The sequence below is a fragment of the Streptomyces sp. NPDC047117 genome, from assembly GCF_040643545.1.
Taxonomy (GTDB): domain Bacteria; phylum Actinomycetota; class Actinomycetes; order Streptomycetales; family Streptomycetaceae; genus Streptomyces.
Genome location: NZ_JBEYUN010000013.1, coordinates 114,003 through 224,687, shown reverse-complemented (window position 1 = coordinate 224,687; position 110,685 = coordinate 114,003). Strand labels below are relative to the sequence as shown.

The following is a 110,685-nucleotide window of genomic DNA, read 5'->3' as shown; positions in this document are numbered from 1 at the left end:
ACGCCCCCGCACGGGAACCGGGCGCTTCACTCTGCGCCCCGGAGTCATGTCCTTCGCTCGGCACGGATCACCACCAGCTCTTCCTTCTCCTCGTCCGGTGCCACCAGGCCCCGGCTGTGCAGCCAGCGCTGCCGGGACCGCAGGACGGGCCCGAAGGGCACGCAGCGGTGCTCGACCACCACGGCGTCCAGCCCCGCGGCGCGCAGCGTCCGCAGCGTCGGGTCGGTGCCGCTGAGCGCCGAGTGCACCATGAGCAGCACGCCGCCGGGCGCGAGCAGGCCCGGCGCGTCCCGGCAGATCCGGTCCAGCAGCAGCCGTCCGTCGTGCCCGGCGTCCCAGGCCCGCGCGCTGCCGCGCCGGGGCAGCACCGCGGCGGGCGCCGGGACGTACGGCGGATTGGTGAGGATCAGCCGGTAGGAGCGGTCCGCCACGGGGGCGAGGAGGTTGCCGCGCACCACGCGTACGGGCAGGCCCGCGAGGCGGGCGTTGAGGCGGGCCGCGAAGACCGCGCGCCGGGAGATGTCGACGGCGGTGACCGCGCCGCCGCGCCGGGCGGCCGCGAGCGCCAGGGCACCGGTGCCGGTACCGATGTCCAGCACCCGCGCGCCCGGCTCCAGCGGCTCCTGGCGCAGCGCGTCGGCCAGCAGGGCCGTGTCGTCCTGCGGGGCGTAGACCCCGGGAAGCGTTATCAAAGGCACAAATCAGGAGTACCCGGATAACTCTCTTTCACCAGCTCGGTACGGGGCGGCGCGGCCCGGCACCGTGACGCGGCCCGGCACCGGGCCGCGTCACGGCACGTGGACGAGGTCCGGTTCGATGGCCACCCGCAGCGACGACTCCCCCGCCCGCCAGGCGCTCAGGAGCCGTTCGCCGAAGCGGTCGTCCAGGAAGCCGGTGGCGTCGATCCCGAAGGCGATGTCCCGGTCCAGATGCGGCTCGGCCGCCAGCAGACCGTCGACGACCTCGTGCCGGACGACCTGCTCGTGCACGGCGTCGGCCTCGACGTGCTCGGTGTAGAAGAACTCGGCCGCCGGGCCCGCGCCGGCCCGTCGCATCGCCCCGGCCAGCCGGCGGGAGGCGGGCGAGGAGGCCACCTCCACCGCGGCGAAGTGCCCGACCAGCGCCCCGCGCAGCGCCCGGTGCAGCCCGAAGAGGGACATCAGGTTGACCACGGCCAGCATCTCCGCGCCGGCCGCGTCGAGGTAGCGCCCGTACGTGGTGTCCAGGCCGAGGTCCGTCATCAGGTCGGCGAAGAGCCGGGCGTGCACCCGCTCGGGCCGCCCGCCGCCGAACTCGTCGAACTCCACCGCCGCCATGCCCGCCTTCGCCCGGCCCCACAGCCGCGGCAGCACCCAGGCGTGCGGGTCGGCCTCCTTGAGGTGGTAAAGGCTCCGCTGGGCGGCGTATTCGCGCAGCTGGGAGCGGGTGCCGGAGCGCTCCAGTACAGGGGAGACGCCGTCTCCGCCGACCGGTTCGACGAGCAGCCCGGCCAGGGCGTCCGCCGCGCTCGTGTGCACGGTGGCGTCGGCCCGCAGCGCGTCGAGGAAGCGCCGTTCCAGTACGGCCCGGAAGCGCAGCAGCTCCGGGTCCCATTCGCGCTCGGGGTCGACGCCCGCGAAGCCGCGGTAGTGGAGTTCGTACGCCACGTACAGCGCCAGCTGCAGGTCGTCGCCGTACGGATCCGCCGCGGCGGCCGCGTCGTCCTCCACGGCCGGCGGGCCGCCGTCCCGCAGCGCGCCGGTCATGGCTGCCGAGACCGGCCCCCGGTCCTGCGGCAGTCCGGGCCCGGTCCGCTCGTCTCTCATCGCTGTTCTCCACCCCTGAACGTGGTCGGTGACGGGCACCGCCGCCGAGTGCCCCTCAGGCCCGTGGTGTCACCTCGACCCGCACCAGCCGGCAGCAGCGCTGGAGGATGCGGGAGACGTGCATCTGCGAGATGCCGACCTCCTCGGCGATCTGGCTCTGTGTCATGTCACGGAAGAACCGCAGGTAGAGGATGATCCGCTCGCGCTGCGGCAGGGCCCGCAGGACGGGCGCCGCGCACAGCCGCTCCTCGACCAGCTCCAGCTCCGGGTCCTCGTCCCCCAGGAAGTCGGCGAGGTGGAAGGAGTGGCCCGCGTCCGTGCTCATGGGGCACTCCAGCGACAGCGCGGTGTACGCGCCCTGGGCCTCCAGCCCGAGCACCACGTCCTCCTTCGAGAGCCCGGTGTGCTCGGCCAGGTCGCCGATGGTGAGGGTGGCGGTGCCGTTGCGGAATTCCAGCTGCTCGCGCGCCTGGTGGACGGTGGCCCGCAGCTCCTGGGTCCGGCGGGGCACATGGACGGCCCACAGGTCGTCCCGGAAGTGCCGCCGCAGCTCACCGAGGATGGTGGGGATCGCGTACGCCGGGAAGGGCGTGCCCGAGGCGGCGTCGAACCGGTCGACGGCCTTGAGCAGGCCGACCGCGGCGACCTGCCGCAGGTCCTCCTCGGTCTCGCCGCGGCCGCTGTAGCGGCGGGCGAGCCGGTTGGCCATCGGCAGCCAGCCGCAGACGATCTCCTCGCGCAGCCGCTTCCTGACCGGGCCGTCCGGAAGCGTGGCCATTCGGGCGAATGCGGCGTCGGTGTCCGGGGTATCCGGATGGCGGCGGAGCGCGGTGGAGGCAGCCATGGCTCTTCCCTTCCGGTCGGGATTCCGGCACCGGCGGAATCGCCATGAACGAATGTGCATGACCGCCCGTGCCCCGACCGCCGGAGAGTTTTTACTTTCCGACTGAAACACTCGTTTCCGAATCCCTCGGCCAGGCACCCGAACAGGCCCGGGACCGCCCGGCGGCGAACCCTCGGTTCGCTGCCCACATTTTCTCACTTCGCCGCCCGGCGCACGCGGACACGGCTTTGTGCACCGCTCGTCCTACTGCTTCGACGGGGGTCACTCCGGTACCGCCCGGCGTACCTCCGGTCCCGGCCCCGGAATTCCGCGCTGGTCCAAATGTGTGACACGTGTCGATTCCGGTTCCCGCGGGTACCCGGCGGACATGACCAGCTACGAGTCCTTGGCGGCTCCCAACCGAGACCTGCTCGTCGGCATCGGTCCGTTCGTGGTGGGCCTCGTCGTCGTGCTCCTGCTCATCGGCGCCGTGGGATACGGCCTGCGGCGCAAGCGCCGACGTTCTCAGCCGGCCCCGAATCAGCCCAGCACGCCTACGGCAGGCGGGTACGAAACGGGAATGCGTACGGGTGACGAAGTGACCGCCGACGGTCACCGTCGAATGCCGTACGAGTTCGACCAGACCCGCGGCACCCGCCCCTCCGACGGCGAACCCCCGAAATGGCAGGAAGGCCACAGCGGCTCCTTCGGTAACGGCTGACACCGCGGGCCGCGGTGTCGCCACCCGCCCCCTGAGCGGCCGCTCACGGAAAACGTGACCGGCCGCTCTCGGTCATGCCCGCCCGTTCCGCCGGACGGGTGAATATCGCGGCCGGCCCATTTCCCCGTGGGCACTCACCTGAATTTCTCTCTCCAGCAGAGCGCCTGTCCCGGAGCGGCCATCATTCAGCGGCCGTCGTCCGCCGGCACACGGACAGCCGCCTGCGCCTGACCGTCGCCCCCCGAGCACGGGCCGTTCGCCCCACGGTCGGGTCATCGGCATCTCTTCGTCACGCAATGATCGTGAGACGGGGTTTCGCTGCGTCCTCGTACGCCGCAAGAATTGCCCTGCGCACCATGCGCCTCGTCCACCCCCCACCGACGAAGAGGTCACCTGCCCATGCCGCATCTGGACCGCCGCCGCTTCCTGCAACTCGCCGGAGGCACCGCCGCCTTCACCGCGCTGTCCGGCTCCCTCGCCCGCGCCGCCGCGATCCCGGCCCAGCACCGCTCGGGCACCATCGAGGACGTCGAGCACATCGTCGTCCTGATGCAGGAGAACCGGTCCTTCGACCACTACTTCGGCTCGCTCCGCGGCGTACGCGGCTTCGGCGACCCGCGGCCCGTGAATCTGCCCAGCGGCAAGCCGGTGTGGCACCAGTCGGACGGCACGAAGGAGGTACTGCCGTTCCGGCCGGAGGCCGACAACCTGGGTCTGCAGTTCATCCAGGACCTCAACCACGACTGGGCCGGCAGCCACAAGGCGTGGAACGAGGGCAAGTACGACCAGTGGATACCCGCCAAGTCGGCGACCACGATGGCGTATCTGACGCGCGAGGACATCCCGTTCCACTACGCGCTCGCCGACACCTTCACCGTCTGCGACGCCTACCACTGCTCGCTGATCGGCTCCACCGACCCCAACCGCTACTACCTGTGGAGCGGTTACACCGGCAACGACGGCGCCGGCGGCGGTCCGGTCCTCGGCAACGAGGAGGCCGGGTACGGCTGGACCACCTACCCCGAGCGGCTGGAGAAGGCCGGCGTCTCCTGGAAGATCTACCAGGACATCGGCGACGGGCTCGACGCGGACGGCAAGTGGGGCTGGATCGACGACGCGTACCGGGGCACGTACGGCGACAACTCGCTGCTGTACTTCAACCAGTACCGCAACGCCAAGCCCGGCGACCCGCTGTACGACAAGGCCCGCACGGGTACGAACATCAAGCAGGGCGACGGCATGTTCGACCAGCTCAAGGCCGACGTCAAGGGCGGGAAGCTGCCGAAGATCTCCTGGATCGTGGCGCCGGAGGCGTTCACCGAGCACCCCAACTGGCCGGCGAACTACGGCGCCTGGTACGTCTCCCAGGTGCTGGACGCGCTCACCTCCGACCCGGAGGTGTGGAGCAGGACGGCGCTGTTCCTCACCTACGACGAGAACGACGGCTTCTTCGACCACGTCGTGCCGCCGTACCCGCCGTCCTCCGCCTCCCAGGGCCTCTCCACCGTGGACGTCGGCCCGGACCTCTACAAGGGCGGCAAGGGCTACGCCGCGGGCCCGTACGGGCTGGGCCAGCGCGTGCCGATGCTGGTCCTCTCGCCCTGGAGCAAGGGCGGCTACGTCTGCTCGGAGACCTTCGACCACACCTCGGTCATCCGCTTCATGGAGCGCCGCTTCGGCGTCCACGAGCCGAACATCTCGCCCTGGCGGCGCGCCGTCTGCGGCGACCTGACCTCGGCCTTCGACTTCGCCAACCCCGACGCGCGGCCGACCGAGCTGCCGGACACCGAGGGCTACCGCCCGCCGGACGGCGACCGGCACGACGACTACGTGCCCAAGCCGCCCGCCGACCCGTCCCTGCCCCGCCAGGAGAAGGGCTCCCGCCCGTCCCGGGCGCTGCCCTACGCCCCGTACGCCGACGGCAGGGCCGACGCCGCGGCCGGGAAGTACACGCTCACCCTCAGCGGGGGCGACAAGGCCGGCGCCGCCTTCTACGTCTCCGCCGCGAACCGCGGCGACGGCCCCTGGACGTACACCGCCGCCGCGGGCAAGCCGGTCTCCGACACCTGGAACACCGCCTACTCCAAGGACGTGTACGACCTCTCGGTCTTCGGCCCGAACGGGTTCCTGCGCGTCTTCAAGGGCCCGGGGAAGACCGCGGGCCCGGAGGTGACCGCACGCCACGACGCCACCACCGGCAACGTGACACTGACGTTCACCAACCCGGGCCGCACCGACGCGGACCTCACCCTGGCCGACGCGTACGGCAGCCCCGCGCAGACCTTCAAGGTCCGGGCGGGCGCCACCGTCACGCACACCGTCGACCTGCGCCCCTCCAAGCGCTGGTACGACCTGACGGTGACGTCCGAGGCCGACACCGCGTACCTCCGCCGGTTCGCCGGCCATGTGGAGACCGGTGAGGCGGGCGTGAGCGACCCGGCGATCCGCACCGTCTGACGGGTACCTCCTGCGTCCGGCCGTCCGCCTGCAGGGCGGGCGGCCGGGCCGCGGACGCCCCACCGGCCCGGCGGGATCTCGGCCTCGGTTCGGTAACGGTGGAGGATATGTGTTGGTTCGACTGTGCAAATGTTGCTTAAAGTAACTTTGGCGGCGGCCCCGGGTGAAACCGATCCCCGCGGCCGCCCCCACTGAGAGGACTGACGAGCAGGAGCGGATGCGCGTGGAGCGAACTGCGGAGCGGAACGAGCGGTGAGCGGGCGCGTACATCCCGCCACGGCGGCCCTCGGCGCCCTCCCCTATGCGGTGATGGCCCTGGTCGCACTGGTGGACCTCACGGCCGGACCGGACGCCGGCTTCCTCCCGCTGGTCTCCCTGGGGCCTGCCTTCGCCGGACTGACCGGCAGCTGGCGGCGGACCGCCCTGATCGGCGTGGTCTCCTTCGTCCTCTGCCTCGTCCTCGGGGTGTACGACGGACTGTTCGCCGGACAGCGCGGCTACACCGCGCTCCTCTCGGTCGCCGGGGTCACGGTCGCGGGCGTGGCGGCCGCGGTGATGCGGCGGCGCCGGGAGGCGGAGCTGGCGAACGTCCGCTCCATCGCCGAGGTCGCGCAGCGCGTCCTGCTGCGTCCCGTGCCGCGCGGCGCGGGACGGCTGAGCGTGGCCGTCTCCTACACCTCGGCGGTCGCCGAGGCGCGCATCGGCGGGGACCTCTACGAGGTCGTGGCCTCGCCGTACGGCGTGCGGGCGCTCATCGGGGACGTACAGGGCAAGGGCCTGGAGGCGGTGGAGACGGCCGCGGTGGTCGTCGGCGCCTTCCGCGAGGCCGCGTACGACGAGCCGGACCTCGCCGCCGTCGGCGCCCGGCTCGAACGCGCCCTGGAACGGGACCTGCCGGACGAGAAGTTCGTGACCGCCGTGCTCGCCGAGACGGGCGCGGGCCCCACGATGACGCTGCTGAACTACGGCCACCCCGCGCCCCTGGTGGCCCGCCCGGAGGGGACCGTGGCGTACCTGACTCCGCCGCGCCGGGCGCTCCCCCTCGGCCTCACCGCACACGGGGAGGGCGGCCCGGAGCCGTACGACGTCGACTTCGCCCCCGGCGACCAAGTGCTCTTCTACACCGACGGGGTAACCGAGGCGCGGGACGGCGACGGGCGCTTCTACCCACTGGACGAGCGGGCCGGACTGCTCAAGGAACCGGACCCGCAGGCCGCGGTGGACGCCATCCGCGCGGACCTCGTGGAACACACCGGCGGCCCCCTGCACGACGACGCCGCCATGCTCCTGGTGCGCTACCGCACCACGTGACGGGTCAGAGCTCCAGGCGGTCCTCGATCGTGCGGAGCCAGCCGCGGGCGACCTCCGGGTCCGTCAGGGCGCGGTCCAGTACCAGGTAGAGGAAGACGCCTTCGTACCGGCGGCGCACGAGCGGGCGGATGAGGTGGTACTCGCTGTCCAGGGTGACGAGGATGTCCTCTATGCGTTCCTGGCGGTAGCCGAGGAGTTCGAGGGTGAAGAGCTTGGCACGCACGACATCGGTATCGCCCACCGCGGCCTTCTCCAGGTCGGGCCCCGCCTTGCCCACGGCGCCCAGCGTCAGCCGGCTGAAGTAGTCCACGACGGCTGCGCCCAGCACTCCGTCGATGCGCACGATGTCCCGCAGAGTCTCTTCGATGTCTGCCATTGGCCCACCCGCCCCGTACTGGTACGGGCATCCTGCCACGCGATCGTCACGCGCCGTGCCCGACCGTGGAAAGGGGCATGTGCCGCTGCCACGCGCGCCGCGAACCGCCGGTGACCCGGCATCAAGAACGCATAAACATTGCCGGGTTCCGGCAATGACTTGTTCGATCAATATCTGACAATATGAGGCTGACCAGGGAGAGAATGCGCAACGGGGGAGGTATTCCGATGGCCTGGTTTCTCGGTCTCGGCATCGCGGGGATTGTGGTGCTGGCCCTCTCGCTCGTCCTCGACGGCGTACTGGAAGGGCTCTTCGACGGCCTCGGCGTGCTCGACGGCCTCCTCGACGGAGTGCTGTCGCTGCCGGTGGTCGCCGGCTTCGTGTCCATGCTCGGCTTCGTGGGCGCGCTCGTCCTCGGCACCACCGGCCTCGGCGCCGGGGCCGCCGCGGCGGCCGGAACGCTCGCCGGGCTCGCGGCCGGCTGGCTGACCTGGCGGTTGTGCCGTGCGCTGAGGCACGGACAGACCGCGGCCACCCCGCAGGGGGACGATCTGCTCGGCACGGCCGGATCGGTGGTCACCGCCATCCCGGCCGACGGCTACGGCGAGGTGCTGCTGCGGCTCGCGGGCCAGCCCGTGAAACTCGCGGCCAAGGGCGAAGTGCCCCTGGAACGCGGCACCGAGGTATGGGTGGCGGCCACGCTCTCCCCCACCTCGGTCGCGGTACGCCCCGTCGAGCGCTGACCCGCGCTTCCGCGCGCCTCCTTCTCTCCCGCTGCACCAGTCTCTCCACTTTCCGACCGAACCGATCTGCCGTCCGTGCCACGGGGGCAGGGGGGAATGCACATGAATCCAGTCCTGACAGCGGTGGCCGGCATCGTCGTCCTGATCGTCCTCCTCGCGCTGGTCGTGATCACGCGCTACAAGGTCGCCGGGCCCAGCGAGGCGTTCATCGTCACCGGCCGGCGCGGCAAGAAGGCCACCGACCCCGAGACGGGCCGGGTGTTCACCGACAACAGCGGCCAGAAGGTCGTGGTCGGCGGCGGCGTCTTCGTCGTGCCGTTCGTCCAGCAGAAGTTCACCCTGGCACTCTCCAGCCGGCAGATCCCCGTGGCCGTGCGCGGCGCGGTGACCCTGCGCGGCGTGAAGGCGAACCTCGAAGGCGTCGCGATCGTCAAGGTCGGCGGCACCGAGGACTGCATCCGCGCGGCGGCCCAGCGGTTCCTTCAGCAGCAGGACGAGATCGTCGGGTTCACGCAGGAGGTGCTCTCCGGCGCGCTGCGGGCCATCGTCGGCCGGATGTCGGTCGAGGACGTGATCCGGGACCGGGCCGCGTTCGCCGGGCAGGTCGCCGAGGAGGCCGAGGCCAGCCTCTCGGGCCAGGGCCTGGTGCTGGACGCCTTCCAGATCCACGACATCACCACCGAGGGCTCGTACCTGGAGGACCTCGGCCGGCCCGAGGCCGCCCGCGCCCGGCAGGAGGCCGACATCGCCGAGGCCGTGGCCCGGCGCGCGGCCGAACAGGCCCGGCTGAAGGCCGAGGAGGAGATCGCCGTCGCCCAGCGGACGTTCGCGCTGCGGCAGGCGGAGATCAAGGCCGAGACGGACGAGGCCGCGGCGCGTGCCGACGCGGCCGGGCCGCTGGCCGAGGCCGCACGGCGGCAGGAAGTCCTCACCGAGCAGGAGAAGGTGGCGCAGCGCCAGGCCGCGCTGACCGACCGCGAGCTGGACACGAAGGTGCGCAAGCCCGCCGACGCGGCCCGCTACCAGGCCGAGCAGGAGGCCGAGGCCCGGCGGATCGGGCTGGTCAAGGAAGCCGAGGCGGCGGCCGAGCGGGCGCGGCTCACCGGTGAGGGCGAGAAGGCGCAGCGTGCGGCGCTCGCCGAGGCGGTGCGCATCGAGGGCGAGGCGGAGGCCGCCGCGATCGGCGCGAAGGGTTCCGCCGAGGCCGAGGCCATGCGCAAGAAGGCGGACGCGTTCGCGCAGTACGGGGACGCCGCGGTGCTGCAGATGCTGGTGCAGGTGCTGCCGGACGTCGTCGGCAAGGCGTCCGAGCCGCTGAGCGCCGTGGACAAGCTGACCGTGATCTCCACGGACGGCGCGGGCCGGCTGCCGCGCGCTGTCGCCGACAACGTCGCGCAGGGCGTCGAACTGCTCGGCTCCACCACCGGCGTCGACCTCGCGGGTCTCCTGAAGGGGATCACGGAGCGGCAGGGCGCCCCGGTGCCCGCGCCGGCCGCCGCGGAGCCCGCCGCCTCCAATGGGAAGATCGACATCACCGAGTGAGTCCCGCTTCCGAGGGGCGGCCGGCGGTCGCCCCTCGGAGGGCTATCCCCAGACGGCCCGGGCGACGGCCGCCCCCGCGAAGGCGGCGGCCAGGCCGGCCACCACGCTCCCCACCGCGTTGGCCGCGGCGAAGAGGCGGGCCCCGCCCTCGGCCAGCCGCAGCGTCTCGTACGAGAACGTCGAGTATGTGCTCAGCGCGCCGCACAGGCCGGTACCGACCAGCAGCTGCACCTGTGAGGAGGCTGCGCCCGCGGCGACCGCGCCCGTCAGCAGTCCCAGGATCAGGGAGCCGGCGACGTTGACGGTGAAGGTGCCCCAGGGGAAGACGGTGTCGTGCCGGGCCTGGACCGCGCGGTCGGTGAGGTAGCGCAGCGGGGCCCCGACCATGGCCCCGGCGACCACGAGCAGCCAGTTCACCGCGTGCGGCCCCCTTCGCCGCCCCGGCCGCCCTCGGGCTCGCCGCCGGCCGTCCGCCGCGGGGTCCCCGGAAGCACGATCTCGCACGGGTCGACGACGGCCAGCCCCTCGGTCATCAGTTCCTCCAGCTCCGGCAGGAACGCCCGGATCCGCTCCTCGGCGTCGACGATCACCACGGCCACCGGCAGGTCCTCGCTCAACGACAGCAGCCGGCTCGTATGGATCACCGAGGAGGCGCCGAACCCCTCGATGCCGCGGAAGACCGAGGCGCCCGCGAGGCCCGCGCGATGGGCCCGGTGCACGACCTCGGAGTACAGCGGACGGTGGTGCCAGGTGTGGCTCTCACCGACGAACACGGTGAGGCGGAGGGCGGAGCGGGTGGTGGTCACTGCTGCCTCCAGGACAGGACGCGCCGGGTGGCGACGGCCGCGGCCCACACCGCGGCCAGCGCCGTGAGCAGGGTCAGCGTCAGGTACGCGAGGCCGGTGCGGACCTCGCCGTGCTCGACCAGGCGCTGGATGTCCACCGCGTACGTGGAGAAGGTGGTGAAGCCGCCGAGGACGCCGGTGCCGAGGAACGGCCGGACCAGCCGGTGCGCCGACGGGGCCGCGGCGAGCACCGCCATGAGGACGCCGATGGCGGCGCAGCCCAGCGCGTTGACGAGCAGCGTCGTCCAGGGAAAGGCGCCGGGCGGCGTGGGCCACAGGAGCGAGGCACCGTAGCGCGCGACGGCCCCGGCGGCACCGCCGAGCGCGACGGCGGCCACGACGGGGCCCTGCCGGTGTCCGCGTACGGCGGTCCGCTTCGGGGCGCGCGGGCCGGTGCCGGGGTCGACCGGTTCGTTCAGCGTGGTGGGGTGGGGCTCTGGCACGTGCTGTCTCCTACTCGCCGGGGGCGCCGGCGGCCGCGCGTGCCACAGGCACGCGGCGCGCCGGCGCGCGTCGCAAGCAGGGACCGTTGGCGGCGTCGCTGCCGCGGTTCGGGTACGGCGGGCCCCACCGCCGCGCGGGATCCGGGGATCACCGCTCCCCCCAGCCTACCGGCCGCCCGTCCGGCGTCCCGCCCGCCCGTCCGCGGCCGGCCCCCGCTCACGCACGCGTCCGCCCTCCGCGGACGGGAGGGCGGACGCGACCGCACGAGGTCACGATGTCCGTACGCGGGTCACTGCATCGGGAAGATGTCCCCGCTGCCCATGCTCGACTCCTGCTCCGCCTGGCTCTCCAGCTTGCGGGCCTTCTCCTGGAGCCGCTTGCGGTCCTGCGGATCGCCGGTCCGCTCCGCGGCCTCCGACAGCTCCTTCGCCTTGTCCCGCATCTGCCGGATCCGGCCGCCGACCTCACCGTCCATACCCATGATCACTCCTTGCCCGTCCGAGACACCACGTCCGAGACGCCCGCGCCCGGGAGGACGCGGGCCCTTTCAGCGAATCAGCTCTGCGGCCGCCCCGCATCCGGGGAGCCCGGCCGTCAGCCGGGCCAGGTGCCGGTCAGGCGGCGGGTGGCGGTGGCGCCGCTGCGGTCCATCGCGGCCTTGACCGTGGCGAAGATGGCGCCTTGCAGCGCGGCTGCCAGCAGCACTTCCTGCCAGGTCCGCTCCTCGTCTCTGGCGCTCGGGGTGTCCCCCTCGTGCCCGAGGCGCTTCCACGCCTGCTTGAACAGCGCGCCCGCGATCATGCCGCTGCAGGCGCCCAGTGCCACGCCGACCGGCGTGTACACGACCTTCGCTGCGTTCATCGGAACCTCCTGGTGCGGCTGCCGCAGCGGCGGGACCCGACCGGGCCGCGCGGGCGGCCGCTGCGGACGGCGACGGTCCGGGCGCCGGCCTTGTGACCGCGGCCGTGCCGGCGGACCTGCAGCCAGATGAGGACGGCAGCGGCGGCGCTCACGGCCAGTGCCGGGACGGGGCCGCGCTCCGCGGCGTGGGCCGAGCCGTCCTGGGCCCGCGCGCGCGAATGCCCGACGGCACCCCGGACCTTGGCCTTGGCGTCGCCGGCCTTGCCCCGCACCTTCGCCCTGGCTTCGCCGGCCTTCTCCTTCGCCCGCGTCTTCACGTCCGCCTTGGCGGCCAGCTCCTCCACCGTCCGGCCCAGCTCCTCGCGGGTGTGCTCCACACGCTCCCGGAGCTGTTCCGGCGTGAGGGAAGCGGACTCTTTCCTGCCCTGGGTTTCGGTCATCGGTGCGCCTTCTCCTTCACCTCGGCGACATCGGCCTTGATGCCGGCGATCGCCTCCTGTGGCGTCGGCGGGGTCGCCCGGCCGATCTCCTTCTTGCCGACCAGCGCCAGGATCCCGGCCAGCGCGAGGAGCACGCCGGTAATGATCAGGGCCGACGCCCAGACCGGCAGTACCAGCGCGAGTGCCGCGATCGCGGTGACCACCAGCGCCTCCAGCGCGAGGAATCCGACCACGCCCGCGCCGCCGAACAGCCCGCCGCCGATGCCGAATCGTTTGCCCTTGCGCACCATCTCCGCCTGCGCCAACTGCATCTCCTCGCGCACCAGCTGGGAGAGCTGATGCGAGGCGCGGGAGACCAGCTCGCCCACCGACTCCTCGGTGTGCTGCGGTCGCGGGGGCGTGTCCGGATACGTACCGGGACGTACCGCCCGGTCCTCAGAAGTACTCATCACCGATCAACTGCCTTTCCTGGCCGCGTCCTGTGCGGATCAGACTTCGCCCGGGTTCTCGGCCCGTTCGCGTTCCTCCTCACTCCACGCGGTGGTGTCGCGCGGCTCGACGTACGGCTCGTCGCCCTGGGGGTGGCCACCGGCGACGGCCCGTTCGCGTGCCATCTCGGCGTCGAATTCCAGGCCGAGCAGGATGGCCAGATTGGTGATCCACAGCCAGACGAGGAAGATGATCACGCCGGCGAGGGTCCCGTAGGTCTTGTTGTAGGAGGAGAAGTTCCCCACGTACACGGCGAATCCGCCGGAGGCCACCAGCCAGATGACCAGGGCGAGGGCGCTGCCCGGGGTGACCCACCGCAGGCCGCGGCCCTTCACATTGGGCGCGCCCCAGTAGAGGATCGCGATCATCGTCGTGACCAGTATCAGCAGCACCGGCCACTTGGCGATCGACCACACCGTCAGCGCGATGGCTCCCACGCCCAGCATGTCGCCGACCTGCCGGGCGATTCCGCCGGTGAAGACCACGATGAGCGCGCTGAGGAGAGCCAGCAACATCAGTACCACCGTAAGGCCCAGTCGCCCCAGCAGCACCTTCCACATCGGGCGGCCCTCGGCCATGTCGTACACGACATTGGAGCTGCGCATGAACGCCGCCACGTAGCCCGAGGCCGTCCAGACACCGCCCAGCAGGCCGACCACCGCGATCAGCGAGCCGACCCCGGCGTTGCCCTGCAACTGCTGCACGGCATTGCTGATGATCTGTCGCACGGAGTCGGGTGCCAGTTGCTGGAGCGTGGTCACCACCTTGCGGCTGGCCGACTCCCCCACCAGCCCCAGCAGGGAGACCAGGACGAGCAGCGCGGGGAACAAGGACAGCACCCCGTAGTACGTCAGCGCCGCGGCCCGGTCGGTCAGCTCATCGCCCTTGACCTCTTTGACCGTGCCGCGCAGCACGGCCCACCAGGACTTCTTCGGCAGGGCGGTCAGCTCGTCCGGTTCCCGCCGCTTCACCAGCGGGTCGGGGCCCGGAGTCGGTGCCGCGCCTGCCTCCTGCCGCGCCGCGGGTACCCGGGCGGTCGGCTCCCCGGGACCGTCGCCGGCGCGATGAGTGGGGCCCTCCCGGCCCCCCGGTCGCGATATCGGTGCCATACGTCGTGGGTTACCGCCCGCCCCGAACCGAAACGGGTCCGGTGCGTACGGGCACGGCGGTGACCACTGATCCACGCGGGGAAACCCCGCTGCCGCGACTCCACCGAACGGGTGACGGGAGGCCGGTACGCGGCCTCCGCGGGCCATTGCTCCGCGATGCCGGTCCGCTGTTCCGCTGTGCCGGCCTCGCCACGTGCGGACCGGCTGATCAGGGCAGCCCTGTGGGCATCTCGCGGGTAACCTCGCCCCCGAAGATCACATGTCCGTCCGAGGCGGCTCCGGAGAGCGCCCACAGACCGGCCGCGCAGGCGAGGACGGCGAGCAGCAGCACGACCGCGGCCAGGACGGCGCGGCGTCGCCACTCCTTGCGCCGCCAGTGCCGCCGGGCGTGGCGGTAGGCGTCGGGAGACGGCTGGACGGTCTCGGCGACGCCCAGGAGCGCGGAGCGCAGCCGCTCTTCGGCGGAGGGCGGGGTCCGGTTCATCCGGCGGCTCCCTTCATGATCCGGCTCATCCTGGCCATGCCTCTGGAGGCGTGGGCCTTCACCGCGCCCGTCGAGATGCCCAGGGTCCGGGCGATCTCCGCCTCTTTGAGGTTGAGCCAGTACCGCAGGACGAGCACCTGGTGCTGACGGCCCGGCAGGGACCGTAACGCCTCGTTCACCAGCCGGTGTTCGTCCCGCACGAGGACCTGGCTCTCGGCGGACGGCACCACCCTCTCGACGTGCCGCTGGGCGTACCGCCTGACGACGCGCAGGTGCCGCAGCCGCATACGGGAGAGGTTGCACACGGTCGATCTGAGGTAGCCGAGTGCGGCCTGCGGGGTCCGCAGCCGGTGCCAGCGGCGGTGCAGCTGGTAGTACGCCTCGGCCACCACGTCCTCGGCCTCGCCCGCGGAGCCGAGCAGGACCGCCAGCCTGAGCAGGCCCTGATAGTGCGTCTCGAAGAGGTGGGCGATGGCGGCGTCCCGGTCCGCTTCGGTCAGGTCGAGCGGTTCCCGGGAGGACGGCTGGTCCGGCTCCGGCAGCCCGTCGTCCACCGCCGTGCAGCCGTTCACAGGGGAGTCCCCGGCGGACGGGCCACCGTGCATCTCATGGGTGAGGGAGTGCATCCTGTGCTCCTGTTCAGTCGACCCGTACGGCGAACGGGGAGCCTTTGCGCCGCCGGGCGCCGGGCTCGGTCAGGGCCTCGCTCCTGCGCGGCACACCGATCCGGTCGAACAGCACGGTCAGGGCCACGGCCACGAGCAGGTTCACCACGAGCGCCGTGACGGCGACGTACACGGGAAGGCCGACCGGGCCGATCCCGACGTAGGTCACGGACGCGAAGCCGCCGCGCACGGTCATCCCCGTCCCCACCGCCATGCCCACCGCCCAGCCCACGAGCAGCGCCCGGTGGTGGAACCAGCGGGTGAACGGCGCGAGGCCGACGGCGGGCGCGGTCTGGACGATCCAGACGCCGCCCAGCAGATGGAGGTTGATCGCGTCCTGCGGAGGGAGGGACAGCGCGAAGGCGAGCGCACCGGCGGTGAGCACGGCGGCGGCGAACCGGGCCGCCCGCACCTCGTGCTTCGGGGTCGCCGTCGGGTTGAAGAACTCGCTGTAGATGTTGCGCGCCACCAGGGTCGCCATGCCGATGGAGATCACCGCGGCCGGCACGAGCGCCGCGACGGCGAGGGCTCCCAGCAGGAGTCCGGCCGGCCAGTGCGGGACGAGCCGGGTGAGGAGCGCCGGCACCGCCAGTTCCGCGTGGCCCGCCGGGGTCTTCACCCCCAGCGCGAGCGCCACGAAGCCGAGATAGGCGAAGAGGCCGAGCGAGCCGGTCCACAGCGGCAGCGCCAGGGTCGCGCGGCGGACGGTGTCGGCGCTGCGCGCGGCCAGCGCCACGGTGAGCAGGTGCGGGTACATCAGCTGCGCCAGGACGGAGCCGAGGGCGAGCGTGGCGTACGCGGAGTACGAGCTCGGCGGCGTGACCAGGGAGAGGTGGTCGGCGGCCAGCCGCCGGGCGGACTCGGCGAACACCTGTCGCGGGCCGGCCGTGTGCCGGGCGACCAGGAACAGCGCCACGGCCAGGGTTCCCATGAGCAACGCGGCCTTGAAGCAGGCGAAGACGACACCGTGCCGCAGTCCGCCGGGGAGCAGTACGGCGGAGAAGACCGCGAACACCACCACGATGGACAGCACGCCGGTCGCGCCCGTGGGGCTGACGCCCATGGCGCGCAGCGCGGCTTCCAGGCCGACGGCCTGGAGTGCGAGGTAGGGCATCGCGGCCACGACCCCGGTGACCGCGACCGCCAGCGCGAGTGCGTGCGACCCGTGCCGCGCGAGCGCCAGGTCCGCGGTGGTGACCAGGCCGTGGCGGCTCGCCAGGTCGCGGAACCGGGGCAGCACGACCAGCGCGACGGGTGTGAGGAGCAGGGTGTACGTCAGGGCGTAGAGCCCGAACCCGCCCGTGCTGTAGGTGAGTCCGGGTACGGCGACGACCGTGTAGGCCGTGTAGACGGTGCCGCCGAGGAGGACGGCGACGCGGCCGGTGCCCAGCTCGCGCCCGGCGAGTGCCCAGCCGGCGGGGTGCGGCAGTTCGGCGGGGGCCGACCGGCGGGCCAGCAGCCCCGCGGCGCCGACGACACCGGCCACGAGCAGGGCGAAGGCGACGAACGCACTGTTGAAGGACATCCGCCACCTCTGCTGTCCGACCCGCCGCGCGGGCTCCCCGATGCAGGACGGTAGACGTACTGACCGACCCGTGCAACAAATTTCGGAATCTTGATTCCGCAATACAGAAGCAACGGGCCGGTCTTCCGACCGGCGCGCGGAGCACCGGCCGCACGGCGGGGCGCGTCAGGCGGCGGGCTCGGCGGGGGTCCGGACGAACCGCCAGGTGAGCAGCGCGGAGAGGGCGTACGCGAGGCCGATGACGAGGAAGGAGGCGGCGGCACCGCGGTGGACCGAGTCGAACCCGCCGAGCAGGACGGCCATGAGGGCGATGCCCACGAGCGCGCCGATCTGCCGGTTGGCGTTGAGCGCGGCGCCCGCGATATTGGCCTGCTGCGCCCCGGCCGCCTCCATCATCGACGCGGTCAAGGCCGGAACAATCATGCCGACGCAGAAGTTCGCGATCACCATGAGGCCGGCGAGCAGCCAGTACGGCATGGCGGCGGAGACCGTGACCAGCGCGAGCGCGCACACGGCCGCCACGGAGAAGCCGGCGAGCAGCAGGCTCCTGGCGGTGTACTTCTGGGAGAGCCGGGAGAAGGTCAGATTGCCCACCAGGATCACCGCCATGACCGGCAGCAGCTGCAGGCCCGCGGCGAACGGTGACGCGCCGCGCCCCTGCTGCAGGTAGAGGCTCAGCATGAACGAGCCGCCGAACAGCCCGACGTTGAGCAGGAACCCGATGGCGTTGGCGGCCGAGAAGCGGGGGTCGCCGTAGAGCGCGCGCGGGATGACGGGGGTGCCGGCGCGCCGCTCGTGCACGACGAAGAGCGCGCCGCAGAGCACGGCCGCCGCGCCCGCCGCGAGGATGACGGCCGAAGTCCAGCCGTACGACCCGCCTTCGATGAGCGCGAAGCACGCCGCGGCGAGGGTCGCGAAGCTGAGCAGATGACCGGTGACGGCGGAGGTGCCCGGCGCCGGGTCCGGTGCGGGGATCAGGCGCGCGGTGAGGACGAGGCCGATCAGCCCGAGGGGCAGGTTGAGCAGGAAGATGCTGCGCCAGCCCAGGAGTTCCACCATCACACCGCCCACCACCGGGCCGAGCCCCGTGGCGGTGGAGACGATCGCCGTCCAGATGCCGAGCATCCGGGCCCGTTCGGCCTTGTCCGGGAAGGAGAGCACGAGCAGCGTGAGGGAGCTGGGCATGAACAGCGCGGCCCCGACGCCCTGCAGCAGCCGGGCCGCGATCAGCACCTCGGCGGAGGGCGCCAGACCGCAGGCCAGCGAGGCCAGGACGAACAGCCCCATGCCCCACGAGTAGGCCTTCTTGGCGCCCACCCGGTTGGCCAGGGAACCGCCGAGGAGCAGGAAGGCGGCGAAGGTGAGGACGTAGCCGTCGACCACCCAGGCGAGTTGGGACAGGCTCGCGTCGAGCCGGTCCTTGATGCTCACGCCCGCCACGTTGACGACGGTGGCGTCCAGCGTGGCCATGACGAAGCCCATGGCCAGCGCCACGAGCCTGGCCGTTGCCACGCCCGGGCGGGCGGATGGTGCCTCGGCGGGCGAGCCGGTGCTCGCCGTCTGCGTCGTGGTCATGGCTCCTCACATCTCGTTGCCCCACGCGCGTGGGGGTAAGTACCCTGTCCAGAACCCGAATTCCGGATCCGATGAGAACTTACCCGAACCGGAGTTCCGGTTCCGTAGGTGCGGATGGAAGTGAGGAGCGTCACATGTCGGCCGCAGAGGCGAAGGCGACCAAAGTGCTGCGCGCGGACGCCCGGCGCAACCAGGACCGGATCGTCGAGATCGCGGAGGAGCTGTTCACCCGGCACGGCAAGGACGTGCAGATGAAACAGATCGCCGAGCGCGCCGGCGTCGGCGTGGCCACGGTCTACCGGGTCTTCGCCTCGAAGGACGCCATGGTCGGGGCCATCGCCGCACGCCGCTTCGAACGGTGCCTCGCGGCCGCCGAGGAGACCCTGGAGAAGGACGGCGCGGCGGCGGCACTCCGGGAGTTCCTCCGCCGCCTGGCCGCCGTGTTCCAGGGCAGCGGCGCCGAGCTCCGCTCCCTGCTCTCCGAACTCCCCGCGGACCAGCGGCCCACCAAGCAGAGCGACCTGGTGCCGCGCCTCGTCGCCCTGCACGGCACCTGGATCGCGGACGGCGCGCTGCGCCCGGCCCTCACCGTCGAGGACCTGCGCGCCGTCATCTGCGGGCTCACCACCTCCGTGGCCTGCGGCCTGGACGCGGACCTGGCGACCGACGTTTTCCAGGCCGGTATCACCGCCTGAGGTGCTTCACCCCGCGAGGCGTTGCATGAATTCCCCGCCGCCGAGTTCCGGATTCTGTCCCAGAATCTTGGTTTCCATGATGCGCAGCGGAAGTGACGGCTCGATGCCGAGTTCGTCCGCGAAACGCCTCTTGAGTTCGCGGTACGCATGGAGCGCCTCGACCTGCCGGCCCGCCCGGTAGAGCGCCAGCATCAAATGGGAATGCAGCTGTTCGCGGAATGGATGAGCGGCCGCGCAGGACATCAGTTCCGGAATGACCAGATGATGCCGGCCCAGGTGGATCTCCAGGTCGAAGTACCGTTCCAGCGCGGCCACGCGCTCCTCGTCGAGCTGCGCGGCGGCGGCCCGTAGAGCCGGGCTCTCCAGGCCGTCGGCGGCGGGCCCCCGCCACAGCGCCAGCCCCTCGCGCAGCAGCGCCGCGGCGTCCGTGCGGCGCCCGCCCGACTCCGCGTCCGCGGCCTCGCGCAGCAGCCCGCCGAACCGCTGGACGTCCACGCACCCCTCGGGCACGCACAGGCGATATCCGCCGGTCTCGGTGCTGATGGCGCCCGGCAGACCGCTCTCGGCGAGCAGCTTGCGCAACCGGGAGACGCAGATGCGCAGTTGCGCCGCCGCCGTCTCCGGCGGCCGCTCGCCCCAGATGCCGTCAATGAGCCGGGCGGCGGTCATGGTCCGGCCGGATTCGAGCAGCAGCAGACACAGCAGCGCCCGCTGCCGGGCTCCCGGGACGGGCACCGGCCGGCCCGAAACATGGAATTCAAGAGGCCCGAGAATTCGAAAATCAAAAACCTTCTCTTGCGCAGCTGAATGCACAGTATCCCCCGTTCTGGACAGCCGAGTTCGGCGGCCGAAAGCGTACTGCTTACCGACGAGTAACCCTCGTGACGAGGGTCACAGGAGAATCTTTACCGTCCAGGTAAACCCTTTTACGGGGTCGCGCAACAATACGAAACAAGGGCGCCGGAAAAGGCTTTCGGGAAGGCCCCGGAGACCGCCCCGACCGCCCCTGCGGCGGGCGCAGTACGTCCGTGATGCACGGCGGATACAACCCGGATAGGCGGCTTCCGCACAGTGGTTCCGCCACGAGGGCTGCTCGCTCCCGGGGCCTTCCCAGTTCGTCCGCCCTTTCCCGAAAGGCATTCGTCATGCGTGCCCTCATGCCCGCCCCCGACGCCCCCGCCGGCCTGGCCCTCGCCACCGTCGACGCGCCCGAGCCCCGGCCCGACCAGGTGCTCGTCGAGGTCCGCCACCTCTCCCTCAACTACGGCGAGCTGCACTTCCTCTCGCGCTTCCCCGCGGGCGCGATCCCGGGCTGGGACGCGGCCGGCGTCGTGGTCGCCGCGGCGGCGAACGGGTCGGGCCCCGCCGTGGGCACCCGGGTGCTCACCTACGGGATGGGCGGCGCGTGGGCCGAGCTGCGCGCGGTCGACCTGGACGAACTCGCCGTGGTCCCGGACTCCGTCGACCTCGCCCGCGCCGTGACCCTGCCCGTGGCGGGCGTGACCGCGCTGCGGGCGCTGCGCGCCGCCGGACCCCTGCTGGGCCGCCGGGTACTGATCACCGGGGCCTCGGGCGGCGTCGGCCGGTTCGCGGTACAGCTCGCGGCACTGTCCGGAGCGCAGGTCATCGCGAGCGTCGGTGCCGAACAGCGCGGGCGCGGGCTCGCCGTGCTGGGCGCCGACCAGGTGACCGTCGGCCTCGACGGCATCACCGAGCCCGTCGACGTGGTGCTCGACACCGTGGGCGGCCCGCAGCTGGTCGCGGCGTACCAGCTCCTCGCCCCCGAGGGCACGGTGCTGAGCATCGGCTGCGCGTCCGGCGAGGCCGCCGTCTTCCCGCCGTACTCGACCGTCGGCCCCGGCCGGTCCCTGGTCTCCTTCCGCATCGGCAACCGGCTCGGCGCCGACATGGCGGTCCTGCTCCACCTCCTCGAACAGGGCCGGCTGAGCCCGGAGGTGGCCCACCACGCGCCGTGGGAGAAGGCGGCCGACGCGGTGGACGCCCTGTTCGGCCGGCAGCTGCGCGGCAAGGCCGTCCTCGACGTGAGCGCGGCCTGAGCACCGGTGCGCAGCCACCGGACCTCCGTCCGGCCCCGGCAGATACCCGTTCGTCCGCAGGAACTCAGCTGTTCCGGAAAGGAATCACCGCGACATGTCCGTGCAGGCGCAGACACGGCCCCGAGGGGTGGACGACCTTCTCGGGCCGGGTGAGGGCCGGTTCTTCGGCGCGGGCTTCCGCCGCATCCGGCACACGCTCACCGCTCTCACGGCCGACGTGCCGGCCCCCGGCACCGGCACGCTGCGGGCCACGGTCGGCCTCCACTACCCGGGCGACTGGTCGTCGAAGCCGGGCCAGGAAGCGCTCCGCCCGCATCTGAGCAGCGTCGACGCGTTGGTGATCGGCGTCCAGCTGTGCGAGGTACTGCTCGCGCACGCCTACGGCCTCGGCGCCGAGGAGCGCCGGGCGACCTGGCTGCGCGGCTTCGAGATGCGCTCCGGGGCGAACCCGCAGGAGGAGCTGGCCGACTTCGCCGTCTCGGCCGAGCTGGTCACCACGGAACCGGTCGCCGACCCGCTGTCCCGTGCCGCCGTGTCGACGCTGCAGTGCAGGGTCGGTTCGATCAAGGTGCGGTACGAGATCGCGCACCCGCCCGGCAACCACCGGACGGGCACGGCGACGTACGCCGATGCCGTCGAGGCGCTCGGCCCGGCGGAGCACCGCTTCTACGGGGAGCGGTACAAGCGGCGCCTGCACCGGATCGAGGACATCGCGACAGCCGCCGGCACGCCCGCGCTGACCGCGCTGGTCGCCGTGCGCGACGAGGACGCGGGGGCGGTGGCCGACCCGGGCCTGGGCGGCGCCTTCCCGCAGGCCGTGTCCATGGTGGACAGCACCATCGTGCTGGCGCAGATGGCACAGGTGCTGCTCTACGAACTGGACGGCATCGGCCGCGCGGAGAGCGACACGCTCTGGATGCGCCGCATCCACATGACCGCGCAGAGCCCCCTGCAGCCCATGCTCCACCCCTTCGTCGCGGCGACCTCCATCGTGCGGCACAAGACGCTGCCGATGGGCGGGGACACCTGGCGCACCGCGGACTTCGCCGGTGACGTGCAGGGCATCCACGCCGAGTACGCCCTCGCGCACCGCCTGCCCCGGTCCGCCGCGCGACCCCACTGACCACGGCCGGCCCGCCGCCGGTACCCGCCCGGCGGCGCCATGCCCGCCGCCCACCGAACTTGAGGCACACATGAAGATCGCCGTATCCGGCACCTACTCGTCCGGGAAGACGACCACGTCGCTCGCCCTGGCACACCTCACCGGCATCCCCAGGACGCACGCCAAGACGATGCGGGAGATCCTGCCGGAGGCCCTGCCCGGCAAGCGCCTGGAGGACTGCACGGCGCCCGAGCTCTTCCAGCTGGGCATCCGCCGGTACGCGGAACGCGCCGTCCACGAGAGCCACTTGACGGACGGCTTCATCTCCGACGGCTCCTCCATCCACGAATGGGTCTACGGCAAGGTCCGCGTGCTCGTCGGGATCCACCCCGACGACTCCGTCGAGACGCCCGGCGAACGCACGGCGGAGATGGCCTTCTACGAGGAGGTCATCGACAACATGGGCGCGGTGATGAAGCAGCACGCCCGGCGCACGTACGACGTGTTCGTGCACCTCCCCGTGGAGTTCCCGCTGGTGGCCGACGGACACCGGCCGGTCTCCGAGCGGTTCCGGAAGCTGTCCGAGGAGCTGCTGCTCAACACCCTCGACGAGTACGCCATTCCGTACCACGTCGTGGGCGGCAGCATCCCCGCGCGCCTCGAAAAGATCGTCGAACTGCTCCGGCTGCCCGTCCGCATGCCCGTCGAGGACGCCGTGCTGCGCGCCGAGAAGGAGATGGCCCTGATGGACACCGCGCCGGAGACCGAGCGCGCGCCGGCCGCCGCCTCCTGACCCCTCCTCGCGGCCGGCGGCCGGCCGTGTCCCGGCCGCTCCGCGCGGCCGGCCCCACGCCCCGCCCTCGCCCCTCTCCTCCCCTACACCGATCGGAAGCCTCACCATGACCTCCGCCCCCGCCCACGACGCCCACCCCTCCGTACAGCCGCTCTTCGAGCCGCTCGCCCTGGGCGACGTCACCCTCGACAACCGTTTCGTGATGGCCCCCATGACCCGCAGCGCCTCGCCGGGCGGGGTGCCCGGGGAGGACGTGGCCGCGTACTACGCCCGGCGCGCGGCCGGGGGCGTCGGCCTCGTCATCGCCGAAGGCGTCACCGTCGACCACCCCGCCGCCTCCAACGGCACCGCCGTACCCCGCTTCCACGGCGAGGACGCGCTCGGCGGCTGGTCGCGCGTGGTCGAGGAGGTGCACCGGGCCGGCGGGAAGATCTTCCCGCAGCTGTGGCACGTCGGGGCCGACCGGCACGGGGCGGACCTGCCGCACCCCGACGCCACCCCGGTCAGCCCGTCCGGACTGCTCAACCTGCAGACGCCCAACGGCGAGCCGCTGACGCAGCGCGGCATCGACGAGCTGGTCGCGGCGTTCGCGCGGGCCGCCGCCGACGCGCGCCGTACCGGTTTCGACGGCATCGAACTGCACGGCGCGCACGGCTACTTGATCGACCAGTTCCTCTGGCAGGGCACCAACCGGCGCACCGACCTCTACGGCGGCGGCCTCCGGAAGCGGGCCCGCTTCGCCGCCGAGGTGGTGGCGGCCTGCCGGGACGCGGTGGGCAGCGGCTTCCCGATCGTCTTCCGGCTCTCGCAGTGGAAGATCACCGACTTCTCCGCGCAGCTGGCGGCCACCCCGCAGGAGCTCGAAGAGCTGCTCGCGCCGCTGGCCGAGGCCGGTGTCGACGCGTTCCACTGCTCCACCCGCCGGTTCTGGCTCCCGGAGTTCGGTGACTCCGGGCCGGGCCTCGCCGGCTGGGTGAAGAAGGTCAGCGGCCTGCCGACCATCACGGTGGGCTCGGTGGGGCTGGACAACAGCGAGTTCCAGACCGCGCTGCTGGAGGGCAAGGGCGCGGCGAACGCGCCGCTCGACCCACTGGTCGAGCGCTTCCTGGCGGGCGAGTTCGACCTGGTGGCCGTGGGCCGCGCGCTGCTCGGCGACCCGGAGTGGGTGGCCAAGGTCCGCGAGGGCCGTACGGACGAGCTGAAGCCGTTCGACGCCAGTGCGCTGCAGGGCCTGCACTGAACCCGAGGGGCGGGGCCGGCCCCGCCCCGAGCACGTGAGCGATCTGGAGACCGACACACATGGTAGCCGCGACACCCGCCCCCGGGGCGGGGCATCGGCCCACCCCGCCCACCGTTCTGTGCGCGGGAGTTCTGATCATCTTCGAGGGCGCCGCCCGGATCCGCTGGGCGGTCGACGGGACGGGCGACTGGACACCCGTGGGGCTCTGGCCCGGCGCCCGGGAGGCCGACGAGGTCGCGGAGCGCCTGGCACGGCGGCAGCCGCTCCTCGTGGTCCTCGACGGGCTCGACATGCCTGAGGGAGTCGACACGCCTGACGGGATCAACGCCCATAGCGGGATCGACGCGCATGACGGGATCGACGGGCGTGCCGGGCTCGACGCGCATGACGGACTGGACGGGCTCGGTGTCACCGTGCCCGTGTGGCGCGCCGAGCTGGACCGGGCCCCGGCGGATCTCGCCGCCCTGGCCACCGGCGACGGCGACCTCCTCGACCTGCGGGTGCCGGCGCTGACCTGGCTGCCGGCGGAACTGCGGCAGCGCGGTACGGAGTTCTGGCGGGCGACCGGAGCCCGTACGGCCGACGTGCCGCCGGCCCTCCTGCCGCCGCTGCTGCTCGACGGGGCGGGCGAGGCCGCCGACGGCTCCCGCGGCGCCCACCCGCACGTGCGGTTCGCCCGCCGCTCCCGGCCCTCCGCCCTCACCCCGCGGCACCTCGCGGCCGCGGCCGCCCACGCCTTCCCGCACCAGGAGACCCCCTGTGTCTGATCCGCTCCCCCTCGACGGCCGGGTCGTCGCCCTCACCGGCGCCGGCCGCGGCCTCGGCCTCCGCACGACGCGGACCCTCCTCGAACGCGGCGCCCACGTCATCGCCAACGTACGGACGCCCACGGACGAGCTGACGGCGCTCGGCGACGCGCACGCGGGCCGGCTGCACGTCTGCCGGGGCGACATCGGCGAGGAGTCCACGGCCGAGGAGATCGTGCGGTGTGCCGCCGGGCTCGGCCGGCTCGACGCCCTCGTCCACAACGCCGGCATCGCCAAGGACCAGCCGCTGGTGCGGATGCCGGCCGAGGACTGGGACGCGGTGCAGCGCGTCAATCTGCGCGGCGCCTTCCTCGCCACGAAGCACGCGCTGCGGCCGATGATGCGGGCCCGCTCGGGCCGCCTCGTCTATGTCTCCTCCGTCGTCGCGCAGACCGGCAACGCGGGCCAGGCGAGCTACGCGGCGAGCAAGGCCGCACTGCACGGCCTGTCGCTCAGCGTCGCCCAGGAGTACGCCCGGTACGGCATCCGCAGCGTGGTCGTCTCCCCCGGCCTGCTCGACACGGGGCTGGCCGGGGCGCTGCCGGAGAAGGTCTTCGAGCAGAAGGCGGCGCGCTCGCTGACCGGCGTGGTCCCCGCGGAGCGGGTCGCGGCCGCCATCGCGTACCTGCTCCACCCGGACTCCGCCGACATCAACGGCACGGTCCTCCGCGTCGACGGCGGCATCGCGTACTGACGTACGCCGCGACACAGCACGAGAGAACGCGACACACCACGAGCGAAACGGAGCACGGCCCCATGCCTTTGGACCCCGAGGTGCGGCGCGTCGTCGGCACCCTGCCGACGGTGGACTGGGAGTCGGGCCCCGACCCGGCGGCACTCCGCGCCGCGCGCCGCCGCCTCCCGGGCCCCGTCCCGCCCGGCCTGGAGATGCACACGGTCGAGGACCGCACGGTACGGGCGGAGTCCGGCGCTTGCGACGGCGACGGGCACGGACACGCGGTGTCCAGCGGCGGTGACGATCACGCGGTACGGGCGCGGGAGTCCAGCGCCTGCGACGGCGACGGCCACGGGCGCGGGCGCGGGCACGCGGTACGGGTGCGCTGCTACCGGCCGTCGGCCCGGCGCGATCTGCCCCTGGTGCTGTTCTTTCACGGCGGCGGGTTCGTCCTCGGCGATCTGGACACCCAGGACGCCCTGGCGCGCCGTATCGCCCGGGACGCCGAGGCCGTCGTCGTCTCGGTCGACTACCGGCTGGCGCCCGAACACCCGTGCCCCGCGGCCCCCGACGACGCGTTCACCGCGTACCGCTGGGCGTTGCGCCATGCCGCCGCGGAGCTGGGCGCCGATCCCGGCCGGATCGCCGTCTGCGGGGAGAGCGCGGGCGGGAACCTGGCGGCGGGCCTGTGCCTACGGGCCCGGGACGCGGGCCTGCCGCTGCCGGTCCTGCAGCTGCTCTGGTACCCGAGCACCGACTTCCGTGACACGCCCTCCCGGCACGAGAACGCGCACGCCCCGCTGCTCAACCGGGCGGCCCTGCGCTGGCTGGACGCCCAGTACCTGCCACCGGCGCTGCGGGCCGAACCGCCCTCGTGGGCCGCGCCGGCCCGCGCCGCCTCCCTGCACGGCCTGCCCGCCGCGTACGTCCTGGTCGCGCAGTACGACCCGCTGCGCGACGAAGGGGCCGACTACGCCCGGAGGCTGCGGGACGCCGGGGTTCCGGTCCGCTTCGACCTGTGCCCGACGATGCCGCACGGCTTCCTGAGCCTGATCGGTTCGGTGCCGTCCTGCGCCGCGGCGGCTGCGGACTCCTTCGCCGCGCTGCGGCAGGCGCTGTGGCCGCACACCCCCACGGCCGGCGACCTGCCGCCCGCCCCTCCCACCGCCCGACGGAGCCAGTCGTGACCCACCGCGCCCTTCCCGCCCCGGCCAGGACCGCCCACCCCGGCATCCTGGGCGTCGGCGGCTACCGACCGCACCGCGTCGTCCCCAACGAAGAGATCTGCCGGCACATCGACTCCTCCGACGAGTGGATCAGGACCCGCAGCGGCATCCGCACCCGGCGCTGGGCGTCCGCCGAGGAGACGCTCGTCGCGATGGGCGCCCACGCGGCCGGCAAGGCGCTCGCCCAGGCCGGCGTCCGGGCCGACCAGGTCGACTGCGTCATCGTCGCCACCTTCACGCACATGCAGCAGACCCCGGCCGCGGCTCCCATGATCGCCGACCGCATCCGGATACGCGGCGCCGCCGCCTTCGACGTGTCGGCGGGCTGCGCGGGCTTCGTCCACGCCCTCGCCCTCGCCGCCGACGCGATCCGGGCGGGCACCTCGCGGTACGTCCTGGTCGTCGGCGCGGAACGGATGACCGACCTGCTGGACGTGACGGACCGGTCCACCGCGTTCCTCTTCGGCGACGGCGCCGGAGCCGTCGTCCTGGGTCCCGTGGGCGCCAACGCCGTCGGCCCCGTCGTCTGGGGCGCGGACGGGGCCCAGGCAGACGCCATCGCCCAGACCACGCCCTGGAACGAGTGGCACGGGACGACCGGGGAGCACGCCACCCGCCGTCCCGCGCTGCGCCAGGACGGCCAACGTGTCTACCGCTGGGCCGCCTTCGAGATGGCGCGGGTGGCTCAGCAGGCCCTCGACGCGGCCGGCCTGACGCCCGCCGACCTCGACGCGTTCGTCCCGCACCAGGCCAACGTCCGCATCATCGACCACCTCGCCGACCGGCTGCGCCTGCCCTCCCACGTCGCGGTGGCCCGGGACGTGGAGACCACGGGCAACACCTCCGGCGCCTCCATCCCCCTGGCCCTGGACCACCTCCTCCAGCAAGGCACCCTCGCCCCGGGCGCCCGCACCCTCCTCCTCGGCTACGGCGCGGGCCTCTCGTACGCGGCAACGGTGGTCACGCTGCCGTGAGGCCCCGGGGCCCGCCGGGGCGGGTGAGCGGCGCTCAGGCCCCGTCGATGCCCTCGAACCACGTGGGCGCGTCCTCCGTGGCCTGCTTGATCCGGTCGAGCGCGAACGCCTCCATCGGCGGCAGCGCGTCCCGCTCGAACCAGCCGACCTCCAGCGACTCGTCGTCGTTCACACGGGCCTCACCGCCCGTGGCACGGCAGAGGAAGCAGATGTCCATGAACTGGCAGCGGTCGCCGTTGGGGTACGTGACCGGATCCAGGGCCTGTACCAGGAGGACGCGCTCCGGAACGCAGTGGACGGCGGTCTCCTCCAGGACCTCGCGCACGGCGCAGACCGCGGGCTGTTCGCCCGGGTCGGGAATGCCGCCGATGATCGACCAGCGGCCGCTGTCCGCGCGTCGTCCCAGCAGCACCCGGCCCTCGTCGTCGAGAACGATGGCGCTGACACCTGGCATCCAGAGCAGCTGGTGGCCGGCGGTCGCGCGGATTTCGCGGATGAAGTCGGGTGTCGCCATGCCCCGCACCCTAGCGAGCGCCCGGCGGCGGAACGAAATGCTTCCGGCGCGTTACGAGGCTTTCCGCCGTCCGTGCGACCGGGCAAGTGGTGCGGGCCGCCGCTGGGCGGTGACGCGGGCCCTCGCTGGGCGGTGACCTGGCCGGGAGCCGCCGGTTACGCGGTGTCCTGGGCGGGGTGCGGCCCCAGGCCGAGGCGGGAGCGGATGCAGCGGACGGCGGCCTCCGCGTCGTCCACGGTGACGGTGAAGGTGCGGCCGTCGCCGAGCCGGAGGATCACCGCCTCGCCGCGCCGCACGATCACGGCCGTGCCCTGCTCGGGACGCCAGCGGTAGCCCCAGCCGCCCCAGTGGCAGGGCGTGACGCGGGGCGCGAAGTCGACGTCCACCACGTGCGAGAGCGGGATGCGGCGGCGCGGCAGTCCGATGTGGCCGCAGCGCACTTCGAGGCAGTCCTTGTCGACCCGTACGGCCACGTGGACGAAGGCGAGCGTGCCGAAGAGGACGAGCAGTCCGGCGGCGACGCAGCCGACGACGGCCATGAGCAGCGGGGTCGCGCCCGACGTCCAGGCGTTGTCGACCGCCAGCTCGATGCCCAGTGCCATGCACGCCGCTCCTGCAGCGGCCAGCAGCCACTGGAAGCGGTTGGTCGCGCGGCCGTGCCAGACCTCGGGGACGGCCGCGCAGGGCGAGTCCTGCGCGCCGTTGCTGTGGGGGGCAGCTGCCCCCTCCTGGGGGTGGTCCCTCATGGTTCGCAGCGTACGCGTCTTCCCGTCGTGCGGCAGCGGGCGGTACGACGCTCCGTGACGTCTGAGACGTCGAGCGGTGAGTGTGCCGAAGGAGGCGGAGCCGATCCTTCAGTTGACGCACTCCGTAATGGGGCGGCTCCGTTGCGTGCCAAGCCGTTGCGGGGCCGCTGCGCCCGAGGGGCGCGCCTGCGCTGCACCCGAGGAGGGGCGGCCAGCGGGCCCTCTGCGGGTGGAGGGGACGCTAACGGGCCGGTTCGGCGGTGGGCTCTCCGGGTGCGGGGACCGCGGCACCTCGAGGAGCGGCGGAACCGGCGTCCATACCGGCGAGCAGCCTGCCCTCTTCGTAGGCCAGCGCCGTCCCCGGGAGCGAGCCGGCGCGTCCGCTGAGGATGACGGTCAGCTCGCGGCTCGGAGTGGCCGCGGGAGCCGGCTCGGCACCGATGCGGCGCAGCGCCTGCGCGGCGACCGCCTCCGCAGAGCCGTACAGGGTGAGCGCGGGCCCCTCCGGGCTCTGGAGCGCGTCCCTGATGCGGTCGGCGACCAGCTCGTAGTGGGTGCAGCCGAGCACGACGCCACGTACGCCCGGTGGAGTGAGGGCAGCCGCCGCGGTGACCGCGGCGGCGATCGCCGCGTCGTCGGCGGCCTCGACCGCGTCGGCGAGACCGGGGCACGGCACCTCGGCGACCTCGATGTCCGCCGCGAACGACCGGATCAGGCCCCGCTGGTACGGGCTGCCGGTGGTGGCGGGCGTGGCCCAGATGGCCACCGGGCCGCCGGCCGCCGCCGCGGGCTTGATCGCGGGGACCGTCCCGATCACCGGGAGGCCCGGCTCCAGCTCGGCGCGGAGCGTGGGCAGCGCATGCACGGAGGCCGTGTTGCAGGCGACGATCAGGACGTCCGGACGGTGCGCTGCGGCGTTCCTGGCGACCGCGAGCGCGCGCCCCGTGAGGTCGGCCGCGGTACGCGGGCCCCAGGGCATGCCATCGGGGTCGGAGGAGATGACGAGACCGGCGTCGGGGCGGAGCCGCCGCACGGCCGCGGCCGCAGCGAGCAGGCCGGTACCGGAGTCCATCAGCGCGATCTTCACCCGGACACTTTACTCAGCCGGACCCGGTACGGGCCGCACCGGGCCGGTTCCACGGCGGAGGATGCGCCGTGCGGCACACTGCCGGGGTGGCTGTGATGGCGTGGATCGCTGGGGCGTCGCTGGTGGCGTGGGGCTGGCTGCTGGCGGGCCAGGGCTTCTTCTGGCGGACGGACGTACGGCTGCCACCCGGCACGGACGTACGGCTGCCTCCCGGGACGGACGCAAGGCTGCGACCCGGCACGGCCCCACGGCCGCCGGACGGCCGCGCAGGGCCCGTGCGGGGGCTTCCCGAGCCGCCCGCCGAGTGGCCCTCCGTGGCCGTCGTCGTCCCCGCGCGGGACGAGGCGGAGGTGTTGCCGCTCAGCCTGCCGTCGCTGCTGGCGCAGGCGTATCCGGGCCGTGCCGAGATCGTCCTCGTCGACGACGACAGTACGGACGGCACCGGCGAACTGGCCCGGGCGCTGGCCGACGGACACGGCGGGCTGCCGCTGACCGTGACCTCGCCCGGCGAGCCGGCCCCGGGGTGGACGGGCAAACTGTGGGCGGTGCGGCACGGCATGGCGCTCTCCCGGGAGCGGACGGACGCGGAGTACGTGCTGCTGACCGACGCGGACATCGCGCACGGACCGGACAGCCTGCGCGCCCTCGTGTCCGCGGCCCGCGCGGCCGACCTGGACCTGGTGTCGCAGATGGCGCGGCTGCGGGTGACGGACTTCTGGGAGCGGCTGATCGTCCCCGCCTTCGTGTACTTCTTCGGCCAGCTGTACCCGTTCCGCTGGGTGAACCGGCCGGGCACGCGTACCGCGGCGGCGGCCGGCGGCTGCGTCCTGCTGCGCCGGGACGCAGCCGAGCGGGCCGGCATTCCGGAGCGCATCCGGCACGCGGTGATCGACGACGTGACGCTGTCCCGCGCCGTGAAGCGCTCCGGGGGCCGGCACGGTCCGGGCACGGGACGGATCTGGCTGGGACTCGCGGACCACGTGGACAGCGTGCGGCCGTACCCGCGCCTGGCCGACCTGTGGCGGATGGTGGCGCGCAGCGCGTACGCACAACTGCTGCACAGCCCGCTGCTCCTGGTGGGCACGGTCCTGGGCCTGGCGCTGGTCTACCTGGCGCCGCCGGTCGCGCTGGTCGCCGGCCTGGTGGGCGGCAGCGCGCCGGTCGCGCTCCTCGGGGGCCTCGCCTGGGTGGTGATGACGGGCACCTATCTGCCGATGCTGCGCTACTACCGTCAGCCGCCGTGGACGGCGCCCCTGTTGCCGTTCACCGCGCTGCTGTACCTCCTGATGACGGTCGACTCGGCCGTGCAGCACTACCGGGGGCGCGGCGCCGCCTGGAAGGGACGGACGTACGGGGCGCCGCCCTCGAGAGCGGGGACCACTTCCGAGGAGGCGTCCGAAGGCGCGTAGCCGCGCGGCCGGGCACGGGCCCGTGCGGCTGCTCGGCTCACTTCCGGCCCGGCGCCCACCGCATTCCCCAGCCGTACGCCTGGTCCACCGTGCGCTGCGGGCTGACGCCCCGCTCGGGGACGAGGTAGCGGGCCTCTCGCTGGACGACCAGTTCGCTGCCCGTATTGAGGAGCAGCGCCAGTGCGCACACGTTGGACGGCACGGTGCACTCGTCGAGGGAGAAGTCGACGGGCGCGCCGCGCTGCGGGGTGAGGGTGACCGTGGCGTTGAGGTCACCAAAGCTGCGCGCGCCTTCGTAGATGGTGACGAAGAAGAGGATCCGCTTGATGAGGTGCTGGTGGTCGAGGTTGACCGTGAGGTTCTCGCCGGCGGCCACGGCGCCGGTGCGGTCGTCGCCGTCGAGGTGGAGGTAGGGCGGCGCGTGCAGGGAGCCGAAGGCGTTGCCCAGGGCCTGTACGACGCCCTTGCTGCCGTCGGTCAGTTCGTACAGCGCGCCCAGGTCCAGGTCGAGGGCGGCGGGACCGGCGAGCGCGCGGCTCAGCTTGCGGCCCCAGCCCGACCCCTGGGGCGCCGGGCGCATCTGCCAGTTGAGGTTCACCCGCAGCGCGCCCGAGGTGCCGCCCTGCTTCGTCAGCGAGACGGCGGGGGCGTCCTTCGTGAGGGTGACTTTCGACAGACGTACGGGGGTGGGGGCGGACGGGCTTGCGGTATGCGCCGGGGGCGCGGGGGTTGACGCACCGGGTTGACCCGGCGTCGCCGAGTGCGCCGGTGCGGCCACGGGCGCCCCGGGGGCGACGGCGGGCGCCGGGGCAGGAGGCTGCAAGGGGGCCGGAGCGGGCGGCTGCGCGGGCGCCGGGCCCGGATCGTCCACGCTGATCCCGTAGTCCGTGGCCAGTCCGGCCAGCCCGCGGTCGTAGCCCTGGCCGACCGCGCGGAACTTCCAGCCGCCCTGCCTGCGGTAGAGCTCGCCGAGCACGAAGGCGGTCTCCACGGTGGCGTCCTGGCTGTCGAACCGCACGAGTTCGGCACCCCCGGAGGCCGCGACCGCGGCCCCCGGAGAGTCGGCGCCGCCCGCCTTCGTGCCCGTCGCGTCGAGGACCCGAATGCTCAGCTCCGGTACCTGCCCGAACGTTCCGCCGTCCGCGGAGGCCGCGAGCACCACTCGCTCGACCGCCGGTTCCACGGCGGTGAGGTCGACGGCGAGGACGTCGGCGGCGGTGCCGTCCGCGGTCCGCTTGCCCTCGTGGCGCACGGCGCCCGAGGCGTGCGCCGGCTGGTTGTAGAACACGAAGTCGCCGTCGTCCCGCACCTTGCCGCCGGCCAGCAGCAGCGCGGAGGCGTCCACGTCCGGGACGCCCGGCCCGGTCCGCCAGCTCAGCTCGATCCGTACCGCGCCGGCCTCCACCGGAGCGTTGCCCCCCTTGGGCATCGACATGGCCGCCTCCTTCGGTTTCGCGCGCCCGCTTCGCGGCACGCCGTCTCCCAACCTAGGGGGTCTCCGACATGCTCCGGACCTGGCGGCGAAGGCAAGATTTCACCTTCCGGTGAGCGGCTCTTTACACGTTTCAAACGGGTGTTGGCGACCGATTTTCCCAGGTTCACCCACATTGGTGATCCGCCACCACTACCGACACGTAAAACAACCCTCTTTTCAGGCTCCCCAACCAGCACATCGTGGGCTTAACTTAAGAGGCATGACCTCCCCCCGCTCTACCTACGGCGGCGGCTACTACGCTTCGCCCTCCTTCCCGGACACCCCGATCTACGACAGCCTCGTCGCCGAGCGCGGCACACCCCAGATCGCGCCGATCAGGGTCCAGCCCCCGTACGACATCGGGTCGTCGTCCTCGTACTCCGCACCGGCCCTGCCGGCGCTGCCCGCGCTCCCCTCCGGCCCGTCCCACACGCCCGCCCAGCAGGGGTATCCCGGCCAGGCGCCGATGCAGCCGGCACCCGCGCCGTACATCCCGCAGCAGTCCGCGGGACAGGGCTATCCGAGCCAGCACCAGCAGCCCCGGCGCCCGATGAGCACCGGATACGAGGCGATGCGCCCGGCGGCCCCGGTCGCGCCGCGCCCCGCTCCGTACGAGGACCCGTACGGCCGCCCGCAGCATCCGCGCGGCTACTGACGCCGACGTCCGGACAACTGTCCTGCCGCCCGGCCAATTGTCCGACCCGGCTGGCAGGATGGGCACATGCCGAACTCGCGCCTCCGTGCCCTCCAGCTGTACCCGGTGAAGTCGCTCGCGGGGACCGCCCCCGGCTCCGCCGACGTGGAGCCGTGGGGCCTGGCGGGAGACCGGCGCTGGCTCGTCGTCGACGAGCAGCGGCGGCTCGTCACGCAGCGGTCGCGGCCGCGGCTGGCGCTGGCCGCGGCGGAGGCAGGGCCTGACGGGGGAATCAGGCTCAGCGCGCCGGGGATGACGGACCTGTCCGTGGCGGTCCCCGACCCCGGCGCGACGGTGCCGGTGCAGGTCTTCCGCGACAAGGTCGAGGCCGTGCCCGCGTCCACCGCGGCAGCGGACTGGTTCAGCACGTACCTGGAAACCGAGGTCACGCTCGTTCACATGGACGACCCGGCCGTCCGCCGGCCCGTGCGCCAGGACTACGGACGGCCGGGCGACACGGTGAGCTTCGCGGACGCGTTCCCGCTGCTGCTCACCACCGTGTCGTCGCTGGACGCCCTCAACTCCCTCATCGCCCAGGGCGACCACGCCGACGAGGGACCGCTGCCGATGGACCGCTTCCGGCCGAACGTCGTCGTCGAGGGCACGGCGCCATGGGCCGAGGACGACTGGCAGCGGGTGCGGATCGGCGAGGTGACCTTCCGTGCCGTCAAGCCCTCCGACCGCTGCGTGGTGACCACCACCGACCAGCGCACCGCCGAGCGGGGCAAGGAGCCGCTGCGCACGCTCGCCCGGCACCGCCGCATCGGCGACGACCTCGTGTTCGGGCAGAACCTCATACCCGAATCGCGCGGCACTCTCCGCGTCGGTGATCCCTTCGAGGTCCTGAGCTGACGTCAGCACGTGTTCTTACGCCGTCGCCACCACGCCTTCGCAAGCCGTCGCGTCCACGCCGCAGCGCCCTTCCGTGCGCACTCCACGGAGTGCGGCGCAGCCGGGCTACGCACGTTGCTGTGCGCACGGCGCACCCCTAGTCAGCCGCGTTGCGGGGCCCTGTCCCGCCTGCCTAGAGTGAACGCACTGCGGTTGCGACAGGGAGATTCACTTGCGGAGGACCGCCGGGGACGCGACGGGAGATCGCCTCATCCCCGTGCACCACATGCGCCCGGGCGACCATGCCTTCGTCAGTTACGACAACGACGAGGTCCGCTGGGAAGTCCTGACCGCCTTCACCCGTCTCGGCCTTGCCCGGGGCGAGCGGGTCATCGTCTTCCCGCGCCCCGGCACCCCTCAGGAAGAGGTCCTGGCGCGGCTGGACTTCCCGAACCGCACCACGGCCACGGCCCGCATCAGAGGACAGTTGGTGCTCAGCAGCATGCGCCGGCTCATCAGCCCCGATCCCGTCTTCACGGCGGACCGGCAGTGGAGCCGGCTGCGCGAGGAGACCGCGCGGGCTGTAACGGAGGGGTACACGGGCCTGCGGACGTTCATCGACATGCACTGGGTGCCGGCCCTCGGCGCGGACGTGCGCACGATGATGCACCGCGAGTCGAACGCCCACGACCTGTTCACGGGGCGCCCGTACAGCGAGATCTGCGCGTACGACCGGCGCTGGTTCACGCCGGAGGTGCTCACCGCCATGGCTGAGGCGCATCCCCGCAACCTCCTCGAAAAGCTCGGCGCGCTGCGTACGGTGCGCGCTCCGGACGGCGCGCTGCGCTTCGTGGGCGAGGCCGACGCCGCCACGAAGCAGCGTTTCCTCACCGCCGTGGAACTCGCCCTCCTGCAGAGCACGGGCGCCGGCCGGCTCGCTCTGGACCTGACCGGGCTGCACTTTCTTTCGGTCGGCTGTGCCGCCGGTCTCCTCACGCTCGTCCAGGAGGCGGGCCGTCATCACCGGGTCGGGATCCGGTGCGGGCCCGTGCACATCGGCCTCCTGCGGAGGCTGGGAGCGGGGTCGATCCCGCGGCTGACCCTGTCGGAGGTGGCACGCCCGTGCTGATCCCCGAGTCCGCCCGCCCCCAGGGCACGGGCAACGAACCGAGCGTCAGATACCTGCTCCAGCGGCGGTTCACGGCCCGGCTGCTCCCCCAGGTGCGCCTGCTCGTCGAGGAGTGCGCGGCCCGTGAGGGGCTGGCCGAGCCGCGGCGCGGGGAGTTCGTGCTGGCTGTCGACGAGGTGGCGAGCAACGCCGTGGAGCACGCGGGCGGCAGCGGCCGGCTGGTGCTGCGCCGGACCGACCACGAGCTGGAGTGCCTGGTCATCGACTCGGGTCCGGGCTTCACCGAGGCCGTCATCCCCGAGCTGCTGCCGGGCCTGGACGGTGCGCCCACCGGTCGCGGGCTGTGGATGGCCCGGCTGGTCGCCGACCGGCTGTCGATCACGCCGGGTCCGACGGACGGCGCGATGGTCACGCTGGCCGTCCGGCTGCCCTGATCGCCCCGGGAGGGCCACTGGACGGCCGCTGAGCGCCCTGCCGCCGCCTCCCGCGCCAAGACCCCCACCGGTCACGTTCCGGGGCCTTCTCGTGGCCGTTTCGCGATCTCCCCACCGCCTTCACCGCATCCGACGGCGATAGGATGGAGCCCCGTACCGGGTGGGCGCCGGATGCCTCGCGCCCCGCAGCACCTTGCCCCTCCCGCGCCACGCGCCCTGTCGCAGCGGCTGCCGCGGAGCACGGTCATGTCCCGTGATTTTGCTCTCCACTTCGCGAAAACCGTGCATGAAGGGCCCGGAATGAGGTAGTTACGCACACGGAAGGGGGGTGCCGGACGGTGCGAGCGATGAGTGGGGTGTGGCGTTGGCGGCGGAATCCGCTGCGACGCAGAACTGATCTTGCAGAAGCATGGCTGGCGCTCGCCGCCGCCGTGCTGATCGCCCTCGGGGGCACGGCGGTCGGCTGGGCGACCGCCCGGACCGCCGACGAGGCGCTCCAGCAGGGCGTGCGGGCCCAGCAGTCCCAACGGCACCTGGTGTGGGTGCAGGTGGACCGGCTGCTGCCGCATCCCCCCGTGGACCCCGACCCCGAGACGGCCACCCGCCGCGACGCACACCGCAGGGTGCTCGCCAACTGGCGCGGCGTGGACGGCAGCCGGCACCTCGGACCGGTCGCGGCCCCGCGCCCCGTGGAGCCCGGCGACCGCTTCCGCATCTGGACCGACGACCGCGGCCGGCCCATGGCCCGCCCCATGGACGCGTCCACCGCGAGCTCCCACGCGGTACTCGCCGGACTGGGCGCCGGCGCGCTCGCCGGAGCCGCCGTCGAGGGCGGCCGCCGGCTGGTGATGTGGCAGCTGATGCGCCGCCGGTACCGCCACTGGGACGAGGCGTGGGAGCGCGCCGGCCAGGACTGGGGACGGGCCGGCGCCGGCAGCTGAGCCGCCCGCCGCCCCCTCGTGCGGCAACCCTCACCCCGTCGTGCGGCAAGCCGGCGACCACGTCAACTGCCTTGCCCGGAGCGCGCTACGGTGGTGCAGCCAGCCGCTCGGCTGGGGCCTGCGAAGCCCGTACGCGGACATACACGCGCGTACCACCGCGGGCCGGAAACAGCCGCACGAGGTGGGGGCACGACATCGCCATGGCACAGGGCTCGGTCCAGGTCACGCACTCCGGGACGTCGCGCTGGCGGCGTCGCACAGGGGAGTACAGCTCCCTGGCCGCCGCCCTCGAAGCCGCCGGGGACGGCGATGTACTGACCGTCGCGGCCGGCACCTACCGGGAGAACCTCGTACTGCGCCGCGCGGTGACGCTGCGCGGGCCCGACGGGGCGCGCGGTTCGGTGCGGATCGCCCCCACGGACGGCGTGGCGCTGACCGTACGGGCCTCGGCGACCGTGCAGGACCTGCACGTGGAGGCGCAGGACTCGGCGGCGCCCGCGCTGCTGGTGGAGGACGGCGCACCGGAGCTGTCCGGGCTGCGCGTGGTGACGCGGTCGGCGGCCGGCATCGAGGTGCGCGGCGGCGCCCGGCCCACGGTGCGGCGGTGCACGGTCGACAATCCGGGCGGCGTGGGCATCAGCGTGCTGGACGAGGCGGGCGGCGTCTTCGAGGAGTGCGAGGTGCTGGCGGCCGGGCAGGCGGGCGTAGCGGTGCGCGGCGGGGCGCATCCGCGGTTGGAGCGCTGCCGGGTGCACCACGCGAGCGGAGCGGGCCTCTCGGTGAACGGCGAGGGCAGCGCGGTCGAGGCGATCGGCTGCGAGCTGTACGAGATCAAGGGCGCGGGCGTGCAGGTCGCCTCGCGCGCGACCGGGCACCTCACCGACTGCACGGTGCACCGCACCTCGGCGGACGGCGTCACCCTCGACACGGACGCGGTGCTCACGGTCGCCGACTGCGACATTCACGACATACCCGAGAACGCGCTGGATCTGCGGTCGCGTTCGGTGCTGACGCTGACGCGCAGCCGGGTGCGGCACTTCGGACGCAACGGCCTGTCCGTGTGGGACCCGGGCACGCGGGTGGACGCCAACCAGTGCGAGATCCACGACAGTACGGGCGACTACCCGGCGGTGTGGGTGAGCGACGGCGCGACGGCCGTCCTGGACTCGACCCGGGTGCACGACGTGCCGGACGCGCTCTTCGTGCTGGACCGCGGCTCGCGGGCGGATGTGGTCGATTCCGATCTGTCCCAGGTACGGAACACCGCCGTCTCGGTCAGCGACGGGGCCACCGTGCAGCTGGACGACTGCCGCATCCGGGAGGCCGCGACCGGCGCGTGGTTCCGGGACCACGGCAGCGGCGGCACGCTCTCGGGGTGCACGTTCGAGGACACCCAGACCGGCGTGATCGTCACCAAGGGCGCCGACCCGACGATCGAGCGGTGCACGGTGAGCGCGCCGGCCGAGGCGGGCTTCTACGTGTCGGCGGAAGGCCGCGGCACGTTCCACGGCTGCCGCGTCACGGGCAGCTCCGGGTACGGCTTCCACGTGATCGACGGCTGCCGTACGACGCTGACGCGGTGCCGTACGGAGCGGTGCGCGCGCGGCGGGTACGAGTTCGCCGAGGACGGGCCGACGGCGGTGGACTGCACGAGCGACGAGAGCCGGATGACGCAGCCGGCGGCCGCCGCGGCGCCGACCGTCCCGCCCATGCCTGCGACGGCCCCGGCGATCGCCCCCGCCGCACAGCCCGGCGCGGTCACGGCGGGCCTGCTGGGCGGCGCCCCCGCGGCGCCGGCGGCGGCCGCGGCGACCGCCCCGCCGGTCCCGGACACCCGCCCCTCCGACGAGGTCCTCGGCGAGCTGGACACGCTGGTCGGCCTGGACAGCGTCAAGCGCGAGGTGCGCAGCCTGATCAACATGATCGAGGTGGGCCGGCGCCGGCAGCAGGCGGGCCTGAAGGCCGCCTCGGTCCGCCGCCACCTGGTCTTCACCGGCTCCCCCGGTACGGGCAAGACCACCGTCGCCCGGCTGTACGGCGAGATCCTGGCGTCCCTCGGGGTGCTGGAGCGGGGCCACCTCGTGGAGGTCTCCCGTGTGGACCTCGTGGGCGAGCACATCGGCTCGACGGCGATCCGTACCCAGGAGGCGTTCGACCGGGCGCGCGGCGGGGTGCTCTTCATCGACGAGGCGTACGCGCTGTCCCCGGAGGACTCCGGACGGGACTTCGGGCGCGAGGCCATCGACACCCTGGTGAAGCTGATGGAGGACCACCGGGAGGCGGTGGTGGTCATCGTGGCGGGCTACACCTCCGAGATGGAGCGCTTCCTCGCGGTCAACCCCGGTGTCGCGTCGCGTTTCTCGCGGACCATCAGGTTCGGCGACTACGACCCCGAGGAGCTGCTGCGGATCGTCGGGCAGCAGGCCGAGGAGCAGGAGTACCACCTCGTGGACGGCACCTCCGAAGCGCTGTTGAAGTACTTCACCGCGCTCCCTAAGGGTCCGTCGTTCGGCAACGGGCGCACCGCCCGCCAGACGTTCGAAGCAATGGTCGAACGCCACGCGAGCCGCGTCGCCCAGCTCCCCGACCCCAATACCGACGACCTCACCCACCTCTACGCCGAGGACCTGCCGACGCTGCCGTGAGGGCGGGGGCTCTGCCCCACCCTCACGGCTGGTGGCCATGAAGACCGTTTACGGGGCGCCGCTGACTGTGCCAGCCTGACGCGAGATCAAATACCCGTGTGAGAAGGGTTTTCACCATGGGCGCCACACGCGTCACGGCCATCCTGGCGGGACTCCTGCTGGCCCTCTCAGGGCCGGTGAGCACCGCCGAGGCAGCACCCTCGGCCGCCCCGTCCGCGAAGAACGCCGCGGCCTACGGCCACGCGGCCCCGACCAAGACCTACTGCATCCTCAAGATCAGGAAACGGGCCACTGCCTCCTCGGGGCAGCTGTGGGCCATGCACAACCGCAACGGCAGCTGTCCGGGCTCACGCGGATACGACACCATCCGCTGCTGGCACAGCAAGTGCACCGGCTCGGTCCGCGGCGGCACATACCGGTGCAAGTCCGGTGGCGCTCGCCACGCCACCTGGCTGCCCGTCAAGTACATCCATCAACGCGCATGGGTGCCGATCAAGTGCGGCACGTACGTCCTTCCGTAGGTCCGCGAGGCACTGCCGGTCGGACAGCGGGCCGAGCCGGTGGCTCGACCCGCGCGGCGGACCGCCGGAAGTGCCCTCAGACGCCCTGAGACACCGTGGCCGGCCCACCGGGGCCGGTCTCCCGCTCGGCGAGCGGGCCGGTGGGTTGTGGTGGCACTCCGGGGGCCAGATGGGCGAGGAGTTCGGCGCGGGTCGCGTCGAAGGTCGGGTCCGCCTGGTAGTCGCCGTGGCCGAGGATCTGGGCGGGCAGCGGGTGCTGGAGGGTGCGTCCGAAGACGAGCGGGTCGCGGAGCGGCCCGCGGTCGATCTCGGCGCCGTCCTCACAGGTGAGGCGGACCGGGCCGCCGATGGGATCGGTGAAGCGCCACAGGTTGCGCCAGGCGTCCATCTCGCGGTGCAGACCGGTGAGCGCGGACGGCCCGAAGAAGGCGGGGAACCAACGCCCGTAGAGGCGCTCCAGCGGTGAGCCGTAGGTGAGGAGCGCGACCCGGCTGCGCGTCACCGGGTCCAGCTGCCAGACGGCCGCTGCCGCGAGGACGCTGCCCTGGGAGTGCCCGGAGAGGACCAGGCGGCCGTCGTGCGTCTCGGTCCAGGTGGCCATCCGCCAGGTCAGGTCCGGCACGGCGCGCTCGGCGTAGCAGGGCGGCGCGAAGGGGTGCGCGGCGCGCGGCCAGAAGGTGCCGACGTCCCAGAGGATGCCGATGGTGCGGCGGGCCGACTGGTCCTTGTAGGCGCGGCGCCCCATGGCGAGCAGCAGGACGACGCCGGCGCCCATCAGCCAGGAGCCGAGCGCCTGGGCGGTCTCGGCAACGGCGTCCACGAAGACGGGCGCACCGTCCAGGGCGCGGCCCGGCGGCAGCCCCGTGAGGTGGGCGCCGACCACCGCTCCCGTGCCCAGCACGAAGGTGGCGGCGGTGATCACGCCGATCAGCAGCGGCGCCCGGTCGGTGAGCCCGGCGCGGGCGATGGTCCCCGCGATACGCCGGGCGCGCTGCGCATCGGGCTTCTCCTCGTCCTCGTACAGGCCGGGGATGTCCGGAAGGACCCTGCGGCGCACGGCGCGCACCTGGAAGGCGGCCACCACGACCAGTACCAGGACGACGATCAGCAGCACCGGGATGACCGAGGCCTGCCACGAGAGCAGCACGGGCGGGCCCGCCATCGGGGCATGCGGGTCTCCCGGGGTGGCGCCGCGGTCCAGCCAGTCGGCGGCGCGCTGCGCCACTCCCCCGGTGAGGACGCCGCCCAGCGCGCAGGCCAGCAGTGCGACGGAGGCGCCGGCCAGGCCCCCGGCGGCGGTGCGCTCCGTACCGTGCGCGGCCCGCTGGAGCGCCGCGGCGGTGAGCAGCAGTCCGACGACCAGGACGCCCTGGAGGACGGCGATGACGGCGAAGGCGCCGGCGCCCGGGAGGTGCCCGGAGGAGGTCCAGCCGGGGCGCGCCCAGGCGGTGTGCAGGGCGGTCAGGCCCAGTGCGCCGAGCGAGGCCCACGGCAGCCACCGCACGATGGGCCGGTCGGTCTCCACGTCGGGCTCCGCCTCGCTGCGCGCGGTGCGGCAGACGATGACGGCGCTGAGCGCCGCGAGCACGGCGACCAGCGCGGCCAGGACGTACCCGGTCCAGCGCAGCACCGTGTCGGCGCCGGCCCTGCCGTCGGCGTCGTGCGCGGTCAGCAGCAGGGCGGTGGCGATGGTGAGCAGCCCCGCAGCGGCGTGCGCGGAGCGCAGCCGGGCGACGACCCGGCGGCCGTACCAGAAGCCGTCCAGGCAGAGCGTGGGGCGCTCCGAGGGCGGGGTGTCGCGCGAGGTGCCGGGGCGGCGCGGCGGCGGGGAGGCCGACTCGTACGCGCTCCACGTGCGGTGCGAGAGCCACCAGAGCAGGCCCACGAGGAACAGCGGCAGCGCACCGGCGACCACGAGGCGGCGGCCCGGCAGGCTCCACCAGCCGTCGTGCGCGGTGTTGAGGAAGCCGAGCCAGGAGCGGTCGCTGGAGCAGGCATGGCTGCCGGCGCACTGCCAGGCGATCAGGTCCAGTGCCACCTCGCAGGCCCCTGCGGCGAGCAGCACGGTGAGGGTGAGCGCGAGGATCCGTACGAGGACGTCGTAGATCCGCTGGGCGGGATGGCCTCTGGGGGCGGCGGGCCGCATCCAGTGGGCGAGGTTGGCGACCATGAAGGGCAGCAGGATCAGCCAGAGGGCGCGGCTGCCGTTGCCCGAGGTGAGGTTGCACCAGACGTACGCCTCGCGGACCGGCTCCTCGGGGGCGCCCTCGCGCGGGTCCACGGGGCGTTCCTCGGCGTCCGCGTCGGCGGCGCGGCGGTAGATGGCGGCGGTGTCGTCACCGGTGACGCGCACGACCCTGGGGTCGTCGAGCATCTCGGCCGGTGTGGTGCCGCCGACGCCGTGCACCCGGATTTCCAGGGCGATCCGGCGTGGTCCGTGCGCGGCGGCGGTGTCCCCGTCGTCGTCCGGGTCCGTCGTGGCCGCGGGCGCGGACCGGTGCGTAGTGTCCACAGTGCTTCCCCCGTTGTCCGTACTTCGATGTGCGCTCCGGATTCTTTCTTGCCCGCCCCGGGAGCGCATTCACCTCATCCGGCTCCGGGAGTCCGTGTCGGTGCCTCGTGCGAGGATGTCTCCGGACAGCGGCGCTGGTGCGGCATGGCGCGCGGGCGCACCGGGGACGAAGGGACAGGCCGGGTGAGTGACAACCAGAATCTCCTCGCCGAGCAGCGGCGTGCCCTGATCCTGGACGAGGTGAGGCGGCGCGGCGGTGTCCGCGTCAACGAGCTGACCCGCAAGCTGAGCGTCTCGGACATGACGGTCCGTCGGGACCTGGACGCGCTGGCCCGTCAGGGTGTGGTGGAGAAGGTGCACGGCGGCGCGGTCCCGGTGAGCGAGCCGAGCGCGCACGAACCGGGGTTCGAGGCCAAGTCCGCGCTGGAGCTGTCGGCGAAGGAGGCCATCGCCGAGGCGGCGGCGCAGATGGCGGCGCCGGGCAGCGCGATCGCGCTGGCGGGCGGTACGACGGCGTTCACGCTGGCCCATCAGCTGCTGGACGTGCCGGACCTGACGGTGGTGACGAATTCCGTCCGGGTGGCGGACGTCTTCTACGCCGCGCAGCGGGCGGCGGCCGGTTCCGGCAGCCCGCGCCCCGGGGCGGCCACGGTCGTGCTGACCGGCGGCGTGCGGACGCCGTCGGACACCCTGGTGGGCCCGGTCGCCGACGCCGCGATCCGCTCGCTCCACTTCGATGTGCTCTTCCTCGGTGTGCACGGCATATCGGTCGAGGCCGGACTGTCGACGCCGAATCTCGCCGAGGCGGAGACCAACCGGCACTTCGTGCGGTCGGCGCGCCGGGTCGTGGTGGTCGCGGACCACACGAAGTGGGGCACGGTCGGCCTGAGTTCGTTCGCCTCCCTGGACCAGGTGGACGTGCTGGTCACCGATCCCGGCCTGCCGGCGCGGGCCCGCGCCGAGTTCGCGGAGTTGCCGCCGCGTCTGGTGGTGGCCGGTGAGCCGGACGACGACACAGACATATGACGAGACGCCAGCTATGGTGTGCGTCGCCGGTATGTTCGACTGTGGGTACCGGAATCGTCACTCTGTGCAGGGGGTGCTCGTACCGATGATGCGCCGACTGAGCCCCGTGGGGCTCGACTTCGCCGAGTCAGCGCCGCTGCGGATGGTCTTCGCGGCCGGGCTGTCCGCGCCTCCGGAGGCGGTGTACGCCGCGCTCGCCGACGATGTCGGCTCCTGGTGCGCCTGGTTCACCGGCGTCTCCCGGATCACGCCCACCGACGAAGGCAAGGGCCGTGCGGTGCGCCTGACGGGCGGCACGCACTTCCGTGAGAGCGTCATGGCCGCCGAGCGCCCCGAGCACTACGCCTACCGCGTCGACGAGACCAACGCTCCGGGCCTGCGGGCCCTGCTGGAGGACTGGCGGCTCGCCCCGGGCCCCGGCGACGGCACGCTCGTACGCTGGACGTTCGCCGCCGACGGCCCCGCGCCGTTCCGCACGGTGATGCAGCTCAGCCGTCCGATGCTGGGCCGCGCGTTCCGCGATTCGATGCGGCAGCTGGACCGGCGGCTGGTCACGGTCTGAGCGGCCGGCCCGTCACTCCGGCCAGGTGCCCTCGGCGAGGAAGGTCCGCAGGGTCCTGGCGTACGGCGTGATGTCCAGGCCCTGCTCGGCCAGCCAGCCGTCGGAGTAGTACTTGTCGAGGTAGCGGTCGCCGGGGTCGCACAGCAGGGTGACCACCGAGCCCGTACGGCCCGCCGCGACCATCTCGGAGACGATCTTCAGGGCGCTCCACAGCCCCGTGCCCGTCGAACCGCCCGCCTTGCGGCCGATGGCGGCCTCCAGGGCCCGTACGGCCGCCACGCTCGCCGCGTCCGGCACCTTCATCATCCGGTCGATGGCGCCGGGCACGAAGCTGGGCTCCATCCGGGGCCGGCCGATGCCCTCGATGCGGGAGGCGGTGCGGCAGTCGGTCTCGGCGTCGCCGTTCAGCCAGCCGTCGAAGAAGCAGCTGTTCTCGGGGTCGGCGACGCAGACCCGGGTGTCGTGCTGCATGTAGTGCACGTAGCGGGCGATGGTCGCCGACGTACCGCCGGTGCCTGCGGTGGCCACGATCCAGGCGGGATCGGGATACCGCTCCAGGCGCAGCTGCTGGAAGATCGACTCGGCGATGTTGTTGTTGCCGCGCCAGTCCGTGGCCCGCTCGGCGTACGTGAACTGGTCCATGTAGTGGCCGCCGGTCTCGGCCGCGAGCCGGGCGGAGACGTCGTAGACGGTCCGCGGGTCGGCGACCAGGTGGCAGGTGCCGCCGTGGAATTCGATCAGACGGGTCTTCTCCCGGCTGGTCGTCGCGGGCATCACCGCGATGAACGGCACGCCGATGAGCTTGGCGAAGTACGCCTCGGAGACGGCCGTGGAGCCGCTGGACGCCTCGATGACGGGCTTTCCGGGGCGGATCCAGCCGTTGCACAGCCCGTAGAGGAACAGGGAGCGGGCGAGGCGGTGCTTGAGGCTGCCGGTGGGGTGCGTCGACTCGTCCTTGAGGTAGAGGTCGATGCCCCACTGCTCGGGCAGCGGGAAGTACAGCAGGTGGGTGTCGGCACTGCGATTGGCGTCCGCCTGGACCTTGCGTACGGCGTCCTTCAGCCAGTCGCGGTAGCCGGCGTCGGTGCGGTCGACGTCGAGGGTCGACAGCGGCGCGCCTTCGGGGGCGTCCGGAGCGGCACAGGAGGCATCGTCGTCGCCCGTGAGGCCGCCGTCCCGCCCGTCCAGATGCTGTGCGGTACTCATGGGCGTGCTCCTCGCGGTCGTTCCGGCCCGCCGCGTCCGCCGGGCTTCCCTCGATCATAACCATCCGCCACACGCTTCTCACCTGCATAAACAAGGCTTTGAGCATCCCCAAGGAGCAGCCTGGGTACCCGTGTTCGACAGGCCCGCGACCAGGGGAACTGGTGCCCGGGCCGCGATCCGGGCAGACTTCTTGATGGGCGGGGGCCTCACCCCGAGCCATGTGCGTCGAGGAGGCGGTGCTCCATGAGGGAGCCGGAGTTCAACGCGACCGGTGTGCGCATCGAGCGCTGGCTGCGTTCGCTGACCCGTGCGGGTCAGGTCATCATCCGTGACGGCAGACTGGCGCTGCTGACGAGCTACGGCACGGAGATCGACAGCGCCCCGCTGACATCGGTACAGGCGCACCGCCCACGGCTGTTGTCCCGGGACCGCGCCTACGCCACGCTCAACGGCCACCGGTATTCACTCACCATGGGAGCCCCGGAGCGCTTCATGGACGCGGTGCGGGCAGCCGGAGCGGCGCACACCTGACGCCGCGGAGCGGCGGACGGACACGGCACGGCGACGGGGCCTGCGGGCCGCGTGCGGACGAGGACGGGACCATACGGGTCCGCATGCGGGGGAACGCCGACTGCATTCGAGTGAAGTCCGGTGGGACGCGCTGGGGTTGCGCGTGGCCTGCGGTTGCGGGAGTAGGTGAGCGGGCCGACCCTGGTACTCGTATCACCGAGGGTTCACCAGCGGTGACTCTCCGGTGAACGGGACATCGCCGGACCCGGTCCTCGCGTTCCGTAGCGGCGGGCGCGCCCGGCCTCATCAGGGGAGTCGCGGTCGTGATCAGGCAACCCAGCAGGCACTGCGCGGTGGAGCTCCAAGCCCTGCCGGCACGCATCGGACAGATGCGCAGAATCGTATCGGCACAGCTGCGTTACTGGCGCCTCGACGCCTTGATCGACGCCGCGACCCTCGGGGTGACGGAGCTGCTCGCCAACGTCCATCAGCACGCCGTTCCGAGTAAGCAGTGCACGGTCGAACTGTCCGTCCTGCTGGATCAGTTGACGGTCTCGGTGCGCGACTTCGACCCCCGGCTGCCGCAGCCCGCCGCGGCCGGCCCGCTGGACATCGGCGGCCGGGGCCTGATCCTGATCGCCGAGCTGAGCGAGAGCTGGGGCGCCCGTCCGGAGGACAGCGGCAAGGTCGTCTGGTTCACGCTCCCCGCCCTCGGCCCCGCCCGCCAGGAGCCGGGCCACGCGCTCGCCGGCCTGCCATCGGCATCGCCCGAGGCGGAGCACACGGAAGCGAGCGGCGGAGTACGCACAGCCGCACGCGGCGCACACGTGGGCTGAGCGCCCGGTCCCCCGAGGGGGCCGGGCGCTCAGCCGTTCGTGGGGCGACTGCCCCTCATGGGGCGAGCGGTCCCGCCCCCGACGACGGGCGCGGTCACTCCGCGCCTCTCTTGCGCTTGCCCCGTGCCCCGAACTGCTCTTCGAGGACCGAGAGCCGCCGCCAGTATTCGTCCTCGTCGATCTCACCGGAGGCGAACCGCCGGCCGAGCACCGAGAGGGGCGAGGGGCCGGCGTGCGCGCCGTCGGCAGCCCCGCCGGGCCCCTGCCAGGGCCCACGGCCGCGCCAGACGGTGCGCCGCAGCAGGGTGATCACGCCGATCACCACGACCGCCCAGAACAGCGGGAAGAACAGGATCCAGGGTCCGGGGCCACCGTCGGACCAGGGTGTTGCGAGCACATCCATCATGATCGGCTCCTCGGAAGGTCGCGCCGTTTCGCTTCTCCTCCGAGCCTGATCCGCCGGCCGCCCCACGTCGTCGTACGTACAGCGGCACCGCGGCTACCCCTCGGGGAGTACGCCACGGATACGCCATTCACGAGACACTGTAACTACTGGTATGTACATTACTTCCATGGCCACACCTCGACGCCTTGCAGAGCCCTCGTCCGCCGCGCTCCGTACCGTCCTGGGCGACCTGCCCCCTGACACGCTGGAGGGCCGCTGCGACGCCCACGACCATCTCTTCCTGACCAGCCCGCAGCTGCCCGGACAGGAGCTGGACGATCCCGCCGCCGCGGCAGCCGAGCTGCGCGCCTTCAAGGAGGCCGGCGGCGGCACGATGGTGCAGTGGACGCCCTACGGGATGGGGCGCCGCGCAGCCGAACTGGTGCGTCTCTCACGAGAGACGGGCGTACGGATCGTCGCGGCCACCGGGCTGCACCAGGCGGGGCACTGCGCGCCGGACCTCCTCGACCGGGTACGGGGCGATCTGGCGGCCCTGTTCGTCGGGGAGCTGACGGAGGGCATCGGCGGCCCCGGAGGGCCGCGGGCCGGCCTCATCAAGGTGGCCGGCGGCTTCCACGGGCTGGACGCGCACGCCCGGCACACATTCGCCGCGGCGGCCGAGGCGCACCACGCCACGGGCGCAGCGATCGCCGTGCATCTGGAGCTGGGCACCGGCGCGCTCGACGTGCTGGACCTGTTGTGCGGCACGGCGGGCGTGGCACCGGAGTACGTGGTGCTCGGGCACCTGAACCGCTTCCCCGAAGCGGCCGTCCAGCGCGCGGCCGCGGAGGCGGGAGCCTACCTCGCCTTCGACGGCCCGTCGCGCACCCACCACGCGACGGACTGGCGGCTGCCGGACACGCTGGCGGCGCTGGTCGACGCCGGGTTCGGCGACCGGCTCCTGCTGGGCGGCGACACGACCACGGCGGCGGCCCGGTCGGTCGACGGCGGCCCGGGCCTGACGTACGTCGTGAGCGGGCTGCCGCGCCGCCTCTCGCTCACGCTGGAGGAGGCGGCCGTCGAGCGCATGCTGACGGACAACCCGGCACGTGCCTTCGCGACGGTGTGGCGGGCCTGAGGCGGCGCCGGCGGGCGCGGGGCCGGTCGCCCGGACGCGTCAAGCGGTGGCGTCGGCCCCGAGGACGATCAGCGGGTCGTCCAGCACCGGCTGCCAGGCCAGTTCGGCCGCGCCGACCAGCCCGTTGTGGTCCAGGGTGCAGGGCAGTATCGGCACGCTGCCGCTGCGCCCCCAGAGGCTGCGGTCCGCCACGACGGCGCGCAGCCGCTCGGGGTCGGCCTCCAGGAGCGCGCGGTGCAGCCCGCCCAGGATGATGCGGTCGGGGTTAAGGATGTTGACCAGCCCCGCGATGCCCAGGCCGAGCCGGTCGATCAGCAGTTCCCCGGCCGTCCTGATCGACAGGTCCGCGTACTCCTCGCGCAGCAGATCGGTCGCCTGCTTGAGGAGCGAGCCCTCGGGCCCCGGAGTGCGGCGGGCCGCGCCCAGGAAGGCGAGCGGGTCGGCCTCGACGTCCAGGCAGCCGCGGCTGCCGCAGTGACAGGGGGCACCCTCGGGGTTGACGGTGAGGTGGCCGACCTCCAGGGCCAGCCCGGAACTGCCGCTGTGCAGCCGCCCGTCCAGGACCAGCGCGCCGCCGACACCGCGGTGGCCGGACGCCACGCAGAGCAGGTCGCGGGCGCCGCGGCCGGCCCCGTGGCGGTGTTCGGCGAGGGCCGTGAGGTTGACGTCGTTGCCGCTGAAGCCCACGTCGGGGGTGACGCCCGGTACGCCGGCGTCGGTCAGCGCCTGAAGGAACAGCCGCCGTACGGGGGCGCCGGCGGGCCAGGCGAGGTGCAGCGGGTTGAGCGCCTCACCGTCCGGCTCGGCGACCGCGGACGGCACGGCGAGGCCCGCCCCCAGGCAGCGCCGCCCGCTCTCGCGCAGCAGCCCGGAGCCGGCCTGTACGGCCTCGGACAGGATGTGCGCGGGGTCGGCGGGGATCGTGCCGCAGCCGGACGTAGTGGCCACGATCCGGCCACCGAGACCCACCAGCGCGACCCGGTAGCCGTCCGCGTGGATCTGAATGGCCAGGACGACTGGCCCGTGCTCCGCGATGAACAGCCGGTGCGAGGGGCGCCCCTGGGTGCCCGCGGCGGCGGTCGGGTGCGCGTCGACGGTGATGAAGCCGAGCGCTTCGAGCTCCGCGGCCACCGCGCCGGCCGTCGCACGCGTCACACCGAGTTCGGAGGTCAGCACGGCGCGGGTGGGCGCGCGTCCGGTGTGTACGAGCTCCAGCGCGGGTCCGAGCGCGCCGCGGCCCCGCTCCAGCCTGGTCGTCCGAGTGTGGGTCACGCCGTCCATTCTGGCTTTGTATCCGACATGAACAAAACACGGCCCGCCGCCTCACGGAAATCGCCCCGTCGCGCACCGCACACCGAGACGCTACCTCCCGTCCTCCCGTGCAGCCGCACCCGTCCGGTCGGTACGTGCGCTGCGGGTCCGGCGCGCACGCGACCGGAACCGAGCACTGACATCCGCCGGAGCCGCCTCGATACTTGAGTACGGACACCGCCGCGTGAGTACGAGAGCGGATGTCCGTCCCGCCCGGAGCACGTACGACTGGACGCGTACCGCTGTATCCGCACTTGGACCGCCCCTGGGGGGACACATGAACGCGACGCCCCGGCTCCGCGACCCCGAAACACCCCGCCCGCACGCGCACCCGAAGCCGTGGCTGCGCGACGTGGGACGGCTGACCTTCGGCAACCCCGTCTCGCGTGTCTATCTGGCCCTGTTCGCCGCGGCGGTGGTCTTCGCCGTCGTCGACTCGCTCTTCGTCGGCCGGCCCGACGCCTCCATGTCCGGTGTCTGGGCCGCGCTGCTGACCTCTCCGACCCTCTTCCCGCTGTGGTTCGCGGGGGACGCGCTGTGGCCCGACGCGGGGGCGCCCGCCTGGTACACGGTCACCACCCTCGGCGTCGCCGCGCTGCTCAACGCGCTGCTGCTCGGCCTGGTCCACCGCGGTCTGCGCGGCCGGCCCGCCGCGCCGGGGGCCGTTGTCAGTGCCGGCTGGCACACTCAACGGCATGGAGATCACTGACTTCGCCGAAATGCTCCGCAGGGAAGGCCGGTTGCTGGCGGACGCCGCGGACCGGGCGGGCCCGGACGCCTCCGTCCCCGCCTGCCCGGACTGGCAGGTCCGCGACCTGCTCGCGCACATCGGCAGTGTCCACCGCTGGGCGACGGGTTACGTCACGGGCGCGTCGGAGGGCCGTACGCGCCCGCCGGCGGCGCCCGACCTGGACGGCGCGGAGCTGGTCGAATGGGTGCGGGACGGCCATCGCGCGCTGGTCGACGCGCTGGACGCGGCGCCCGCCGACCTGGCCTGCTGGACCTTCCTGTCCGCGCCCTCGCCGCTGGCGTTCTGGGCCCGCCGGCAGGCGCACGAGACCGCGATGCACCGCATCGACGCCGAGACGGCCCTCGGCGAGGGCTTCTCCGCGCTGGACCCGGCCTTCGCCGCGGACGGCATCGACGAGCTGCTGACCGGCTTCCTCGCGCGCGACCGCGGCCGCGCGCGCACGGCGCCCGCGAAGGAGTTGTACATACGCACCACGGACGCGCCCGGACTCGACGGTTCGGGCAACGCCGCCTGGCGCGTACGGCTTTCGGACGCGCCGCCGCACACGGAGCGGGTGACCGCGACCGGCGAGGGCGCCGGCTCGGCCGACGGGACACCCGAGGCCGTCGACCCGGCCCCGGACTGTGTGCTGGAAGGCCCTGCCGCGGATCTCTACGCGATGCTGTGGAACCGCCTGCCGTGGCAGAGTTCGGCCGCCGTGACGGTGAAGCCGGACGACGACGGCTCGTCCCACCGGCTCTGGCAGGAGGCCTTCACCGTCTGACGATCGCCTCGGCAGAGGCTGTTCGGCGCCTGACCGCTGCCGCCTCGGCAGGGGCTCTGCGGACTGCTGTCGTACGAGGGGAGCGGGCCGCGTCCGCCGTCGTACGGCTCGGCCCCTCAGCCCGCGAAGGCCGGCTGCTCCAGCCCCCGGCCCGCGCCGGGGACGACGAGCACCGAGCCCTCCAGCGGGTGCCGCGGGGTGGCCTCCTGCGCCGTGGTGATGAAGAGGTCGGTGAGGTCGCTGCCGCCGAAGGCACAGGCCGTCGGGCGGCGTACGGGGAGGTCGACCGTGCGGTCGAGGGTGCCCTCGGGCGTGTAGCGGCGTACCTGCCCGCCGTCCCACAGCGCCACCCACACACCGCCCTCCGCGTCCACGCACAGACCGTCCGGGAAGCCCGCGCCCTCCTCGATCTCCACGAAGGGACGCCGGGTCGGTACGACCTTCGCGGCCGCGCCCATCACGTCACCCGCGTCGAAGACGTCGATCCGCCGGGTCGGGGTGTCGACGTAGTACATCAGCCGGCCGTCCGGGCTCCAGCCGATGCCGTTGCTGACCGCGACGTCCGACAGCGCCGGCTCCGCGCTGCCGTCCGGGGCGACCCGCGCCAGCGTCCCGCCGCCCGCCGCCTCGTCGTACCGCATGGTTCCGGCCCACAGCGCCCCGTCGGGGGCCACGGCCGCGTCGTTGCCGCGCCGCCCCGGCACGACCTCGTGCACCAGCCAGGAGAAGGCCCCGTCGGCGTCGTAAACACCCACGCCGTCCCGGAGGTTGACGACCAGGCCGCCGCCCGCCCGCGGCTTCGCGGCACCGACGTGCTGTTCGGTGACCATCACGGTCCGGCGGCCGGTGGCGGGGTCGTAGGTGTGCACCCGGCAGGTGAGGATGTCGACCCAGAGCAGCCGCGCCTTCGCGGTGTCCCACGTCGGCCCCTCGCCCAGCCGCGCACTGGACCGTACGGCAACATCCCAATGCCTCATGACCGCTCGCCTTCCTCCGGCGCCGGTTCGCCCGGCGCGCGTACCTGCGGCACGAGGCGTGCGCCACCGCCGTGCATGCGCTGGTCCCGGCCGGTGACCGGCCGGGCACGCTCAGCCTATGAGCGGCCGGAGGGGAGCGGCAATCCCGTGCGCATGACAGACTCCCACCGTGCCTCCGACCCGCTCACAGGCCCAACGGGACGCCGTCACCGTCGAGATCGCGTTCGCGGTGGTGACCGGCGCGCTCGCGGGCGGCCTCGTCTTCCTGCTCTGCGCGGCGCCCGCCCTCTGGGGCCCGGTGGCCGCCTCCTGGCGCGGCTCCTGGCTCATGGCATCAGCCGTACTGGGTGGCGCCGCCTGCGCCTTCCGCGTGGTGCGGGTCCTGTGGCGCTGGGGTCACCCCAGCCACCCGGGGCGCACCAGCCCGGACTCGTAGGCCAGCACGACCAGTTGCGCCCGGTCGCGGGCGCCGAGCTTCACCATCGTGCGGCTGACGTGCGTCTTTGCCGTGAGCGGACTGACGACGAGCCGGCGCGCGATCTCCTCGTTGGAGAGTCCGATGCCGACCAGCGCCATCACCTCCCGCTCCCGTTCGGTCAGCCGCCCCAGCCCCTCCCCCGCGGCCGGTTCCTTCGACCGGGCGGCGAACTCCGCGATCAGACGCCGGGTCACGCCCGGGGACAGCAGCGCGTCACCGGCCACCACCGCACGTACGGCACGCAGCAGTTCGTCGGGCTCGGTGTCCTTGACGAGGAAGCCGGAGGCTCCCGAACGGATCGCCTCAAACACGTACTCGTCCAGCTCGAAGGTGGTCAGCATGACCACCTTCACCGCGGCCAGCCGTTCGTCCGCGGTGATCCGCCGGGTGGCGGCGAGCCCGTCCACGGCCGGCATCCGGATATCCATGAGCACGACGTCGGGCCGCAGTTCCCGCACGGCCGTCAGCGCCTCGTCGCCGTCGGCGGCCTCGCCGACCACCTCGATGTCGGGCTGCGCGGCCAGCAGCGCCCGGAAGCCGGCCCGTACGAGCACCTGGTCGTCGGCGAGCAGTACCCGGATCACGCGCCCTCCTCCTCATTCCCGGCCGCCGTCCGGCCGCCGCTCGCACCATCGCCGCCCCGCAGGGGGATGGTGGCACGTACGGTGAAGCCGCCGTCGCCACGCGGCCCCGCCTGCACCTCGCCGCCGAGCGCGGCGGCCCGCTCCCGCATGCCGACCAGGCCGTTCCCACCGCCGGTCGGCCCGCTCTCACCGCCGGCCGGTCCGTTCCCGGTGGCCGGGCCGTCGTCGTCGATGCGGAGACGCAGGGCATCGGGCGCCCGCGCCACATGGACCCGTGCCGTGCGCGCACCGGAGTGCCGCACGATGTTCGTCAACGCCTCCTGGACGATACGGAACGCCGCGAGGTCGGCGCCCGGCGGCAGCCCCGCCACCCCGCCCTCGGCCGTCACCGCCACGTCCAGTCCGGCGCTCCGTGCCTGCTCGGTCAGTTCGGGCAGCCGGGCCAGTCCGGGCGCCGGGGACCTGGGGGCCCGCCCCTGCGCCCGTAGCGTGTCGAGCACCTGCCGCACCTCCCCGAGCGCCTCCTTGCTGGCCCCCTTGATCGTCGTCAGGGCCGTACGCGCCTGTTCGGGGTCGTCGTCGAGCAGGGCGAGCCCGACGCCGGCCTGGACGTTGATGACGGAGAGGCTGTGCGCGAGCACGTCGTGCAGCTCGCGCGCGATCCGCAGCCGCTCCTCGTCGGCCCGCCGCCGCTCCGCCGCGGCCCGCTCGGCCCGCGCGTGGGCGAGCTGCTCGCGGCGTACGCGGCCCAGTTCGGACGCGGCGACGATCGCCACCACCCAGGCGGTGACGACCAGCTCCTGCCCCCAGGGCGCCGCGTCGTCGGTGCCGGGCGGCAGCCACCGGTACAGCCAGTGCGCGACGAGGAGGTGCCCGGCCCAGACCAGACCCACGGCGCTCCAGGCGGCGATCCGCCGCCCCGCCACGACAGCGGCGAAACAGCCGACCGCCACGAGCAGGAAGACCGGACCGTACGGATAGCCGCCCCCGAGGTAGAACGTCGCCGTGACCGCCGTACCGAACGCGACGACGCGCGGGAAGCGGTGCCGCACGAGCAACAGGAGGGAGCCCGCCAGAAGCAGCACTTCGGCCGCACCGTCCAGCGCCACCCGCTCCGGCTGCCCGTGCGCGGCGAACCGCGTACCGACCTGCACGAAGACGGCGATGAGCAACGTCGACCGCCAGGGGAGGCGGGACGGCGCGCGGACTTCGGTGCCAGGGAGGGCGGTGCCGGGGAGGGCGCTTTCGGGGCGAGTGGTGGGGGCGGAGGTCGTCGGCGTGCCCGCATGCGTGGGTCGGTGACCGCGCACGGCATCGAGGCAGTACCGCACCCACGACGGCCGTCCCTTGTCCATACCGCCACGCTAGCCCGCTACCGCCTCCCGCGACGTCCGCCGAACGCGGTGCCCGGGCGTACTCCCGGGGGAGTACGGTCGGCACGTCGTGGGCTCCGGCCCAGCACGTCATGGGCTCCGGTTCGCTCCGGGTTCAGCGGCTCGCCGGCCGGCGGTTCACCGGCCCGTGGCGCGCCGGTTCAGCGCTCTGCGGGTACGGGCAGCCCTACCGAGCGGGCGAGCTGCAGGACGGCGTGCTCGAAGAACTCCTCGCGGGCGTCGACCACCCGGTTGAACTGCCCGAAGAGCTCGAAGCCCACCAGCCCGAACAGCTGCGCCCAGGCGCCGACCAGCCGTGTCGTCACCACGGCGGGCAGCTCCTCGCCCAGTTCCGCGGACAGCGCGAGCATGTTGCCGACCACGGCGTCCGGCAGCGGATCGGCGGGTTCCCACAGCACGCCCGCCACGTACGCGTCCCGTACGACCGCGAGCAGCGCGCGGGCCACCCGGCCGGCGGGCTCGGCGGTGGCGTCCGGCGCGTGGTAGCCGGGCACGGGAGACCCGTAGAGCAGCGCGTACTCGTGCGGGTGCGCCAGCGCCCACTCCCGTACGGCTCGGCACACGGCGGTCCACCGGGCAGCGGGCGGCGCGCCGGCGCCCGCGCGGGCGGCGCTTCCCGTACCGCTCGCCGTGTCCGCTGCGGCGAGCGCCGCCTCCGCGGCCTCCCCCAAGGCGTTGTACGCGTCGAGGATCAGGGCCGTGAGCAGGTCGTCGCGGCTGGGGAAGTAGCGGTAGAGGGCCGAGGAGACCATGCCGAGTTCGCGGGCGACGGCGCGCAGCGACAGTTTCGCGGCCCCCTCGGCCGCGAGCTGCTGCCGGGCCTCGTCCTTGATCGCGGTCGTGATCTCCCCGCGGGCCCGCTCCCTTGCTCCCTTGATCGCAGTCATACGGAGCAGTGTGTCACGTTGCGGAGCACCGACCAATAACGAGAGCGGTGAAATCAAGCGAGAGCAGTGCTCTTGCTTTAGTGCAGCGGTCCGTGCACACTGCTCACAGATGGAAACGAGAGCACTGCTCTCGCAGTGCATCACCGCTCTGGTGACACTGGCGGATCTGACGGACCCGGCAGGCCGGGCAGGTCCGGCAGGTCGGGGAAGCCCGGCAGGTCCGGCCGTTTCCGCCGCTTCGCTACCGAATGAGAATGAGGGAAGGCTCCCCATGACCGGTAACCGACTCCCGCAGCCTGAATCCCACCAGCCGTCACAGCCTCGATCGTCGTCGAAGCCCCAACCGACGCTTCAGGCTCAAGAGGCCCAGCAGCCCCAACAGGCTCAGCAGCCCGTGCAGCCCGTGCAGCCCGAACGATCTCAGCGGTATCTCAGGCCCGGGCGGTTCGGGGCTCGGCTCAATGGGGTGGTCGGGTGGCTGGCGCGGCGCGGTGTCAGCCTGGCCGGCAGTGCGGATCTCGCGGTGCGGGGGCGGAAGAGCGGCGAGTGGCGGCGGGTTCCGGTGAACCCGCTGACCTTCGAGGGCGCTCAGTACCTCGTTTCGGCGCGCGGGCATTCCGAATGGGTCCGCAACATGCGGGCGGCCGGGGGCGGGCAGCTGCGGGTGGGGCGCAGGACCCGCGCGTTCACGGCCGCGGAGTTGGACCCGGCCGAGACTCCCGCGATCCTGCGGGCGTATCTGGAGCGCTGGGGCTGGGAGGTGAAGCAGTACTTCGGCGAGGTCACGGCCGGCTCGGCCGACGACGTCCTCCTCGCGGCCGCCCCCAACCACCCGGTCTTCCGCATCACCCCGACCGAGTGATCATCATCGCCCGTATCCCGGGCGAGGGCACAGGGGGTACCCACACCTCGGCTGAGCGGTCACCTCAGCCGCACGGGCAGCCCGGCCGCACCGCCGCCCCGACCGAGCAGTCGCCTCGCCGGAGCGGCCTCCTCAGCCGGAGCGGTCGCCTGGGCCAAGCGGTCGCCTCGCCGGAGTCGTCGCCTGGGCCCAGCGGAGGCCGCAACCGCCCCATCGGCCGACCCGGCAGCCCACTCAACCGCACCGGCCACACCAACGTCGCGATGCCGACGGGGCGACGCCCTGCGCCGGCCCAGGACCGGCCCAGCACCGGCGCAGGACCGGCGGCCCGGCCCACAGACACAGAGGCCCGAAGACCGCACAGGCCCAGGACCGACAGGCTCAAGACCGCACGGCCCCGGCCGCCAGAGGCCCAGGCCCAAACCTGCCCCGGCCCATGCCCCACTCCCCCACCGGGCCCCCGGCCACGCCCCTCCGTACGAATCGGCATCGGCCGCCCCGGTCCGTCCCTACCGGTCCATAGCCGACAGTGCCCGATGGGCCAGCGGATGTGTGCGGACGATTTCGGCGAGGGTGGTGGTGCCTCGGGTGATCTTCGCGAAGGCGTTCCACGCCGGGCGGAAGCCGGTGATCGCGGCGTGCAGGACGCCGGGGCGGCGGGAGAAGACCGCCAGCATCCGGCGGCCCACGCTCATCTCGACGCCCAGCCCGGCCTTGATCGCGAAGGCGTAGTTCAGCGCCTGGCGCCGCGCGTCGACCGCGTCGTGCGCCTCGGCGACCCGTACCGCCCACTCCCCCGCCAGCCGGCCCGACCGCAGCGCGAAGGAGATGCCCTCCCGCGTCCACGGCTCCAGCAGCCCGGCCGCGTCCCCGCAGACCAGCACCCGGCCGCGCGACAGCGGCGAGTCCTCGTCCCGGCACCGCGTCAGGTGCCCCGACGAGATGCTCGGCTCGAAGCCGGCGAGTCCCAGCCGCCCGATGAAGTCCTCCAGGTACCGCTTGGTGGCGGCGCCCTCGCCGCGCGCGGAGATGACGCCGACGGTCAGCGTGTCCCCCTTGGGGAAGACCCAGCCGTAACTGCCCGGGATGGGGCCCCAGTCGATGAGCACCCGCCCCGCCCAGTCCTCGGCGACGGTCGGCGGTACCGGGATCTCCGCCTCCAGTCCCAGATCGACCTGGTCGAGCTTCACGCCGACGTGCGCGCCTATCCGGCTGGCGCTGCCGTCGGCGCCGACGACCGCCCGCGCGAGCACCGTCTCGCCGCCGCTCAGTACGACGGCGACCGTGCGGCGGTCGGGGACGGCGCTGCCGTGCTGCTCGACGCGGCTGACCGTGACGCCCGTACGCAGCTCGGCGCCCGCCTTCTGCGCGGCCTCGACGAGCTGGGCGTCGAACTCGGGGCGGTTGATGAGGCCGAAGAGCATCTGCCGGGAACGGCGCGTACGCGTCAGCCTGCCGTTCAGGGAGAACGTCACGGCGTGCACACGGTCCCGCAGCGGCAGCTCGAAGCCGGGCGGGAGCGCGTCGCGCGAGGGGCCGATGATGCCGCCACCGCAGGTCTTGTACCGGGGAAGTTCGGCCTTCTCCAGGATGAGGACGCGGCGTCCCGTACAGGCCGCGGCGTACGCCGCCGAGGCGCCCGCAGGCCCCGCGCCGACCACCACCACGTCCCACACCGTCCGGCCGTCCCGGTCTGCGCTCTCGCTGCTCACCTGTGCTGCTACTCCCGATCGATCCCTGGCACGGATACCTGGCACTCCTCCACGGCACGCGTCCGGCACCGGAACGAAACCGGTTCCCGGCACGAGTCCGGTACCGGAACGAAACCGGTCCCGGCACGAGTCCGGTACCGGAACGAAACCGGTTCCCGGCACGAGTCCGGCGGCTGCGCGTACCACCGCGGCGCCGCGCGCATCACCACCGCGACGCGCACACCACCGCGACCGCCTCAGCGCACCATTGCGCCTGACCACCCGGACACTGCGCGTACTACTCGCACCACATGCACTCGCACCACTCGCACCATTGCGCGTACTGCCCGCACCTTGCGCGTACCGCCCGCATCCTACGGCTCGCTGATCGCGGAGGTGCCTGTGGGAAGATCGGAGGCACCATCCCCTACGTACGGACGCGGAACGTACGGGCGCACCGAAGCGTTCCGTACGGACACTCACGGACGGGATCCGCGCCGCTCCGGGCGCCTGGCGCCACCCCTCGACCACGGCCCGGGCGGGCCGCGCGGGCACCGTCCCTCAGGACAACGTCGCGCCCAGAAGGAGCGTTCCATGCCTGACAGCCCGCTCTCCACCACCGTCGCCGCACTGCAGTCCCGCGCCAGGGCCGAACTGACCGAGCTGGTGGCCTTCAAGTCGGTCGCCGATCCCGCGCAGTTCCCGAAGAGCGAGTGCGAGGCGGCGGCCCGGTGGATAACGGGCGCGCTGCAGGCCGAGGGCTTCGAGGACGTCGCGGTCCTGGAGACGCCGGACGGCACCGAGTCCGTGTACGGCTTCCTGCCCGGCCCGGCCGGCGCCCCCACCGTCCTGCTGTACGCGCACTACGACGTGCAGCCGCCGCTGGACGAGAGCGCCTGGCTGAGCCCGCCGTTCGAGCTGACCGAGCGCGACGGCCGCTGGTACGGCCGCGGTACCGCCGACTGCAAGGGCGGCCTGATCATGCACCTGACGGCGCTGCGCGCGCTGAAGGAGCACGGCGGCGTGCCGGTCAACGTCAAGGTGATCGTCGAGGGTTCGGAGGAGCAGGGCACGGGCGGCCTGGAGCGGTACGCCGAGGCCCACCCCGACCTGCTGGCCGCGGACGCCATCGTCATCGGCGACACCGGCAACTTCCGCGTCGGGCTGCCGACCGTCACCGCATCGCTGCGCGGCATGGCCATGCTCCGCGTCCAGGTGGACACGCTGGCGGGCAACCTGCACTCGGGGCAGTTCGGCGGCGCCGCGCCCGACGCGCTCGCCGCGCTGATCCGCATCCTGGACTCGCTGCGCGCCGAGGACGGCTCGACGACGGTCGAGGGGCTGGCGGCGGAGGGGGCCTGGGACGGGCTCCAGTACGACGAGGCGGAGTTCCGCAACGACGCCAAGGTGCTGGACGGCGTGGAGCTGATCGGTTCCGGCACCGTCGCCGACCGCATCTGGGCCCGGCCGGCCGTCACGGTCATCGGCATCGACTGCCCGCCGGTCGTCGGCGCCACCCCGTCCGTGCAGGCGAGCGCACGGGCGCAGGTCAGCCTTCGGGTGCCGCCGGGCCAGGATGCCGCCGAGGCCGCCAAGCTGCTGACCGCGCACCTGGAGTCGGCGGCCCCGTGGGGTGCCCGCGTGACGGTGGAGCAGATCGGCCAGGGCCAGCCGTTCAGCGCGGACCTGAGCAGCCCGGCGTACGAGTCGATGGCGGCGGCGCTGCGCGAGGCGTACGACGGCACCGAGATGCAGTCGGCCGGCATGGGCGGCTCGATCCCGCTGTGCAACACGCTCGGCGCGCTCTACCCGGAGGCGGAGATCCTGCTGATCGGCCTCAGCGAGCCGGAGGCGCAGATCCACGCGGTGAACGAGAGTGTGTCGCCGGAGGAGCTGGAGCGGCTGTCGCTCGCGGAGGCGCTGTTCCTCCAGAAGTACGCGGGCAGCAAGGCGCAGGCGTAGCGGCGGGACGGCCCATCGGCTCGGTGGGGCAGCCCGCCCGGGCCGATGGGCCGTCCCGGCCCCGCTCCTCAGCCCACCGGAACTCCCGCCTCCAGGTTGAGCGTCCGGCCCTGCGCCCGGGCGCGGAGGGCCCACCGCAGGCGGTTCCAGCGGACCGGCGGGAGCATCGACTCGGCCTCCTCCTCCGTGACGAAGCGCCACGCGCGCAGCTCCGACCCCGGCAGCAGCAGGTCCCGTATCTGCTCGTCGGGCAGCCGTCCGCCGTCGAACAGCAGCCGCAGGCCGCCGAACCCGGGTGGCACCGGCGCCTCCCAGTCCAGCACCAGCAGGCGCGGCGTGGTGGGGAGCCGGATGCCCAGTTCCTCGGCCACTTCCCGTACGCCGGCCCGGGCCGGCGGCTCGCCCGCTTCCACGACGCCGCCGGGAAACTCCCAGCCGGGTTTGTACGTCGGGTCCACCAGCAGGACCCGGTCCTCCTCGTCGAAGAGCAGTACGCCGGCGGCCAGGGTCTCGGCGGTCGGTTCCGGCGTCTGCACGATGTCGCACGCGCCGCCGCCGTTCCGTACGGCCTCGGCGATGCGCTCGGCCGTCTGCCGCGGCCCGATCCCCGACGTGTCGATGACGTGCGCGTCCGTACGCAGCCAGTCCAGCGCCTGCTGGTACGGCTCCAGGTGCGCCAGGCTCCACGCACGCGTACGAGCCCCGTCGCGTTCCTGCACACTGTCGGGCTCATGCACACCGTCGTGCTCGTCCACACCGCCCGAAGCGACCGCTCCACCCGCGTCGGCCAACCTGTTCGGCCCGTCCGGCCCGTCCGGCGCCGCCTCGTCCCGCAGGGCTATCCGCTCCCGAAGGATCGTTTCCTCCGCATGGAGCAGAACATGCCGTACGGGAATGCGGCGGGAGGCCAGGCCGCCGAAGATCTCGTCGCGGTACTCCTGGCGGAGCAGAGTCATGGGCGCGATAAGCGGACCCGGTACCTCCGTGAGCAGCGCGGCGGCCGCGTCGACGACGAGTCTGCGCCAGGACGGCAGGTCCTGGTAGTCGTCGACGTCGTCCAGCCGCTTTGCCGGCAGCATCTCCTTCAGCCCATGGCCGACCAGCTCGGGGTCGAAGAGCGTGCTCCCGGGGAGCAGGTCCAAGAGTTCCTGTGCCGCGGTGGTCTTGCCCGCACCGAACGCGCCGTTCAGCCAGACGATCACGGTTCCCCCTCATCCCTAGACCCCTGTGAGTTGCCCGCAACACCCTGCCACGGAAACGCGCCACATACGGGCGCTCCCGTCCGCTCGCCTCCGTCCACTGTCAACCCCTCGCGCCCGCGGACGCCGCCTGGTACCGGCCGAACGCCGCCGGCCCCGTCCCACCTCGGACGTACGGCGGCCGGGATGCGAGACGGTGCGGCGGTCGATGACCGCAGGTCGCGCTGTGGACGTGGGGCCGCTCAGGCCCGTGGGGCGGGTGAGGTGAGACGTTCGACGGTGGGGGACATTCCGGTGGGCTTGAAGATGCCTTTGTAGGCGCTGATGGCGGACACGGAAGCGATCAGGACGTTGGTGACGAGGTCCTTGCCGGCGAAGTCCCCCGCGAAGGCGGCCGTGCCGAGGCCGACGAGGACCGAGACGGCCACTTGTACGGAGGCGCGGGCGGCGCTGGACCAGTGGGGCCGGTTGACGACGGAGATCAGGAGGGGCGAGAGGAATCCGACGATCAGGGCCCACATTTGCGCGTTCGTCATGGAGGCAGCGTCGGGGCGGGCGCGGGCAGCGGCAAGAGGGCCGGGGGAAGCAACGGAAACGAATGGCGTAGTACGTGGCGTAGAAGGGGGGCGCCACCGGCCGCGGCCGCGGCCGGCCGGTCGGCGCCCGCCGTCAGCAGGTGGGGAGGCCCGGTACCGGCCGGTCGTTGGCGCCGCCCTTGAGGTAGACGACGCTGATGTAGACGCCGGTGTTGCCGCTGTCGTCGTCCGTCTTGGCCCACCAGACGTTGGTCCACCGGCCGTACGTCTCGCGGCGGTCCAGATCGGCCTGGCAGGAGAAGTAGTTGGTGCCGGCCTTGAGGGTGCCGACCCGTTCGTAGTTCCCGGTGTAGGAGTCGGCGGCGCGCCAGACCTCGCAGTGGTACTTGCCGCCGCCGGCGGAGGTGCAGGAGGGGGCGGCGGAGGACGAAGGGGTGGGAGCCGAGGAGGCGGAGGGGCCGGGGTTCGCGGAGGCGGGCGCGGACGGGGCCGCGGGCGTCGCGGTGTCCTGCGCCGGCGCCGAGTTGTCCCGGGGCGGCGCCGGGGCGCCGTCGGCGGCCGGGGTCCGGTGGTCCCGCTCCCCCTGCCCGAGCAGCGCGTACGCCGCTCCCCCGGCGGCCAGCACCAGCACGGCCGCGACAGCCGCGAACCACACCCGCCGTCCCCCGCCGCCACCCGCCGGGCCCGGTACGGGAGCGGAGGCAGGCCCCGGCGCGGGAGTGGCGGCAGAGGGCGCGGGAGTCGGGGCGGGAGGCGGCGCGTGGCCCGGGGGCGGGCCGAAGCCCGGGGGCGGGGCCGCGCCGGGCGGCCGTACGTCGCGCTCCGTCGGGGCGCGGAGTACCACCGTGATCTCCGGGGAGCGGCCCTCGGCGACCGCCCGCAGCATGTCGCGGGCCTGCGCGGCCGACGGGCGGGCGGCCGGGTCCTTCGCCATCAGGGCGCGGAGCACCGGCGTCAGGGGACCGGCGCGCCGCGGTTCCGGGAGCGGTTCGGAGACGATCGCGGTGAGCGTCGACCACACCGACGTACGACGGAAGGGGGCGGCGCCCTCCACCGCGGCGTACAGGGTCATCCCGAGGGACCAGATGTCGGAGGCGGGTCCCGGCGCCCGGTCCTGGGCGCGCTCGGGAGGCAAGTAGTCGAGCGAGCCGACGAGTTCACCACTTCGAGTGAGGTGGGTACGCGCCCCGTCGTCCGGCGCGTGGATGCTGGCGATGCCGAAGTCGGTGATCACGACGCGGCCGTCGCGGTCGAGCAGCACGTTGCCGGGCTTGACGTCGCGGTGCAGGACACCGGCCCGGTGGGCCGCGTCGAGCGCGTCCATGACCTGCGCTCCGATGCGGGCGGTCGCCCTCGGGTCCAGCGGGCCGCGGCGCTCCATCTCGTCGTCCAGGGAGGTGCCCTCGACCAGTTCCATGACGATGACGGGCCGGCCGGCCTCGTCGATCACGTCGTGGACGGTGACCACGCCGGCGTGCCGGATCCGGGCGGCGGCGCGTGCCTCGCGCCGCATCCGCGTGCGCAGATCGGCCAGTTCGGCGGCCGAGGCGTCCGTGAAGGCGCGCAGCACCTTGACCGCTACCTCACGGCCGAGCACCTCGTCGACGGCGCGGCAGACCACGCCCATGCCGCCGCGGCCGAGCATGCCGGTGACGCGGTACCGGCCGCCCAGCACCCGCCCGGTCAGGTCCGCGCCGGACGCCCCGTCCCGGCGGTCCCCCGGGGGCTCGTGCGCTCCCGGTGGTCCGTACTCCCCCGTAGACACCTTGTCCGTTCCCCTCGTCCGTCCCGCGCGAGCGTGGTGACGGAAGACAGACTAGGGGCGGAGCGGCACATGGGGCAGCACGCCATCCGGGCGCCGAGCCCCCGCGACGGCGGTCCGTACGGGGACCTCCCACCGGCCGTCGGCCCCGCGCTGGCGGGCCGGCGGAGCACCCCTCGACGGCTCCCTCAGGCCGAGCTGGCCGCCAGTGCGTCCTCCCGGTACTGCTGTGCCGCGGCGGCCGCACCGACCACGCTCGCGTCGGTGCCCATCTGGGCCGGTACGACCGTGATGTCGCGGGCGAAGGAGAGCGTGGCGTACTCGCGCAGGGCGCGGCGGAGCGGGGCGAAGAGGACGTCGCCGGCGCCTGCCACGCCGCCGCCGATCACCGCGATCTCGATCTCGACCAGGGTCGCGGTGGCGGCGATGCCGGCCGCCAGGGCCTGTGCCGCGCGGGCGAAGGAGCGGAGCGCGACGGCGTCCCCGGCGCGCGCCGCGGCGGCCACGGCGGCGGCGGTGGCGTCACCGTCCGGGCCGGGCCGCCAGCCCTCGGCGAGCGCGCGGCGGGCGATGTTCGGGCCGCTGGCGATGCGTTCGACGCAGCCGCGCCCGCCACAGGGGCAGGGGTCGCCGTCGAGGTCGACGCTGATGTGACCGATGTGTCCCGCGTTGCCCGTGGGGCCGGGGTGCGGGCGGCCGTTCAGGACGAGGCCGCCGCCGACGCCGGTGGAGACGACCATGCACAGGGCGTTGCGGTGGCCGCGTGCGGCGCCCTGCCAGTGCTCGGCGGCGGTCATGGCCACGCCGTCGCCGACCAGTACCACCGGCAGGTCGCCGGTCCGCTCGCGTACGCCCGCGACCAGCGGGAAGTCGCGCCAGCCGGGGATGTTGACCGGGCTCACGGTGCCCGCCTGGGCGTCCACGGGGCCCGCGCTGCCGATGCCGACGACCGACGTGCGGGACCACTCGGGCGCGGCGGTCAGCTCGTCGAGCACCGCCGCCACCGCGCGCATCACGGCCGCGCCGTCCTCCTGGGCGGGGGTGGGGCGGGTGGCACGTACGAGCAGCCGGCCCCGGTCGTCCACCAGCGCCCCGGCGATCTTCGTACCGCCGATGTCCAGGGCTGCATTGAGGTCGGTCTGCATCGGCGTGGAATCTCCTGGTCGGCGGCTGGTCCGGGGCGGAGCGCCCCGGCGGGCAGGAGGCCAGTGTCGTCACTCTTGACAACGTTGTCCAGACGGCGTTGTGCAGACGTTATGCTCTTGGCCACACCGCCGCACCCGACAGGACGAGGATCTCCGCACCGTGACCGACACCGCCCGGAGCACCACCCGCTACGGCACCCGGCCCACGATGAAGGACGTCGCGGCCCGTGCCGGCGTCGGCCTCAAGACGGTCTCCCGCGTGGTGAACGGCGAACCGGGCGTCACCCCGGACACCGAACGGCGCGTACAGGAGGCCATCACCGCGCTGGGCTTCCGTCGCAACGACTCGGCGCGGGTGCTCCGCAAGGGCCGCACCGCCAGCATCGGACTGGTCCTGGAGGACCTCGCCGACCCCTTCTACGGGCCGCTGAACCGCGCCGTGGAGGAGGTGGCGCGCGATCACGGCGCGCTGCTGATCAACGGCTCCAGCGCCGAGGACCCGGCGCGCGAGCAGGAGCTGGTGCTGGCGCTGTGCGCCCGCCGGGTGGACGGGCTGGTGATCATCCCGGCCGGGGACGATCACCGCTACCTCCAGCCGGAGATAGCGGCCGGGGTCGCCACGGTCTTCGTGGACCGGCCCGCCGGGGAGATCGACGCGGACGTCGTCCTCTCCGACAGCTTCGGGGGCGCGCGGGACGCGGTCGCCCATCTGATCGCGCACGGCCACCGCCGGATCGGCTTCATCGGCGACCAGCCGCGCATCCACACCGCCATAGAGCGGCTGCGCGGCTACCGTACGGCGATGGCGGAGGCCGGGCTGCCGGTCGACGAGTCGTGGGTGGCGCTGGGGTCGACCGAACCGGAGCGGGTACGGACCGCCGCAGAGGCGATGCTCGACGGTCCGGAGCCGGTCACCGCGCTCTTCTCGGGCAACAACCGCGTGACGGTCACCGTCGTCCGCGTACTGGCGGGCCACGCGCGCCAGGTCGCCCTCGTCGGCTTCGACGACTTCGAACTGGCCGACCTGATCACGCCCGGCATCACCGTCGTCGCCCAGGACGCCGCCCGCCTGGGCCGCACCGCCGCGACGCTCCTCTTCCGCCGCCTGGAGGGCACCGACGAGCCGCCCCAGCAGCGCGTCATCCCGACCCGGCTGATCCCCCGCGGCTCGGGCGAACTCCCGCCCGCCTGACCCCGCTCCCCCGCACTGCCGCCACCTCCTTCACAAGCCGAAAATTGCCCGTTGAAATACCCCCCGGGGTACCCCTGTTATGGTGGGTACTCATACCCCCGGGGGTACAGGAGCATGGGGTACCGGTTTCTCCATCGGAGGGAAGGGACGCGCTGTCGTGTTCTTCGTCGACACCCTGGAGTTCGAAGGTCTGGGCAACCGCAGTTACCTGGCCGGCGGCCGGGCGGCCGCGGTAGCGATCGACCCGCCGCGCGACGTCGACCGCGTCGTCGCCGCCGCCGCGCGGCGCGGGGTGCGGATCGCGTACGTAGTGGAGACCCACGTCCACAACGACTACGTCACCGGCGGACCGGAGCTGGCCCGAATAACCGGCGCCCGCTACCTGGTCCCGGCCGACGCGGCGGTCGCGTTCACGCGTACCCCGGTCGCCGACGGCGACACGGTGCTGGTCGACGAGGACCTGGTCCTGCGGGCGGTGGCGACCCCCGGGCACACCCCGCACCACACCTCGTACGTGCTGGCCGAGTCGGGCCGCGACGTCGCCGCCTTCACGGGCGGCTCGCTGCTGATCGGGACGGTCGGCCGGCCGGACCTCGTCGAGCCGCGGCTGACCGCGCGGCTGGCCCGTGCCCAGCACGCCTCGGCGCACCGGCTCGCGGCGGAGCTGGCCGACGAGGTTCCGGTCCTGCCGACGCACGGCTTCGGCAGCTTCTGTTCGTCCGCGCAGGCCGAGGGCGACGCCACCACGATCGGCGCGGAGCGGCGGTCCAACGACGCGCTGACCAAGGACGTGGACACCTTCGTCGCGGAGCTGCTGGCCGGTCTGGAGGACGTGCCGGCGTACTACGCGCACATGGCGCCGGCCAACGCGGCGGGGCCCGCTCCGGTGGACCTCACGCCGCCGCGGCCCGCCGACGCCGAGGAGCTCGCGCGGCGGCTGGCGGCCGGCGAGTGGGTGGTGGACCTGCGCAACCGGGTCGCGTTCGCCGCCGGTCACCTCGCCGGCTCGTTCAACTTCGAGGGCGAGGGCAAGCTCGCCACGTACCTGGCCTGGCTGATCCCCTGGGGCAAGCCGGTCACGCTGCTGGCGGAGACGCCCGAGCAGGTCGCCGACGCGCAGCGGGAGCTGGTCCGGGTGGGCATCGACCGCCCGGCGGCCGTGGCGACCGGGACACCGGAGGGGTGGGTGCGCGACGGCGAGAAGCCGCGCTCGTTCCCCCGCGCCACCTTCGCCGACCTCGCGGCCGTCCCCGAGAAGGAGCGGCGGGACCTGGTCGTGCTGGACGTGCGCCGGGACTCGGAGCGCGCCGAGGCGTACGTCGAGGGCTCCGTGCACGTACCGATCCACGAGCTGCACGGCCGCGTCGGGGACGTGCCGCCGGGCGTGGTGTGGGTGCACTGCGCGGGCGGGATGCGGGCCGCGATCGCGGCGTCCCTGCTGGACGCGGCGGGGCGGGACGTCGTCGCCGTCGACGACCGCTTCGACGCCGCCGCGCCGGCCGGCCTCCCCCTGATCCGCCCGGAGTCGGCCGCCCGGGAGCGGCGGGACAGCGATGACCGCGCCCTGTGAGTACGGTGATTCTCGCGCTGGTCGCCGGGGCCGTGGTCGGCCTGGCACTGGGCGCGCTGGGCGGCGGGGGCAGCGTCCTCGCCGTCCCCGCGCTGATCTATCTGCTCGGCTTCACGCCGGCCGCGGCGACCACCGCGAGCCTGCTGATCGTCACGGCCACCTCGCTCACCGCCCTGTTCGCCCACGCACGGGCGGGCAATGTCCGGTGGCGGGCGGGGGCGCTGTTCGCGGCGGCGGGGCTCGTGCCGGCGGCGCTGGCGGGCGCGGTGGCGGCGCGGCTGCCCCACTGGCTGCTGACCCTGGCCTTCGCCGCCGTGGCGGGGCTGGCGGCCGCCCGGATGCTGCGCTGCGCCCGGCCGGACGCCGAGGGGCAGCGGCAGCCGCCCTCGGTGCGGCCGGCGAAGGCGACGGGCTGCGGAGCCGGGCTGGGCGCGCTGACCGGGCTGCTGGGCGTCGGCGGCGGCTTCCTGGCCGTGCCCGCCCTGGTCACCGTGCTGGCCTTCGAGATGCAGGCGGCGGTCGGCACCAGCCTGCTGGTCATCTCGGCCAACTCGCTGGCCTCGCTGGCCACTCGGGGCGCGACCATGGGCCACCTCGACTGGGGCGTCATCGCGCCCTTCACCGCCACCGCGGTCCTGGGCGCGTGGGACGGCAAGCGGCTGGCCGCCAGGGCTTCGGGCCCCCTGCTGCAACGCGCCTTCGCCGTCGCGCTCCTGGCGGTGGCGGCATTCATGGCCGTGGACGCGGTGATCTGACGCGCGGACGGTTACCCGTACCGCTCCGACGCGCCGTACGCGCGCGGCAAGGAACCCGCGGCGTCACGGGTCCGTCGAAGGACTCATCACGTCCCGGGTTCGGCAAGGAACAGCACCACGAAAGGCACCTCCCATGACCTCCACCCCCACCGCTCTCACCGTCGAGCAGGCCGACGCGCGGCTCGGCGAACTGACCGTCATCGACGTGCGGACGCCCGGGGAATACGCGGCGGGCCATCTGCCCGGCGCGTACAACGTCCCGCTGGACCGGATCGACGAGGCCGTGCCCGCGCTGCGGAGCGCGGCGTCGCGGGCCGAACTGCTGATGGTGTGCGCCTCCGGCAACCGGTCGGCGCGGGCCTGCGCCGAGCTCGCCGAACGGGACGTATCGGCCGCCACCCTGACCGGCGGCACCGAGGACTGGCTGCGGCACGGCCTGGAGGTGCGGCGCCCGGCGGACGCGCGCACCGTCTGGGCCATGGAACGCCAGGTCCGGCTGGCCGCCGGCGGGCTGGTCCTGAGCGGCCTGCTCGCCGGCCGGCGGTGGCCCGCCGCCCGGCTGCTGTCGGCCGGCATCGCCGGCGGACTGGTTCTCTCGGCCGTCACCGACACCTGCGGCATGGCCCGGCTGCTGGCGAAGCTGCCGCACAACCGGGCGCCGCGGGCCGAACTGTCCGCCACCCTGGCCGAGCTGGGCGGCTGACGCCCCGTACGGGGACCAGGGTCACCCGGCCCGGGTCGGCCGTCCCGCGAGGCCGTCCAGGTCCGCGCGGGTCAGGCCGGTCAGCCGGGCGACCTCGGCGGTGTCCACGGCGCCGCAGTCCAGGCCGCGCAGCAGGTAGCCGCTGAGCGCCTTGGCCGTGGCGGGCTCGTCCATCACGGCGCCGCCGGTCTTGGCGACGTACGCGGCGAGGCGCGCGGCGGCCTGCTCCAGGCCCTCGCGGTAGAAGGCGTACACGGCCGCGTACCGGGTCGGCAGGTGGGCCGGGTGCATGTCCCAGCCCTGGTAGTAGGCGCGGGCCAGCGAGCGGCGGACCAGGCCGTGGTGGAGCCGCCAGGCGTCGTGGACCTGGGCGGTGGCGCCGACCGGGAGCACGTTCGTGGAACCGTCGGACAGCCGGACCCCCGTACCGGCTGCCGCCACCTGCATGACGGCCTTGGCGTGGTCGGCCACCGGGTGGTCCAGCGACTGGTACGCCGCGCTGACGCCGCACGAGGCGCTGTAGTCGAAGGTGCCGTAGTGCAGCGAGGTGGCGCGGCCCTCGGCGGCCTCGATCATGCGGGCGACGGTGGCCCGGCCGTCGGCGCCCAGGATCGACTGGGTGGTCTCGATCTGGATCTCGAAGCCGATCCGGCCCGCTTCCAGGCCGTGCTCCTTCTCGAAGGCCTCCAGCAGCCGGACCATGGCGGTGACCTGCTCGGCGTAGGTGACCTTGGGGAGGGTGAGCACGAGACCCTCGGGGAGGCCGCCGGCCTTCATGAGGCCGGTGAGGAAGATGTCCAGGGTGCGGATGCCGCGGTCGCGGACGGCGGCCTCCATGCACTTCATGCGGATGCCCATGTACGGGGCCGCGGTGCCGTCCTGGTACCCGGCGGCGATGGTGGCGGCGGCGCGGGCCGCGGCCTCGTCCTCCTCCGCGTCCGGACGGTTGCCGTAGCCGTCCTCGAAGTCGACGCGCAGGTCCTCGATGGGCTCGCGCTCCAGCTTGGCCCGTACGCGGTCGTACACGGGGCCTGCGAGCTCGTCGGAGATGCCGAGGACGGAGGCGAGCGCGGCGGCGTCCGGGGCGTGCTCGTCCAGCGCGGTGCGCGCGGCCTCGCCCCAGGAGCGGATGGTGTCGGCGGCGAAGATGTCGCCGGGGACGTAGACCGTGTGGACGGGCTGGCGGGTGCCCGGGTCGCCCGGGTAACGCCGCGCGAGGTCCGCGTCGACCGCTGCCAGGGCGGTTCCGATCTCCTCGCGTACGGTGCTCGCAAGGCTCGTGGCCACGGGCTCCTGCTGCGGCATTCGACACCCTCCCGATAAGGGGACGTTTCCGTCCCGAGGTTCGCTAAAGAGTCGCGTAAGTTCCGCTTCATGGAAGCAAAACTCCGCATAGCGAAGCTATCCGCGCCGTCTGTCCAGGTCAACACCCATCTTGTCGCCGCGCGCACTTCGCGCCCCTCGCACACACCGGGCCCCGTACGCGGCGTACGCGTACGGGGCCCGGTGACGTGCCGTGGGACGGGTCAGCCCTTGCGGGTCTTGATCTCGTCGGTCAGGGCGGGGACGACGTCGAAGAGGTCGCCGACGACGCCGTAGTCGACCAGCTCGAAGATCGGGGCCTCGGCGTCCTTGTTGATGGCCACGATGGTCTTCGAGGTCTGCATGCCCGCGCGGTGCTGGATCGCGCCGGAGATGCCCGCGGCGATGTACAGCTGCGGGGAGACCGACTTACCGGTCTGGCCGACCTGGTTGGTGTGCGGGTACCAGCCCGCGTCCACCGCGGCGCGCGAGGCGCCCACGGCCGCGCCGAGGGAGTCGGCCAGGGCCTCGATGACGGGGAAGTTCTCCGCACCGTTGACACCGCGGCCACCGGACACGACGATCGCGGCCTCGGTCAGGTCCGGGCGGCCGGTGGACTCGCGCGGGGTGCGGGAGACGACCTTGGTGCCCTTGGAGGCGTCGGCCACGGTCACCGCGAGGGCCTCGACCGCGCCGGCGGCCGGGGCGGCCTCCACGGCGGCGGAGTTGGGCTTGACGGTGATGACCGGGGTGCCCTTGGTGATGCGGGACTTGGTGGTGAAGGAGGCGGCGAACACCGACTGGGTGGCCACCGGGCCCTCGTCGCCGGACTCCAGGTCGACGGCGTCGGTGATGATGCCGGAGCCGATACGGATCGCCAGGCGGGCACCGATCTCCTTGCCCTCGGCGGAGGAGGGCAGCAGCACCGCGGCCGGGGAGACGGCCTCGACGGCGGCCTGGAGCGCGTCCACCTTCGGGGCGACCAGGTAGTCGGCGAACTCGGCGTTGTCGGCGGTCAGGACCTTGACCGCGCCGTGCTCGGCGAGCGCGGCGGCGGTGTCGGCCGCGCCGTTGCCGAGGGAGACGGCGACCGGGTCACCGATGCGGCGGGCGAGGGTGAGCAGTTCGAGGGTCGGCTTGCGGACGGCGCCGTCCACGTGGTCGACGTAGACAAGGACTTCAGCCATGGGATTGCACTCCTGCGAAAAGACGATGCGGTTGAGGGGCGACCGAGCCGGGGACGCACCCCGGCCGCAGGGGCCTTAGATGAACTTCTGGCCCGCGAGGAACTCGGCGAGCTGCTTGGCGCCCTCGCCCTCGTCCTTGACGATCGTGCCGGCGGTGCGCGCCGGGCGCTCGGTGGCGTCCTCGACCTTGGTCCAGGCGCCCTCCAGACCGACCTCGTCCGCGTCGATGTCCAGGTCGTCGAGCTCCAGCTCCTCGACCGGCTTCTTCTTCGCGGCCATGATGCCCTTGAAGGAGGGGTAACGCGCCTCGCCGGACTGGTCGGTGACCGACACGACGGCCGGGAGCGCGGCCTCCAGCTGCTCGGTGGCGGTGTCGCCGTCGCGGCGGCCCTTGACCGTGCCGTCCTCGACGGAGACCTCGGAGAGCTGGGTGACCTGCGGGACACCGAGGCGCTCGGCCAGCATCGCCGGCAGCACGCCCATGGTGCCGTCGGTGGAGGCCATACCGCAGACGACCAGGTCGTAGCCGGTCTTCTCGATGGCCTTGGCCAGCACCAGGGAGGTGCCCACGGCGTCGGTGCCGTGCAGGTCCTCGTCCTCGACGTGCACGCCCTTGTCGGCACCCATCGACAGCGCCTTGCGGATCGCGTCGTTCGCGTCCTCGGGGCCGACGGTGAGCACGGTGATCTCCGCGTCGTCGGCCGCTTCCTTGATCTGGAGAGCCTGCTCGACGGCGTACTCATCCAGCTCCGAGAGCAGACCGTCCACGTCGTCGCGGTCGACGGTCAGGTCCTCGGCGAAGTGCCGGTCGCCGGTGGCGTCGGGCACGTACTTCACACAGACAACGATCCTCAGGCTCACGCCGGCTCTCCTACCTGCTTCGTCGCTTCACAACTGCCTTGTGCTGGCAGCATAGGCGCCTGTTGGGGCGGCTCCCGGTCGGGTGCGCGTCCCCGCGCCGACCGAAATATTACTCGCCAGTACACCTATGCGTATCCCCGATATCAAGCTCGTCGAACTGTGACCTTGACAACGGCCCCGACCTGGCGTGTCGGGGCCGCCGGACGGGGCGTCAATCACGTAGGGCGGTGAACCGTCCCTGGTGGTACAGCAAGGGCTTGCCGTGGCCCGTCGGATCCCCGACGACGACCTCGGCGAGCACGATCCGGTGGTCCCCCGCGGGCACCCGCGCCACGACCCGGCCGACCATCCAGGCCAGCACGCCGTCGAGGACCGGCACGCCCTGGGGGCCGGTGCGCCAGGAGGTGGGCGCGGCGAAGCGGTCGGCGCCGCTGCGCGCGAAGGTGGCGGCCAGCTCCTGCTGGTCCTCGCCGAGTATGTGGACGCCGACGTACTCCGCCTCCGCGACGACGGGCCAGCTGGAGCTGCCGGTGCCCACCCCGAAGGAGATCAGGGGCGGCTCGGCGGCGACGGAGGTGAGGGAGGTGGCGGTGAAGCCGACGGGGGCGCTGCTGCCCTGCGCGGTGATCACGGCGACCCCCGCCGCGTGCTGCCGGAAGACCGAGCGCAGCAGTTCGGGAGAGGCCAGCTGTGGTGCGGCGAGGTCGGGCGAGACGGTCATGAACGAGTCCTTCTGCCGTGGCGTACGTGCCGGAGCGGTGCTGTCGTCGCTGCTCACTCGCCCGGACAGCACGCGCTCGCAGTGCGCAGGAGGTCCACGTGGGCGCGTCCGTACAGAAGGGGGTCAGGCCGCATGACGTCAGACTGACGATGCGTGCGTGATGCAGTCAAGTGCTCACCGGCAGGTGCGACAACAATCACGCAGCGTGCAAAGGAGCACGTCGTCGCGGGCGTCACGAGTCCACGGCGGCACCCAGCGCCGCGATGACGTCCGCCTTGCGCGGCTGCCCCGCGGCCCGGCGGACGATCGCGCCGGCGCCGTTCAGGACCAGGACGGTGGGGGTGCGGTCGATGCGCAGCTCGCGTACGAGGTCGAGGTGGGCCTCGGCGTCCACCTCGACGTGGGTCACGCCGGGCACCATCCCGGCGACGTCCTCCAGAGTGCGGCGAGTGGCACGGCACGGCTGGCAGAACGCGCTGGAGAACTGCACGAGCGTGGCCCGCTCCCCCAGCCCGGCACCGATCCGCTCCGCGGTCAGCCGCTCCGGTCCCTGCTGTCCTGCTGCCTGCCCTGCCACCTTCGGCCTTCCGTCGCCGCGCGTCCCTCACGTACTTCTGGACCAGCGTAGGCAGGCCGGCGGTCATTCCCGGCGGCCCGCTCCCGAGGGGACGGATGCCCGCGCGGTGCCGTGGCGCCGGGCCGCGCGGGGTAGATGTGCGGTGACCCCCGCACCATGACGTGACGAGGATCTCCCGTCCCGAAGCGGCGCGGCGGTGGCCACTGCGGCCTTCTTCGGGCACGATCTCCCGAAAGCCGCAAGGCTACGGCCGCGTAACTTCCCGCCGGGAGAACCCCTCCCCAGGCACACAGAAGGGGAACCCCCGACATGGCAGAGCTCGTCTATCCGCCCGTCATCGGCTTCGCCCGGACGGCGTTCAAGGCGCTCGACCTCAAGTTCGACATCGCGGGCACGGAGAACATCCCGCGGCGCGGTGGCGCGGTCCTCGTCAGCAACCACATCGGCTACCTGGACTTCGTCTTCTGCGGCCTGTCGGCCCGCCCCGCGAAGCGGCTGGTGCGCTTCATGGCGAAGGACTCCGTCTTCCGGCACAAGGTCTCGGGCCCGCTGATGCGCGCCATGAAGCACATACCGGTCGACCGTTCCCAGGGCGTGCACGCCTACCGCCACGCGCTGAGCGCGCTGCGCGGGGGCGAGATCATCGGGGTCTTCCCCGAGGCCACCATCTCCGAGTCCTTCACGCTGAAGAACTTCAAGTCCGGCGCGGCCCGGCTGGCCCAGGAGGCCGGCGTGCCGCTGCTCCCGATGGCGCTGTGGGGCACCCAGCGGCTGTGGACCAAGGGCCACAAGCGCGACCTGGGCCGGAACCACTTCCCGATCACGATCCGGGTCGGCGAGCCGCTCGAGGCGCCCGCCGACGAGCAGCCGGAGAAGATCACCGACCGGCTGCGCACCCGGGTGCAGGACCTGCTGGAGGCGGCCCAGCGCACCTACCCCGTACGCCCCAGGGGCCCGGAGGACACCTGGTGGGTACCGGCCCACCTGGGCGGCACGGCACCCGCACCGCGCGCGGTGAGCTGACCTCAGCGGCGGATCTCGCCGAGCTGGATGCGCGCGCCCGGGGAGAACTTCTCCAGCGTCTCGGCGAGTTCGGCACCCGCCTCCTCCAGCGCGTCCAGGGACATCGGCGCCATGCGCTCCAGGAGGAACAGCGCGCGGGTGGAGTCCTCGGTGAGGCGGGTGCGGACGCCCTGCCGCCAGTTCCAGCGGCGGCAGGTGACACCGGCGGCGTCCCGCCAGACGACCTCGCCCGGCTCGGGGTGCTCGACGACCTGTTCGCCGCCCGCGGCCGTCTCGAAGGGCTCGTCCCCGGTGGCGCGTACGAGCCGCATGTCGCCCTCGATGCGGTCCAGGTCCTCGCCGCCGACCGGGACGGCGTGCGCGACGCTGATCGCGTTGTAGACGTCGACGAGACGGTTCACACGGGGCAGGCCGCCCTCGGTCAGCGCGCGCCGGGCCAGCGCCTCGGCGGAATTACGGGTGCGCGAGGGCTTGGCCCCGAAGGCGGTGTACGCGGCGCGCCAGGCGGCGATGTGCGGTTCGTCCTGCGGGGGCGCACCGCCGAGCCGTACGGCGAGCCGGGCGGCGGCTTCGTCGAGGAGCGCCGAACTGGCCTCGTCGCTGGGCCCGTTGACCAGGTCGCGGGCCTCGACCACGAGGTGCGCGAAGCCGGGGGCCAGCGCCCGGACGTCGTCGGAGACGGTGACGGAAATACTCATGCCCGGCATTCCAGCACGCACGGACGCGGTTCAGCAAACTGACCTTTACAGTACAGTCCACTGAACCGCGTCAGGGGTGATTCCCAGCCCGTACGGGTCAGGGCTTGCCCATCTCCTCGCGGAGCGCGGCGACGAACCCGTCCACGTCGTCCTCCGTGGTGTCGAAGGAGCACATCCACCGGACGTCGCCGGCCGCCTCGTCCCAGAAGTAGAAGCGGTAGCGCTTCATCAGGCGCTCGCTCACGTCGTGCGGCAGCCGCGCGAAGACGGCGTTGGCCTGGACCGGGTAGAGGATCTCCACGCCGTCGACGGCGCGCACCCCGGCGGCCAGCCGCTGCGCCATCGTGTTGGCGTGCCGGGCGTTGCGCAGCCACAGGTCCTTGGCGAGCAGCGCCTCCAGCTGCACCGACACGAAGCGCATCTTGGAGGCCAGCTGCATCGACAGCTTGCGCAGGTGCTTCATGGCGCGCACGGCGTCGGGGTTGATGACGACCACGGCCTCGCCGAAGATCGCCCCGTTCTTCGTGCCGCCGAGCGAGAGGACGTCCACGCCCACGGCGTTGGTGAACGCCCGCATGGGAACGTCCAGCGACGCCGAGGCGTTGGCTATCCGGGAGCCGTCGAGATGGACGACCATGCCGCGCTCGTGGGCGTGCTCGCAGATGGCCCGGATCTCGTCGGGGGTGTAGAGCGTGCCCAGTTCGGTGTTCTGCGTGATCGACACGGCCTGCGGCATGGCCCTGTGCTCGTCGTCCCAGCCGTACGCCTCGCGGTCGATCAGCTCCGGGGTGAGCTTGCCGTCCGGGGTGGGGACGGTCAGCAGCTTCAGGCCGCCGACCCGCTCCGGCGCGCCGCATTCGTCGACGTTGATGTGCGCGGACTCCGCGCAGATCACGGCGCCCCAGCGGTCCGTCACGGCCTGGAGGGCCACGACGTTGGCGCCGGTGCCGTTGAAGACCGGGAAGGCCTCGGCGGTCGGCCCGAAGTGGCTGCGGATGACGCGCTGGAGATTCTCGGTGTACTCGTCCCCGCCGTAGGCGATCTGGTGACCGCCGTTGGCGAGGGCGAGCGCTTCGAGGATCTCGGGGTGCGTGCCGGCGTAGTTGTCGCTGGCGAAGCCGCGCACCGACGGGTCGTGGTGGCGCCGTGCGTCGGTCCTGCCGGTGCCGGCGGCGGATTCCGTGGCCCGCTCCGCCCGGCCCACCGCTTCGCGCACGGCGGGGCCCACGGCCTCGGTCACGGCCTTCGCTACGGCCTCGGTCACTGCCTCGGTCACGGCTTGGGGGTCAGCCACAGACGCTGTCCATTCACTTCCCGGGCGGGCCGGTCCCAGACGCCGACGACGGCTTCGGCCAGCTCCGTCACGTCCGTGAAGCCCGCGAATTTGGCGTTCGGTCGCTCGGCGCGCATCCGGTCGTTGACGAGCGCCTTGACCACCAGGATCGCAGCCGCCGCACGCGGTCCGCTCTCGCCCCCGGCCTTGCGGAAGGCGTCACCCAGCGCCAGGGTCCAGGCCTCGGCCGCGGCCTTCGACGCGGCGTAGGCGGCGTTCCCGGCCGTCGGCTTGCTCGCGCCGGCCGCGCTGATCAGCAGGTAGCGGCCGTTCCCGCTGCGCTGCAGCGCCCCCTCGAAGGCGAGCGAGGTGTGCTGGACGGTACGGACCAGCAGCTTCTCCAGCAGGTCCCAGTCGGCGAGGTCGGTCTCGGCGAAGGAGGCCGAGCCGCGCCAGCCGCCCACGAGGTGCACCAGCCCGTCGATCCGGCCGAACTCCTTCTCCGTACGGTCCACCCACTCCCGGGTGGCGGCCAGGTCCAGCAGGTCGACGGTGTCGCCCGTGACGGTCGCGCCGCCGTGCGCGTACCGCGCGGCGTCCACCGCCTCGGCCAGCCGCTCCGCATCCGCGTCCGAGGCGACGACCGTGGCCCCCGCCTCGGCCAGCCGCAGCAGCGCCGCCCGGCCCGCCGGGCCGCCCGCGCCTGCCACCGCGACGACCGCGCCGTCCAGCACGCCCTGGTTACCGGTCGAAGTCGTAGTCATCTCCGCCTCCCGCTGCTTCTCGTCCGCGCTCACGCCGCCGCTCCGGCCGCTGTACCGGCCGTGATGCCCTTGGTGGAGGCAATCACCTCACGGAGCTTCTTGCGCAGGGCCTCATAGAACATGCTCAGCGGGAATTCGTCCGGAAGCACCTCGTCGACGAGTTTGCGCGGCGGCAGGCTCAGGTCCAGGGCGTCGGGACCCTTGGCCCAGACCGAGCCGGGGTGCGGCGCGAGGTAGGTGGAGACCAGGTCGTAGGCGGCGAACCAGTGGACCAGCTTGGGCCGGTCGATGCCGTCGCGGTAGAGCTTCTCGATCTCGCCGCACAGCTCCTGCGTCACCTGCGGGATCCGGTCCCAGTCGATGTGCAGGGTGTTGTCCGTCCAGCGCACGGCGTCGTGCTGGTGCAGGTAGGCGAAGAGGAGCTGGCCGCCGAGGCCGTCGTAGTTCTTCACGCGGTCACCGGTGACCGGGAAGCGGAACATCCGGTCGAAGATCACCGCGTACTGCACGTCCCTGGCCTGCGGCAGGCCCTCCGCCTCCAGCTTCACGGCCTCCTTGAAGGCGGTGAGGTCGCAGCGCAGCTCCTCCAGGCCGTACATCCAGAACGGCTGCCGCTGCTTGATCATGAAGGGGTCGAAGGGCAGGTCACCGTGGCTGTGCGTACGGTCGTGGACCATGTCCCACAGGACGAACGCCTCCTGGCACCGGTCCTGGTCGGACAGCATCGCCCGGACGTCGTCCGGCAGCTCGATGCCCAGCACCTCCACGGCGGCCTCGCTGACCCGGCGGAACCGCGCGGCCTCGCGGTCGCAGAAGATGCCGCCCCAGCTGAAGCGCTCCGGGGCCTCCCGCACGGCGATGGTCTCGGGGAAGAGCACCGCGGAGTTGGTGTCGTACCCGGCGGTGAAGTCCTCGAAGGTGATGCCGCAGAACAGCGGGTTGTCGTAGCGCGTGCGCTCCAGGTCCGCGAGCCACTCGGGCCAGACCATGCGCAGCACGACGGCCTCGAAGTTGCGGTCCGGGTTGCCGTTCTGGGTGTACATCGGGAAGACGACCAGGTGCTGGAGGCCGTCCTCGCGGCCGCGCGCCGGCTGGAAGGCGAGCAGCGAGTCCAGGAAGTCCGGCACCCCGAAGCCGCCGTCGGCCCAGCGGCGCAGATCGGCGACGAGCGCGCGGTGGTACGCGGCGTCGTGCGGCAGCAGCGGGGAGAGCGCCTCGACCGCGGCTATGGCGCGGTCCACCTCGCGGCGGACGGCCTCGGCGGCGGGCGCGCCCTCGGCGCCGAGGTCGATGGAGCCGTCGCCGGACTGCCAGGGCCGCAGGGCCTCGACCGCGTCCTTGAGGACCGGCCAGGCCGCGTGCTCGACGACGCGCTCAGCGGTCGAGGTACCCGCCTGGACACTCACAGGCGAAAGAATTTCCGTCATGACTGCCCTCCGGCAGGAGATCGTGTGGTGGGGACACCGTAACCAGGGAGGCTTCGGACTCTCAAGGGGGTACGAAGGAAATCATCCTGCCGTACCCCCGTTGCCGGAGATGTTTTTCCTGCGATCGGGCCGCTCCTCGGCGTTTTCTGTCCTACCCGGCCATTCGGGTGACAGCCGTACCGGGACCGGACGGAACCGGTCGTCATCCGCTCATCGCACGATCAGCGGCCGCTCAGGACCGTGCGGAAAGACGCGATCTTCGGGCTCCGCGACCGCGCCGCCCCGCCGCGCCTCCAAGATGGCCGGACCAGCACGCCGCACCGCCACCAGGGGGCCACCACGTACCCGCGACTTCCCGTCACCGCCTGGGCGGTGCTCGGGCTGCTCTCCTTCCGTGACGACCGCACCGGCTACGACCTCAAGAAGTGGGCCGACGCCTCGCTCCGCTTCTTCTACTGGTCGCCGGCCATCAGCCAGATCTACGCCGAACTGCGCCGCCTGGAGGAGCTGGGCCTGGTCACCTCCCGGCGCTCGGGCCCGGAGGAACCGCGGGCCAAGCGCCGCTACACCATCACCCCGGACGGCCGGGACGCGCTCACCGCCTGGGCGGAGAGCACCCACGACTGCGGCCCGCCGGTCCTCAAGCACCCGCTCGTCCTGCGCATCTGGCTGGGGCACCTCGCCGTGCCCGGCACCCTGCGCACCCTCGTGGAGCGGCACCGCGACCGCACCCGGGCCGCGCTGCGGGAGGTGCGGGAGGCGCTCTCCGGGATCGGGGCGGAGCGCGAGGGCGACTTCCCGCGCGTCGCGCTGGGCTGGAGCGAGCGGCAGCATCTGGCCGAGCTGGAGCTGGCCGAGGCCATGCTCGCCGACCTGGAACGGCTGGGGTGCGGGACGCCGGAAGGGGCCCGGCGGGCGGCGGACGGCCGGGGCCGGAGCGCGCCGCCGGCGCCCCGGCGTCAGCACGCGGAGGACGCGCCCACGCACGGGTGACCGGATTCGCGGCCCCGCGCCCCGCCCGGATAAGACAGGTGCTCTCCGCACCGCCCGCCGACGAGGGAGACACCCCGCGTGAGCACCCGTGCCGTACTGGTCGCCGCCGTCATCACCGGTCTTGTGCTGGGCGTCGCGAGCGCCCGCGCGGGGCACGCCGCGACGACATCCGGTGTTCCCTTCGCCGTCAGCGTGGCCCGTTAGGCTGGCCGCCGTTTCCGGCAGCCGTGCCCCAGCCGGCTGCCGGTGCCGTACTGCCAGCCACAGCCGACAGCCACAGAAGCGAGGCAGCCTTGTCCTTCCTGACCATCGGACACCGCGGGGTCATGGGCGTGGAGCCGGAGAACACCCTGCGTTCCTTCCGCCGCGCCGAACACGAGGGGCTCGACCTCATCGAGCTGGACCTGCACCTCAGCAAGGACGGTGCGCTCGTCGTCATGCACGACGCGGAGGTGGACCGTACGACGGACGGGCACGGGCCGATCGCCGACCACACCCTCGCCGCGCTGCGTGAGATGGACGCGGGCGAGGGCGAGCGGATCCCCGTCTTCGAAGAGGTCGTCGAGGCCGTGAAGGCGCCGCTGCAGGCCGAGATCAAGGACGTGGCGGCGGCCCGCGCGCTGGCCGACGTGCTGCGCGAGCGGGACCTCGTCGACCGGGTCGACGTGATCTCCTTCCACGACGAGGCGCTGGCGGCGGTCAGCGCGCTGCTGCCGGACGTCCGCACCGGCCTCGTGGCCAGCCGGTACGGCAAGGACGTGGTGGACCGGGCGCAGGCGGTGGGCGCCGGGTACGTCTCGCTGAACATCCGGCGGCTCACCCTGGAGCTGACCGAGCGCGCGCACGCGGCGGGCCTGCGGGTGCTCGCCTGGACCGTGAACACCCACGACCAGCTGCGGATCGCCCGCGGACTCGGCCTGGACGGCGTGATCACCGACTTCCCCGAGATCCGCCGGGCGACGCGCTTCACGGCATGACGGCCGCGACGCGGGCCCCGTCGGGCCGGCTTCCCGACCCGCGTCAGGCCAGCTTCTTGACCAGCAGCTCGAACTCCAGGTCATCGCGCTGCGGGATGCCGAACCGCTCGTCGCCGTACGGGAACGGGGTCATCCGGCCGGTGCGCGCGTAGCCGCGGCGCTCGTACCAGGCGATCAGCTCGGCGCGCTGCCGGATGACCGTCATGTGCATCTCGCGCGCTTCCCACTCCTCGGCCACAAGGCGCTCGGCCTCGGCGATGATGACCTTGCCCAGGCCGCCGCCCTGGCGGGTGGGGCGCACCGCGAACATGCCGAAGTACGCGTGCTCCCCGCGGTGTTCGAGCTGGCAGCAGGCCACCAGCTCGCCGTCCTGCTCGGCGACCAGGAGCCGGCTGCCCTCGGCCTCGACCACCGCGGCGACGCCCTCGGGGTCGGTGCGCTGCCCCGCGAGCAGGTCCGCCTCCGTGGTCCAGCCCGCGCGGCTGGCGTCGCCCCGGTACGCCGACTCGATCAGCTCGACGAGGGCGGGGACGTCGGACGCGGTGGCGGGTCGGAAGGTCAGCTCGGGGGCTGGCGTGGTGGCCATGACGGGCGGGGGTCCTCTCGGGGGCGGGCGGGCCGGGGGTACGCGCCGGGCGGACGGCCCGGTGGCTGCGCGCCGGGCGGGCGTGGCGCCCGGTGGTGTCGAGGCTAACAAGGGGGCGGACCCGCACGCCGCCGTGTTCCCCGAGCCCGGGAACCTTTAGGGTCCGTGCCATGGTGCAGGTACTGAGCAGCAGAGTGCTGGTGCGGCCGGCCGACGCCGAGCGGTCGCGGGAGTTCTACGGCAAGGCGCTGGGCCTTCCCGTGTACCGGGAGTTCGGTACGGGGCCCGAGCGCGGGGTCGTGTACTTCCTCGGCGGCGGCTTCCTGGAGGTCTCGGGCCGGTCCGAGGAGCCGCCCACCCCGACGCTCCAGCTCTGGCTCCAGGTCGCGGACGCGGCCGCGGCCCACGAGGAGCTGGTGGCGAACGGCGTGGAGATCCTCCGGCCGCCGGTCAAGGAGCCGTGGGGGCTGATCGAGATGTGGATCGCCGACCCCGACGGCCACCGGATCGTCCTCACCGAAGTCCCGGCGGACCACCCGATCCGGTACCGGCCGGGGATCTGACCCGAGCCGTCGGCCGGCGGAGACCCGGCGGCCGACGGCCATTCGCACACGCGCTCCCTAGTGCGCCTGTGCGCTCCCGTGAAGCAGGTTCCCGATGGGCATCCTGCGAGCGGAAGAGATCGTTCGCGCCGGAGATCCGGCGCGCGCGGTCCGTAGGTGCTCCAGGGGGAGGTACACCGTGCACGGACCGGTGACGGCCGGCTGGCTGCTGGTCGTGCTGTGCGCAGCGGCGGGCATGTACTGCCTCGTGCGCTCGCGGGCGGGGACGGAGCGGGACGCGGGCCTGCGCGGGCGGGCGCGCGGCGAGGCGGTGATGGCGCTGGGCATGGGGGTGATGGCGCTGCCCGCCTCGGCCGTGCCCGTGCCGGGCTGGACGGCATGGGTCTTCGTGGGGGTCTTCGGGGCGACGGGCGTGTGGGCGGTCGCCGCCCGCCATCGTCACCACGCCGTGGGTTCGCTCGCCATGGTCTACATGGCGCTGGCGATGACGGCGGTGCCGGCCGGTACCGGGCACGGCGCCCACGGCGGGGCGGGCGGCATACCCGTCCTGACCGGCCTGCTGCTCGCCTACTACGCCGCGCACGCCGTCGCGTCCGGCCTCCGGCTGATACCGGCCCCCGCCGTGCTGGCGGCGGGGAGCGCGCCGGGCGGCGGGGTGGCGGCCGTGCCGAGGCCCGAGCTGCTGAGCGCCTGCCGGACGGCCATGAGCATGGGGATGTTCACGATGCTGCTGGCGGTGTGAGGCGCGGCGGTGCGGAGCCCGCGGCGAGCCGTGGCGGCTCTCCCGAGCACCTCACACCTCAACTGCCGGTGGTATGCGTCACTCTCTGGGCGAGACCGTACCTCTCAGTAGCCTCCCGCTCATAAAGTGACGGCCATGATGGTCCCCTTCGCGCTGATCCTCCTCGGCGCGCTGGCGGCGGCAGTGGCGCCGCGCCTGATGGCCCGTGCGAGCTGGCCCGACCGCGAACCGGTGCTCGCCCTCTGGGTCTGGCAGTGCGTGGTCGCCGGTGTGCTGCTGTGCTGTGTGCTGGCCATGTCCCTGAGTGCCGCGGCTGCCTGGGAGGCCGTCCGGGGCAACGTCTTCGCGCTCGCCCCGCGCGGCGTCATCGAGGCGTACGCGCTCGGTGCGTACGGCTCCTGGGCCGCGCCGCTGGCCGTCCTCCTCGCCTGCGGCGGGGCATGGACCGCCGTCGTGCTGACCCGAGAGGTGCGGGCCGCGCGGGCGCGCCGCAAACGGCACCGCGCCGATGTCGCGCTGCGCTCCCCGCTGCTGCCCGGCGAGGAGCGGACCGGCGACCCGATGGTGGTGCTGGAGGGCGACCGCGCCGAGGCGTGGTGGCTGCCCGGCCTCTCGCCCCAGCTGGTGGTCACCACCGCCGCGCTGCGCCGCCTGAAGGGGCAGCAGCTCGACGCGGTGATCGCGCACGAGAAGGGCCACGCCCGTGCCCGCCATCACCTGTTGCTGCACTGCGCGGCGGCGCTGGCCGTCGGCTTTCCGCAGGTACCGGTCTTCGCCGCGTTCCAGGACCAGGTGCACCGGCTCGTGGAACTGTCCGCCGACGACATCGCCTCCCGGCGCTTCGGACGGCTCACGACCGCCCTGGCGCTGGTCGAACTGAACGAGGACCGCGGGGTCTTCGGCCCCACCCCGACCCAGTGCGCGCAGGTCCCGGCGCGCGTCGACCGGCTGCTCTCCCCCGCGCCCCGGCTCACCCCGGGCCGTCGCCTGGGCATGACGGCCATGGCCGCACTGGTGCCGGTCGTCCCGCTGCTCGTCACCTTCGTACCGGGGCTGAGCGCCCTCACGTGACGGCGGCGAACGACGCGCGCCACCAAGAGTGGCCCTGACCGGGGTCGTTCCGTCAGGATCGGGGCATGGGATCTCCGTCGCCTCCGTCGTCTTCCGGGATCGACAGGGCCTCCGGGCCCGCCGTGCCGTCCGGGCCCGCGACCAGCGCGCGGGCGCTCCGCGCCGCGGGATGGCTCGCCGCGGTGGCCGTGGCGCTCGCCGTCCTCGTGATCGTCCGCTGGCCACCGCTGATGCACGCGGACCGGACGGTCGCCGGGGAACTGCACCGGGTCGCGCGCACCTCGCCGGACTGGACCGCGGTGAACCGCATCCTCAGCGACTGGGTGTGGGACCCCTGGACCATGCGCGCGGCGCTGGTGGTGCTGGTGGGGTGGCTGTTGTGGTGCGGGGTGCGCGTCCTCGCGGCCTGGGTCGCGGCCACGTCCGTCGCCGGGACGCTGCTGCAGCAGGGCGTCAAGGCCGCGGTGGACCGCCCGCGCCCGGTCTGGCCGGACCCGGTCGACTCGGCGCACTACGCCGCGTTCCCCTCGGGGCACGCGATGACCGCCATGGTCGCCGCCGGACTGGTGCTGTGGGTGCTGCGCGAGCGCGGCGCGCCCGTGACGTGGCTGCGGGTGGTGGGCGCGGTGGCCGTGGTGTCCGTGCTCGGCGTCGGCGCCACCCGCCTCTACCTGGGCGTGCACTGGCTCTCCGACGTCCTGGCCGGCTGGCTCCTCGGCGCCGCCCTGGTGGCCGTGGCGGCGGGCCTGTACACGCGCCTCGCGTCAGCGGCGGCGACGCCCGCGCCACCCGGCCAGGACTGACCGTCCACCGCGGCGGGTGTGTTGCGTCGGTGCAGCGGCCCGCCACGGCGGTCGTGCTTGGTCCGGGGCGCCGGACGGGTCAGGATGTGGTCATGGCGTACAAGGGTGTGCTCTTCGACTTCTCCGGGACGCTGCTGCGGATCGAGCCGGTCACCTCGTGGCTGCGCGGCGCGCTGGACGAGACCGGTATCACCATGACGGAGGAGGCATTCGCCCACACGGCGCGGGAGTTGGACCGCGCCGGCGCGCTGCCCGGCGGGTCCTCCCCGGAGGGGCTGCCCGACGGGCTGGCGGAGTTGTGGCGCATCCGGGACCGTACGGCGGAGCACCACCGCGAGCTGTACACCGCGCTCGCCCGCCAGGTGCCGCTGCCGGCCGAGGAGTTGTACGACACGCTGTACGTCCGCCACAAGTCGCCGGCCGCCTGGGCGCCGTACCCGGACGCAGCCGACGTGCTGCGCGGGCTGCGCGAGCGCGGCGTGGCGACCGGGGTGGTCAGCAACATCGGCTGGGACCTGCGGCCGGTACTGCGGGCGCACGGACTGGCCCCGCTGATCGACGCGTACGTGCTCTCCTACGAGCACGGCATCCAGAAGCCCGACCCGCGCCTCTTCGAACTGGCCTGCCGGGAGCTGGGGCTCGCCCCGCAGGACGTCCTGATGGTCGGCGACGACCGGCACGCGGACGGCGGCGCCCGGGCGCTCGGCTGCGGTTACTTCCCCGTCGACCACCTCCCGGCCGCCGAACGCCCGGACGGCCTGCGCCCGGTGCTCGGTCTGGTCGACTGAGCCCGGTCCCGGTCGACCGGGCTTCGACAGGGCCCAGGCCTCCCGGGAGGCCTGGGCCTTTTCACGTCCGGGTTGTTTCCGCAGGTGAGGGACGCCTCGCCACATTGCGGGTCAGCAAACCATCAGCATCAGCCCTTCCCCACAGCCCCCGAAGCCCGTGCGCTGGTCGGGCATCCCACGCCGCGAAACGTGACCCACATCACGTTACCGGCGGTATCTGAAACAGCGTGTCGCAGGTAAATTGCGGGAACGCAACAGCTGTGGAACCACGCGTGAACACGTGAACAGTCGTCAGTGTCCCGAGCGGCGGCGGCCCCGCACCTGTCTCGACCAGGGCCCCGCGAGCGAGAGTTAGGACCTCCGCACATGGAGCAGCAGCACGTCGACGTCCTGGTCATCGGCGCCGGCATATCCGGCATCAGTGCCGCGTCCCACGTCCTGCGCGACGAGCCCGGCGCGTCGCTCGTCGTGCTCGAGCGTCGCGCCCGGGTCGGCGGCACCTGGGACCTCTTCCAGTACCCCGGGATCCGCTCCGACTCCGACATGCCCACCTTCGGCTTCGGCTTCCGCCCCTGGCGCGACGCGCGGATCCTCGCCGACGGCGCGCAGATCCGGCAGTACGTCGAGGACGCCGCGGCCGACCGCGGCGTGCTGGAACGCATCCGCTTCAACCGCCGCGCGATCAGCGCCGACTTCTCGCACCGCACCGGCCGCTGGGACGTGGAGGTCGAGGACGAGGCCACCGGCGAGCGCGAGTCGTACAGTGCGGGCTACCTCATCGGCGCGACCGGCTACTACGACTACGACCGGCCCTACCGCCCGCAGTTCCCCGGCGAGGAGGACTTCCAGGGCACCTTGGTCCACCCGCAGCACTGGCCGGAGGACCTCGACCACAAGAACAAGCGCGTGGTCGTCATCGGCTCCGGCGCCACCGCCATCACGCTGCTGCCCGCGATGGCCGACGAGGCCGCGCACGTCACCATGCTGCAGCGCTCGCCCACCTACATCCTCACCCTGCCCAAGGTCGACCCGCTCACCTCCGTGCTGCAGAAGGTGCACGCCCCGGCCCGGCTCACGTACAAGGTCGTCCGGGCCCGCAACATCGCGCTGCAGCGCGGAAGTTACGCCTTCTGCCGCAGGTACCCCCGCCTGGCCCGCAAGGCGCTGCTCGGCCTCGTACGGGCGCAGGCCGGCAAGGGCGTCGACATGCGTCACTTCAGCCCGCACTACAAGCCCTGGGACCAGCGCCTTTGCGTGGTCCCCGGCGGTGACCTGTTCAAGGTGCTCAAGAGCGGCAAGGCGGCGATCGCCACCGACCACATCGACACCTTCACCGCCGACGGCATCCGCCTGAAGTCCGGCGAGGAGCTGAAGGCCGACATCATCGTCACCGCCACCGGCCTGAGCGTCCGCCTCATGGGCGGCATGGACCTCTCCGTCGACGGCCAACCCGTGGACGTCAAGAACCGCGTCCTCTACAAGGCCGTCATGCTCGAGGGCGTCCCCAACATGTCGCTCGTCATCGGCTACACCAACGCCTCCTGGACCCTCAAGGCGGACCTCGCGGCCGACTACACGGCCCGCCTGCTGGCCCACATGCGCCGCAACGGCCACGACATCGCCACCCCGGTGGCCTCCGACGGCGACCGCTCCGAGTTCTCCGTCATGGGCGAGGCACTGACGTCCGGCTACATCGCCCGGGCCAACGAGGTCATGCCGCGCCAGGGCACCCGCGACCCGTGGCGGCTGTGGAACAACTACTACCGCGACCGCGCCATGCTCCAGGAGGCCCCCATCGAGGACGGGCCGCTGCGCTTCGAGAAGGCGACCGGTACGGCCGCGGCGGCCGCCGAGACCCCGGAAACGACCCGCGCGGCCTGACGGCCCGGTGTGTCCGGCCGGCAGGTCCGGGCACACCCCGCACGCACACCCACACGGATTCATCCACGCACACCCGCATCACGCATCTCCCCCAAAAAAATCGAGGACGAAGATGTCTGCGAACCTGACCCGGAAGGTGTACGACGAGCGCCTGCGGACTCTGTCCGAGGGCTCCGTCAACGTCAACTTCAACGCCTTCACCGACATCAAGTGGGACGACCCCGAGTTCGCCGTGGACACCAGCGACCCGCGCTGGGTGCTGACCTCGGCGGACGCCCTGGGCGCCCACCCCTGGTACCAGGAGCAGCCGCTGGAGACGCAGATCCGGATCGGGATCTGGCGCTGGGCGGTCATCGCCAAGGTGGGCATGCAGTTCGAGAACCTGCTGATGCGCGGAGCGCTCGACTACATCTATCAACTGGACAACCGCAACCAGGAGTTCCGGTATCTCACGCACGAGATAACCGAAGAGACCCACCACACCCAGATGTTCCAGGAGCTGGTCAACCGCACCGGCGTGAACACCGCGGGCGGCAAGCGCTGGTTCCGTCAGCTCAGCCGCGTACTGCCGCTGTTCGGCTCGATCTACCCCGAGGCGTTCTTCACCGGCATCCTGGCCGGCGAGGAGCCCATCGACCACCTGCAGAAGGGGGCGCTGCGCAGCGGTGAGCCGGTGCACCCGCTCCCGCAGCGGATCATGCAGATCCACATCGCCGAAGAGGCCCGGCACATCTCCTTCGCCCACGAGTTCCTGCGGCTGCGCGTCCCGAACTACGGCAAGGCCCGCCGCGGCGCCCTGTCCGTCCTCTTCCCGGTGATCATGCGCGTGCTGTGCGACGTCATCATGATCCCCGACCGGAAGTCCGCCGCGGAGGTCGGCATCCCGGCCTGGGTGATCAAGGACGTCTTCTGGAAGTCCGAGGCCGGCGAGAAGATGCTCCGCAACCTCTTCTCCGACGTGCGGATGCTGGCCGAGGAGATCGGCCTGATGAACAAGGTGTCCCGCCCGGTGTGGCGGGCCCTGCGCATCGGCGGCCGCCCCGCGCGCTTCCGCGGCGAGCCCGCCGTGCACGCCGACTGAGCGCCCGCACGCCGCGTACCACCCTTCACCGAACACCCGAACGGAGACCAGCCCGCCGTGCCGTACGTCGTCACCCGATCCTGCTGCGCCGACGCCTCCTGCGTGCTGGCCTGCCCGGTCAACTGCATCCACCCCGCGCCGGGAGAACCCGGCTTCGGGACCGCCGAGATGCTGTACGTCGATCCGCGCACCTGCGTGGACTGCGGCGCCTGCACGACCGCCTGCCCGGTGGACGCGCTCAAGCCCCACACGGCGCTCGGCGAGGCGGAGTTGCCCTTCCTTGAGCTGAACGCCTCGTACTACAAGGAGAATCCGCACGACGATCGCGCGCCGATGTACGTACTGCCCAAGCAACGCAGCCTCCCGGCAGGCGAGTTGAGCGTCGCCGTCGTCGGCGCCGGTCCGGCCGGCCTGTTCGCGGCCGACGAGCTGCTGCGCCACCCCGGCGTGCGCGTCACCGTCTACGACCGACTCCCGACCCCGTACGGACTCGCGCGGGCCGGCGTCGCACCGGACCACCAGGACACCAAGCAGGTCACCGAGCTGTTCCGGGCCATCGAGTCCCAGCCCGGTTTCCGTTACCGCCTGGGGGTCGAGGTGGGCGCGGACCTCACCCACGCCGACCTGCTGCGCGAGCACCACGCGGTGATCTACGCGGTCGGCGCGGCGACCGACAAGCGCCTCGGCATCGAGGGCGAGGACCTGCCCGGCAGCGTCTCCGCGACGGACTTCGTCGCCTGGTACAACGGCCACCCCGACCGCGCGCACGACACGTACTCCCTCGACACCGAGCGGGCCGTCGTCATCGGCAACGGCAACGTGGCCCTGGACGTCGCCCGCATCCTGACCGCCGACCCCGAAGCCCTGGCCCGCACCGACATCTCCGACCGTGCGCTCGCCGCACTCCGCGCGAGCAAGGTCCGCGAGGTCGTCCTGCTCGGCCGCCGCGGTCCGGCCCAGGCGGCGTTCACGGTGCCCGAACTCCTGGCGCTCTCCGCGCTGAAGGACGTGGACGTACGGGTGGAGGGCTGGCCCGAGGGCCTGGCTCCGGACGCCACCGAGAAGACCCGCCTGCTGTCCGACCTGGCGGCCCGTGAACCGGTGGCGGGCCGGCGCCGCATCGTGCTGCGCTTCCTGACCAGCCCGGTCCGCCTCACGGGCGAAGGCTCGGTCGACGCCCTGGAGATCACGCCCACGACCCTCCACACCGATGAGACCGGCACGGTCCGCGCACGCCCCACGGGCGACACGGAGTCCCTGGAGACCGGTCTGGTCCTCCGCTCGGTCGGCTACCGGGCCCGCCCCGTCCCCGGCCTGCCCTTCGACGAGGCCGGCGCGACCGTCCCGCACGAGAACGGCCGGGTCGAGCCCGGTGTCTACGTCGCCGGCTGGATCAAGCGCGGCCCGACCGGCTTCATCGGCACCAACAAGACCTGCGCCCACGAGACGGTCGAGTCCCTCCTTGACGACTTCGCAGGCGGCCGCCTCGCCGGGCCGGCCGCCGGCGCCGGCGTGGCAGTGGATGCGCTGGGCCTGGACGCCTGGCGCGCGATCGACCGCGCGGAGCGAGCGGCGGGCGAGGCGGAGGGCCGCCCGCGGGTGAAGCTCACGGACACGGAGTCCCTGCGTCGCGCGGCGAACGGCACTGCGGCGGCGTGCGGTTGACGCGGCCGGCCCCCTGAGGCCGCAGACGTCAAGCCCCTTCCAGGGCCGACACCTTCTGCTGCGGGGACAGCTCGACGCCCAGATCCCGCAGCGTCGCGTCCAGCACCGCCCACACCGAGCGGCACAGCATCGCCCGCAACTCGTCCTCGGACACCTCGCGCTGAGGATCGCGCACCCACTGGTTGACGGAGGTGTCCACGAACCCCACGATGCCGACCGCGACGGACCGGATCCGCGCGTCCGGTACCCCGAGCGCCTTCAGTACCTCCCCGAACCGCTCGCTCAGCATCAGCGCGATGGCCGTCTTGGTGTCCGCCACCAACGAACCGTCACCCATCGCGTGCTCGCCGACACCCATGTAGGCGTACAGGCGCGGGTGCTCGGCCACCCAGTCGAGGTGTGCGCCCACCACCCGCTGCACGGACTCCTCGATGGTGCCCTCGAAGCTGAGCGTGGGCTCCATCCGCCGCATGAACGACTGCACCACGCGGCGCCGGATCAGCTCGTCCAGGCCCGCACGGTCCTTGAAGTGCCGGTACAGCACCGACCGCGACAGCCCGACGCGCTCCGCCAGGCGCTGCACCCGGAACGGCGCGCCCTCCTCCTCGATCAGCGCGACCGCCGCATCCACCAACTCCATCCGGCGCTGCGCCTTGTGCCCGTCCCAGCGGGTGGAGCGTCCGTCGATCTGCGGCTCACCGCCGGTTGTCTCAGCCATCACGCCAGGATATCGACCACTTGCGGACGCGAACGCACCCGGCGGCGGAGGGGCCGGCTGCAGCCATGACCGCGCAGCCAGGTGAGGTGTTCGGCGGAGAAGTGCGCCCTTCAGGGCCGTTTCACGTCCGTGTGTATGGCCAGCTTGAACTGGGCGTGCGTGATCGGGACCGCGACCTTCGTGTCACCGCTCCCCCGCGCGGAGATCTTCAGGCCGATCGGAGTGCCGGGGTGCACGAAGATCTGCCACATGTAGGTCTTGTACTGGCCGCCGCCGGTCTTCCAGGTGTCGGTGGTGGCGGTGGAGTCGTAGCCGCTGCCGGTGTTCAGCGGGTCGCGGACGAAGCGGGCGCGGTACTCGTTCGGGCGGGAGTCGGCGGCCCAGAAGACCATCGCGGAGAGCACGCCCCAGCCCTCGTGGCTGGGCCAGATCAGTCCGGAGCGCGCGTCGGGGAAGGCCGAGGCGGAGCCGCCGCCGTTGGCCGGGTCGTGCATGCGCCACGGGTCGTAGCTCTCGTCCGACTCGCCGTACGGGAACCGGACGAGGTGATAGCCGTCGCTGCCGTACGAGATCCGCTGGGTTCCGGCGCCGTGCCGGTTCGCGTCCCACAGCAGGGAACAGATGGTGACGGACACCTGGGCCTCCTTCGGGCGGCGCACCACTCGGGAGCGGCGCGGGGCAGAGGGGGGAGGGCAGAGGGGGGAGGGACGAACGTATGGGGCGGCGCCCCGCCGGTCAATGGGCCCGCGCCCGGCGGACGGCGGTCAGCTCTCGTCCGGTGCCCGCCCGGGCACCGGGCGCGCGGCCCAGGCGGCGAGGGCGTCGAAGTCCTCGGGCAGCAGGCCCACTGCCGCGTCGACGCGGTACAGCAGCGCGGGTCCGGTGTGGTGGTGGGCCACCCAGCGCCGGTCCGGCCGGCCGATCTCGTCGTCCACCCAGATGAAGGGGCGGCCCGCCACGCTGCGCACCAGGTGCCGGGTCTTCCAGTGCACGCCGGAGGGGTCCGCGTGGTGTCCGTCGGGCCAGTCGAGGTAGGGCAGCGGGGGCAGGCCGAGGACCGGCCCGATCCAGGTGTTGGCCGCGTCCTTCCAGGTGGTGGCCCACACCAGTTCGCAGCCGAGGGCGAGGAGGGCCGGACCGTGCGCGGGATTGAGCCGTACGAGCAGCGGATCACGCGGCGGCTCCCAGCCCGGCGGCCGCATCCGGTGCGTGGCGTAGCCGGTGGCGCGCCGCGTCTCCGGCGCCAGCCAGGGGTTGAGCGGGCCGTCGACGTCGAGCAGGAGCAGCGGTCGCGAATCCGTCACGCACCGATGGTCCCTTTCCCCGGGGCCCGCCGCCACCGGATCGGCCACAGGACGCGGATCGTTCCGCCGCGCGGCGGATCGTCCGGCTGCGCGGCGGAGCGGTCCGCTCCGCAGAGGCCCCACAGGCAGGTGGGCGACAGCTTCGGTGGATATTCGGCAGCGGACCGGTCCGATGTGGGCTCAGCCGGTCGGTTGCGCTGCACACCCATGCAGTTGCTGCCCAGAGCCGCCGCGGCACGGACCGGTTCGCCTATGTTCGCTGCGGCAGTGACATGGGTGCGCTCCGGACGGCGGCGCGACGGAAGGCGACGGGTGATGGCCGGGGAGCAGCGACGCCACGGCACGTTGCCCGTACAGCGGATGCGCTCCGGGGACCACGCGTTCTGCCGGTACGCGGCACGGCCGGCATGGGATCTGGTGGCCGCCTACGTGTGGCGGGGCCTGGAGCGCGGCGAGCGGGTGCTCGTCTGTCCCGCGCCGCAGACCGGGCCGGATGAAGCCCGTACGCGCCTGGAGGAGAACGGCCCCTCGCTGGACCTCGTGTGCGCGCGGGGGCAGTTGGAGTTCTCCAGCATGCGCAGGCTGCTCCACCCCGCGCCCCGCTTCACCGCCGCCCGCCAGTGGCAGCGCATCCAGGAGGAGACGGAGCGGGCGCTGGCGCATCGCTACTCCGGGCTGCGCACGTTCAGCGACATGCACTGGATCGCCGACCTCGGCGCGGACCTGGAGGAGGTGCTGGCAGGGGAGGCGAACGCGGCGCATCTGTTCACAGCACGCCCGTACAGCGAGGTCTGCGCGTACGACTCCGGTGCCTTCGAGCCGGCGGTGCTCGATGCCGTGCGCGCGGCCCACCCGCACGACCTGCTGGAAGCGCCCGGCATGCTGCGGGCGCTGCACACGGCCGGGCGCGTCCGGCTCATCGGCGACGCCGACCTGGCGACCCGGGGCGACTGGCTGGCCTCGCTGCGCGAGGCGTTCACGGGCGGGCCGCCCGAAGGCCGTCTGGTGGTGGACCTGTCCCGGCTGTACTTCCTCAGCGTGGGCTGCGCCTCCGATCTGCTGAACCTGGCCACCGACGCCCGGCACAAGCGGATCGAGGTACGGCTGGGCCGCCATCAGGCCACCCTGCTCGCCCGGCTCGGCAGCCACTACCTGAGGCACGTCACCCTGATCGAGGACCGCGACTCCTGACGCCGCCGTCTCCCCCGCAGGCCGGCGGCGGGCCGGGGAGACGGCGGGTGTTCAGCGTCCCCAGCGCAGTACCAACGGGTCGTGGCGGCGGGCCAGTTCGAGGAGACTCTCGCGGGTCTCGGGCGGAACCGGGCCGAAGGGGGCGCGGGTGCGGTCGGAGCCGATGACGCCGCCCTCGACGAGCAGGATCTTCTGTGCGCGCAGCCCGCACTGGCGGTTCTCGAAGTGGATCAGCGGCAGCAGCGCCTCCCAGTCCTCGACCGCGCCCTCCCGGTCGCCCGCGTGGTAGCGGCGCACGATCCGGCCGAGCCGGTCGGGGACCGTCGAGCTGGACATGGTGCCGACCGCGCCGGCGTCCAGGTCCGGTATGAGGGTCACCGCCTCCTCGCCGTCGAACGGGCCCTCCAGCCGGTCGCCGACGGCGGCGATGAGGGTGCGGAGCTTGTCGGCGGCGCCGGGCGTCTCGATCTTGGCGTACCGCAGCTGCGGCACCTCCTTGACCAGGTGGACGAGGACGCCGACGGGGAGCGGAGTGGTGGACATGGGGGCGTCCTGGACCATGAGCGGCAGGTCGGTGGCGGCGGCCACGGTGGTGAAGTAGTCGGTCAGCGCCGCCTCGGGGACCGCCATCGTGGCGCCGAAGAAGGGCGGCATCAGCATCACCATGTCGGCGCCCATCGCCTGCGCCTCCTTGCCGCGGCGGGCGGCGACGCGGGCGCTGTAGTGGCTGGTCGTCACGACCGTCGGGACGCGGCCCGCGGTGTGTTCGAGGACCGTGCGGCACACCCGGTCGCGCTCCTCGTCCGTCAGCGAGAACTGCTCGGAGTAGTTGGCGAGGATGCACAGCGCGTCGGCGCCGCCGTCGATGAGGTAGTCGACGACCCGGGTCAGTCCGGCGAGGTCCAGCTCCTCCTCGTCGTCGAAGACCGTCGGGACGACCGGGATCACACCGCTCAGGGGCGTCGTCAGCATGGGAGCCTCTCTGGTTGCGTTCGATATTTCGAACGCTGTCCGACCTGTTGAGCGGGAGCGTAAAGCCGCCCTCTGAGCGGCGTCAATGAGCGGGAGAGGGGGCACCCCTGAGGGCACGTCAGGCCGCGAGCGCCGACGGAGCGGACGGGGAGGCGTCGTTGACACCCCTCACCCCCGGTCCTAGCGTGCTCCGGATATCAACCGCTGGCCGATATCTCGAACACCCGACTGTCCGGTCCCCGCTCCGTCCACGTATCGAGGTGCTCATGGTCCTGCCCGCCACCGCCCGCGCCCTACGCCTACGGCCCCAGGACGACGTCGCGATCGCGGTCGCCGACCTGTCGGCGGGCGCCACGGTCGACGCGGACGGCCTCGCCGTACCGCTCCGCGGTGACATCCCCCGCGGCCACAAGATCGCCCTGCGCGCCGTCCGCCGGGGCGCGCCGGTGCTGCGGTACGGGCAGATCATCGGCTTCGCGGCGGCGGACATCGCGCCGGGCGACCACGTCCATCTGCACAATCTGGAGTACCGGGAGTTCGAGCGCGCCTACGAGTTCTCCGTGGACGCCCGGCCCACGGAGCTCCTGCCGGCCGCCGAGCGGGCCACCTTCCAGGGGTACGTACGCGCCGACGGCTCGGTCGGCACCCGCAACTACCTGGGGATCCTCACCAGCGTCAACTGCTCGGCCACCGCCGCCAAGCAGATCGCCGCACGGCTCCGCCACTCCGGCGTCCTCGACGACTACGGCCACATCGACGGCGTCGTCGCCCTCACCCACGGGCAGGGCTGCGGGCTGGCGGCGGACGGCGAGGGCATCGAGGTGCTGCGCCGCGTGATGCGCGGCTACCTCACCCACCCCAATTTCGCCGGCTTCCTGCTCCTCGGGCTGGGCTGCGAGGACAACCAGGTCAAGGCGCTGACCGACGGGCTGCCGCTCCGCTCCGACCTGCCGGTCTTCGCGAGCACGATCCAGGAGCTGGGCGGGACGCGGAAGACCGTGGCGGCCGGGATCGAGCGGCTGACCGACATGCTGCCGGCCGCCGACCGGGCCCGCCGGACGACGGTGCCGGCGAGCGAACTGATCCTCGGCACGAACTGCGGCGGCTCCGACTCCTACTCCGGCATCACCGCCAATCCGGCGCTCGGCGACGCCGTGGACCGGCTGGTCCGGCACGGCGGCACCGGCGTCGTGGGTGAGACCCCGGAGATCTACGGCACGGAGCAGCTGCTCGTGCGCCGCGCGGTCACCCGGGAGGTCGGCGAGAAGCTGCTGGAGCGGATCGCGTGGTGGCGCGAGTACACCGCGAGGAACGGCGGCTCGATGGACAACAACCCCTCCCCCGGCAACAAGGCGGGCGGCCTCACCACCATCCTGGAGAAATCGCTCGGCGCCGTCGCCAAGGGCGGCACCACCGCGCTCGCCGACGTCGTCGACTACGCGGCGCCGGTCACCGGCAAGGGCTTCGTCTTCATGGACACCCCGGGCTACGACCCGGTCTCGGTGACCGGCATCGTCGCCGGCGGCGCCCAGGTCGTCTGCTTCACCACGGGGCGCGGCTCGGCCTTCGGCTGCGCTCCCGTACCGAGCCTGAAACTCGCCACGAATACCCCGCTGTACGCGCACATGACCGAGGACATGGACATCGACACCGGCGGCATCATTGACGGCGTCAGCACCGTCGAGGAAACGGGGCGGGCGATTTTCGAACGGGTCCTCGCGGTCGCCTCGGGCGAGCCGACGAAAAGCGAAGCCATGGAATACGGCGAGGAAGAATTCGTGCCGTGGCACATCGGTACGGTGATGTGACCGGGCAAATACCGGCACGGACGAGACGTATCACCATGTGAGACAGCGGAGCGTCGCGTTGCGGTGATCTGCGCGGTTGTCCGACACTCCCTGGTCGGGAACACCACCCTCTGTTCCCGGGTAACCCTGAGAGTTCGGATGAACACCGTGAGTCTGCTACGAAAGAAGCCCCTCGAACGCGCAATGAAGGAGGCTCGCGGAGAAGGCGAACAACGCCTGCGCCGTGACCTTTCCGCGCTGGATCTCACCATCCTCGGGGTAGGTGTCATTCTCGGCACCGGAATCTTCGTACTGACCGGCACGGTGGCCCGCGACATGGCCGGCCCGGCCGTCGCGCTCTCCTTCGTCGTCGCCGCAGCGGTCTGCGGCTGCGCGGCGCTGTGTTACGCCGAATTCGCGTCCTCGGTGCCGGTCGCCGGGTCCGCGTACTCCTACTCCTACACCTCGCTCGGCGAGCTGCCCGCCTGGATCATCGGCTGGGCCCTGAGCCTGGAGCTGATGCTGGCCACCTCGGTGGTCGCGGTCGGCTGGTCCGGCTATCTGAACTCGATGCTGCACGGCATCGGCCTGCACCTGCCGGCCGCCGTGAGCGGCGGCGACGGCTCCGTGATGAACCTGCCGGCCGCCCTCCTCATCCTCGTGCTCACCGGCGTGCTCATCGCGGGCGGCAAGCTGTCCAAGGGCGTCACGAACGTGCTCGTCGCGGTCAAGCTGGCCATCGTGCTGCTGGTGATCATCGCGGGCGCGTTCCTCATCGACACCGCGAACTACCACCCCTTCATCCCCGACGCCCAGCCGACCGGCAAGGTCTCCGGGCTCCAGGCCCCGCTGCTGCAGGTGCTGACCGGCATCACCCCGACCGCGTTCGGCGTGTCCGGCATCCTCAGCGCCGCGGCGCTGGTCTTCTTCGCGTACATCGGCTTCGACATGGTCGCCACCACCGCCGAGGAGACCCGCAAGCCGCAGCGCGACCTGCCGATCGGCATCATCGCCTCGCTGGTCATCGTCACCGTGCTCTACGTCGCGGTGTGCCTGGTCGTCACCGGCATGCAGCACTACTCCGAGCTGTCGGTGCAGGCACCGCTCGCCGACGCCTTCACGGCGAAGGGGCACCCGGGCTTCGCCACCGTCATCAGCGTGGGCGCGGTGGTCGGCCTGACCGCCGTGAGCCTGATCTGCTTCCGCTCCCAGAGCCGGGTGGTCTTCGCGATGGCCCGTGACGGACTGCTGCCGAAGGCGCTGTGCAAGGTGGACCCCAAGCACGGCACGCCGAAGATCAACCTCTGGGTGCTGGGCGTCCTCATGGCGTGCCTGGCCGCGTTCCTGAAGTTCGACCTGCTCGCCGAGATGGTCAACATCGGCACGCTCTTCGCGTTCGGCGCGGTCTCCGCGAGCGTGCTGATCCTCCGCCGGACCGCGCCCGACCTGCCCCGGGCCTTCCGTACGCCCTGGGTGCCGGTCATCCCGCTGGTCTCCCTCCTGTGCTGCCTGTACCTGATGCTCAACCTCCAGGTGTTCACCTGGATCGGCTTCCTGGTCTGGCTCGCGGTCGGCCTCGCGCTGTACTTCGGCTACGGCCGGCGCCACAGCCTGCTGGGGAAGGAACAGGAAACCCCCGCGGTGCGGCCCGAAGCGGGCTGACGACCTGGCTGTGGTGTGCCACGGGCGACGTCGCCTGCCATGAGCGGCACCAGGAAAGGGGCGGCGCCGGAATCCTCCGGTGCCGCCCCTTCCGGTTATCCGCCCGCCGGCTCAGGAGCCCGACATGACGTCCCCGAACATGGGGTCCTCCCCCGACTTCCCGATCCCGACGGACGACGCACCGAAGCTCACCGCGCCGGTGGCCGTGGTGCCTCCGGTGGAGCCGCGCAGGACCCACACGGCGCCGTCGTCGCTGTTCTCGCCGCCCGCGCCCACCGACAGGTCGGCGCGGCCGTCCTTGTTGTGGTCGGCGAGGTGGATGGCGTCGCCGAACATGTCCGACGACTCGTTGGCGCCCGGGACACCCGGGGTGCCCTGGTGGAAGGACTGGGCGCCGTTCCCCGTCAGGCCGGCGGCGCCACCGTGCAGCACCCAGACGTTGCCGGTGTGGGAGGCGGAGCCGATGGTCTCGAAGCTCGCGCCGACGGCGAGGTCCGGGTAGCCGTCGCCGTTGACATCGCCCGCGGCGAGGGTGCCACCGAACAGGTCGTCGGACTCGTCCGCTCCCGGCACCCCCTCGGTCGCCTGGCTGAAGACGGCGCTGCGCGTGGTGTCGACGCCCGCAGCGCCGCCGTAGAACACGGTGGCGTAGCCGCCCTCGGCCGTCTGGTCGAAGATGGCGAGGAAGTCGGTGCCGACGACCAGGTCGTCGTGCCCGTCGCGGTCGAAGTCGGCCACGGTGAGCGCGCCCGCGTAGCCCGGGCCCGCCTCGGTCTGCAGCGTGGGCCCGGTCGAGGTGCCCCGGTAGACGAAGTTGCCCGCGGACGACCCCACCACCACGTCGTCGACCCCGTCGTCGTCGAAGTCCCCGGCGGCCATCTGGACGGCGCCCTTGGGGTACCCGCCGGACTCGATCTGCGCGTCGAAGCGCAGCTTCCCGGCCGCGCCACCGGACTTGGTGAAGCCGCCCTTGAAGATCCACACGTCCTTGCCGGTGGAACCGACCGCCAGATCGGCCTTCCCGTCACCGGTGAAGTCGCCGACCGCGAGGGACTGGCCGAACCGGTCGTGGCCCGAGGCGTTCGGGTCGCCGACCGTCGTGCCGCCCGACAGGCCGGAGGCGCCGCCCCAGAGGATCGTGACCGAACCGCCGTCGGCATCGCCGCCGACATCCTCCTGCGGTGTGCCCACGACGAGATCGCCGTAGCCGTCGTTGTTCAGGTCGCCGTGCGCGAGTTCGGTGCCGAAGCGGTCGGAGGTCTCCGAGGCGCCCGGCACGCCGGAGGAACTCTGCGTCGTGGTCTTGTGGCGCGCGGCGCTGATCCCGCTGGACGAGCCGTAGTTGACGACCACGGCACCCGCCTTGGCCTTCCCGTTCGCGACCGCACCCGGGGCGGCGGTCGCCAGATCGCGGTAGCCGTCACCGTTGAAGTCGTCGGCGAGGCCCGACGCGGCAGCACTTGCGCTGCCGGGCAGGGCGATGAGCAGTCCGCCGGCCAGGGCGGCTGCGACAACGGTGGCGCCCAGGGCGACGGAACGCCGGGAACGCTTGCGAGGGGGCTGGGACATACGTTTCTCTCCAGTTCATCCATACGAACTCCGAGATGACCTCCGGCGAGCCCGAAGGGTTGTACGGGAAGGGAGAGGTGTGGGTGGCCACGCGGTAATCTCCCGCCGAGGCCGCGGCACGGGCGCGGCACGGGGGAAGGGAGCACCGGTGACCACCGAGAGCGCCGGCAGTGTCGAACGGATCGGGCCGCCGGTGCGCGGCGGGGAACGGGAGACGCTGCGCGCCATCCTCGACTACCACCGCGCCACGCTCGCGATGAAGTGCGAGGGCCTGACCGACGAGGAGCTGCGCCGCCGCTCCGCTCCACCGTCCACGCTCACCCTGCTCGGCCTGGTACGGCACATGGCCGAGGTCGAGCGCACCTGGTTCCGCCGGGTGATCGACGCCGAGGACGTCCCCCTCGTCTGGTCGGACGAGGGGGACTACCAGGTCGCGTACGACGCGCGCACCGCCTCCCGCGAGGAGGCGTTCGCCGCCTGGCGGACGGAGGTCGCACACGCCCGCCGCATCGAGGCGGCGGCCCCCTCGCTCGACGTCACCGCCCACGCCGCCCGCTGGGGCGAGGACGTCTCACTCCGCCTCGTCATGCACCACGTCACCCTCGAATACGCCCGCCACAACGGCCACGCGGACTTCCTCCGCGAGGCCATCGACGGCACGGTGGGCGCCTGAGAGCGCGCTAAGCCGCCTCTCGTTCCGCCGTGACCTGGCGTACCAGGTCCACGGCGCGGCCCAGGGTGGCGAGGCGGGCCTCCGGGGTGTCGCCCGCGGGGTAGAGGCGTACGGTGTCGACGCCCGCGGCCTGCCAGACCCGCAGCCGGTCACGGACCCGCTCCTCGGTGCCGATGAGGGTGGTGCCGAGCACCATCTCGTCGGTGACCAGCCCGGCCGCGCCCTCCCGGTCGCCGGCCTGCCAGCGTTCCCGTACGGCGGCGGCGACCTCGGCCCAGCCCTGGCGGCTGTAGGCGGCGTTGTAGAAGTTGGTGCGCGCCGAGCCCATGCCGCCCAGGCTGAAGGCCAGTTCCTTCTTCCGGCCGGCCACCATCGCGCGCAGCGCGTCCTCGTCGTCGGCGAACGCCACCTCGGCGCCCTGGCAGACGTCGAGTTGCGCACGCGTCCGGCCGGCGGCGGACAGCCCCGCGTCCAGGTGGTCAAAGTAGGCAGCTTTCGCCCCCTCGGGCACGAAGGACGTGCCCAGCCAGCCGTCGGCGATCTCGCCGGTGAGCCGGAGCGTCTTCGGCGAGAGGGTGGCCAGGTAGACGGGGATGTCGTGCTCGGCGCGCATCGACAGGCGCATCGGCCGGCCCTCGCCGCCCGGCAGCGGGACGGTGAACTCCCGCCCCGAGTAGTCGATCTTCTCGCCGGACACCGCCTGCCGCACGATCTCGACGGTCTCCCGCATCCGGGTCAGCGGCCGGGCGAACGGCACACCGTGCAGCCCCTCGATCACCTGCGGCCCGGACGGCCCGAGGCCGAGCAGGAAGCGGCCTTCGGACAGCTGCGAGAGGGTGAGCGCGGCGCGTGCGATGGCCACCGGCGTACGGGTCGCGAGCTGGATGACGCCGGAACCGAGCAGGATGCGGTCGGTGCGCGCGGCGAGGTACCCCAGCGCGGACGGCGCCTCGGCGCCCCAGGCCTCGGCCACCCAGCAGATGTCCAGGCCCAGCTTCTCGGCCTCGGTGACGTGGTCCACCAGCTCGGGCCAGGGCGCGCCGGACGCCTCGATCGTGGTCGCCGTACGCATCAGGCGCCCGCCGCGCCGGAGGCGGCGCCCGCGCCCTCGGCCCGTTCCTTGAGTGCTCCGAGGGTGGCGGTGATGTTCCGCTCGAACTCCCGCAGCCGGACGTGGACGATCTTCTGCTCCTTCTCCGGCATCCGTTCGATGGCCTGCGAGAGGCCGGACCGGCCGGGCCCCAGCCGGACCCACTGCCGCAGCCGGGTGCCGCCGTCCTCGGGGGTGAGGGTGAACCGCCAGGTGGCGGAGGGGTGTTCGGGGTCCTCCACGGCCCAGGCGAAGGCCCGCGGCGGAACGCACTCCACGACGTGGGAGGTCGTCCGCCACTCCCCCAGCGCCTCGTGCGCGCTGCTGCCGGTGAAGCGGGCGCCGAGGGCCGGGCCGGCCGCGCCGTCCAGCCACTGCGCCGCCTGCAGTTCGCCGCTCAGCTCGGGCATCAGCTCGATGTCGGACACCAGGCCCCAGACCCGCTCCGGCGGCGCCCCGATCCAGGTGTCCACCTCGACCGTCGGCCCGTCCGCGTACCGTGCGCCCGTCCACTCCATGCCCGTCCGGCCTCCTCGGATCCTCACGAAAACGTTCTGACCACCAAAGTTGCGTAGATGAACTCACCTGTCAAGGGTCGGCCGCGGCGAACACGGCCGGGGGCGGCGCTCGCACCCCGGCAGGCCTCAGCGTGCGAACCGCTCCTGTACGTCCGGGCGTTCGGCCAGCTTCGCCGGATAGCCCGGGCCCATCCGGGCGTGGGTGTTCTCCGCCGTCATCGGCTCGCCGCAGTCGGCGCAGACCACCTCGGCGTGGCTCTCGTGTCCGCACGGATCGTGGTGGAAGACGACCGGCGGCCCCTGCTCGCCGGCCAGCCAGCGGTCGCCCCAGCGGTTCATGGCCAGCAGGACGGTGAAGAAGTCGCGGCCCTTCTCGGTGAGGACGTAGTCGTACCGCACCGGCTCGGTCTGGTACGGCCGCTTCTCCAGCAGCCCCTCGTCCACCAGCCGGCGCAGCCGGTCCGTCAGGGTGTTGCGGGCGATGCCCAGCGCCTCCTGGAGCGCGTCGAACCGGTGGATTCCGTAGAACGCCTCGCGCAGCACCAGCGGCGTCCACCAGTCGCCCAGCAGGTCCATCGTGCGGGCGATCGAGCAGGGCCAGCGGGCAAAGGAAGTGCGCCTCATGGCCGCCAGGATACGGAAGGCCGGGCGCCAGGTCTTTTGACGAGACCCAGCAGGCAGGAGCCGCTACGTCACCCGGCAGGCCGGAGCCGCTACGTCCGCTTGCCGCGCGCGAGGAGGCCGACGACGGAGAGGGTGCCCCAGCCCACGGAGACGGCGACGGCCTTCCGCCGCGTGGCCGGGTCCGGGAGCGTGGCGCCGAGCAGGACCGCGTCCCCGAAGTCGGCGGCGATCCGGACCAGCGCGGCCGTCCGCAGCGCGGGCCCCTCGGGAGCCAGGGCCAGCGCGACACCGCTCGCCGCGTCCCGCCAGGCGAGCGGCCGCAGCGAGATCCGGGCCTCCTCCGCCACCCGGCCGTCCGCGTCCGCCAGCCCCGAAGGGCGGGCGAGCAGATCGGGCACGGCCGTCACGGCCACGCCGTACAGCGCCGTCGCCGCGCCCACCGCTCGTAGCAACCCCACGCGCATGTCCCCGCCTCGCTGTTTGTCGCCGTCCGCCGCTGTCCGTGGCTCCGGCCATTGTCACGGTACGGGCGCCGGAAGCGCGGCCGGACACGGGGACCGGCGCATACCGGTCGGTATCTGCTCAGTACACCTTTCCCTGTCGCAAGGGTGGACGCCGCTGATCAGCGCGGCCTAGCGTGGCCCTGCCCCGACGAGCCGGAGGAGCCGAGTGAGCGACGTGAGCGGGACGCCCGAGACCCAGGTACGCACCACTACGCCCGCGCCGGGCGTGCTGCAGATCGCGCTGGACGGCCCGGCCCGCCGCAACGCACTGGGCAACGGCGCCATCCGCGGTCTGGAGGACGCGGTACGGGAAGCCGAGGACGACGCGGTACGGGCCGTCGTCCTCACCGGCACCGGCGGGCACTTCTGCGCGGGCGCCGACCTCAAGGCGCCCCGGATGCCTGGCCGCGGCGTCGCGGGACCGGCCAAGCGGCTGGGGCTGCTGCAGGGCACGGTGGACCGGCTGCACCGGCTGCCGAAGCCGGTGCTCGCGGCGGTGGAGGGCGCGGCGGTCGGCATCGGCTGGTCGTACGCGCTGGCCTGCGACATGACCGTGGCCGGCGAAAGCGCCTTCTTCGCCTCGCCGTTCGTGGAACGCGGCCTCGTGCCGGACGGCGGCTGCGCGTGGTTCCTGGCCCAGGCGGTCGGCACCCGGCGCGCCGCGGAGCTGACGATGCTGGGCGAACGGCTGCCGGCCGCCGGGGCTGAGGCGATGGGGCTGGTCAACCGGGTGGTGCCGGACGGCAGCGCGCTCAAGGAGGCGCTGGAGCTGGCGGTACGGCTGGCCGCCGGGGCGCCCGACGCGCTGATGCTCACCAAGCGCATGCTGACCGCGGCCGGCAACTCGCCCTCGCTGCGCGACTATCTGGACCAGGAGTGGCTCGCGGCGGCCCTGGACCTCACCGGCCCGGACCCGGTCGAGGGCGTCGCGGCCTTCCGCGAGCGGCGCGCCCCCGACTTCCGCCACCACTGACGGCCGCTACTCGGCTCCCTCCGTGAACCGGGCCCGCAGCTCGCGCTTGAGGACCTTGTGGCTCGGGCCGAGCGGGTAGGCGTCGACGAACTCGACGCGGCGCGGGTACTTGTACTTGGCCAGCCGCTCCCTGGACCAGTCGATGATCTCCTCGGCGGTGGGCGCGGGGTCCGCGTGTTTGTCGCGAATGAGGACGGCGCAGACCTCCTCGCCGTGGGTGGCGTGCGGCAGGCCGATCACCGCGGCCTCCGCGATGCCCGGGTGGCGCAGCAGCTCCTCCTCCACCTCGCGCGGGTAGACGTTGAACCCGCCGCGGATGATCAGGTCCTTCTTGCGGTCGACGATGCGGAGGAACCCGTCGGCGTCCTTCGTGCCGATGTCCCCGGTGCGGAACCACCCTCCCCCGCCGGCTACGCCCTCACTGCCAGGGGCACCCCCACCCACCAGGGCCGCCGCGGTCTCCTCCGGGCGGCCGAGGTAACCGGCGAAGACGTTGTGGCCGCGCACGACGACCTCGCCCGGCTCGCCGGCGGGCAGCAGCTCGATGCGGTCGGCCGGTTCGGGCGCCGCGATCTCCACGTCCACGCCCCAGATCGCGTGGCCCACGCTGCCCGCGCGGGTGCCGAAGACGGGCTGGTTGACGGCCGCGGTCGGCGAGGTCTCGGAGAGCCCGTACCCCTCGTACACCTCGGTGTCGAACACCTCGGTGAACTTCTCCAGCACCGGCACCGGGAGCGAGGCGCCGCCCGAGACGCACCGGCGCAGCCGGGGCAGTTCGGCCGCCCCGCCCGCGGCCTCCAGGAGCCGTACGTACATGGTCGGCACGCCCTGGAAGGTGTTGACGCCCTCCCGCACCATCAGCTCCAGGGCCGCGGCGGCGTCGAAGCGCGGCTGGAGGACGAGCGTGGCGCCGCGGCGCCAGGAGGAGTTCATGCTCGCCGTCTGTCCGAAGGTGTGGTAGAGCGGCAGCGCTCCGAGGGTGATGTCGTCCGGCTGCACCTCGTGGGAGTCGAACGCGTTGACGGTGGCGTTCATGACCAGGCTGAGGTGGGTGAGGACGGCGCCCTTGGGGACGCCGGTGGTGCCGCTGGTGTAGAAGACCACGGCCGGGTCCTCGGCCTCGCGGGTGGCGTAGGTGGGCAGCGGCGCCACGGTCTCCGCCAGGTCCTCCAGCCGGCCGTCGGCGCCCGGCACCCTGGCCTCGGGCCCGATCGTGACCATCCGTGCGCCCGTGGCGGCCGCGGCCTCGCCACCGGTCGCCGCCTGGCCCGCGTGGCAGAGCAGCAGCTTCGCGCCGCTGTCGCGCAGCACGTGCGCCACCTCGCCCGGCGAGAGCAGCAGGTGGACGGGGACCACGACCGCGCCCGCGGCGAGGATCGCGTAGTAGGCACGCGGGAATTCGGCGGTGTTCGGCGCCATCAGGGCGACCTTGTCGCCGGGCCGCACGCCGAGCGCGCCGAGCGCCGCGGCCTGGGTCCTGGCCTGCCGCCACAGCTCCGCGAAGGTCAGCCGCCGCTCGCCCTCGACGAGGGCGAGGTGGTCGGGGCGGCGGCGGGCGGCCTCGGCGAGGATCGTGGCCAGGGACAGGGTGGTCATGTGCGGATGCTCCTGTTCGCCGTGTACGACGCTGTGTACGACGCGCCCGCTACCCGTAAACTAGCGGTGCAAGTTTTTCGCACCCTACTCCGCCGTAACGCCGCTGAAAAGGGGTGCTCCGCGACCGTCCGGGCACGCACCGTGTAGGGTCCAGCTCCCGCCGGCCCCGCCCAGGAGGTACACCGTGGCCCGCCCGCGCCAGCCACTGCTCAGCCGTGACCGGATCACCGGTGCGGCCCTGCGGATCGTGGACGAGGAAGGGCTCCAGGCCCTCTCGACCCGGCGGCTCGCGGCCGTCCTCGGCGTGACCGGCCCGTCCCTCTACAACCACTTCCGGACCATGGACGCACTGGTCGACGCGCTCGTGGACCAGGTCGTCGGCCAGGTCGACCTGTCGATGTTCGGCCGCCTGGACTGGCGCACGGCACTGCGCGACTGGGCCCGCTCCTACCGCGCGGCCCTCGCCGGCCACCCGAACCTCGTCCCGGCCCTCACCCGTCGGGCCGCGCACCGCCCGAACTCCCTGCGGCTGGCCGACGCCGTCTTCGGCGGCCTGGTCGCGGCCGGCTGGCCCCGCGCGCACGCCACGCACATCGGCGCCTCGATGCGGTACTTCATCACCGGCTCGGCGCTCGGCTCGTTCGCCGCCGGCTTCCCCACCGACGCGGAGCTGTACGCGGGCACCTACCCGCACCTCGACCAGGCCCACCTGCTGGCCCAGCACCAGCGGTCGGTCGACGAGGGCGCCTTCGAGACCGGGCTGGAGGCCCTGCTGGAGGGGCTGGCGGCCCAGTACGCGCGCGTCGTCGGCACGGCGGAAAATCCCCGGTCCGGCGCCGCGCAATGATGGCATGCTGTGGGGGTGAACGGTCCGGAGATCACCATCAACTTCGCCTCTGAGCTGCACGGACTCGCCGCGCCCGCCCGACGCAAAGGCACCACGGCCTTCGTCACCGACGGGTCGTCCACGCTCGGCCACATCGTCGAATCGCTCGGGGTGCCGCTCACGGAGGTCGGCGCGGTGCTCGTCGACGGCCGCGAGCGGCCGGTCTCGTACGTGCCGCGGGAGCGGGAGAGCGTCGAGGTGCTCGCGGTCCGCCGGCCGCAGAACGTGCCCGGCGCGCCGCTGCGCTTCCTCCTCGACGTCCATCTCGGCACGCTCGCGCGCCGGTTGCGGCTGCTGGGCGTGGACGCGGCGTACGAGAGCGAGGACATCGGCGATCCCGAACTGGCCACCCGCTCGGCGGCCCAGCGCCGCGTGCTGCTCTCCCGGGACCGCGGCCTGCTGCGCCGCCGGGAGCTGTGGGCGGGCGCGTTCGTCTACAGCGACCGGCCGGACGAGCAACTCCGGGACGTACTGGGCCGGTTCGCGCCCCGGCTGGCCCCGTGGACGCGCTGCACGGCGTGCAACGGCGAGCTGACGGACGCGGACAAGGAATCGGTGCGCGAGCGGCTGGAGCACGGCACGCGGCGCACGTACGACGTCTTCGCGCAGTGCACCGCCTGCGACCGGGTCTACTGGCGCGGGGCGCACCACGCGAAGCTGGAGGCCATCGTGGACGAGGCGGTACGGGAGTTCGGGGACGCGGTGGCCTGACGGGCCCGCACCGGGCCCGTCAAAACCCGGGCCCGCGTCCCCGCCAGGCTCAGCGCAGCAGCGTCGGGGCCGCCCGGTCCAGCACCTCCTCGATGCGGTCCCAGGCCGCCCGGTCGCGCGGCAGCGGCGGCAGCGCCTCGCCCTCCCCCGCGCCCCAGGCGGTCGCGAGGGCCACCGGGTCGTCCCCGGTCACCGCGCCGGCGGCCAGCGCCGCCGCGCCGAGCGCGACCAGTTCGGTGTGGTGCGGCACGACGAGCGGGCGGCCGGAGAGCCGCCGTACGGTGTCCCGCCAGAAGCGGCCCTGCGCGCCGCCGCCGGTCAGCCGCAGCGGGCGGTCCCGCACCTCCGGCGCCGCGGGGTCCAGGCCGCAGGCGCGCAGCAGTTCGTCCAGCGCGCGCAGCACGGTGAACGCGGCGCCTTCGTACGCCGCGCCGAGCAGCTGCCGCGGGGTGGTGTCGTGACGGATGCCGGTGAGCAGCCCGGAGGCGTGCGGCAGGTCGGGGGTGCGCTCGCCGTCGAGGTACGGCAGGAGGACCGCCGTCCCGCCCGGCTCGGCGTCCGCGCGGTCCAGCCCGAGCAGGGCCGCGACCTTGTCGACGGCGAGCGTGCAGTTCAGGGTGCAGCCGAGGGGGAGGTGGCCGCCGTCGGCGGCGGCGAAGCCCGCGATACCGGGTGCTGCGGGCCGGGTGCGGCTGGCGGCGAAGACGGTGCCGGAGGTGCCGAGGCTGACCACGGGGTGGTCGAGCAGGCCGGCGCCGCCCAGGCCGAGGCCGACGGCGGCGGCCATGTTGTCCCCGGTGCCCGCGGCCACGACGGTGCCGGCGGGCAGCCCGAGCGCGTCGGCGGCGGCCGGGGTCAGCGTGCCGACGCGGGCCGCGCCGGTCGGCGCGACCTCGGGCAGCAGCTTCGCGTCCATGCCGACGAGGTCGAGGAGGTCCGGGTCGTAGGCGCCGGTCGTGGTGGCGTACCAGAGGGTGCCCGAGGCGTCGCCGGGGTCGGTCACGGCGGCGCCGGAGAGGCGCTCGGTGAGGAAGTCGTGCGGCAGCCGGACGGCGGCAGCGGCGTCGGCGGCGGCCGGTTCGTGCTCCCGCAGCCACTGCCATTTGGTGGCGGTCATGGAGGCGACCGGCTCCGACCCCGTACGGGCGAGCCAGCCGGCCGGACCGCCGAGCGCGTCGGTGAGGGCGGCGGCCTGCGGCGCCGAGCGGGTGTCGTTCCACAGCAGGGCCGGGCGCACGGGCCGGCCGGCCGCGTCCAGCACGACGAGGCCGTGCTGCTGCCCCGCGACGGCGATGCCCGCGACGGCGGACGGGTCGGCGCCCGCGTCCTTCAGCCCGGCGGCGACGGCCTCGCCGAGCGCGCTCCACCATGCCTCCGGGTCGCTCTCCCGGGCGCCGTCGGCGCCGGTGACGGTGTGCGGGGCGCGCCCCTGTCCCCGCATGCGGCCGGTATCGATGTCGACGACGACGGCCTTGGTGGCCTGCGTCGAGCTGTCCACGCCGATGACCACGCGCTGCTGTCCGCGCACGCTTCCTCCTTGACGGATTTTCCGGTCGGTCCGCCGTGGGGCTTCCCCGCGACTGCGCCGCATACTAATTTGTTTTCTGCCCTTACTAATAGGTCGGCAGCCTAATAGGTGCGACGCAAGAGAGGTGTCCCATGAGCTACACCCCCACCCCCGAGGACCGGTTCACGTTCGGCCTGTGGACCGTCGGCTGGACCGGCACCGACCCCTTCGGTGTGGCCACCCGACCCGCCCTGGACCCGGTGGAGTCCGTCGAACGGCTGGCGGAGCTGGGCGCGTACGGCGTCACCTTCCACGACGACGACCTGATCCCCTTCGGGTCGGCGGACGCCGAGCGCGACGCGATCGTCAAGCGGTTCCGCGCGGCGCTGGACGCCACCGGCCTGAAGGTCCCGATGGCGACCACGAACCTGTTCACCCACCCGGTCTTCAAGGACGGCGGCTTCACCGCCAACGACCGCGACGTACGCCGCTTCGCGCTCCGCAAGACCATGCGCAACATCGACCTCGCGGCCGAGCTGGGCGCCGAGACGTATGTGGCATGGGGCGGCCGGGAAGGCGCGGAGTCCGGCGGCGCGAAGGACGTGCGCGACGCGCTGGACCGCATGAAGGAGGCCTTCGACCTGCTCGCGGAGTACGTCACCGAGCAGGGCTACGGGCTGCGCTTCGCCATCGAGCCGAAGCCCAACGAGCCGCGCGGCGACATCCTGCTGCCCACCGTCGGCCACGCGCTGGCCTTCATCGAGCGGCTGGAGAGGCCCGAACTGTTCGGTGTGAACCCGGAGGTCGGCCACGAGCAGATGGCCGGGCTGAACTTCCCGCACGGCATCGCGCAGGCCCTGTGGGCGGGCAAGCTCTTCCACCTCGACCTGAACGGCCAGAACGGCATCAAGTACGACCAGGACCTGCGCTTCGGCGCCGGCGACCTGCGACAGGCCTTCTGGCTGGTGGACCTGCTGGAGACCGCCGGTTACGCCGGCCCGCGCCACTTCGACTTCAAGCCGGTGCGCACCGACGGCTACGACGGCGTGTGGGAGTCCGCGAAGAACTGCATGCGCAACTACCTGATCCTGCGCGAGCGGGCCGCCGCGTTCCGGGCCGACCCCGAGGTCCAGCAGGCGCTGCGCGACTCCCGCCTGGACCAGCTCGCGCAGCCCACGGCGGCCGACGGCCTCGCCGCGCTGCGCGCCGACCGCGCCGCGTACGAGGAGTTCGACGTGGCGGCGGCCGCGGGCCGCTCGATGGCCTTCGAGCGCCTCGACCAGCTCGCGATGGAGCACCTGCTCGCGGTCCGCTGACGAAGCGTCGCGGAGGGGCTAGTCCGGCTGCCCCTCCGTGTACGCCACCGGGTCCGCCAGGACCTCCCGTACGACCTGGGCCGCGGCGCCCCGTGCGGCGTCCCCCGAGGAGGACGAGGCGCGCAGCCGCCCGCCGTCCGCGCTCCACAGGCCCGACACCACCCGCCGGGCCAGCTCGGCGTGGGTGGCGGGCGCCAGCCACGGCATGAGCAGCCGGTAGCTGCCGCCGAGCACCACGGCGTCCGGGTCGAAGAGGTTCACCGCGCCCGAGAGCACCAGCCCGAGCCGCCGCCCGGCCTCCTCGATCGCCGCCACCGCACGCGTATCGCCCTGCCGGGCCCGCCGCTCCAGCTCCGTGACGGCGGGCGCCCCGGCCGTGCCCTGCTCCAGCCCCGCGTTGCGCAGCAGCGCCGCCTGGCCCGCGTACTGCTCCAGGCAGCCGCGCGCCCCGCAGCGGCACTCGGGCCCGTCCGGGTCCACCACCACGTGCCCGATCTCGCCCGCGAAGCCGTGCGCCCCGCGCAGCAGTTCACCGTCCAGCACGAGCGCGCCGCCGACGCCGGTCTCGCCCGTCAGGTACAGGAAGCTGCGCACCCGGTCCAGGCCGCCGAACCACAGCTCGGCGAGGGCCGCGCTGTTCGCCTCGTTGTCCGAGCCGACCGGCAGCGGGCGTGCGCCGGGCCGCAGCCGGGCCAGGGCCTGCGCGAACATCCCCTCGGCCGCCACCCCGTTCCAGCCGAGGTTGGGAGCCTGGCGCACCGTGCCGCCGGAGACCAGGCCCGGCACCGCGAGCCGCACCCCGGCCGGGCGCAGCTCCTGCTCCGCGGCGGACTCCAGGGTGCGCGCGGCGATCCGGACGGCGCGGTCGATGACCTCTTCGGGAGGCACGCCCCGGTTGTCGAGGTGGGTGGTGAGCCGGACCCGGTCCGTGCCCGCGAGGTCCACCACGCACACCGAGACGTAGTCGATGTTGATCTCGACGCCGAGCCCGGCCGGGCCGGTGCCCGCGACCTTCAGCACGGTGCCGGGGCGGCCCGCCTGGCCGCTGAAGGTCTTGCCCGACTCGACCAGGAAACCGCCGGCCATGAGCTGCTCGACCAGCGAGGACACCGCCGCGCGGGTCAGCCCCACGCGCGCCGCCACCGCCGCGCGGGTGACCTCGCCCTCGTCGTGCACCACCCGCAGCACCAGGCTGA

Annotated in this window: 113 protein-coding genes (1 of these 113 cut by a window edge); 56 read left to right on the top strand and 57 right to left on the bottom strand. The window is 73.2% G+C overall.

Going from position 1 to position 110,685, the window contains the following annotated elements; all coding sequences use genetic code 11:
- Positions 1-44 precede the first annotated feature (44 nt).
- From ABZ840_RS25175 to ABZ840_RS25165, 3 genes are all read right to left on the bottom strand, one after another.
- Positions 45-698: a HemK2/MTQ2 family protein methyltransferase gene (locus ABZ840_RS25175; RefSeq protein WP_361562455.1), complete on the bottom strand. Its 654-nt coding sequence runs from the start codon at positions 696-698 to the stop codon at positions 45-47.
- Positions 699-788: 90 nt separating this feature from the next.
- Positions 789-1,805 (bottom strand): iron-containing redox enzyme family protein, encoded by a 1,017-nt coding sequence (locus ABZ840_RS25170; protein ID WP_361562453.1) that lies wholly within the window; start codon positions 1,803-1,805, stop codon positions 789-791.
- A gap of 55 nt (positions 1,806-1,860) precedes the next feature.
- On the bottom strand, positions 1,861-2,649 hold the full coding sequence (locus ABZ840_RS25165) for a SigB/SigF/SigG family RNA polymerase sigma factor (protein WP_361562452.1): 789 nt from the start codon (positions 2,647-2,649) through the stop codon (positions 1,861-1,863).
- 367 nt (positions 2,650-3,016) lie between these two features.
- On the opposite strand from ABZ840_RS25165, the gene ABZ840_RS25160 reads away from it, so the two are divergent.
- The 3 genes from ABZ840_RS25160 to ABZ840_RS25150 all read left to right on the top strand — a co-directional run bounded on the left by ABZ840_RS25160 (position 3,017) and on the right by ABZ840_RS25150 (position 7,117).
- The gene (locus tag ABZ840_RS25160) at positions 3,017-3,349 is read left to right on the top strand and encodes a DUF6479 family protein (RefSeq protein WP_361562450.1); all 333 of its coding nucleotides are present in this window, start codon (positions 3,017-3,019) and stop codon (positions 3,347-3,349) included.
- A gap of 399 nt (positions 3,350-3,748) precedes the next feature.
- Positions 3,749-5,806 (top strand): phosphocholine-specific phospholipase C, encoded by a 2,058-nt coding sequence (locus tag ABZ840_RS25155; RefSeq protein ID WP_361562449.1) that lies wholly within the window; start codon positions 3,749-3,751, stop codon positions 5,804-5,806.
- Between the two features lie 309 nt (positions 5,807-6,115).
- Complete coding sequence (locus ABZ840_RS25150) at positions 6,116-7,117, top strand: PP2C family protein-serine/threonine phosphatase (protein WP_361562537.1); 1,002 nt, start codon at positions 6,116-6,118, stop codon at positions 7,115-7,117.
- Between the two features lie 4 nt (positions 7,118-7,121).
- Here the strand turns inward: ABZ840_RS25150 and ABZ840_RS25145 are convergent, their stop codons facing one another.
- Positions 7,122-7,493: a hypothetical protein gene (locus ABZ840_RS25145; RefSeq protein ID WP_361562447.1), complete on the bottom strand. Its 372-nt coding sequence runs from the start codon at positions 7,491-7,493 to the stop codon at positions 7,122-7,124.
- Between the two features lie 227 nt (positions 7,494-7,720).
- Between ABZ840_RS25145 and ABZ840_RS25140 the strand changes: the two genes are divergently transcribed.
- Positions 7,721-8,236 carry a hypothetical protein gene (locus ABZ840_RS25140; protein ID WP_361562445.1) on the top strand — a complete coding sequence of 172 codons (516 nt, stop codon included), beginning with the start codon at positions 7,721-7,723 and terminating at the stop codon, positions 8,234-8,236.
- Positions 8,237-8,338: 102 nt separating this feature from the next.
- On the top strand, positions 8,339-9,778 hold the full coding sequence (locus ABZ840_RS25135) for an SPFH domain-containing protein (protein WP_361562443.1): 1,440 nt from the start codon (positions 8,339-8,341) through the stop codon (positions 9,776-9,778).
- Positions 9,779-9,820: 42 nt separating this feature from the next.
- Here the strand turns inward: ABZ840_RS25135 and crcB (ABZ840_RS25130) are convergent, their stop codons facing one another.
- The 12 genes from crcB (ABZ840_RS25130) to ABZ840_RS25075 form a co-directional block, all read right to left on the bottom strand.
- Entirely contained in the window at positions 9,821-10,195 is a 375-nt protein-coding gene (gene crcB / locus ABZ840_RS25130; RefSeq protein WP_361562441.1) for a fluoride efflux transporter CrcB, read from the bottom strand.
- On the bottom strand, positions 10,192-10,584 hold the full coding sequence (locus ABZ840_RS25125) for a DUF190 domain-containing protein (protein WP_361562439.1): 393 nt from the start codon (positions 10,582-10,584) through the stop codon (positions 10,192-10,194). Before ABZ840_RS25125 ends, crcB (ABZ840_RS25130) begins: the two co-directional genes overlap by 4 nt.
- Entirely contained in the window at positions 10,581-11,066 is a 486-nt protein-coding gene (gene crcB, locus ABZ840_RS25120) for a fluoride efflux transporter CrcB (RefSeq protein WP_361562437.1), read from the bottom strand. Before crcB (ABZ840_RS25120) ends, ABZ840_RS25125 begins: the two co-directional genes overlap by 4 nt.
- Before the next feature lie 290 nt (positions 11,067-11,356).
- Positions 11,357-11,542: a DUF6381 family protein gene (locus ABZ840_RS25115; RefSeq protein WP_361562536.1), complete on the bottom strand. Its 186-nt coding sequence runs from the start codon at positions 11,540-11,542 to the stop codon at positions 11,357-11,359.
- 119 nt (positions 11,543-11,661) lie between these two features.
- A complete protein-coding gene (locus ABZ840_RS25110; protein ID WP_361562435.1) occupies positions 11,662-11,928 on the bottom strand; it encodes a DUF4235 domain-containing protein in 267 nt (88 codons plus the stop codon).
- Positions 11,925-12,368 (bottom strand): DUF3618 domain-containing protein, encoded by a 444-nt coding sequence (locus tag ABZ840_RS25105; protein ID WP_361562433.1) that lies wholly within the window; start codon positions 12,366-12,368, stop codon positions 11,925-11,927. Before ABZ840_RS25105 ends, ABZ840_RS25110 begins: the two co-directional genes overlap by 4 nt.
- Positions 12,365-12,817 carry a phage holin family protein gene (locus ABZ840_RS25100; RefSeq protein ID WP_361562431.1) on the bottom strand — a complete coding sequence of 151 codons (453 nt, stop codon included), beginning with the start codon at positions 12,815-12,817 and terminating at the stop codon, positions 12,365-12,367. The genes ABZ840_RS25105 and ABZ840_RS25100 overlap by 4 nt, the downstream gene beginning before the upstream one ends.
- Before the next feature lie 39 nt (positions 12,818-12,856).
- The gene (locus ABZ840_RS25095) at positions 12,857-13,966 is read right to left on the bottom strand and encodes a YhjD/YihY/BrkB family envelope integrity protein (protein ID WP_361562429.1); all 1,110 of its coding nucleotides are present in this window, start codon (positions 13,964-13,966) and stop codon (positions 12,857-12,859) included.
- A 208-nt stretch (positions 13,967-14,174) separates the two neighbouring features.
- Entirely contained in the window at positions 14,175-14,450 is a 276-nt protein-coding gene (locus ABZ840_RS25090; RefSeq protein ID WP_361562428.1) for a hypothetical protein, read from the bottom strand.
- Complete coding sequence (locus ABZ840_RS25085) at positions 14,447-15,076, bottom strand: sigma-70 family RNA polymerase sigma factor (RefSeq protein ID WP_361562426.1); 630 nt, start codon at positions 15,074-15,076, stop codon at positions 14,447-14,449. The genes ABZ840_RS25090 and ABZ840_RS25085 overlap by 4 nt, the downstream gene beginning before the upstream one ends.
- 13 nt (positions 15,077-15,089) lie before the next feature.
- The gene (locus ABZ840_RS25080) at positions 15,090-16,640 is read right to left on the bottom strand and encodes a sodium:solute symporter (protein ID WP_361562424.1); all 1,551 of its coding nucleotides are present in this window, start codon (positions 16,638-16,640) and stop codon (positions 15,090-15,092) included.
- A gap of 165 nt (positions 16,641-16,805) precedes the next feature.
- On the bottom strand, positions 16,806-18,215 hold the full coding sequence (locus ABZ840_RS25075; RefSeq protein ID WP_361562422.1) for an MFS transporter: 1,410 nt from the start codon (positions 18,213-18,215) through the stop codon (positions 16,806-16,808).
- A 134-nt stretch (positions 18,216-18,349) separates the two neighbouring features.
- On the opposite strand from ABZ840_RS25075, the gene ABZ840_RS25070 reads away from it, so the two are divergent.
- Positions 18,350-18,910, top strand: a complete 561-nt coding sequence (locus ABZ840_RS25070; protein WP_361562421.1) for a helix-turn-helix domain-containing protein — start codon at positions 18,350-18,352, stop codon at positions 18,908-18,910.
- Between the two features lie 6 nt (positions 18,911-18,916).
- Here ABZ840_RS25070 and ABZ840_RS25065 read toward each other — a convergent pair whose 3' ends face one another.
- Complete coding sequence (locus ABZ840_RS25065) at positions 18,917-19,645, bottom strand: AfsR/SARP family transcriptional regulator (protein ID WP_361562419.1); 729 nt, start codon at positions 19,643-19,645, stop codon at positions 18,917-18,919.
- A 410-nt stretch (positions 19,646-20,055) separates the two neighbouring features.
- Between ABZ840_RS25065 and ABZ840_RS25060 the strand changes: the two genes are divergently transcribed.
- The 8 genes from ABZ840_RS25060 (at position 20,056) to ABZ840_RS25025 (ending at position 27,784) form a co-directional block, all read left to right on the top strand.
- Positions 20,056-20,967: a zinc-binding dehydrogenase gene (locus ABZ840_RS25060; RefSeq protein WP_361562417.1), complete on the top strand. Its 912-nt coding sequence runs from the start codon at positions 20,056-20,058 to the stop codon at positions 20,965-20,967.
- Positions 20,968-21,061: 94 nt separating this feature from the next.
- Entirely contained in the window at positions 21,062-22,090 is a 1,029-nt protein-coding gene (locus tag ABZ840_RS25055; RefSeq protein ID WP_361562415.1) for an AvrD family protein, read from the top strand.
- Between the two features lie 70 nt (positions 22,091-22,160).
- Entirely contained in the window at positions 22,161-22,862 is a 702-nt protein-coding gene (locus tag ABZ840_RS25050; RefSeq protein WP_361562413.1) for an ATP-binding protein, read from the top strand.
- A 106-nt stretch (positions 22,863-22,968) separates the two neighbouring features.
- A complete protein-coding gene (locus ABZ840_RS25045; protein WP_361562411.1) occupies positions 22,969-24,102 on the top strand; it encodes an NADH:flavin oxidoreductase in 1,134 nt (377 codons plus the stop codon).
- Positions 24,103-24,161: 59 nt separating this feature from the next.
- A complete protein-coding gene (locus ABZ840_RS25040; protein ID WP_361562410.1) occupies positions 24,162-24,869 on the top strand; it encodes a hypothetical protein in 708 nt (235 codons plus the stop codon).
- Positions 24,862-25,602 carry an SDR family NAD(P)-dependent oxidoreductase gene (locus tag ABZ840_RS25035; RefSeq protein WP_361562408.1) on the top strand — a complete coding sequence of 247 codons (741 nt, stop codon included), beginning with the start codon at positions 24,862-24,864 and terminating at the stop codon, positions 25,600-25,602. Before ABZ840_RS25040 ends, ABZ840_RS25035 begins: the two co-directional genes overlap by 8 nt.
- A 62-nt stretch (positions 25,603-25,664) precedes the next feature.
- Positions 25,665-26,771, top strand: coding sequence for an alpha/beta hydrolase (locus ABZ840_RS25030; RefSeq protein WP_361562407.1), 1,107 nt, complete (start codon positions 25,665-25,667; stop codon positions 26,769-26,771).
- Entirely contained in the window at positions 26,768-27,784 is a 1,017-nt protein-coding gene (locus tag ABZ840_RS25025) for a beta-ketoacyl-ACP synthase III (protein ID WP_361562405.1), read from the top strand. The genes ABZ840_RS25030 and ABZ840_RS25025 overlap by 4 nt, the downstream gene beginning before the upstream one ends.
- A 34-nt stretch (positions 27,785-27,818) precedes the next feature.
- Here the strand turns inward: ABZ840_RS25025 and ABZ840_RS25020 are convergent, their stop codons facing one another.
- The 3 genes from ABZ840_RS25020 to ABZ840_RS25010 all read right to left on the bottom strand — a co-directional run bounded on the left by ABZ840_RS25020 (position 27,819) and on the right by ABZ840_RS25010 (position 30,131).
- Positions 27,819-28,298, bottom strand: a complete 480-nt coding sequence (locus ABZ840_RS25020; RefSeq protein WP_361562404.1) for an NUDIX domain-containing protein — start codon at positions 28,296-28,298, stop codon at positions 27,819-27,821.
- Positions 28,299-28,453: 155 nt separating this feature from the next.
- Positions 28,454-29,044: a hypothetical protein gene (locus ABZ840_RS25015; protein WP_361562402.1), complete on the bottom strand. Its 591-nt coding sequence runs from the start codon at positions 29,042-29,044 to the stop codon at positions 28,454-28,456.
- 241 nt (positions 29,045-29,285) lie between these two features.
- Positions 29,286-30,131, bottom strand: coding sequence for an aspartate/glutamate racemase family protein (locus ABZ840_RS25010; protein WP_361562401.1), 846 nt, complete (start codon positions 30,129-30,131; stop codon positions 29,286-29,288).
- A 95-nt stretch (positions 30,132-30,226) separates the two neighbouring features.
- On the opposite strand from ABZ840_RS25010, the gene ABZ840_RS25005 reads away from it, so the two are divergent.
- On the top strand, positions 30,227-31,540 hold the full coding sequence (locus tag ABZ840_RS25005) for a glycosyltransferase (RefSeq protein WP_361562399.1): 1,314 nt from the start codon (positions 30,227-30,229) through the stop codon (positions 31,538-31,540).
- Positions 31,541-31,577: 37 nt separating this feature from the next.
- Here ABZ840_RS25005 and ABZ840_RS25000 read toward each other — a convergent pair whose 3' ends face one another.
- Complete coding sequence (locus tag ABZ840_RS25000) at positions 31,578-32,975, bottom strand: TerD family protein (RefSeq protein ID WP_361562398.1); 1,398 nt, start codon at positions 32,973-32,975, stop codon at positions 31,578-31,580.
- A gap of 259 nt (positions 32,976-33,234) precedes the next feature.
- Between ABZ840_RS25000 and ABZ840_RS24995 the strand changes: the two genes are divergently transcribed.
- The 7 genes from ABZ840_RS24995 to ABZ840_RS24965 all read left to right on the top strand — a co-directional run bounded on the left by ABZ840_RS24995 (position 33,235) and on the right by ABZ840_RS24965 (position 40,209).
- Entirely contained in the window at positions 33,235-33,669 is a 435-nt protein-coding gene (locus tag ABZ840_RS24995) for a DUF6643 family protein (protein ID WP_361562396.1), read from the top strand.
- Positions 33,670-33,735: 66 nt separating this feature from the next.
- The gene (locus ABZ840_RS24990) at positions 33,736-34,560 is read left to right on the top strand and encodes an MOSC N-terminal beta barrel domain-containing protein (protein ID WP_361562395.1); all 825 of its coding nucleotides are present in this window, start codon (positions 33,736-33,738) and stop codon (positions 34,558-34,560) included.
- A 211-nt stretch (positions 34,561-34,771) separates the two neighbouring features.
- Complete coding sequence (locus ABZ840_RS24985; RefSeq protein ID WP_361562393.1) at positions 34,772-35,668, top strand: MEDS domain-containing protein; 897 nt, start codon at positions 34,772-34,774, stop codon at positions 35,666-35,668.
- Positions 35,662-36,102 carry an ATP-binding protein gene (locus tag ABZ840_RS24980; RefSeq protein WP_361562391.1) on the top strand — a complete coding sequence of 147 codons (441 nt, stop codon included), beginning with the start codon at positions 35,662-35,664 and terminating at the stop codon, positions 36,100-36,102. Before ABZ840_RS24985 ends, ABZ840_RS24980 begins: the two co-directional genes overlap by 7 nt.
- A 347-nt stretch (positions 36,103-36,449) precedes the next feature.
- Positions 36,450-37,043 (top strand): hypothetical protein, encoded by a 594-nt coding sequence (locus tag ABZ840_RS24975; RefSeq protein ID WP_361562389.1) that lies wholly within the window; start codon positions 36,450-36,452, stop codon positions 37,041-37,043.
- Between the two features lie 200 nt (positions 37,044-37,243).
- The gene (locus ABZ840_RS24970) at positions 37,244-39,688 is read left to right on the top strand and encodes a right-handed parallel beta-helix repeat-containing protein (protein WP_361562387.1); all 2,445 of its coding nucleotides are present in this window, start codon (positions 37,244-37,246) and stop codon (positions 39,686-39,688) included.
- A 116-nt stretch (positions 39,689-39,804) separates the two neighbouring features.
- Complete coding sequence (locus ABZ840_RS24965; RefSeq protein WP_361562386.1) at positions 39,805-40,209, top strand: hypothetical protein; 405 nt, start codon at positions 39,805-39,807, stop codon at positions 40,207-40,209.
- 76 nt (positions 40,210-40,285) lie between these two features.
- On the opposite strand, the gene ABZ840_RS24960 is transcribed toward ABZ840_RS24965, so the two are convergent.
- Complete coding sequence (locus tag ABZ840_RS24960; protein WP_361562534.1) at positions 40,286-42,583, bottom strand: hypothetical protein; 2,298 nt, start codon at positions 42,581-42,583, stop codon at positions 40,286-40,288.
- A 321-nt stretch (positions 42,584-42,904) separates the two neighbouring features.
- Here ABZ840_RS24960 and ABZ840_RS24955 point away from each other — a divergent pair, with 321 nt between their 5' ends.
- Together ABZ840_RS24955 and ABZ840_RS24950 are read left to right on the top strand one after the other, a co-directional pair.
- Positions 42,905-43,747 (top strand): DeoR/GlpR family DNA-binding transcription regulator, encoded by an 843-nt coding sequence (locus ABZ840_RS24955; protein WP_361562384.1) that lies wholly within the window; start codon positions 42,905-42,907, stop codon positions 43,745-43,747.
- A gap of 85 nt (positions 43,748-43,832) precedes the next feature.
- Positions 43,833-44,309: an SRPBCC family protein gene (locus ABZ840_RS24950; protein ID WP_361562532.1), complete on the top strand. Its 477-nt coding sequence runs from the start codon at positions 43,833-43,835 to the stop codon at positions 44,307-44,309.
- A gap of 12 nt (positions 44,310-44,321) precedes the next feature.
- On the opposite strand, the gene ABZ840_RS24945 is transcribed toward ABZ840_RS24950, so the two are convergent.
- Entirely contained in the window at positions 44,322-45,515 is a 1,194-nt protein-coding gene (locus ABZ840_RS24945; RefSeq protein ID WP_361562382.1) for a PLP-dependent cysteine synthase family protein, read from the bottom strand.
- A gap of 243 nt (positions 45,516-45,758) precedes the next feature.
- On the opposite strand from ABZ840_RS24945, the gene ABZ840_RS24940 reads away from it, so the two are divergent.
- On the top strand, positions 45,759-46,046 hold the full coding sequence (locus ABZ840_RS24940; protein ID WP_361562380.1) for a hypothetical protein: 288 nt from the start codon (positions 45,759-45,761) through the stop codon (positions 46,044-46,046).
- A gap of 302 nt (positions 46,047-46,348) precedes the next feature.
- Complete coding sequence (locus ABZ840_RS24935; RefSeq protein WP_361562378.1) at positions 46,349-46,861, top strand: ATP-binding protein; 513 nt, start codon at positions 46,349-46,351, stop codon at positions 46,859-46,861.
- 94 nt (positions 46,862-46,955) lie between these two features.
- On the opposite strand, the gene ABZ840_RS24930 is transcribed toward ABZ840_RS24935, so the two are convergent.
- Positions 46,956-47,264 (bottom strand): SHOCT domain-containing protein, encoded by a 309-nt coding sequence (locus ABZ840_RS24930; protein ID WP_361562530.1) that lies wholly within the window; start codon positions 47,262-47,264, stop codon positions 46,956-46,958.
- A 169-nt stretch (positions 47,265-47,433) separates the two neighbouring features.
- On the opposite strand from ABZ840_RS24930, the gene ABZ840_RS24925 reads away from it, so the two are divergent.
- On the top strand, positions 47,434-48,384 hold the full coding sequence (locus ABZ840_RS24925; protein WP_361562376.1) for a phosphotriesterase: 951 nt from the start codon (positions 47,434-47,436) through the stop codon (positions 48,382-48,384).
- Positions 48,385-48,423: 39 nt separating this feature from the next.
- Here the strand turns inward: ABZ840_RS24925 and ABZ840_RS24920 are convergent, their stop codons facing one another.
- Entirely contained in the window at positions 48,424-49,656 is a 1,233-nt protein-coding gene (locus tag ABZ840_RS24920; RefSeq protein WP_361562375.1) for an ROK family protein, read from the bottom strand.
- A 316-nt stretch (positions 49,657-49,972) separates the two neighbouring features.
- Here ABZ840_RS24920 and ABZ840_RS24915 point away from each other — a divergent pair, with 316 nt between their 5' ends.
- A complete protein-coding gene (locus ABZ840_RS24915; protein ID WP_361562373.1) occupies positions 49,973-50,404 on the top strand; it encodes a hypothetical protein in 432 nt (143 codons plus the stop codon).
- Positions 50,391-51,209, top strand: a complete 819-nt coding sequence (locus ABZ840_RS24910; protein ID WP_361562372.1) for a maleylpyruvate isomerase family mycothiol-dependent enzyme — start codon at positions 50,391-50,393, stop codon at positions 51,207-51,209. The genes ABZ840_RS24915 and ABZ840_RS24910 overlap by 14 nt, the downstream gene beginning before the upstream one ends.
- 116 nt (positions 51,210-51,325) lie before the next feature.
- On the opposite strand, the gene ABZ840_RS24905 is transcribed toward ABZ840_RS24910, so the two are convergent.
- Positions 51,326-52,186 carry an SMP-30/gluconolactonase/LRE family protein gene (locus tag ABZ840_RS24905; protein WP_361562370.1) on the bottom strand — a complete coding sequence of 287 codons (861 nt, stop codon included), beginning with the start codon at positions 52,184-52,186 and terminating at the stop codon, positions 51,326-51,328.
- 169 nt (positions 52,187-52,355) lie between these two features.
- Here ABZ840_RS24905 and ABZ840_RS24900 point away from each other — a divergent pair, with 169 nt between their 5' ends.
- A complete protein-coding gene (locus tag ABZ840_RS24900; RefSeq protein ID WP_361562368.1) occupies positions 52,356-52,622 on the top strand; it encodes a DUF6332 family protein in 267 nt (88 codons plus the stop codon).
- Here the strand turns inward: ABZ840_RS24900 and ABZ840_RS24895 are convergent.
- From ABZ840_RS24895 to ABZ840_RS24885, 3 genes are all read right to left on the bottom strand, one after another.
- The gene (locus ABZ840_RS24895; RefSeq protein ID WP_361562366.1) at positions 52,583-53,248 is read right to left on the bottom strand and encodes a response regulator transcription factor; all 666 of its coding nucleotides are present in this window, start codon (positions 53,246-53,248) and stop codon (positions 52,583-52,585) included. The genes ABZ840_RS24900 and ABZ840_RS24895 overlap by 40 nt on opposite strands.
- Positions 53,245-54,603, bottom strand: a complete 1,359-nt coding sequence (locus ABZ840_RS24890) for a sensor histidine kinase (protein WP_361562364.1) — start codon at positions 54,601-54,603, stop codon at positions 53,245-53,247. Before ABZ840_RS24890 ends, ABZ840_RS24895 begins: the two co-directional genes overlap by 4 nt.
- A gap of 179 nt (positions 54,604-54,782) precedes the next feature.
- Positions 54,783-55,529, bottom strand: a complete 747-nt coding sequence (locus tag ABZ840_RS24885; RefSeq protein ID WP_361562362.1) for a TetR/AcrR family transcriptional regulator — start codon at positions 55,527-55,529, stop codon at positions 54,783-54,785.
- 466 nt (positions 55,530-55,995) lie between these two features.
- On the opposite strand from ABZ840_RS24885, the gene ABZ840_RS24880 reads away from it, so the two are divergent.
- Entirely contained in the window at positions 55,996-56,391 is a 396-nt protein-coding gene (locus ABZ840_RS24880) for a nitroreductase family deazaflavin-dependent oxidoreductase (RefSeq protein WP_361562360.1), read from the top strand.
- Between the two features lie 509 nt (positions 56,392-56,900).
- On the opposite strand, the gene ABZ840_RS24875 is transcribed toward ABZ840_RS24880, so the two are convergent.
- Positions 56,901-58,103 carry a geranylgeranyl reductase family protein gene (locus ABZ840_RS24875; protein WP_361562358.1) on the bottom strand — a complete coding sequence of 401 codons (1,203 nt, stop codon included), beginning with the start codon at positions 58,101-58,103 and terminating at the stop codon, positions 56,901-56,903.
- 573 nt (positions 58,104-58,676) lie between these two features.
- Here ABZ840_RS24875 and ABZ840_RS24870 point away from each other — a divergent pair.
- Positions 58,677-60,044 (top strand): dipeptidase, encoded by a 1,368-nt coding sequence (locus ABZ840_RS24870; protein WP_361562356.1) that lies wholly within the window; start codon positions 58,677-58,679, stop codon positions 60,042-60,044.
- 68 nt (positions 60,045-60,112) lie between these two features.
- Here ABZ840_RS24870 and ABZ840_RS24865 read toward each other — a convergent pair whose 3' ends face one another.
- The 4 genes from ABZ840_RS24865 to ABZ840_RS24850 all read right to left on the bottom strand — a co-directional run bounded on the left by ABZ840_RS24865 (position 60,113) and on the right by ABZ840_RS24850 (position 64,686).
- Positions 60,113-61,246 carry an NUDIX domain-containing protein gene (locus ABZ840_RS24865; protein WP_361562354.1) on the bottom strand — a complete coding sequence of 378 codons (1,134 nt, stop codon included), beginning with the start codon at positions 61,244-61,246 and terminating at the stop codon, positions 60,113-60,115.
- Positions 61,247-61,485: 239 nt separating this feature from the next.
- Positions 61,486-61,779, bottom strand: coding sequence for a hypothetical protein (locus tag ABZ840_RS24860; RefSeq protein WP_361562352.1), 294 nt, complete (start codon positions 61,777-61,779; stop codon positions 61,486-61,488).
- A gap of 133 nt (positions 61,780-61,912) precedes the next feature.
- Positions 61,913-63,466 (bottom strand): serine/threonine-protein kinase, encoded by a 1,554-nt coding sequence (locus tag ABZ840_RS24855; protein WP_361562529.1) that lies wholly within the window; start codon positions 63,464-63,466, stop codon positions 61,913-61,915.
- A gap of 263 nt (positions 63,467-63,729) precedes the next feature.
- Entirely contained in the window at positions 63,730-64,686 is a 957-nt protein-coding gene (locus tag ABZ840_RS24850; RefSeq protein ID WP_361562350.1) for an ROK family protein, read from the bottom strand.
- Positions 64,687-64,846: 160 nt separating this feature from the next.
- Here ABZ840_RS24850 and ABZ840_RS24845 point away from each other — a divergent pair, with 160 nt between their 5' ends.
- From ABZ840_RS24845 to ABZ840_RS24830, 4 genes are all read left to right on the top strand, one after another.
- The gene (locus ABZ840_RS24845; RefSeq protein WP_361562348.1) at positions 64,847-65,878 is read left to right on the top strand and encodes a LacI family DNA-binding transcriptional regulator; all 1,032 of its coding nucleotides are present in this window, start codon (positions 64,847-64,849) and stop codon (positions 65,876-65,878) included.
- Positions 65,879-66,035: 157 nt separating this feature from the next.
- Positions 66,036-67,448 carry an MBL fold metallo-hydrolase gene (locus ABZ840_RS24840; protein ID WP_361562346.1) on the top strand — a complete coding sequence of 471 codons (1,413 nt, stop codon included), beginning with the start codon at positions 66,036-66,038 and terminating at the stop codon, positions 67,446-67,448.
- A complete protein-coding gene (locus tag ABZ840_RS24835) occupies positions 67,445-68,203 on the top strand; it encodes a sulfite exporter TauE/SafE family protein (protein ID WP_361562344.1) in 759 nt (252 codons plus the stop codon). Before ABZ840_RS24840 ends, ABZ840_RS24835 begins: the two co-directional genes overlap by 4 nt.
- A 133-nt stretch (positions 68,204-68,336) precedes the next feature.
- Positions 68,337-68,906 (top strand): rhodanese-like domain-containing protein, encoded by a 570-nt coding sequence (locus ABZ840_RS24830; protein ID WP_361562342.1) that lies wholly within the window; start codon positions 68,337-68,339, stop codon positions 68,904-68,906.
- 21 nt (positions 68,907-68,927) lie between these two features.
- On the opposite strand, the gene ABZ840_RS24825 is transcribed toward ABZ840_RS24830, so the two are convergent.
- The 6 genes from ABZ840_RS24825 to ABZ840_RS24800 form a co-directional block, all read right to left on the bottom strand.
- A complete protein-coding gene (locus ABZ840_RS24825) occupies positions 68,928-70,211 on the bottom strand; it encodes an aldolase/citrate lyase family protein (RefSeq protein WP_361562340.1) in 1,284 nt (427 codons plus the stop codon).
- Positions 70,212-70,432: 221 nt separating this feature from the next.
- On the bottom strand, positions 70,433-71,395 hold the full coding sequence (locus ABZ840_RS24820; protein ID WP_361562338.1) for an electron transfer flavoprotein subunit alpha/FixB family protein: 963 nt from the start codon (positions 71,393-71,395) through the stop codon (positions 70,433-70,435).
- Between the two features lie 75 nt (positions 71,396-71,470).
- On the bottom strand, positions 71,471-72,256 hold the full coding sequence (locus ABZ840_RS24815) for an electron transfer flavoprotein subunit beta/FixA family protein (RefSeq protein ID WP_103835402.1): 786 nt from the start codon (positions 72,254-72,256) through the stop codon (positions 71,471-71,473).
- Positions 72,257-72,467: 211 nt separating this feature from the next.
- Complete coding sequence (locus ABZ840_RS24810) at positions 72,468-72,977, bottom strand: flavin reductase family protein (RefSeq protein ID WP_361562336.1); 510 nt, start codon at positions 72,975-72,977, stop codon at positions 72,468-72,470.
- A 53-nt stretch (positions 72,978-73,030) separates the two neighbouring features.
- Positions 73,031-73,111, bottom strand: coding sequence for a putative leader peptide (locus ABZ840_RS24805; RefSeq protein WP_361562527.1), 81 nt, complete (start codon positions 73,109-73,111; stop codon positions 73,031-73,033).
- Positions 73,112-73,209: 98 nt separating this feature from the next.
- Positions 73,210-73,554, bottom strand: coding sequence for a thioredoxin family protein (locus ABZ840_RS24800; protein WP_361562334.1), 345 nt, complete (start codon positions 73,552-73,554; stop codon positions 73,210-73,212).
- A 309-nt stretch (positions 73,555-73,863) separates the two neighbouring features.
- Here ABZ840_RS24800 and ABZ840_RS24795 point away from each other — a divergent pair, with 309 nt between their 5' ends.
- Positions 73,864-74,577: a lysophospholipid acyltransferase family protein gene (locus ABZ840_RS24795; protein WP_361562333.1), complete on the top strand. Its 714-nt coding sequence runs from the start codon at positions 73,864-73,866 to the stop codon at positions 74,575-74,577.
- Between the two features lie 2 nt (positions 74,578-74,579).
- Here ABZ840_RS24795 and ABZ840_RS24790 read toward each other — a convergent pair whose 3' ends face one another.
- From ABZ840_RS24790 to ABZ840_RS24775, 4 genes are all read right to left on the bottom strand, one after another.
- The gene (locus ABZ840_RS24790) at positions 74,580-75,275 is read right to left on the bottom strand and encodes a phenylalanine--tRNA ligase beta subunit-related protein (protein ID WP_361562331.1); all 696 of its coding nucleotides are present in this window, start codon (positions 75,273-75,275) and stop codon (positions 74,580-74,582) included.
- 97 nt (positions 75,276-75,372) lie between these two features.
- Positions 75,373-76,479, bottom strand: a complete 1,107-nt coding sequence (locus ABZ840_RS24785; RefSeq protein ID WP_361562525.1) for a low specificity L-threonine aldolase — start codon at positions 76,477-76,479, stop codon at positions 75,373-75,375.
- A 68-nt stretch (positions 76,480-76,547) separates the two neighbouring features.
- Positions 76,548-77,312 carry an SDR family oxidoreductase gene (locus tag ABZ840_RS24780; protein WP_361562329.1) on the bottom strand — a complete coding sequence of 255 codons (765 nt, stop codon included), beginning with the start codon at positions 77,310-77,312 and terminating at the stop codon, positions 76,548-76,550.
- 29 nt (positions 77,313-77,341) lie between these two features.
- Positions 77,342-78,739 carry a DUF6421 family protein gene (locus tag ABZ840_RS24775; protein WP_361562327.1) on the bottom strand — a complete coding sequence of 466 codons (1,398 nt, stop codon included), beginning with the start codon at positions 78,737-78,739 and terminating at the stop codon, positions 77,342-77,344.
- A gap of 240 nt (positions 78,740-78,979) precedes the next feature.
- On the opposite strand from ABZ840_RS24775, the gene ABZ840_RS24770 reads away from it, so the two are divergent.
- The 3 genes from ABZ840_RS24770 (at position 78,980) to ABZ840_RS24760 (ending at position 80,709) form a co-directional block, all read left to right on the top strand.
- The gene (locus ABZ840_RS24770; protein WP_361562326.1) at positions 78,980-79,732 is read left to right on the top strand and encodes a PadR family transcriptional regulator; all 753 of its coding nucleotides are present in this window, start codon (positions 78,980-78,982) and stop codon (positions 79,730-79,732) included.
- 78 nt (positions 79,733-79,810) lie between these two features.
- Positions 79,811-79,936, top strand: a complete 126-nt coding sequence (locus ABZ840_RS24765; RefSeq protein WP_351598893.1) for a hypothetical protein — start codon at positions 79,811-79,813, stop codon at positions 79,934-79,936.
- Positions 79,937-80,025: 89 nt separating this feature from the next.
- Positions 80,026-80,709 (top strand): glycerophosphodiester phosphodiesterase family protein, encoded by a 684-nt coding sequence (locus tag ABZ840_RS24760; RefSeq protein WP_361562325.1) that lies wholly within the window; start codon positions 80,026-80,028, stop codon positions 80,707-80,709.
- A gap of 43 nt (positions 80,710-80,752) precedes the next feature.
- Here ABZ840_RS24760 and ABZ840_RS24755 read toward each other — a convergent pair whose 3' ends face one another.
- The gene (locus ABZ840_RS24755) at positions 80,753-81,295 is read right to left on the bottom strand and encodes a GNAT family N-acetyltransferase (RefSeq protein WP_361562323.1); all 543 of its coding nucleotides are present in this window, start codon (positions 81,293-81,295) and stop codon (positions 80,753-80,755) included.
- A 170-nt stretch (positions 81,296-81,465) separates the two neighbouring features.
- On the opposite strand from ABZ840_RS24755, the gene ABZ840_RS24750 reads away from it, so the two are divergent.
- The 8 genes from ABZ840_RS24750 (at position 81,466) to ABZ840_RS24715 (ending at position 89,889) form a co-directional block, all read left to right on the top strand.
- On the top strand, positions 81,466-81,858 hold the full coding sequence (locus tag ABZ840_RS24750) for a VOC family protein (RefSeq protein ID WP_361562322.1): 393 nt from the start codon (positions 81,466-81,468) through the stop codon (positions 81,856-81,858).
- A gap of 178 nt (positions 81,859-82,036) precedes the next feature.
- The gene (locus ABZ840_RS24745) at positions 82,037-82,600 is read left to right on the top strand and encodes a DUF5134 domain-containing protein (RefSeq protein ID WP_361562320.1); all 564 of its coding nucleotides are present in this window, start codon (positions 82,037-82,039) and stop codon (positions 82,598-82,600) included.
- 135 nt (positions 82,601-82,735) lie between these two features.
- Positions 82,736-83,671, top strand: coding sequence for a M56 family metallopeptidase (locus tag ABZ840_RS24740; RefSeq protein ID WP_361562318.1), 936 nt, complete (start codon positions 82,736-82,738; stop codon positions 83,669-83,671).
- A gap of 65 nt (positions 83,672-83,736) precedes the next feature.
- On the top strand, positions 83,737-84,474 hold the full coding sequence (locus ABZ840_RS24735) for a phosphatase PAP2 family protein (protein ID WP_361562316.1): 738 nt from the start codon (positions 83,737-83,739) through the stop codon (positions 84,472-84,474).
- Positions 84,475-84,566: 92 nt separating this feature from the next.
- Positions 84,567-85,262 carry an HAD-IA family hydrolase gene (locus ABZ840_RS24730; protein WP_361562314.1) on the top strand — a complete coding sequence of 232 codons (696 nt, stop codon included), beginning with the start codon at positions 84,567-84,569 and terminating at the stop codon, positions 85,260-85,262.
- 366 nt (positions 85,263-85,628) lie between these two features.
- Positions 85,629-87,143, top strand: a complete 1,515-nt coding sequence (locus ABZ840_RS24725) for an NAD(P)/FAD-dependent oxidoreductase (protein WP_361562313.1) — start codon at positions 85,629-85,631, stop codon at positions 87,141-87,143.
- Positions 87,144-87,255: 112 nt separating this feature from the next.
- Entirely contained in the window at positions 87,256-88,224 is a 969-nt protein-coding gene (locus ABZ840_RS24720; RefSeq protein WP_361562311.1) for a diiron oxygenase, read from the top strand.
- A 57-nt stretch (positions 88,225-88,281) separates the two neighbouring features.
- Positions 88,282-89,889 (top strand): FAD-dependent oxidoreductase, encoded by a 1,608-nt coding sequence (locus tag ABZ840_RS24715; RefSeq protein WP_361562310.1) that lies wholly within the window; start codon positions 88,282-88,284, stop codon positions 89,887-89,889.
- Between the two features lie 28 nt (positions 89,890-89,917).
- Here ABZ840_RS24715 and ABZ840_RS24710 read toward each other — a convergent pair whose 3' ends face one another.
- The 3 genes from ABZ840_RS24710 to ABZ840_RS24700 all read right to left on the bottom strand — a co-directional run bounded on the left by ABZ840_RS24710 (position 89,918) and on the right by ABZ840_RS24700 (position 91,911).
- On the bottom strand, positions 89,918-90,607 hold the full coding sequence (locus ABZ840_RS24710) for a TetR/AcrR family transcriptional regulator (RefSeq protein WP_361562309.1): 690 nt from the start codon (positions 90,605-90,607) through the stop codon (positions 89,918-89,920).
- Positions 90,608-90,717: 110 nt separating this feature from the next.
- Entirely contained in the window at positions 90,718-91,242 is a 525-nt protein-coding gene (locus ABZ840_RS24705) for a hypothetical protein (RefSeq protein WP_361562307.1), read from the bottom strand.
- A gap of 129 nt (positions 91,243-91,371) precedes the next feature.
- Complete coding sequence (locus ABZ840_RS24700) at positions 91,372-91,911, bottom strand: hypothetical protein (protein ID WP_361562306.1); 540 nt, start codon at positions 91,909-91,911, stop codon at positions 91,372-91,374.
- A 315-nt stretch (positions 91,912-92,226) separates the two neighbouring features.
- Between ABZ840_RS24700 and ABZ840_RS24695 the strand changes: the two genes are divergently transcribed.
- A complete protein-coding gene (locus tag ABZ840_RS24695) occupies positions 92,227-93,102 on the top strand; it encodes an MEDS domain-containing protein (RefSeq protein ID WP_361562305.1) in 876 nt (291 codons plus the stop codon).
- Between the two features lie 51 nt (positions 93,103-93,153).
- On the opposite strand, the gene ABZ840_RS24690 is transcribed toward ABZ840_RS24695, so the two are convergent.
- Positions 93,154-94,074 (bottom strand): dihydrodipicolinate synthase family protein, encoded by a 921-nt coding sequence (locus ABZ840_RS24690; RefSeq protein WP_361562303.1) that lies wholly within the window; start codon positions 94,072-94,074, stop codon positions 93,154-93,156.
- A gap of 266 nt (positions 94,075-94,340) precedes the next feature.
- Here ABZ840_RS24690 and ABZ840_RS24685 point away from each other — a divergent pair, with 266 nt between their 5' ends.
- Both ABZ840_RS24685 and ABZ840_RS24680 read left to right on the top strand, forming a co-directional pair.
- Entirely contained in the window at positions 94,341-95,882 is a 1,542-nt protein-coding gene (locus tag ABZ840_RS24685) for an altronate dehydratase family protein (protein WP_361562302.1), read from the top strand.
- A gap of 138 nt (positions 95,883-96,020) precedes the next feature.
- On the top strand, positions 96,021-97,523 hold the full coding sequence (locus ABZ840_RS24680) for an amino acid permease (protein ID WP_361562300.1): 1,503 nt from the start codon (positions 96,021-96,023) through the stop codon (positions 97,521-97,523).
- Between the two features lie 111 nt (positions 97,524-97,634).
- On the opposite strand, the gene ABZ840_RS24675 is transcribed toward ABZ840_RS24680, so the two are convergent.
- On the bottom strand, positions 97,635-99,092 hold the full coding sequence (locus ABZ840_RS24675) for an FG-GAP and VCBS repeat-containing protein (RefSeq protein WP_361562298.1): 1,458 nt from the start codon (positions 99,090-99,092) through the stop codon (positions 97,635-97,637).
- A gap of 148 nt (positions 99,093-99,240) precedes the next feature.
- Here ABZ840_RS24675 and ABZ840_RS24670 point away from each other — a divergent pair, with 148 nt between their 5' ends.
- On the top strand, positions 99,241-99,765 hold the full coding sequence (locus ABZ840_RS24670; RefSeq protein ID WP_361562297.1) for a DinB family protein: 525 nt from the start codon (positions 99,241-99,243) through the stop codon (positions 99,763-99,765).
- 7 nt (positions 99,766-99,772) lie between these two features.
- Here the strand turns inward: ABZ840_RS24670 and ABZ840_RS24665 are convergent, their stop codons facing one another.
- From ABZ840_RS24665 to ABZ840_RS24650, 4 genes are all read right to left on the bottom strand, one after another.
- The gene (locus tag ABZ840_RS24665) at positions 99,773-100,837 is read right to left on the bottom strand and encodes an LLM class flavin-dependent oxidoreductase (protein WP_361562295.1); all 1,065 of its coding nucleotides are present in this window, start codon (positions 100,835-100,837) and stop codon (positions 99,773-99,775) included.
- A complete protein-coding gene (locus ABZ840_RS24660; RefSeq protein ID WP_361562293.1) occupies positions 100,837-101,373 on the bottom strand; it encodes an SRPBCC family protein in 537 nt (178 codons plus the stop codon). The genes ABZ840_RS24665 and ABZ840_RS24660 overlap by 1 nt, the downstream gene beginning before the upstream one ends.
- 126 nt (positions 101,374-101,499) lie before the next feature.
- Complete coding sequence (locus tag ABZ840_RS24655) at positions 101,500-101,997, bottom strand: helix-turn-helix domain-containing protein (protein ID WP_361562291.1); 498 nt, start codon at positions 101,995-101,997, stop codon at positions 101,500-101,502.
- Between the two features lie 89 nt (positions 101,998-102,086).
- On the bottom strand, positions 102,087-102,461 hold the full coding sequence (locus ABZ840_RS24650; protein ID WP_361562289.1) for a hypothetical protein: 375 nt from the start codon (positions 102,459-102,461) through the stop codon (positions 102,087-102,089).
- A 205-nt stretch (positions 102,462-102,666) separates the two neighbouring features.
- On the opposite strand from ABZ840_RS24650, the gene ABZ840_RS24645 reads away from it, so the two are divergent.
- On the top strand, positions 102,667-103,473 hold the full coding sequence (locus ABZ840_RS24645; protein ID WP_361562287.1) for an enoyl-CoA hydratase-related protein: 807 nt from the start codon (positions 102,667-102,669) through the stop codon (positions 103,471-103,473).
- A 6-nt stretch (positions 103,474-103,479) separates the two neighbouring features.
- Here the strand turns inward: ABZ840_RS24645 and ABZ840_RS24640 are convergent, their stop codons facing one another.
- Positions 103,480-105,069 carry a long-chain fatty acid--CoA ligase gene (locus ABZ840_RS24640; RefSeq protein WP_361562286.1) on the bottom strand — a complete coding sequence of 530 codons (1,590 nt, stop codon included), beginning with the start codon at positions 105,067-105,069 and terminating at the stop codon, positions 103,480-103,482.
- Positions 105,070-105,253: 184 nt separating this feature from the next.
- Here ABZ840_RS24640 and ABZ840_RS24635 point away from each other — a divergent pair, with 184 nt between their 5' ends.
- Both ABZ840_RS24635 and ABZ840_RS24630 read left to right on the top strand, forming a co-directional pair.
- Positions 105,254-105,916 carry a TetR/AcrR family transcriptional regulator gene (locus ABZ840_RS24635; RefSeq protein WP_361562284.1) on the top strand — a complete coding sequence of 221 codons (663 nt, stop codon included), beginning with the start codon at positions 105,254-105,256 and terminating at the stop codon, positions 105,914-105,916.
- A 15-nt stretch (positions 105,917-105,931) separates the two neighbouring features.
- The gene (locus ABZ840_RS24630) at positions 105,932-106,666 is read left to right on the top strand and encodes a Mut7-C RNAse domain-containing protein (RefSeq protein WP_361562282.1); all 735 of its coding nucleotides are present in this window, start codon (positions 105,932-105,934) and stop codon (positions 106,664-106,666) included.
- A 49-nt stretch (positions 106,667-106,715) separates the two neighbouring features.
- On the opposite strand, the gene xylB is transcribed toward ABZ840_RS24630, so the two are convergent.
- Positions 106,716-108,194: a xylulokinase gene (xylB, locus tag ABZ840_RS24625; protein ID WP_361562281.1), complete on the bottom strand. Its 1,479-nt coding sequence runs from the start codon at positions 108,192-108,194 to the stop codon at positions 106,716-106,718.
- Positions 108,195-108,325: 131 nt separating this feature from the next.
- On the opposite strand from xylB, the gene xylA reads away from it, so the two are divergent.
- On the top strand, positions 108,326-109,489 hold the full coding sequence (gene xylA / locus ABZ840_RS24620) for a xylose isomerase (RefSeq protein ID WP_361562279.1): 1,164 nt from the start codon (positions 108,326-108,328) through the stop codon (positions 109,487-109,489).
- Positions 109,490-109,507: 18 nt separating this feature from the next.
- On the opposite strand, the gene ABZ840_RS24615 is transcribed toward xylA, so the two are convergent.
- Positions 109,508-110,685, bottom strand: partial view of an ROK family transcriptional regulator gene (locus tag ABZ840_RS24615; protein ID WP_361562277.1) — the 3' portion only. The gene runs 64 nt beyond the window's last position; only the last 1,178 of its 1,242 coding nucleotides appear in the window; its start codon lies off the right edge, out of view; it ends in the stop codon at positions 109,508-109,510.

Coding starts and splice junctions, on each gene's coding strand:
- ABZ840_RS24910 (WP_361562372.1), top strand. CDS start 50,391: ATGGAGATCACTGACTTCGCCGAAATGCTCCGCAGGGAAGGCCGGTTG.
- ABZ840_RS25045 (WP_361562411.1), top strand. CDS start 22,969: ATGACCTCCGCCCCCGCCCACGACGCCCACCCCTCCGTACAGCCGCTC.
- ABZ840_RS24750 (WP_361562322.1), top strand. CDS start 81,466: ATGGTGCAGGTACTGAGCAGCAGAGTGCTGGTGCGGCCGGCCGACGCC.
- ABZ840_RS25150 (WP_361562537.1), top strand. CDS start 6,116: ATGGCCCTGGTCGCACTGGTGGACCTCACGGCCGGACCGGACGCCGGC.
- ABZ840_RS24905 (WP_361562370.1), bottom strand. CDS start 52,186: ATGAGGCATTGGGATGTTGCCGTACGGTCCAGTGCGCGGCTGGGCGAG.
- ABZ840_RS24725 (WP_361562313.1), top strand. CDS start 85,629: ATGGAGCAGCAGCACGTCGACGTCCTGGTCATCGGCGCCGGCATATCC.
- ABZ840_RS24975 (WP_361562389.1), top strand. CDS start 36,450: ATGAGTGGGGTGTGGCGTTGGCGGCGGAATCCGCTGCGACGCAGAACT.
- ABZ840_RS24930 (WP_361562530.1), bottom strand. CDS start 47,264: ATGGATGTGCTCGCAACACCCTGGTCCGACGGTGGCCCCGGACCCTGG.
- ABZ840_RS25105 (WP_361562433.1), bottom strand. CDS start 12,368: ATGACCGAAACCCAGGGCAGGAAAGAGTCCGCTTCCCTCACGCCGGAA.
- ABZ840_RS24735 (WP_361562316.1), top strand. CDS start 83,737: ATGGGATCTCCGTCGCCTCCGTCGTCTTCCGGGATCGACAGGGCCTCC.
- ABZ840_RS24680 (WP_361562300.1), top strand. CDS start 96,021: ATGAACACCGTGAGTCTGCTACGAAAGAAGCCCCTCGAACGCGCAATG.
- ABZ840_RS25090 (WP_361562428.1), bottom strand. CDS start 14,450: ATGAACCGGACCCCGCCCTCCGCCGAAGAGCGGCTGCGCTCCGCGCTC.
- ABZ840_RS25015 (WP_361562402.1), bottom strand. CDS start 29,044: ATGAGGGACCACCCCCAGGAGGGGGCAGCTGCCCCCCACAGCAACGGC.
- ABZ840_RS24970 (WP_361562387.1), top strand. CDS start 37,244: ATGGCACAGGGCTCGGTCCAGGTCACGCACTCCGGGACGTCGCGCTGG.
- ABZ840_RS24695 (WP_361562305.1), top strand. CDS start 92,227: ATGGCCGGGGAGCAGCGACGCCACGGCACGTTGCCCGTACAGCGGATG.
- ABZ840_RS25170 (WP_361562453.1), bottom strand. CDS start 1,805: ATGAGAGACGAGCGGACCGGGCCCGGACTGCCGCAGGACCGGGGGCCG.
- ABZ840_RS24890 (WP_361562364.1), bottom strand. CDS start 54,603: ATGGACAAGGGACGGCCGTCGTGGGTGCGGTACTGCCTCGATGCCGTG.
- ABZ840_RS25145 (WP_361562447.1), bottom strand. CDS start 7,493: ATGGCAGACATCGAAGAGACTCTGCGGGACATCGTGCGCATCGACGGA.
- ABZ840_RS25040 (WP_361562410.1), top strand. CDS start 24,162: ATGGTAGCCGCGACACCCGCCCCCGGGGCGGGGCATCGGCCCACCCCG.
- ABZ840_RS25000 (WP_361562398.1), bottom strand. CDS start 32,975: ATGTCGATGCCCAAGGGGGGCAACGCTCCGGTGGAGGCCGGCGCGGTA.
- ABZ840_RS24965 (WP_361562386.1), top strand. CDS start 39,805: ATGGGCGCCACACGCGTCACGGCCATCCTGGCGGGACTCCTGCTGGCC.
- ABZ840_RS24655 (WP_361562291.1), bottom strand. CDS start 101,997: ATGAGGCGCACTTCCTTTGCCCGCTGGCCCTGCTCGATCGCCCGCACG.
- ABZ840_RS24775 (WP_361562327.1), bottom strand. CDS start 78,739: ATGACGGAAATTCTTTCGCCTGTGAGTGTCCAGGCGGGTACCTCGACC.
- ABZ840_RS25100 (WP_361562431.1), bottom strand. CDS start 12,817: ATGAGTACTTCTGAGGACCGGGCGGTACGTCCCGGTACGTATCCGGAC.
- ABZ840_RS25115 (WP_361562536.1), bottom strand. CDS start 11,542: ATGGACGGTGAGGTCGGCGGCCGGATCCGGCAGATGCGGGACAAGGCG.
- ABZ840_RS24945 (WP_361562382.1), bottom strand. CDS start 45,515: ATGAGTACCGCACAGCATCTGGACGGGCGGGACGGCGGCCTCACGGGC.
- ABZ840_RS24710 (WP_361562309.1), bottom strand. CDS start 90,607: ATGGCTGAGACAACCGGCGGTGAGCCGCAGATCGACGGACGCTCCACC.
- ABZ840_RS24780 (WP_361562329.1), bottom strand. CDS start 77,312: ATGACTACGACTTCGACCGGTAACCAGGGCGTGCTGGACGGCGCGGTC.
- ABZ840_RS25095 (WP_361562429.1), bottom strand. CDS start 13,966: ATGGCACCGATATCGCGACCGGGGGGCCGGGAGGGCCCCACTCATCGC.
- ABZ840_RS24790 (WP_361562331.1), bottom strand. CDS start 75,275: ATGAGTATTTCCGTCACCGTCTCCGACGACGTCCGGGCGCTGGCCCCC.
- ABZ840_RS25070 (WP_361562421.1), top strand. CDS start 18,350: ATGTCGGCCGCAGAGGCGAAGGCGACCAAAGTGCTGCGCGCGGACGCC.
- ABZ840_RS25140 (WP_361562445.1), top strand. CDS start 7,721: ATGGCCTGGTTTCTCGGTCTCGGCATCGCGGGGATTGTGGTGCTGGCC.
- ABZ840_RS25050 (WP_361562413.1), top strand. CDS start 22,161: ATGAAGATCGCCGTATCCGGCACCTACTCGTCCGGGAAGACGACCACG.
- ABZ840_RS24665 (WP_361562295.1), bottom strand. CDS start 100,837: ATGCGTACGGCGACCACGATCGAGGCGTCCGGCGCGCCCTGGCCCGAG.
- ABZ840_RS24720 (WP_361562311.1), top strand. CDS start 87,256: ATGTCTGCGAACCTGACCCGGAAGGTGTACGACGAGCGCCTGCGGACT.
- ABZ840_RS25110 (WP_361562435.1), bottom strand. CDS start 11,928: ATGAACGCAGCGAAGGTCGTGTACACGCCGGTCGGCGTGGCACTGGGC.
- ABZ840_RS24870 (WP_361562356.1), top strand. CDS start 58,677: ATGCCTGACAGCCCGCTCTCCACCACCGTCGCCGCACTGCAGTCCCGC.
- ABZ840_RS24825 (WP_361562340.1), bottom strand. CDS start 70,211: ATGCCGCAGCAGGAGCCCGTGGCCACGAGCCTTGCGAGCACCGTACGC.
- ABZ840_RS24950 (WP_361562532.1), top strand. CDS start 43,833: ATGATGCGCCGACTGAGCCCCGTGGGGCTCGACTTCGCCGAGTCAGCG.
- ABZ840_RS24675 (WP_361562298.1), bottom strand. CDS start 99,092: ATGTCCCAGCCCCCTCGCAAGCGTTCCCGGCGTTCCGTCGCCCTGGGC.
- ABZ840_RS24740 (WP_361562318.1), top strand. CDS start 82,736: ATGATGGTCCCCTTCGCGCTGATCCTCCTCGGCGCGCTGGCGGCGGCA.
- ABZ840_RS25080 (WP_361562424.1), bottom strand. CDS start 16,640: ATGTCCTTCAACAGTGCGTTCGTCGCCTTCGCCCTGCTCGTGGCCGGT.
- ABZ840_RS24650 (WP_361562289.1), bottom strand. CDS start 102,461: ATGCGCGTGGGGTTGCTACGAGCGGTGGGCGCGGCGACGGCGCTGTAC.
- ABZ840_RS24915 (WP_361562373.1), top strand. CDS start 49,973: ATGAACGCGACGCCCCGGCTCCGCGACCCCGAAACACCCCGCCCGCAC.
- ABZ840_RS24860 (WP_361562352.1), bottom strand. CDS start 61,779: ATGACGAACGCGCAAATGTGGGCCCTGATCGTCGGATTCCTCTCGCCC.
- ABZ840_RS24640 (WP_361562286.1), bottom strand. CDS start 105,069: ATGACCACCCTGTCCCTGGCCACGATCCTCGCCGAGGCCGCCCGCCGC.
- ABZ840_RS24995 (WP_361562396.1), top strand. CDS start 33,235: ATGACCTCCCCCCGCTCTACCTACGGCGGCGGCTACTACGCTTCGCCC.
- ABZ840_RS25030 (WP_361562407.1), top strand. CDS start 25,665: ATGCCTTTGGACCCCGAGGTGCGGCGCGTCGTCGGCACCCTGCCGACG.
- ABZ840_RS24990 (WP_361562395.1), top strand. CDS start 33,736: ATGCCGAACTCGCGCCTCCGTGCCCTCCAGCTGTACCCGGTGAAGTCG.
- ABZ840_RS24805 (WP_361562527.1), bottom strand. CDS start 73,111: ATGCGGCCTGACCCCCTTCTGTACGGACGCGCCCACGTGGACCTCCTG.
- ABZ840_RS24960 (WP_361562534.1), bottom strand. CDS start 42,583: ATGCTCGACGACCCCAGGGTCGTGCGCGTCACCGGTGACGACACCGCC.
- ABZ840_RS24850 (WP_361562350.1), bottom strand. CDS start 64,686: ATGCAGACCGACCTCAATGCAGCCCTGGACATCGGCGGTACGAAGATC.
- ABZ840_RS24925 (WP_361562376.1), top strand. CDS start 47,434: ATGGCCACACCTCGACGCCTTGCAGAGCCCTCGTCCGCCGCGCTCCGT.
- ABZ840_RS24820 (WP_361562338.1), bottom strand. CDS start 71,395: ATGGCTGAAGTCCTTGTCTACGTCGACCACGTGGACGGCGCCGTCCGC.
- ABZ840_RS24660 (WP_361562293.1), bottom strand. CDS start 101,373: ATGGAGTGGACGGGCGCACGGTACGCGGACGGGCCGACGGTCGAGGTG.
- ABZ840_RS24885 (WP_361562362.1), bottom strand. CDS start 55,529: ATGACTGCGATCAAGGGAGCAAGGGAGCGGGCCCGCGGGGAGATCACG.
- ABZ840_RS24940 (WP_361562380.1), top strand. CDS start 45,759: ATGAGGGAGCCGGAGTTCAACGCGACCGGTGTGCGCATCGAGCGCTGG.
- ABZ840_RS25160 (WP_361562450.1), top strand. CDS start 3,017: ATGACCAGCTACGAGTCCTTGGCGGCTCCCAACCGAGACCTGCTCGTC.
- ABZ840_RS24685 (WP_361562302.1), top strand. CDS start 94,341: ATGGTCCTGCCCGCCACCGCCCGCGCCCTACGCCTACGGCCCCAGGAC.
- ABZ840_RS25055 (WP_361562415.1), top strand. CDS start 21,062: ATGTCCGTGCAGGCGCAGACACGGCCCCGAGGGGTGGACGACCTTCTC.
- ABZ840_RS25075 (WP_361562422.1), bottom strand. CDS start 18,215: ATGACCACGACGCAGACGGCGAGCACCGGCTCGCCCGCCGAGGCACCA.
- ABZ840_RS25135 (WP_361562443.1), top strand. CDS start 8,339: ATGAATCCAGTCCTGACAGCGGTGGCCGGCATCGTCGTCCTGATCGTC.
- ABZ840_RS25005 (WP_361562399.1), top strand. CDS start 30,227: ATGGCGTGGATCGCTGGGGCGTCGCTGGTGGCGTGGGGCTGGCTGCTG.
- ABZ840_RS25020 (WP_361562404.1), bottom strand. CDS start 28,298: ATGGCGACACCCGACTTCATCCGCGAAATCCGCGCGACCGCCGGCCAC.
- ABZ840_RS25155 (WP_361562449.1), top strand. CDS start 3,749: ATGCCGCATCTGGACCGCCGCCGCTTCCTGCAACTCGCCGGAGGCACC.
- ABZ840_RS24795 (WP_361562333.1), top strand. CDS start 73,864: ATGGCAGAGCTCGTCTATCCGCCCGTCATCGGCTTCGCCCGGACGGCG.
- ABZ840_RS25085 (WP_361562426.1), bottom strand. CDS start 15,076: ATGCACTCCCTCACCCATGAGATGCACGGTGGCCCGTCCGCCGGGGAC.
- ABZ840_RS24830 (WP_361562342.1), top strand. CDS start 68,337: ATGACCTCCACCCCCACCGCTCTCACCGTCGAGCAGGCCGACGCGCGG.
- ABZ840_RS25060 (WP_361562417.1), top strand. CDS start 20,056: ATGCGTGCCCTCATGCCCGCCCCCGACGCCCCCGCCGGCCTGGCCCTC.
- ABZ840_RS24755 (WP_361562323.1), bottom strand. CDS start 81,295: ATGGCCACCACGCCAGCCCCCGAGCTGACCTTCCGACCCGCCACCGCG.
- ABZ840_RS25165 (WP_361562452.1), bottom strand. CDS start 2,649: ATGGCTGCCTCCACCGCGCTCCGCCGCCATCCGGATACCCCGGACACC.
- ABZ840_RS24690 (WP_361562303.1), bottom strand. CDS start 94,074: ATGCTGACGACGCCCCTGAGCGGTGTGATCCCGGTCGTCCCGACGGTC.
- ABZ840_RS24810 (WP_361562336.1), bottom strand. CDS start 72,977: ATGACCGTCTCGCCCGACCTCGCCGCACCACAGCTGGCCTCTCCCGAA.
- xylA (WP_361562279.1), top strand. CDS start 108,326: ATGAGCTACACCCCCACCCCCGAGGACCGGTTCACGTTCGGCCTGTGG.
- ABZ840_RS24730 (WP_361562314.1), top strand. CDS start 84,567: ATGGCGTACAAGGGTGTGCTCTTCGACTTCTCCGGGACGCTGCTGCGG.